This is a genomic window from Pseudomonas helleri, from assembly GCF_045830615.1.
GTDB lineage: Bacteria > Pseudomonadota > Gammaproteobacteria > Pseudomonadales > Pseudomonadaceae > Aquipseudomonas > Aquipseudomonas helleri.
In genome coordinates, this window is sequence record NZ_CP174501.1 from 279,730 (window position 1) to 393,555 (window position 113,826).

100 protein-coding genes and 1 pseudogene (2 of these 101 cut by a window edge) are annotated in these 113,826 nt (G+C 59.8%); 45 read left to right on the top strand and 56 right to left on the bottom strand.

The window, feature by feature from the left end; translation table 11 throughout:
- On the bottom strand, window positions 1-1,283 hold the 5' portion of the coding sequence (locus tag ACJJU9_RS01325; protein WP_407729895.1) for a D-amino acid dehydrogenase. It extends 43 nt beyond the left edge of the window; the window shows 1,283 of its 1,326 coding nt (coding positions 1-1,283); the start codon lies at window positions 1,281-1,283; its stop codon lies off the left edge, out of view.
- Between the two features lie 24 nt (window positions 1,284-1,307).
- Here ACJJU9_RS01325 and ACJJU9_RS01330 point away from each other — a divergent pair, with 24 nt between their 5' ends.
- Window positions 1,308-2,240 (top strand): LysR family transcriptional regulator, encoded by a 933-nt coding sequence (locus ACJJU9_RS01330; protein WP_407729896.1) that lies wholly within the window; start codon window positions 1,308-1,310, stop codon window positions 2,238-2,240.
- A 504-nt stretch (window positions 2,241-2,744) separates the two neighbouring features.
- On the opposite strand, the gene ACJJU9_RS01335 is transcribed toward ACJJU9_RS01330, so the two are convergent.
- The 3 genes from ACJJU9_RS01335 to ACJJU9_RS01345 all read right to left on the bottom strand — a co-directional run bounded on the left by ACJJU9_RS01335 (window position 2,745) and on the right by ACJJU9_RS01345 (window position 6,529).
- On the bottom strand, window positions 2,745-4,736 hold the full coding sequence (locus ACJJU9_RS01335; protein WP_353233043.1) for a pyrroloquinoline quinone-dependent dehydrogenase: 1,992 nt from the start codon (window positions 4,734-4,736) through the stop codon (window positions 2,745-2,747).
- 1 nt (window position 4,737) lies between these two features.
- Entirely contained in the window at window positions 4,738-5,109 is a 372-nt protein-coding gene (locus tag ACJJU9_RS01340; protein WP_048370882.1) for a hypothetical protein, read from the bottom strand.
- A 154-nt stretch (window positions 5,110-5,263) separates the two neighbouring features.
- Window positions 5,264-6,529, bottom strand: coding sequence for a cation:proton antiporter (locus ACJJU9_RS01345; protein WP_401094065.1), 1,266 nt, complete (start codon window positions 6,527-6,529; stop codon window positions 5,264-5,266).
- 309 nt (window positions 6,530-6,838) lie between these two features.
- Here ACJJU9_RS01345 and ACJJU9_RS01350 point away from each other — a divergent pair, with 309 nt between their 5' ends.
- The gene (locus ACJJU9_RS01350) at window positions 6,839-7,225 is read left to right on the top strand and encodes an MAPEG family protein (protein ID WP_153329421.1); all 387 of its coding nucleotides are present in this window, start codon (window positions 6,839-6,841) and stop codon (window positions 7,223-7,225) included.
- Window positions 7,226-7,268: 43 nt separating this feature from the next.
- Here ACJJU9_RS01350 and ACJJU9_RS01355 read toward each other — a convergent pair whose 3' ends face one another.
- Window positions 7,269-7,658 (bottom strand): DUF3077 domain-containing protein, encoded by a 390-nt coding sequence (locus ACJJU9_RS01355; RefSeq protein ID WP_407729897.1) that lies wholly within the window; start codon window positions 7,656-7,658, stop codon window positions 7,269-7,271.
- A gap of 355 nt (window positions 7,659-8,013) precedes the next feature.
- Here ACJJU9_RS01355 and ACJJU9_RS01360 point away from each other — a divergent pair, with 355 nt between their 5' ends.
- The gene (locus ACJJU9_RS01360) at window positions 8,014-8,613 is read left to right on the top strand and encodes a helix-turn-helix transcriptional regulator (RefSeq protein ID WP_407729899.1); all 600 of its coding nucleotides are present in this window, start codon (window positions 8,014-8,016) and stop codon (window positions 8,611-8,613) included.
- Window positions 8,603-9,478 (top strand): queuosine precursor transporter, encoded by an 876-nt coding sequence (locus ACJJU9_RS01365; RefSeq protein ID WP_273221861.1) that lies wholly within the window; start codon window positions 8,603-8,605, stop codon window positions 9,476-9,478. Before ACJJU9_RS01360 ends, ACJJU9_RS01365 begins: the two co-directional genes overlap by 11 nt.
- A gap of 67 nt (window positions 9,479-9,545) precedes the next feature.
- Here ACJJU9_RS01365 and queC read toward each other — a convergent pair whose 3' ends face one another.
- Both queC and ACJJU9_RS01375 read right to left on the bottom strand, forming a co-directional pair.
- Complete coding sequence (gene queC, locus ACJJU9_RS01370) at window positions 9,546-10,247, bottom strand: 7-cyano-7-deazaguanine synthase QueC (protein WP_407729900.1); 702 nt, start codon at window positions 10,245-10,247, stop codon at window positions 9,546-9,548.
- Between the two features lie 298 nt (window positions 10,248-10,545).
- On the bottom strand, window positions 10,546-11,688 hold the full coding sequence (locus ACJJU9_RS01375; protein ID WP_407729901.1) for a murein transglycosylase A: 1,143 nt from the start codon (window positions 11,686-11,688) through the stop codon (window positions 10,546-10,548).
- 129 nt (window positions 11,689-11,817) lie between these two features.
- On the opposite strand from ACJJU9_RS01375, the gene ACJJU9_RS01380 reads away from it, so the two are divergent.
- On the top strand, window positions 11,818-12,267 hold the full coding sequence (locus tag ACJJU9_RS01380) for a cytochrome c (protein ID WP_048370870.1): 450 nt from the start codon (window positions 11,818-11,820) through the stop codon (window positions 12,265-12,267).
- 83 nt (window positions 12,268-12,350) lie between these two features.
- Here the strand turns inward: ACJJU9_RS01380 and ACJJU9_RS01385 are convergent, their stop codons facing one another.
- The 4 genes from ACJJU9_RS01385 to ACJJU9_RS01400 all read right to left on the bottom strand — a co-directional run bounded on the left by ACJJU9_RS01385 (window position 12,351) and on the right by ACJJU9_RS01400 (window position 16,823).
- Window positions 12,351-12,746: a DUF1090 domain-containing protein gene (locus tag ACJJU9_RS01385; protein WP_048370869.1), complete on the bottom strand. Its 396-nt coding sequence runs from the start codon at window positions 12,744-12,746 to the stop codon at window positions 12,351-12,353.
- Window positions 12,747-12,833: 87 nt separating this feature from the next.
- Window positions 12,834-14,471 (bottom strand): NAD-dependent DNA ligase LigB, encoded by a 1,638-nt coding sequence (gene ligB, locus ACJJU9_RS01390; RefSeq protein ID WP_407729902.1) that lies wholly within the window; start codon window positions 14,469-14,471, stop codon window positions 12,834-12,836.
- Between the two features lie 146 nt (window positions 14,472-14,617).
- Window positions 14,618-15,808 (bottom strand): methionine adenosyltransferase, encoded by a 1,191-nt coding sequence (gene metK, locus ACJJU9_RS01395; protein ID WP_153375467.1) that lies wholly within the window; start codon window positions 15,806-15,808, stop codon window positions 14,618-14,620.
- A 19-nt stretch (window positions 15,809-15,827) separates the two neighbouring features.
- Window positions 15,828-16,823: a metalloregulator ArsR/SmtB family transcription factor gene (locus ACJJU9_RS01400; RefSeq protein ID WP_048370865.1), complete on the bottom strand. Its 996-nt coding sequence runs from the start codon at window positions 16,821-16,823 to the stop codon at window positions 15,828-15,830.
- Between the two features lie 261 nt (window positions 16,824-17,084).
- Between ACJJU9_RS01400 and tkt the strand changes: the two genes are divergently transcribed.
- The 5 genes from tkt (at window position 17,085) to fba (ending at window position 22,996) form a co-directional block, all read left to right on the top strand.
- On the top strand, window positions 17,085-19,082 hold the full coding sequence (gene tkt, locus ACJJU9_RS01405; RefSeq protein WP_407729903.1) for a transketolase: 1,998 nt from the start codon (window positions 17,085-17,087) through the stop codon (window positions 19,080-19,082).
- A gap of 121 nt (window positions 19,083-19,203) precedes the next feature.
- Entirely contained in the window at window positions 19,204-20,259 is a 1,056-nt protein-coding gene (epd, locus tag ACJJU9_RS01410; RefSeq protein WP_407729904.1) for an erythrose-4-phosphate dehydrogenase, read from the top strand.
- Window positions 20,260-20,285: 26 nt separating this feature from the next.
- Window positions 20,286-21,449: a phosphoglycerate kinase gene (locus ACJJU9_RS01415; RefSeq protein ID WP_123750837.1), complete on the top strand. Its 1,164-nt coding sequence runs from the start codon at window positions 20,286-20,288 to the stop codon at window positions 21,447-21,449.
- 32 nt (window positions 21,450-21,481) lie between these two features.
- Complete coding sequence (locus tag ACJJU9_RS01420) at window positions 21,482-21,700, top strand: hypothetical protein (RefSeq protein ID WP_048370857.1); 219 nt, start codon at window positions 21,482-21,484, stop codon at window positions 21,698-21,700.
- Between the two features lie 231 nt (window positions 21,701-21,931).
- Window positions 21,932-22,996 carry a class II fructose-bisphosphate aldolase gene (gene fba, locus ACJJU9_RS01425; RefSeq protein WP_131060610.1) on the top strand — a complete coding sequence of 355 codons (1,065 nt, stop codon included), beginning with the start codon at window positions 21,932-21,934 and terminating at the stop codon, window positions 22,994-22,996.
- Between the two features lie 129 nt (window positions 22,997-23,125).
- On the opposite strand, the gene ACJJU9_RS01430 is transcribed toward fba, so the two are convergent.
- On the bottom strand, window positions 23,126-23,518 hold the full coding sequence (locus ACJJU9_RS01430; RefSeq protein WP_353232957.1) for a hypothetical protein: 393 nt from the start codon (window positions 23,516-23,518) through the stop codon (window positions 23,126-23,128).
- Between the two features lie 189 nt (window positions 23,519-23,707).
- On the opposite strand from ACJJU9_RS01430, the gene ACJJU9_RS01435 reads away from it, so the two are divergent.
- Entirely contained in the window at window positions 23,708-24,202 is a 495-nt protein-coding gene (locus ACJJU9_RS01435; RefSeq protein ID WP_048385012.1) for a YgjP-like metallopeptidase domain-containing protein, read from the top strand.
- 42 nt (window positions 24,203-24,244) lie between these two features.
- Entirely contained in the window at window positions 24,245-24,541 is a 297-nt protein-coding gene (locus tag ACJJU9_RS01440; protein WP_048370849.1) for a helix-turn-helix domain-containing protein, read from the top strand.
- Here ACJJU9_RS01440 and ACJJU9_RS01445 read toward each other — a convergent pair.
- From ACJJU9_RS01445 to betI, 10 genes are all read right to left on the bottom strand, one after another.
- Entirely contained in the window at window positions 24,538-24,990 is a 453-nt protein-coding gene (locus ACJJU9_RS01445) for a GNAT family N-acetyltransferase (protein ID WP_048370847.1), read from the bottom strand. The genes ACJJU9_RS01440 and ACJJU9_RS01445 overlap by 4 nt on opposite strands.
- Window positions 24,991-25,064: 74 nt before the next feature.
- On the bottom strand, window positions 25,065-27,239 hold the full coding sequence (gene yccS, locus ACJJU9_RS01450) for a YccS family putative transporter (RefSeq protein ID WP_407729905.1): 2,175 nt from the start codon (window positions 27,237-27,239) through the stop codon (window positions 25,065-25,067).
- Between the two features lie 106 nt (window positions 27,240-27,345).
- Window positions 27,346-28,524, bottom strand: a complete 1,179-nt coding sequence (locus ACJJU9_RS01455; protein WP_123750932.1) for an NAD(P)/FAD-dependent oxidoreductase — start codon at window positions 28,522-28,524, stop codon at window positions 27,346-27,348.
- Window positions 28,525-28,668: 144 nt separating this feature from the next.
- Window positions 28,669-30,006 (bottom strand): ATP-dependent RNA helicase DbpA, encoded by a 1,338-nt coding sequence (dbpA, locus tag ACJJU9_RS01460; protein WP_241486415.1) that lies wholly within the window; start codon window positions 30,004-30,006, stop codon window positions 28,669-28,671.
- Between the two features lie 216 nt (window positions 30,007-30,222).
- Window positions 30,223-31,653 carry a multidrug transporter subunit MdtD gene (gene mdtD, locus ACJJU9_RS01465; RefSeq protein WP_048370838.1) on the bottom strand — a complete coding sequence of 477 codons (1,431 nt, stop codon included), beginning with the start codon at window positions 31,651-31,653 and terminating at the stop codon, window positions 30,223-30,225.
- A 119-nt stretch (window positions 31,654-31,772) separates the two neighbouring features.
- Window positions 31,773-33,110, bottom strand: a complete 1,338-nt coding sequence (locus ACJJU9_RS01470; RefSeq protein WP_407729906.1) for a TldD/PmbA family protein — start codon at window positions 33,108-33,110, stop codon at window positions 31,773-31,775.
- Entirely contained in the window at window positions 33,110-34,552 is a 1,443-nt protein-coding gene (locus ACJJU9_RS01475; RefSeq protein WP_407729907.1) for a TldD/PmbA family protein, read from the bottom strand. The genes ACJJU9_RS01470 and ACJJU9_RS01475 overlap by 1 nt, the downstream gene beginning before the upstream one ends.
- 200 nt (window positions 34,553-34,752) lie before the next feature.
- Window positions 34,753-36,456, bottom strand: coding sequence for a choline dehydrogenase (betA, locus tag ACJJU9_RS01480; RefSeq protein ID WP_407729908.1), 1,704 nt, complete (start codon window positions 36,454-36,456; stop codon window positions 34,753-34,755).
- A gap of 126 nt (window positions 36,457-36,582) precedes the next feature.
- Window positions 36,583-38,055 (bottom strand): betaine-aldehyde dehydrogenase, encoded by a 1,473-nt coding sequence (betB, locus tag ACJJU9_RS01485; protein ID WP_407729909.1) that lies wholly within the window; start codon window positions 38,053-38,055, stop codon window positions 36,583-36,585.
- Between the two features lie 110 nt (window positions 38,056-38,165).
- Window positions 38,166-38,759 (bottom strand): transcriptional regulator BetI, encoded by a 594-nt coding sequence (betI, locus tag ACJJU9_RS01490; protein WP_048373954.1) that lies wholly within the window; start codon window positions 38,757-38,759, stop codon window positions 38,166-38,168.
- 442 nt (window positions 38,760-39,201) lie between these two features.
- On the opposite strand from betI, the gene ACJJU9_RS01495 reads away from it, so the two are divergent.
- Window positions 39,202-41,139 carry a BCCT family transporter gene (locus ACJJU9_RS01495; protein ID WP_407730939.1) on the top strand — a complete coding sequence of 646 codons (1,938 nt, stop codon included), beginning with the start codon at window positions 39,202-39,204 and terminating at the stop codon, window positions 41,137-41,139.
- A 94-nt stretch (window positions 41,140-41,233) separates the two neighbouring features.
- Here ACJJU9_RS01495 and choV read toward each other — a convergent pair whose 3' ends face one another.
- The 3 genes from choV to ACJJU9_RS01510 all read right to left on the bottom strand — a co-directional run bounded on the left by choV (window position 41,234) and on the right by ACJJU9_RS01510 (window position 44,270).
- The gene (choV, locus tag ACJJU9_RS01500; RefSeq protein WP_407729910.1) at window positions 41,234-42,412 is read right to left on the bottom strand and encodes a choline ABC transporter ATP-binding protein; all 1,179 of its coding nucleotides are present in this window, start codon (window positions 42,410-42,412) and stop codon (window positions 41,234-41,236) included.
- Window positions 42,409-43,254: a choline ABC transporter permease subunit gene (choW, locus tag ACJJU9_RS01505; RefSeq protein WP_048373962.1), complete on the bottom strand. Its 846-nt coding sequence runs from the start codon at window positions 43,252-43,254 to the stop codon at window positions 42,409-42,411. The genes choV and choW overlap by 4 nt, the downstream gene beginning before the upstream one ends.
- Before the next feature lie 68 nt (window positions 43,255-43,322).
- Window positions 43,323-44,270 (bottom strand): choline ABC transporter substrate-binding protein, encoded by a 948-nt coding sequence (locus ACJJU9_RS01510; protein ID WP_048385000.1) that lies wholly within the window; start codon window positions 44,268-44,270, stop codon window positions 43,323-43,325.
- A 332-nt stretch (window positions 44,271-44,602) separates the two neighbouring features.
- Here ACJJU9_RS01510 and ACJJU9_RS01515 point away from each other — a divergent pair, with 332 nt between their 5' ends.
- Complete coding sequence (locus ACJJU9_RS01515) at window positions 44,603-45,979, top strand: L-serine ammonia-lyase (RefSeq protein WP_407729911.1); 1,377 nt, start codon at window positions 44,603-44,605, stop codon at window positions 45,977-45,979.
- Between the two features lie 57 nt (window positions 45,980-46,036).
- Here the strand turns inward: ACJJU9_RS01515 and ACJJU9_RS01520 are convergent, their stop codons facing one another.
- Entirely contained in the window at window positions 46,037-46,384 is a 348-nt protein-coding gene (locus ACJJU9_RS01520) for a DUF6124 family protein (RefSeq protein WP_048384996.1), read from the bottom strand.
- Window positions 46,385-46,899: 515 nt separating this feature from the next.
- Between ACJJU9_RS01520 and ACJJU9_RS01525 the strand changes: the two genes are divergently transcribed.
- Together ACJJU9_RS01525 and ACJJU9_RS01530 are read left to right on the top strand one after the other, a co-directional pair.
- Window positions 46,900-47,943 (top strand): RHS repeat-associated core domain-containing protein, encoded by a 1,044-nt coding sequence (locus ACJJU9_RS01525; RefSeq protein ID WP_407729912.1) that lies wholly within the window; start codon window positions 46,900-46,902, stop codon window positions 47,941-47,943.
- 444 nt (window positions 47,944-48,387) lie between these two features.
- Window positions 48,388-49,491 carry a GlxA family transcriptional regulator gene (locus ACJJU9_RS01530; RefSeq protein ID WP_048372364.1) on the top strand — a complete coding sequence of 368 codons (1,104 nt, stop codon included), beginning with the start codon at window positions 48,388-48,390 and terminating at the stop codon, window positions 49,489-49,491.
- Between the two features lie 89 nt (window positions 49,492-49,580).
- On the opposite strand, the gene ACJJU9_RS01535 is transcribed toward ACJJU9_RS01530, so the two are convergent.
- The 3 genes from ACJJU9_RS01535 to ACJJU9_RS01545 all read right to left on the bottom strand — a co-directional run bounded on the left by ACJJU9_RS01535 (window position 49,581) and on the right by ACJJU9_RS01545 (window position 50,915).
- A complete protein-coding gene (locus ACJJU9_RS01535; RefSeq protein ID WP_048384993.1) occupies window positions 49,581-49,835 on the bottom strand; it encodes a hypothetical protein in 255 nt (84 codons plus the stop codon).
- Between the two features lie 247 nt (window positions 49,836-50,082).
- The gene (locus ACJJU9_RS01540; protein WP_048372361.1) at window positions 50,083-50,499 is read right to left on the bottom strand and encodes a DUF3010 family protein; all 417 of its coding nucleotides are present in this window, start codon (window positions 50,497-50,499) and stop codon (window positions 50,083-50,085) included.
- Window positions 50,500-50,513: 14 nt separating this feature from the next.
- Complete coding sequence (locus ACJJU9_RS01545; protein ID WP_048372358.1) at window positions 50,514-50,915, bottom strand: lysozyme inhibitor LprI family protein; 402 nt, start codon at window positions 50,913-50,915, stop codon at window positions 50,514-50,516.
- 229 nt (window positions 50,916-51,144) lie between these two features.
- On the opposite strand from ACJJU9_RS01545, the gene ACJJU9_RS01550 reads away from it, so the two are divergent.
- The 7 genes from ACJJU9_RS01550 (at window position 51,145) to ACJJU9_RS01580 (ending at window position 60,047) form a co-directional block, all read left to right on the top strand.
- Window positions 51,145-52,122 (top strand): dipeptidase, encoded by a 978-nt coding sequence (locus ACJJU9_RS01550; protein WP_048372357.1) that lies wholly within the window; start codon window positions 51,145-51,147, stop codon window positions 52,120-52,122.
- Between the two features lie 92 nt (window positions 52,123-52,214).
- Window positions 52,215-52,745, top strand: coding sequence for a 4-vinyl reductase (locus tag ACJJU9_RS01555; RefSeq protein WP_048372356.1), 531 nt, complete (start codon window positions 52,215-52,217; stop codon window positions 52,743-52,745).
- A gap of 15 nt (window positions 52,746-52,760) precedes the next feature.
- Window positions 52,761-54,821, top strand: a complete 2,061-nt coding sequence (dgcA, locus tag ACJJU9_RS01560; RefSeq protein WP_407729913.1) for a dimethylglycine demethylation protein DgcA — start codon at window positions 52,761-52,763, stop codon at window positions 54,819-54,821.
- 114 nt (window positions 54,822-54,935) lie between these two features.
- A complete protein-coding gene (gene dgcB / locus ACJJU9_RS01565) occupies window positions 54,936-56,879 on the top strand; it encodes a dimethylglycine demethylation protein DgcB (RefSeq protein ID WP_407729914.1) in 1,944 nt (647 codons plus the stop codon).
- The gene (locus tag ACJJU9_RS01570; protein WP_407729915.1) at window positions 56,876-58,087 is read left to right on the top strand and encodes an electron transfer flavoprotein subunit alpha/FixB family protein; all 1,212 of its coding nucleotides are present in this window, start codon (window positions 56,876-56,878) and stop codon (window positions 58,085-58,087) included. Before dgcB ends, ACJJU9_RS01570 begins: the two co-directional genes overlap by 4 nt.
- 100 nt (window positions 58,088-58,187) lie before the next feature.
- Window positions 58,188-58,958 (top strand): electron transfer flavoprotein subunit beta, encoded by a 771-nt coding sequence (locus tag ACJJU9_RS01575; RefSeq protein WP_048372348.1) that lies wholly within the window; start codon window positions 58,188-58,190, stop codon window positions 58,956-58,958.
- A gap of 513 nt (window positions 58,959-59,471) precedes the next feature.
- Window positions 59,472-60,047 (top strand): GNAT family N-acetyltransferase, encoded by a 576-nt coding sequence (locus ACJJU9_RS01580; RefSeq protein ID WP_048384983.1) that lies wholly within the window; start codon window positions 59,472-59,474, stop codon window positions 60,045-60,047.
- Window positions 60,048-60,119: 72 nt separating this feature from the next.
- Here ACJJU9_RS01580 and gbcA read toward each other — a convergent pair whose 3' ends face one another.
- Window positions 60,120-61,412, bottom strand: a complete 1,293-nt coding sequence (gene gbcA / locus ACJJU9_RS01585) for a glycine-betaine demethylase subunit GbcA (protein ID WP_048372345.1) — start codon at window positions 61,410-61,412, stop codon at window positions 60,120-60,122.
- 282 nt (window positions 61,413-61,694) lie between these two features.
- Here gbcA and gbcB point away from each other — a divergent pair, with 282 nt between their 5' ends.
- The 3 genes from gbcB (at window position 61,695) to ACJJU9_RS01600 (ending at window position 63,535) form a co-directional block, all read left to right on the top strand.
- Window positions 61,695-62,795: a glycine-betaine demethylase subunit GbcB gene (gene gbcB / locus ACJJU9_RS01590; RefSeq protein WP_048372343.1), complete on the top strand. Its 1,101-nt coding sequence runs from the start codon at window positions 61,695-61,697 to the stop codon at window positions 62,793-62,795.
- Window positions 62,796-63,005: 210 nt separating this feature from the next.
- A complete protein-coding gene (locus ACJJU9_RS01595) occupies window positions 63,006-63,236 on the top strand; it encodes a hypothetical protein (protein WP_048372341.1) in 231 nt (76 codons plus the stop codon).
- The gene (locus ACJJU9_RS01600) at window positions 63,233-63,535 is read left to right on the top strand and encodes a cell division protein ZapA (RefSeq protein WP_153333354.1); all 303 of its coding nucleotides are present in this window, start codon (window positions 63,233-63,235) and stop codon (window positions 63,533-63,535) included. The genes ACJJU9_RS01595 and ACJJU9_RS01600 overlap by 4 nt, the downstream gene beginning before the upstream one ends.
- A 94-nt stretch (window positions 63,536-63,629) precedes the next feature.
- On the opposite strand, the gene ACJJU9_RS01605 is transcribed toward ACJJU9_RS01600, so the two are convergent.
- On the bottom strand, window positions 63,630-64,670 hold the full coding sequence (locus ACJJU9_RS01605) for a low specificity L-threonine aldolase (protein ID WP_273219349.1): 1,041 nt from the start codon (window positions 64,668-64,670) through the stop codon (window positions 63,630-63,632).
- Window positions 64,671-64,952: 282 nt separating this feature from the next.
- On the opposite strand from ACJJU9_RS01605, the gene glyA reads away from it, so the two are divergent.
- The 7 genes from glyA to fdhA all read left to right on the top strand — a co-directional run bounded on the left by glyA (window position 64,953) and on the right by fdhA (window position 73,726).
- Entirely contained in the window at window positions 64,953-66,206 is a 1,254-nt protein-coding gene (gene glyA / locus ACJJU9_RS01610; protein ID WP_048372332.1) for a serine hydroxymethyltransferase, read from the top strand.
- Between the two features lie 22 nt (window positions 66,207-66,228).
- Entirely contained in the window at window positions 66,229-67,479 is a 1,251-nt protein-coding gene (locus ACJJU9_RS01615) for a sarcosine oxidase subunit beta family protein (RefSeq protein ID WP_048372329.1), read from the top strand.
- A gap of 14 nt (window positions 67,480-67,493) precedes the next feature.
- Entirely contained in the window at window positions 67,494-67,826 is a 333-nt protein-coding gene (locus ACJJU9_RS01620; RefSeq protein WP_048372327.1) for a sarcosine oxidase subunit delta, read from the top strand.
- Window positions 67,823-70,840, top strand: coding sequence for a sarcosine oxidase subunit alpha (locus ACJJU9_RS01625; protein WP_273219355.1), 3,018 nt, complete (start codon window positions 67,823-67,825; stop codon window positions 70,838-70,840). Before ACJJU9_RS01620 ends, ACJJU9_RS01625 begins: the two co-directional genes overlap by 4 nt.
- A 12-nt stretch (window positions 70,841-70,852) precedes the next feature.
- Complete coding sequence (locus ACJJU9_RS01630; RefSeq protein WP_048372325.1) at window positions 70,853-71,485, top strand: sarcosine oxidase subunit gamma; 633 nt, start codon at window positions 70,853-70,855, stop codon at window positions 71,483-71,485.
- Window positions 71,486-71,593: 108 nt separating this feature from the next.
- Complete coding sequence (gene purU / locus ACJJU9_RS01635; protein ID WP_407729916.1) at window positions 71,594-72,451, top strand: formyltetrahydrofolate deformylase; 858 nt, start codon at window positions 71,594-71,596, stop codon at window positions 72,449-72,451.
- Between the two features lie 75 nt (window positions 72,452-72,526).
- Window positions 72,527-73,726, top strand: coding sequence for a formaldehyde dehydrogenase, glutathione-independent (fdhA, locus tag ACJJU9_RS01640; protein WP_407729917.1), 1,200 nt, complete (start codon window positions 72,527-72,529; stop codon window positions 73,724-73,726).
- Window positions 73,727-73,789: 63 nt separating this feature from the next.
- Here fdhA and ACJJU9_RS01645 read toward each other — a convergent pair whose 3' ends face one another.
- The 4 genes and pseudogenes from ACJJU9_RS01645 to ACJJU9_RS01660 form a co-directional block, all read right to left on the bottom strand.
- Window positions 73,790-74,851 carry an RHS repeat-associated core domain-containing protein gene (locus ACJJU9_RS01645; RefSeq protein WP_407729918.1) on the bottom strand — a complete coding sequence of 354 codons (1,062 nt, stop codon included), beginning with the start codon at window positions 74,849-74,851 and terminating at the stop codon, window positions 73,790-73,792.
- Between the two features lie 91 nt (window positions 74,852-74,942).
- Complete coding sequence (locus tag ACJJU9_RS01650) at window positions 74,943-75,203, bottom strand: short-chain dehydrogenase (RefSeq protein WP_407729919.1); 261 nt, start codon at window positions 75,201-75,203, stop codon at window positions 74,943-74,945.
- Between the two features lie 337 nt (window positions 75,204-75,540).
- A pseudogene (locus ACJJU9_RS01655) lies at window positions 75,541-75,834 on the bottom strand (anti-sigma factor); the annotation flags it as partial.
- The gene (locus tag ACJJU9_RS01660) at window positions 75,831-76,349 is read right to left on the bottom strand and encodes a sigma factor (RefSeq protein ID WP_407729920.1); all 519 of its coding nucleotides are present in this window, start codon (window positions 76,347-76,349) and stop codon (window positions 75,831-75,833) included. The gene ACJJU9_RS01660 and the pseudogene ACJJU9_RS01655, both read right to left, overlap by 4 nt.
- Before the next feature lie 276 nt (window positions 76,350-76,625).
- Between ACJJU9_RS01660 and ACJJU9_RS01665 the strand changes: the two genes are divergently transcribed.
- A complete protein-coding gene (locus ACJJU9_RS01665) occupies window positions 76,626-77,201 on the top strand; it encodes a DUF2780 domain-containing protein (RefSeq protein WP_048372375.1) in 576 nt (191 codons plus the stop codon).
- Window positions 77,202-77,204: 3 nt separating this feature from the next.
- Here the strand turns inward: ACJJU9_RS01665 and ACJJU9_RS01670 are convergent, their stop codons facing one another.
- Entirely contained in the window at window positions 77,205-78,092 is an 888-nt protein-coding gene (locus ACJJU9_RS01670; RefSeq protein WP_407729921.1) for an acyltransferase, read from the bottom strand.
- A gap of 164 nt (window positions 78,093-78,256) precedes the next feature.
- Here ACJJU9_RS01670 and ACJJU9_RS01675 point away from each other — a divergent pair, with 164 nt between their 5' ends.
- The gene (locus ACJJU9_RS01675) at window positions 78,257-78,757 is read left to right on the top strand and encodes an ATP-dependent zinc protease (RefSeq protein WP_407729922.1); all 501 of its coding nucleotides are present in this window, start codon (window positions 78,257-78,259) and stop codon (window positions 78,755-78,757) included.
- Between the two features lie 174 nt (window positions 78,758-78,931).
- On the opposite strand, the gene ACJJU9_RS01680 is transcribed toward ACJJU9_RS01675, so the two are convergent.
- The 8 genes from ACJJU9_RS01680 to ACJJU9_RS01715 all read right to left on the bottom strand — a co-directional run bounded on the left by ACJJU9_RS01680 (window position 78,932) and on the right by ACJJU9_RS01715 (window position 88,376).
- Window positions 78,932-79,978, bottom strand: a complete 1,047-nt coding sequence (locus ACJJU9_RS01680) for an RHS repeat-associated core domain-containing protein (RefSeq protein ID WP_407729923.1) — start codon at window positions 79,976-79,978, stop codon at window positions 78,932-78,934.
- A gap of 127 nt (window positions 79,979-80,105) precedes the next feature.
- A complete protein-coding gene (locus ACJJU9_RS01685) occupies window positions 80,106-80,282 on the bottom strand; it encodes a hypothetical protein (RefSeq protein WP_088500226.1) in 177 nt (58 codons plus the stop codon).
- Complete coding sequence (locus ACJJU9_RS01690) at window positions 80,279-81,391, bottom strand: PepSY-associated TM helix domain-containing protein (RefSeq protein WP_407729924.1); 1,113 nt, start codon at window positions 81,389-81,391, stop codon at window positions 80,279-80,281. The genes ACJJU9_RS01685 and ACJJU9_RS01690 overlap by 4 nt, the downstream gene beginning before the upstream one ends.
- A gap of 104 nt (window positions 81,392-81,495) precedes the next feature.
- Window positions 81,496-83,931, bottom strand: a complete 2,436-nt coding sequence (locus tag ACJJU9_RS01695; protein WP_407729925.1) for a TonB-dependent siderophore receptor — start codon at window positions 83,929-83,931, stop codon at window positions 81,496-81,498.
- A gap of 90 nt (window positions 83,932-84,021) precedes the next feature.
- Window positions 84,022-84,996 (bottom strand): FecR family protein, encoded by a 975-nt coding sequence (locus ACJJU9_RS01700; protein ID WP_407729926.1) that lies wholly within the window; start codon window positions 84,994-84,996, stop codon window positions 84,022-84,024.
- Complete coding sequence (locus ACJJU9_RS01705; RefSeq protein ID WP_407729927.1) at window positions 84,993-85,511, bottom strand: RNA polymerase sigma factor; 519 nt, start codon at window positions 85,509-85,511, stop codon at window positions 84,993-84,995. The genes ACJJU9_RS01700 and ACJJU9_RS01705 overlap by 4 nt, the downstream gene beginning before the upstream one ends.
- Window positions 85,512-85,734: 223 nt before the next feature.
- Window positions 85,735-86,445 (bottom strand): 3'-5' exonuclease, encoded by a 711-nt coding sequence (locus tag ACJJU9_RS01710; protein ID WP_314916976.1) that lies wholly within the window; start codon window positions 86,443-86,445, stop codon window positions 85,735-85,737.
- A complete protein-coding gene (locus tag ACJJU9_RS01715) occupies window positions 86,442-88,376 on the bottom strand; it encodes a putative nucleotidyltransferase substrate binding domain-containing protein (protein WP_048384947.1) in 1,935 nt (644 codons plus the stop codon). The genes ACJJU9_RS01710 and ACJJU9_RS01715 overlap by 4 nt, the downstream gene beginning before the upstream one ends.
- A 269-nt stretch (window positions 88,377-88,645) precedes the next feature.
- On the opposite strand from ACJJU9_RS01715, the gene ACJJU9_RS01720 reads away from it, so the two are divergent.
- On the top strand, window positions 88,646-89,086 hold the full coding sequence (locus ACJJU9_RS01720; RefSeq protein WP_407729928.1) for a response regulator: 441 nt from the start codon (window positions 88,646-88,648) through the stop codon (window positions 89,084-89,086).
- A gap of 77 nt (window positions 89,087-89,163) precedes the next feature.
- Here ACJJU9_RS01720 and ACJJU9_RS01725 read toward each other — a convergent pair whose 3' ends face one another.
- The 6 genes from ACJJU9_RS01725 to ACJJU9_RS01750 all read right to left on the bottom strand — a co-directional run bounded on the left by ACJJU9_RS01725 (window position 89,164) and on the right by ACJJU9_RS01750 (window position 97,436).
- Entirely contained in the window at window positions 89,164-91,341 is a 2,178-nt protein-coding gene (locus ACJJU9_RS01725) for a malate synthase G (protein WP_153333515.1), read from the bottom strand.
- A gap of 330 nt (window positions 91,342-91,671) precedes the next feature.
- Window positions 91,672-92,559 (bottom strand): EamA family transporter RarD, encoded by an 888-nt coding sequence (gene rarD / locus ACJJU9_RS01730; protein WP_153333517.1) that lies wholly within the window; start codon window positions 92,557-92,559, stop codon window positions 91,672-91,674.
- 113 nt (window positions 92,560-92,672) lie between these two features.
- Entirely contained in the window at window positions 92,673-93,647 is a 975-nt protein-coding gene (locus ACJJU9_RS01735) for a serine/threonine protein kinase (RefSeq protein ID WP_048372296.1), read from the bottom strand.
- Window positions 93,648-93,776: 129 nt separating this feature from the next.
- Window positions 93,777-95,678, bottom strand: a complete 1,902-nt coding sequence (locus ACJJU9_RS01740; RefSeq protein WP_407729929.1) for a PhoX family protein — start codon at window positions 95,676-95,678, stop codon at window positions 93,777-93,779.
- A gap of 193 nt (window positions 95,679-95,871) precedes the next feature.
- Window positions 95,872-96,636, bottom strand: a complete 765-nt coding sequence (locus ACJJU9_RS01745) for a TOBE domain-containing protein (RefSeq protein WP_407729930.1) — start codon at window positions 96,634-96,636, stop codon at window positions 95,872-95,874.
- Window positions 96,637-96,695: 59 nt separating this feature from the next.
- Window positions 96,696-97,436, bottom strand: coding sequence for a ComF family protein (locus tag ACJJU9_RS01750; protein WP_407729931.1), 741 nt, complete (start codon window positions 97,434-97,436; stop codon window positions 96,696-96,698).
- An 88-nt stretch (window positions 97,437-97,524) separates the two neighbouring features.
- Between ACJJU9_RS01750 and bioB the strand changes: the two genes are divergently transcribed.
- The 7 genes from bioB (at window position 97,525) to ACJJU9_RS01785 (ending at window position 106,136) form a co-directional block, all read left to right on the top strand.
- Window positions 97,525-98,580, top strand: a complete 1,056-nt coding sequence (gene bioB, locus ACJJU9_RS01755) for a biotin synthase BioB (protein WP_048372289.1) — start codon at window positions 97,525-97,527, stop codon at window positions 98,578-98,580.
- Window positions 98,581-98,688: 108 nt separating this feature from the next.
- Window positions 98,689-99,861: an 8-amino-7-oxononanoate synthase gene (gene bioF, locus ACJJU9_RS01760; protein ID WP_407729932.1), complete on the top strand. Its 1,173-nt coding sequence runs from the start codon at window positions 98,689-98,691 to the stop codon at window positions 99,859-99,861.
- Entirely contained in the window at window positions 99,854-100,585 is a 732-nt protein-coding gene (locus tag ACJJU9_RS01765; protein ID WP_407729933.1) for an alpha/beta fold hydrolase, read from the top strand. The genes bioF and ACJJU9_RS01765 overlap by 8 nt, the downstream gene beginning before the upstream one ends.
- On the top strand, window positions 100,578-101,390 hold the full coding sequence (gene bioC / locus ACJJU9_RS01770) for a malonyl-ACP O-methyltransferase BioC (protein WP_407729934.1): 813 nt from the start codon (window positions 100,578-100,580) through the stop codon (window positions 101,388-101,390). Before ACJJU9_RS01765 ends, bioC begins: the two co-directional genes overlap by 8 nt.
- Window positions 101,387-102,067 (top strand): dethiobiotin synthase, encoded by a 681-nt coding sequence (gene bioD, locus ACJJU9_RS01775; RefSeq protein WP_407729935.1) that lies wholly within the window; start codon window positions 101,387-101,389, stop codon window positions 102,065-102,067. Before bioC ends, bioD begins: the two co-directional genes overlap by 4 nt.
- A 240-nt stretch (window positions 102,068-102,307) precedes the next feature.
- The gene (locus tag ACJJU9_RS01780; protein ID WP_048384927.1) at window positions 102,308-104,113 is read left to right on the top strand and encodes a phenylacyl-CoA dehydrogenase; all 1,806 of its coding nucleotides are present in this window, start codon (window positions 102,308-102,310) and stop codon (window positions 104,111-104,113) included.
- Between the two features lie 244 nt (window positions 104,114-104,357).
- Window positions 104,358-106,136 (top strand): acyl-CoA dehydrogenase C-terminal domain-containing protein, encoded by a 1,779-nt coding sequence (locus ACJJU9_RS01785; protein ID WP_407729936.1) that lies wholly within the window; start codon window positions 104,358-104,360, stop codon window positions 106,134-106,136.
- A 331-nt stretch (window positions 106,137-106,467) separates the two neighbouring features.
- Here ACJJU9_RS01785 and ACJJU9_RS01790 read toward each other — a convergent pair whose 3' ends face one another.
- Complete coding sequence (locus ACJJU9_RS01790; protein ID WP_048372276.1) at window positions 106,468-107,352, bottom strand: LysR family transcriptional regulator; 885 nt, start codon at window positions 107,350-107,352, stop codon at window positions 106,468-106,470.
- 228 nt (window positions 107,353-107,580) lie between these two features.
- Between ACJJU9_RS01790 and ACJJU9_RS01795 the strand changes: the two genes are divergently transcribed.
- Window positions 107,581-108,864 (top strand): aspartate aminotransferase family protein, encoded by a 1,284-nt coding sequence (locus ACJJU9_RS01795; RefSeq protein ID WP_407729937.1) that lies wholly within the window; start codon window positions 107,581-107,583, stop codon window positions 108,862-108,864.
- A gap of 170 nt (window positions 108,865-109,034) precedes the next feature.
- Window positions 109,035-109,199, top strand: coding sequence for a YqaE/Pmp3 family membrane protein (locus ACJJU9_RS01800; protein ID WP_048372272.1), 165 nt, complete (start codon window positions 109,035-109,037; stop codon window positions 109,197-109,199).
- A gap of 90 nt (window positions 109,200-109,289) precedes the next feature.
- On the opposite strand, the gene ACJJU9_RS01805 is transcribed toward ACJJU9_RS01800, so the two are convergent.
- The 5 genes from ACJJU9_RS01805 to pqqB all read right to left on the bottom strand — a co-directional run.
- The gene (locus tag ACJJU9_RS01805; RefSeq protein WP_407729938.1) at window positions 109,290-111,116 is read right to left on the bottom strand and encodes a S9 family peptidase; all 1,827 of its coding nucleotides are present in this window, start codon (window positions 111,114-111,116) and stop codon (window positions 109,290-109,292) included.
- Window positions 111,082-112,254, bottom strand: a complete 1,173-nt coding sequence (gene pqqE, locus ACJJU9_RS01810; protein ID WP_407729939.1) for a pyrroloquinoline quinone biosynthesis protein PqqE — start codon at window positions 112,252-112,254, stop codon at window positions 111,082-111,084. The genes ACJJU9_RS01805 and pqqE overlap by 35 nt, the downstream gene beginning before the upstream one ends.
- Window positions 112,226-112,501 (bottom strand): pyrroloquinoline quinone biosynthesis peptide chaperone PqqD, encoded by a 276-nt coding sequence (gene pqqD, locus ACJJU9_RS01815; protein ID WP_407729940.1) that lies wholly within the window; start codon window positions 112,499-112,501, stop codon window positions 112,226-112,228. Before pqqD ends, pqqE begins: the two co-directional genes overlap by 29 nt.
- Complete coding sequence (gene pqqC, locus ACJJU9_RS01820; protein WP_407729941.1) at window positions 112,498-113,250, bottom strand: pyrroloquinoline-quinone synthase PqqC; 753 nt, start codon at window positions 113,248-113,250, stop codon at window positions 112,498-112,500. Before pqqC ends, pqqD begins: the two co-directional genes overlap by 4 nt.
- Before the next feature lie 130 nt (window positions 113,251-113,380).
- Window positions 113,381-113,826 carry the 3' portion of a pyrroloquinoline quinone biosynthesis protein PqqB gene (gene pqqB, locus ACJJU9_RS01825; protein ID WP_048372265.1) on the bottom strand. Its footprint extends 466 nt past the window's final position, so the window shows 446 of its 912 coding nt (coding positions 467-912); the start codon falls outside the window, past its right edge; the stop codon is at window positions 113,381-113,383.

Below are 113,826 nucleotides of genomic sequence, written 5' to 3' on the forward strand. Positions count from 1 at the left end.
TTGCGGTGTGCAATCAGCTCGCTCAGCAAGCGCCCGCTGCCGCAAGCCAGGGTAAAGCCCAGCGCGCCGTGGCCCAGGTTTAGCCACAAGTTGCGGTAGCCGCTGGCGCCCAGAATCGGTACGCCGCTGGGGGTGGCCGGGCGCATGCCCGCCCACTCAATGGCGTGTTGGTAATCGCCCGCTTCGGGGAAGGTGCTTTGGGCCAGCTGGCGCATTTGCGCGAGGCGCTTGGGGTCGAGTGAGGCATCAAAACCGACGATGTCGACCATCGCGGCAATGCGCAATTGTTCGCCAATGCGGGCGTACACGATCTTGCGGTCGTAATCGGTGATGCTCACATTGGGGGCTTTGCCGGGGTCGCTCAACGCCAATGTGAGGCTATAACCCTTGAGTGGGTACAGCGGCAGATTCAGCCCCGGCAGGCTCAAGGCCGGGCTGTTATGGCCCGCTGCGAGCACCAGTTGATCGACCGGCAGCACCTCGTCGCCCATGTGCACGGCCTTTACCTCACCGTGCTCGTGATGCAAACGGGTGACGGTTTTGCCCAGCAAAAATGTGCAGCGCCCCGAGGCCTGCAAACGGGCGAACAGCTGTTGGCAGAAGGCGTGACAATCGCCGACCTCTTCATCGGGGGTGTAAATGCCGCCGACAAATGCGGAACCTTGCAAACCGGGCTCCAGGGCCGAGCATTCGCTGGCAGAGAGCGCTTGCTGAAACGAGCTGTGGATAACTTTTTGCCGGGCCTTGGCGAAGTGCGACGGTTCGCGAAAAGCCACCAGCTTGCCGTTACGCCGCCATTGGAACCCGTCCAGATGATCTTCCTCGCGCCATTGCTGCAACGTGGCCTGGCTCAGCAATGCCAAACGCAGCAAATGTGCGCCATTGCGCTGATTGACCGACCCCCGGCAGGCGGCCACAAACGAGGCCAGCCAGCGCCATTGCGCCGGGTCCATGCGCGGGCGCAGTTTGAGCGGTGAGTCGCCGCGCAACATCCAGCCCAGCGCCTGCAATGGCACGCCAGCATCGGCCAGCGGGGCGACATAGCGGTACGACAATTGGCCGCCGTTGGCAAAGCTGGTCTGGCTGCCGAGCGTCGGACGGGCTTCGATCACACTCACGTCAAAGCCTTCGCGCACCAGCGCATACGCCGTTGCCAGCCCGATAACCCCACCGCCGATGATGCAAACACGCTGTGCCATGTCAGTCCTTACCCACTGTTGTGCGGGTTTCAGATTAGGGGCAGGTGACAGGCGCTGAACAATGATTAAAGATGCTTCACCCATAAACAAAGGTTATGGACTGCCGCCATGCGCTTGCGCCACATCGAAATATTCCAGGCTATTCGCCAGACCGGCTCCATCAGCGCCGCCGCCCAGTTGCTGCATGTCTCGCAACCTGCGGTGAGCAAGGTTCTGCAGCATGCCGAGATGCAACTGGGGTTTGCGTTGTTCTTGCGCGTGCGCGGCAAACTGCAGCCCACCCCCGAGGCGCTGCTGCTGGAGCGCGAGGTCGAAAAAGTCAGCGAGAGCGTGCAAGGCGTGCAGCGTCTGGCCGAAAGCTTGCGGCGTACACCGGGGCATCGCTTGCGCATCGGCAGCACGCCTGCGTTGGCGTTGTCCTTGTTGCCGCCAGTGATTGGCGAGTGGACGCGCCGCTACCCCGACAGCCGCTGTGAACTGGCGAGCGCACACAGCCGTGAACTGGTGCAAAGCCTGCTGATGCGTGAACTGGACGTAGCGCTGACCTTGAAACTGCCCGACCACCCGGGGCTCAAGGCCCAAGCATTGGCCCACAGCGTGCTGGTCGCGTTGGCGCCGCGGGGTTATTGGAGCGAAGACCGTGAAGGCGAGTCGCTGGCGCTGCATGAACTGGCGGACGCACCATTGATTGGCCTGAGCAGCGCCGACCCGCTGTTTGCGCGCTTGGACAGCTACCTGAAAACCATCGAGCCGCCCCCGCGCATCAACATTGCGGTGCAGACCTACTCGCTGGCGCGAGCGATGGTGGAATCGGGAGCTGGGTTGGCCGTGATAGACCCGTTCACCGCCCTGGGCGCCTCACCGGCAAGCACCGTCATCCGCCCGTTGAGCCCGGCCTTGCCGATCACCCTGTACGCCCTGACCCGCGCCGACGAAGCGCCGGTGCATCTGCTGGAAGGGTTACTGGAATTGTTCGCCGAGCGAGCCAATGAACAGCTGCGGCGGATAGAAGGCGCTGACGCCACTCGTCGGGGGGATTGATGCTTCAATCATTGCCGATTGATTTGTTTGGGACAGAGATTACGTTAGGGCTTTAGAGCGATGCATGCGGAGGGTTTTTATGCAAAGGAGTTCATTGTTTCAAACGCATCGTGGCCGAGTGAACAGACTGTCTAAAGCAGCGGTACTCTGCGATGAGCTTAAGCATATTGATGCTGTTTCTAGAGGACAGGCCCTTCTAACTGTTCAAGTGAGTAGGCTGTGGGATGGCTGGTTTGAGGGAGAGGGTGTCACTGCAGATTTTATGAGCAGCGCAGATAAACCACTAGCCCAGCAACGGGATGAATCTCTGTAGCAGTTGACGAGCCTTGCGAGGCTACGTCCGGCGGTGCAGCCGTCGTAAACGGGTTATCGAGGTTCTTCAGTTAAATCGGGTTTTGTGGGTTTACGATCGCTTCGCAATCGGACGCAGCCTCGCAGCCTCGCAGGCTCGACAGCTGCTACGAGGTGCCTCACAGGGTCATAGACCCTGTGAGGGCTTCGCGTTTACTTCGGCAGCGCGTACACCACCACTTGGTCGCCCACTTGATCTTTCATGATCGAGTTGCCGCCTGCGACAAAGGCCACGTATTGCTTGCCTTTGTATTCGTACACCGCAGGGTTGGCGACGGCGGGGGCCATGACGATGTCAGACCACAGTTCTTTACCGTCATCCAGTGCGTAGGCGCGTACCTTGGCGTCCATCGAGGCGCCAATGAACACCACGCCACCGGCTGTCACCGCCGGGCCACCAATGGTTGGCGAACCCATGTCTGGCGGCATGTACCAGCCCCACTGTTGAACAGCCCCCATCGGACGACGCCATTTCACGTCACCGGTCTGCATGTCGATTGCCACCAGTTCACCGAACGGTGGAGCCCAGCACGGCATGCCGGCCCAGTTCTGCGCGTTGACCAACGACATGCCGTAAGGCGCGCCGATTTGTGGGTAGAAGCCGTTTTCGTTACCGGATTCTTTAGGCTGTTTGTCGTAGGCCTCGCGATCCCACAGCTTGATCATCTGCACGATGTGCGAGGTGTTGACGATGGCGACCTGGCTGACCGGGTCGAACGCTACGCCACCCCACTGCACACCACCGGCGCTGTCCGGGTAGGCCAGCACGCCATTGCCTTTGAGGCCGGGCGGCGAGTACATGCCGTTGTATTCCAGGCCGTCCCACATCTTGCTGCACTGGCCAAAGCCGACAATGTCAGCGATTTTCCAGATGGCCGGTTTTTTCGACTGGTCCAGCAGCGGTGCAGGCTTGGTCGGGAACGGTTGGGTCGGTGAGTAGACTTCACCCTTGGCTTCGCCTTTAGGCACCGGACGTTCTTCAATCGGCCACACGTCTTCACCGGTGCGACGGTCCACGGTGAACAGGAAGCCCATTTTGGTCGCTTGTACCAGCGCCGCCACAGGTTTGCCATTCACGGTGATGTCCATCAGCGTCGGCGCAGAGTTGATGTCGTAGTCCCAGATATCGTGGTGAACCCACTGACGCGACCACACGACCTTACCCGTGTTGATGTCCAACGCCGTGGTTGAGGTGCCCAGCGGAATCGGGTTGGTGCGGTTGCCGCCCCAGTAGTTGGGCGACGGCGAAGACACGGGGATGTACAGCAACCCCAGCGCCGGATCATAGGACATGGCGGTCCAGATATTGGCGGTACCGGTTTTGCCGGCTTCTTCTTCAGGGATCGGTTTGAATTCCCATTCCAGCTCGCCAGTGCGGGCGTTCAGGGCAAACAGCGAGCCTGGCGATTCGACTTCGTATTCCCAGTCTTTACCGGCCCAGCCCACGATCAGCTTGTCGCCGATCACGGTAGGCGGTTGCAACTGCGACAACGGCCATTTGTTGTTCTGCTTGTTCCACTGGTTAACGTCCACAACGCCATTTTTGCCGAAGTTTTCGCACGGTTTGCCGGTGTCAGCATCGACGGCGTACAACTGCGCGGTCATGTTGCCCAGGTACACCATCTTCTGACAGGCAACACCCGCTTGCGGGTTTTTTTCCTGCCAGTAGGACACACCACGGGACTTCAGCGCGGGCTGGGTTTCGGCCACCAATGCGGACTTAGTGTCATATACCCACTTCTCTTTGCCGGTCTCGGGCTCAAGGGCAATGATGCGGTAGAACGGCGTGCCGACGTACAACGTGTCGTTGGCGAAGATAGGCGTGGCGGACCAGACGGTGGCTGGAGTTTTACCGGTGCCGTCAGACATGTCCCCGGTGAAATACTGCCAGACCTTCTTCAACTGCCCGACGTTGTCCTTGTTGATTTGCGTCAGCGGCGAGTACTTCTGCGAGCTGAGCTGGCCGTGGAAGGTGTCCCACTCTTTACCGGTCGGAATCGGCAGTTTGGCGTCTTCAGCCGAGACGCTGGACTGTGCCAGAAGAGGCGGCGGAACCACGTAGGTGGTGTCTGCATGGGCTGTAGAAATGCCCGCAAGCATACAAAGGGCAGGTGCTGCCAAAAGGTTCTTTTTCATTGTGCTCATCTCACGCGCTCCTTGTTGGCTTGCTGCCAAACGTTTCAATGAGGACACCTACAGCGCACACAACCAGCACGGCGGCAGTCCACCAGCCATGTAGCAACAAGGCGGCAAAAAACGTCCCGATAACACCTACCCAAGCCAGGAACAGGAAGAAAGCCCTGGCCCCTCCGGCCTCTGTCTTGATCAGTAACAGGCCCAGGATAAACAGCACAAACTCGGCCAGCATGGCGACCATCGCGCCACCGGAATCGGTTATTCCGGATAACGGCGTAAAGAACCGCCACGCAGTGATACACAAAGCAATCAACGCGGTGATGATCACGATGTAAGCGCCGAGATGGCGCCGGGGTGGTGCATAGGCAGCAGACGAACTCATCACTTTCTCCTTTCGTGACGTACTTTTTTACATTTTGAAAGGAGTGTAGCCAAGCTGACGGGAAACGCCGGGAACAGGACGAAATGAGCGCCGGGCTGCGATTGTTGACGATCAACAATCGCAGTCCGGGTCGGTAGAGCGGGGGGTTTGAGGCTTAATGCGCGTGTTCGGATTCAGCAGGTGCTGGCGCATCTTTGGTGACGTGGCTGACCAGTTTGCCGATGGTCAGGCCTTGAAGCAGGATCGAAGACAGCACCACGATGTAGGTGATACTCAGGATCAAGTCGCGCTCCGGGCCCAACGGCAACGCCAGGGCCAAGGCCACCGATACACCGCCACGCAGGCCACCCCAAGTGAGAATGCGGATGGTGCCACGCGGCACGGTGCGCCAGCGACGCAGCAGCACAATGGCCGGGGCCACGGTAAGCAGGCGCGAAAGCAGAATCGCCAGGGCCAATACGCCGGCCGCCAGCAAGTGCAGCCACGAGAATGGCAGCAGCAACAGTTCCATACCGATCAACGCAAACAGCAGCGCGTTGAGCATGTCATCGAGCAGTTCCCAAAAGCCGTCCATGTAGCGGCGGGTCATGTCGTTCATGGCTTTGTTGCGGCCCAGGTTGCCGATGATCAAACCAGCCACCACCATCGCAATCGGCGCAGACACGTGCAGCTCACTGGCCATGGCCGAGCCGCCGATCACCAGCGCCAGGGTCAGCATCACCTCAATCTGATACTGCTCGATGCTTTTGATCATCAGGTACACCAGGTACCCGATCAGGCCACCAAACACCACGCCGCCAATGGCTTCGTGGGCGAACAGCATGGCGGTCGCGCTCAGGCTCGGGGTTTCGCCCAGTTGCACGATGCCGAGCAACACGGTGAACACCACGACCGCGGTGCCGTCATTGAATAACGACTCGCCCACAATGGTGGTTTTCAGCGGCTTGGACGCGTTGGCCGTACGCAACACACCGAGTACGGCGATCGGGTCGGTCGGGGAAATCAGCGCACCAAACAGCAAGCAATACAGGAAGCTGATGTGCCAGCCGAACAGCTCGAAAATGTAATAAGCGAGGCTGCCGATGACTGTGGTCGCGATCAGCACACCGAAGGTGGCCAGCAGGCCAATGGGCCAGCGATAACTGCGCACGTCATTGAAGTTAACGTGCAAGGCGCCGGCAAACAGCAAGAACGACAGCATCCAGTTCATCAGCAAATCGCTGAAGTCGATCTGGCCGATCAGCTCTTGCACACGGTCTTCGAGCCCCGGAAACCCGAGAAAACTCAAACCCTGCAACAGCAGCGAAAACATAAGGGCAGTGACCATGACGCCAATCGTTGGCGGCAGGCCGATAAAGCGGTAATTCACATACGTGAGTAGTGAAGTCAGGCAGATAAACGCAGCAACAAGCTCAAGCATCCGGGATCCTGTGGTGGCGTGAGTGAATGGAAGCCCGAACGGGTCGGACTGTGTGTTTGATGTAACCGCAGCGCTCAGGGACACATCTTTACCCGGCACACCCTGGGTTAAGCGTAGGCGTTGGTGCAGGTGGCGGTGGTTTGTTTGGACCCACGCAACGCGCAAAAGATCGCTGGAAGTTTAGACCGCGGCTGTTACAACCAAGCGAGCGCCAGCAGCGCCAAGAACCTTTTGGCCGCCCGAGGCTCTTAGCCTGTGGACGGGTGCTGATCGGCATGCTCGTGATGAAACTCTAAAAAGGAAAGTCCCATGACCGTTGCCTTCTGGTGTGTATTGATTGCCCTGTGTTTGCCGTACGTCTGTACCGGCATTGCCAAGTTCAGCCAAGGCAAGTTCGGCCCCCGACAAAACCATGACCCGCGCGCGTTTCTCGCCACCCTAGAAGGGTCTGCCAAACGCGCCCACAACGCCCAGCTCAACAGCTTTGAAGTGACCCCGGCCTTTGCGGCGGCGGTGATCATTGCCGACATCGTGGGCAACGCCCAGCCAGTGACCATCGATGTGCTGGCGGTGCTATTCATCACCAGCCGCCTGCTGTACATCATCTGCTACCTGGCCGACTGGGCGCTGTTGCGCTCGATTGTCTGGTTTATCGGCATGGGGCTGATTGTCAGCTTCTTTTTTGTGTCGATGTAACTTGCGTGTGTCCTGCCGGGGGCGAACCAGCGCCCCCTGTCAGTCACTCAGTTGCCTGCCAATCGGTTTGGCCCGGGATCATTTCCCACGAAGCTGTCAGCCCCATCAGAGAATTTTCAATGTACTGTCTGGCCTTTTCGACCCTGTTGATGATCAGTAACGCGTGATCACGTTGTACCCCGTTTAGCGCATTGCTGACTTCATTGGCCGATCGCGCTGCGCAACGCAGCAAATCAGACGCACAGCTCAAGGCGGCTTGAAGGTTGGCGCTGTCCTTGAGTGTTGTAATGGCTGACGGTGATACATCGAGCATTGACGTATCGGGCAGATAGAAATCGAGTGCCCGATCAGCGGCTGCGCGGTCCAGCACAAGCGTGTCAATTGCAGAGCCTTCTGGCACAAAGTCGATTGAAGCCGGAGATGTTTTTTTCACGGGAAACCCCACGCGTAGGGAGGATGGCTATTGGGTGAGTGTCAGTTCTGCGTGCAATAAGTATTAAACGTGCTTTTCATAAAAGTTAACACGTGTCCAAAGTAATGGTTAATCTCAAGTAATCAATAATAAAAATATGTGCAGATAATTCGCCGTGTTTTTTAACGCTATGGCTGTTCAAGTTGCCTACATGCTAGGCGGATAGTTCGTTCGTGATAAAAAGACTATGTGTGTGATGAAATCTTTTGTCTTGTTTTCCTTGCTGGTTTTATGGGCGAAACATTTGCACTATGAGTCCGTCTCAAGCGTTGAAGGTAAGTCGTAGGCTCGGCGTGTACAGTGTGAGGGGGGTAAGATGCATCGAAAAGAAAAGAATGAAAATTTAAAAAGTAATATTCGCTATTTGATCAAGAGTCGCGGAGAAAGTCAGGTATCACTGTGTGTTGCCAGTGGTCTGACACGGACCACGATCTACAATATTTTAGAAGGTAAGGTATCTAATGTTCAGCACTCCACCGTGCGCAAAATATCTAATTTTTTTGGCGTGTCTTACGAAGAAATAGAACGAATAGATTTTGAAGAAAAAGAAACGCTGGAGCGGAGTGCTTCAATCGAAGGGAACATGAATCCGGCGGCTGTACCCATTCTTAAAGAAGGGCAATTAATCAGTTGTCTTGATAAGCCAATTGGTGAATTGGTGACGCGTTTTCCACTCACTTACTATTTCGGCTCGGCTCATAACATGGTGGCTGTTATTTTGGAATATCGACGTTATGCATCTTATGGGGCCGGTGATGTCTTGATCGTTCACAAGGGCTGCGTGAACAGGGTAGGCGACCACTTGGCATACGACACGGGCACTTTGCGGCTCAGTATCGTGGACGGTCAGTCGATTGAATCGAGTGGGCTATGTGTGATCGGGTATATCGTCGAGGAGCGTTTCAATGACCTGTAAGTGTGAGGCGGATAACTCCAGGTACAAACTGCTTGGCTTCGATAATCATAAAAGCCGGGTCATTGTCATGGTGGTGGCAACCGGTAAAGTGATCAAAGTTAAGCTGTCTGAGTTAATAAGCAGCGAGGTGATGGATAATTTTAATCCGGCCGAGGTCAAGACAATTCATAAAAAGCTCTACTCGCAAGAGGGCTCTGTGACCGCCTACGACTTCAAAGACCGTCACGAACGTTCATGGATGATCTATGTTGTTTTGAATCTGCTGTTATTTACCCTCTACATATTCACCAGTATTGCGGCCACCAAACCTATTTTTCTGGAGTGGCCGGGCATTGTGGTAACACCGGGGGCTTTTTTATACCCATTGACCTTTCTTATTGTGGATGTACTCAATGAGTCTTATGGTCTCAGGCTTGCAAGAAGGGCCATATTTTTTGCCTTTGTGAGTAACGCACTCATTATTGCCATGCTCAGCGTAACGACTTATCTGCCAGGACTGTCTGACTGGAAACTGGATGAGCCCTATAACCAGGTGATTGGTCACCTGTCTTCAGTGCTGATCGCGTCGTTAATTTCATTTTTGGTATCGGAGTACGTCAATACCTACTTGCTGTGCAAGATTAAAGAATTGACGAATTCGAGGTTCTTGTTTCTCCGGGTGTTCCTGAGCACCTTTATCGCGGTCATTATTGACAGTTTTCTTTTTTGCTTTCTGGCGTTTTATGGCGTTATGGAAACCAGTGTCATCCTTGACATGATCGTTATCCAGATTCTTATCAAAGTGAGCTTTGCATTTTTTAACGTGTTCCCGGCGTATGGCATGAGGGCGCTGTTAAGCAAATACATGACGGTGGAGAGCAGGTAAGCGCCCGGCAATGATTCGCTGACTATCAACACGCCCAGCGTGTTGATAGTGGCTGACGTGCAAGGCGCTATGCGGCTTTTTGCAGCTTTGCCTGCAAGCGTTGGCGAACACCTGCTGTGTCGTTCAAGTACTCGGCCAACCCTTTTGCCCGCAAGCTGCAGGCGGCGCAGTGAGTGCAGCCCGGGCCCTGGATGCCGTTGTAGCAGGTCAGGGTTTGGTCACGAATCACGGCCAATTGCTGGTATTCATCGGCCAGCGCCCACACTTCGGCTTTGTTTAGCCACATCAGTGGCGTTTCGATACGTACGTCGTAGGCCATGCCCAAGGTGATGGCCTGGTTCAGTGATTTGACGAACGCGTCGCGGCAGTCCGGGTAGCCTGAAAAGTCTGTTTCGCATACGCCGGTAATCACGGTGTTGGCCTGCACCTGGTAGGCATAAATAGACGCCAGGGTGAGAAACACAATATTGCGCCCGGGCACGAAGGTACTCGGCAAACCGTTTTCAGGTGCTGACGCGTCGGGCACGGCCATATCTTCGCGGGTCAGGCTGCTGACCGTTAAATGATTGAGCAGTGATGCATCCAGAACGGTGTGTTTAGTGGCGCCCAGTTGCTTGGAAAGCACCCGTGCAACGTCAATTTCCGCGCGGTGACGCTGGCCGTAGTCAAAGGTAATGCAGTGCACTTCGTCATACAGGGGCAGCGCCTGTAACAGACACGTCGTCGAGTCTTGCCCGCCACTGAAGACGATAACCGCTTTGTTAGTCATGTGAGGTCTCGATAAATAGGGCGAGCGTCGAGACTATTCCGCGAGGTGGGCAGGAACAAGCGGGGGAGGATTTGCAGGAGTTTTCTAGATATAGAAGAAGATTTGTCTGACTCCCCGCCGTGTAGGAGCGAGCTTGTCTCGCGATCTTTTGATCTTGGTCTAAGAGCAACCCTCACCCTAGCCCTCTCCCGAAGGAGAGGGAACCGATTGGGGGATGCTGAAGATATTCGGTGACCTGTTTGCTACGCGACAGCGCGGCGTCGAAGACGGTGCGGCAGGTCCACAGAGGCATTGGGTGTTATTGCGGCAACGCTGCGCCTTTGGGCCACAGCAGCCAGATGTTGCCTTTCTGCTTCATGTCGCCCGCGATTTTCCCGGCTTCCGGGCCGGTGCCGACGAAGAAGTCTGCGCGCACTTCACCGGCAATGGCGCCGCCCGTGTCTTGGGCGGCAACCGGGCGTACGATCGGCTGGCCGTCTGCCTGGCTGGTCGACAACCACAGCAAGCTGCCTAGCGGGATGACGCTGCGATCCACTGCCACGCTGTAACCTGCGGTCAACGGCACGTTCAACGAGCCGCGCGGGCCTTCGTTGCTGTCAGGGTTTTGCGTGAAGAACACGTAGCTGGGGTTGCTGGCCAGCAGTTCGTGCACGCGCTCAGGGTGAGCCACTGCCCACGCGTGAATGCTGCCCATGGTGACGTCTTCTTTTTTCAGCTCGCCCTGTTCCACCAACCAGCGGCCAATCGGTTTGTACGGATGGCCGTTTTGGTCGGCATAGCCGATGCGCAGTTGGCGGCCATTGTCGAGTTGCACGCGGCCCGACCCCTGAATTTGCAGAAATTGCAGGTCCATCGGGTCGGTCAGCCAGGCCAGTACCGGCGCATTGAGGCCTTGGTTGTTGATGGTTTCGGCGGTGTCGTACGGCTTGAGCACGCGCCCTTCAAGGCGACCGCGCAGGCGTTTGCCCTTGAGTTCCGGGTAGATGCTGTCCAGGTTCACCACGATCAAATCAGACGGCACGCCGTAAATAGGCACATGGGCCGCGGTGGTCTGTTTCAGGCTGCCGGGGTAGACCGGTTCGTAGTAGCCGGTGATCAAGCCGTCGCTGCTGCCTTCGGCCGAGCGCAAGCTGTACACGTCCAGGTGGGTTTGCAGAAAACTGCTGACTTCAGCCACGCTCGGGTTGGCCGGCAAGCTGGCGGCAGCGCTGCACAGGCTGCCCCAGTTAGGGTCGGCCTTGAGCCGTGTGCACGCGCTGCGCCATGAGGCGAAACCGTTTTGCAGGTCGACGCCGGTCACTTCCGGCAGCGCGCTCCAGTCGGCTTTGCTGTAGGTGGTGTGCGGGGCCGGTTTGTCGGTGTCTTTGTCGGTGCCATTGCACCCGGCCAGCAGCATGACAATCGGCAGCGCCCACGCCAGCGGCTTGAAAAGTGATCTCATCAGCGAGGTTCCTTCAAGAGTTGCCGAGGTCAGATAACCGTCGAGGCAACCCGTATATTTAATAGGGGTATTGGTCTTTGCGAGTGACACGAGGATACTGGCGACCGATTTTCGTGACGTGAAGCCACCATGACTTTTAAACAATGTTGCATTGTGTTGCTGGCCTGCCTGACGCTGTCGGCGTGTGGCGGCATTGATCCGGACTCACCGCTGGGTCAGCGTAAAGCGATTTTCAAACAAATGCTCAGTACCAGTGAAGAGCTGAGCGGCATGTTGAAGGGCCGGGTACCGTTTAACGGTCCGCGCTTTGCTGAAGCCGCCATGCAGCTCGATGCGCTGGCGTATCAGCCGTGGGCGCATTTCCCGCAGGTGAAGGACTCCGATAAAACCAGCGCCACCGACGCAGTCTGGCAGCAACAGGCACGGTTTGAAGCATTGGCCCGCGAGCTGGAGGCAGCGACAGGAGCGCTGGTGATCGCCAGCCAGCAGCAGCCGTACTCAGCCAGCCACCTGACGCCTGCGGTGCAGAAGGTTCAGGACACGTGCAGTGCGTGCCACAAGGCATTCAGGAATCACTGAGTGGGCACACTCTCTTGCCTCGCGATCTTTTGATTGTTAAAAGATCGCGAGGCAAGCTCGCTCCTACAGGGCGGTTCAGCGACTTACTTGTCCAGCTGATCCAGCGCTTCTTGCAGCTCTTTACGTGACTCGGCGAGCTTGGTTTTGCGCTTGTCGATTTTTTCCGGATCGCCTTTTTTCATGGCTTTGTCCAGGTCGGCCTGGCGCTTGCTGACTTCGTGCTTGGCGTCGAGCACCTTGTTTTCACGCTCTTTGCGCAGGCCTGCGTCGGTGCAGTTCGCCGTCACTTCGCTCAGGGCTTTTTCCAGGCCGGCCGCTTGGTTGCTGTTACCGTGGGCGCGTGCCTGTTCAAGTTGCAGGGTGATGGCTTGTTTTTTAGCGGCGCAACCGGTCAACTCTGGAGCAGGGTCGGCAGCCATCACAGGGGCGGCCAGCAGGCCGCAAACAGTCAAGAGAACAAGCGGTGAAAAACGTTTCATAAAAAGCTCCGTGACAAAAATAATGACAATACACACAATTTAAAACCCGGACGCAGCATACGCCTCGCGTAACGCTGTGGGCAGTTTCTAGTCGAAACCGGCAATTCCGGCAGCCCGTAACTGTTCACTTAAAGCCTGTACGTTCGGCTCACGCATAAATTCAGTCAATTGCGCAGCACGCTGGGCACCTATCCCGGCATACGCCTGCCAGGCCTGTTCATCGCGCGCGACCAGCGCTTGCCATGACTGCCCCAACGGCGCATCGCCGGTGGGCGGCAAGCCAAGGGCTTTTACCCATCGAGCAAACGGTTGTTGCCGCGCCGCGTGCACACTGGCGAGCAAACGTTCGCTGCTGCGCTCGCCGAAGCCGCCAATGTTAGCAAGCCGGGCGGCGTCCAGGGTCAACCAATCGAGCAGGTTATTGACCTCACCGGCTTGAATCAGCGAATTCCAAGTGCCGGGCCCGACAAACGGCATGGCCAAACCCTTCTTGCTGCTAAGCCAATTGAGCCGCGCCAAAAACTGACGTTCACAGCCCGGTGTTGCCGACCAGCAGCTCAAGGCATGGAAGTTATTGGGCTGGGGCGCCAGGACTTCAACTCGTTCACTGGCGCGCAAGGCCACGCTGTCGAGCCTAGGAATGGTCATGCCCGCCAGGCTGATGGCCACGTGGTCGCCGGGGCGAATATCCAGATCTTGCCAGCGTTGCAGCGAGCCCACGCTAATGCGTTTGATCGTGCGGTCATCAAGGCGCACCGGGGTCAGCTCCAGCATGGGCGTGATGCGCCCGGTGCGGCCAATGTTGAATGTAACCTTACGTACTTCGCTCAGCGCCTGGGCATGCGGGTATTTCCACGCGGCGGCCCAGTTGGGTGGTTTGGCTTGCCAGCGTTCGGCGGCCGGGCGCTGACTTTGGCGCAACACCACACCATCGCTGGGGAACGGCAGCGGGGTGTTAAACCAATGCTCGCGCCAGTGTCGGGCGTGGTCCAGATGGTCGATGGGCTGACTGTAGGCCTGGCTGTCAGTAAAACCCAGCTCGGCCAATCGTGCCAGTCGCTCGCTTTGCGCCTGCGGGCCTTGGGGCCAATCCCATACGAACAGGCCAATGCCCTGGCCTTGTTCAGGGCTCAGCGCATGGCGGGCCATCAGCCCGGCCACGGTGCTGCGCGCGTTGACGCTGCCCGCCCTGGCCTGAACATGGCCGGGCACCCGCCAATAGAGTTCACCTTGCAACAACATGTCCACAGGCTGTGGCAAGCGTTGCGGGATGGCGCTGATCACCTGTGCAGCCGCCGTCCAGTTCTGCCCGCTAAGCCCGTCGCCGCGGCTGATGACCTGCTGTAGTTGCCCTTGGTGGTAGATCAGGGTGACGGCCACGCCATCCACTTTGGGCTGCACCCACAGGTCCTGACGGCCCTTGATCCAGTGTTCAACGGTGCGCTCATCCGCGAGTTTGGCCAGCCCGGTTTGCGCCACGGGATGAGCCACCGGGCCGCTTGCCGTTTGCAACGGGTTATCCACAGCTCGGCAGAGTTCCAGGCGGCTGCGCAGTTGGTCGTACACCGCGTCACTGACCAGAGAAACCCCCAAGCGGTGGTAACTGTCGTCCCACACCTTGAGTTGCTGGCGCAGGGCTTGCTCGTCGGCGCAGGGGTTGGCGAGGGTGTTGAAGCTGAGACACGCGAGCAAAAGCCCACTGATAACGCGGAGTATGGCCAGCATCATGAGCGTCCTTGCCCGGAGTGAACGCTTAAGGCTAGTGGAGGATGGCCGTGGCGCTTGGGCAGAGGATTGCCGAGTGTTTCGAATGCCAAAAAAAAGACACAAAAAAACCCCGGACAGTGACCTGTCCGGGGCTTCTGGCTTACTTACAAACCAGCGGCGGCGCGCAGTTCTTCAGCGCGGTCGGTACGCTCCCACGTGAACGTGGTGAAGGTATCGTTGCCAACGGTTTTGGTCTGCGGCGTGCGGCCGAAGTGACCGTAAGCGGCTGTTTCCTGGTACATCGGGTGCAGCAGGTCGAGCATGGTGGTGATGGCGTAAGGACGCAGGTCGAACACTTCACGCACCAGCTTGATGATCTTGTCGTCAGAGACTTTGCCAGTACCGAAGGTGTTCAACGAAATCGAAGTCGGTTGAGCGACGCCGATTGCGTAGGAAACCTGGATCTCGCAACGCTCAGCCAGGCCGGCAGCCACGATGTTCTTGGCCACGTAACGACCGGCGTAAGCCGCCGAACGGTCAACCTTGGACGGGTCTTTACCCGAGAACGCGCCGCCGCCGTGACGGGCCATGCCGCCGTAGGTGTCAACGATGATCTTGCGGCCGGTCAGGCCGCAGTCGCCCACCGGGCCACCGATGATGAACTGGCCAGTTGGGTTGATGTGGAACTGGGTGTCTTTGTGCAGCAGTTCAGCCGGCAACACGTGCTTGACGATCAGCTCCATCACGCCTTCGCGCAGGTCGCTGTACGACACTTCCGGGTTGTGCTGGGTCGACAGCACGATGGCGTCAACGGCAACCACTTTACCGTTTTCGTAACGGCAGGTTACCTGAGACTTGGCGTCCGGGCGCAGCCACGGCAGCAGGCCGGATTTACGGGCTTCAGCCTGGCGCTGAACCAGTTGGTGCGAGAAGGTGATCGGTGCTGGCATCAGCACGTCGGTTTCGTTGCTGGCGTAGCCGAACATCAGGCCCTGGTCACCGGCGCCCTGATCTTCAGGCTTGGCGCGGTCAACACCCTGGTTGATGTCAGGGGACTGCTTGCCGATGATGTTCATGACACCGCAGGTCGCGCCGTCGAAACCGACGTCGGAGCTGGTGTAGCCAATGTCGGTGATCACGTCACGAACGATCTGTTCCAGGTCAACCCAGGCCGAAGTGGTGACTTCGCCTGCAATGATTGCCACACCGGTTTTCACCAGAGTTTCGCAGGCCACACGGGCGTGCTTGTCTTCAGCAATGATGGCGTCCAGCACCGCATCAGAAATCTGGTCGGCGATTTTGTCCGGATGCCCTTCAGACACGGACTCGGAGGTGAAAAGGGAGTATTCGCTCATCTCGACGGTTTCCTAATATTTACCGATGGTGAGTGTCGCCAGCCGGCCGCTGAAAGTGGCGGACCTGAATCTGGAAACCATTACGTAAGCCTACATAGAGGCTTTCCCCGGGAACGAGTCCCGCAGCGGTGGCCCAATGGGCCAGATCATCTTGTTCAAAACCTAGCCACAGATCGCCGCAAGCCTCGCGGGCCCACGCCTGATTATGGCTACACAACTCTGTTACCAGCAGGCTACCGCCAGGTTTCAACAAGGTGGCCAGTTGCCTGAGTGCATCGGCCGGTGCCGCGAAATGGTGCAAGACCATGTTCACCACCACGCAATCGGCCTGCAGGTGCGCATCGTGCAGCGCGTCGGCCAGGAGCAGGCTGACGTTGTTCAGTGACTCGCGTTCACACAGCTGGCGGGCCAGCTCAAGCATTACCGAGCTGTTGTCCAGTGCCGTGACGTGCTGGAAGCGTTGGGCCAGGTCGGGCAAGAAACTGCCGTCTCCGGGGCCGACTTCAAGGGCCGTGGCAGCTGGGCTGAAGCTCTGTTTGTCGAGCAGCGTCAACACGCTGTCCCGATACTGTGGCACGCCAGCGATCAAGTCCTGTTGAGCTCGAAATTTCTCGGCGATACGCGAGAAAAAGTCCTGGCTGGCCGCTGCTCGTTGTCCATGTACGGCACTGATGCGCGCTTGCACGTCGGCGGGCAGGGTCAGGTTGTCGACCTCTTCCAGCAATGCAGCATGCAACTTGCCGCCCAGCAGTTCGGTGTGGGGCAGGGCACGACGATAAAAAATGGCATTGCCTTCGCGACGCGTGGCCACCAGTTGTGCCTGGGACAACACCTTGAGGTGGTGGCTCATGCCTGACTGGCCGGTGGCAAATATGTGCGTCAGTTCCAGCACTCCAAATGAATCGTTGGCCAACGCGCGCAGCACATTGAGTCGCAGCGGGTCACCTCCGGCCTTGCACAGGGCGGAGAGCTCGTCGCAATCGTCATGGCGGATAGAAGGCACGCGTAAGTTCATGGGGGCGCAGTCTAGTTACCCGTCTCACACCTCGCAAGTTCAATATCAAAACTTTTTGATATTGATCGATAACCGGTTCGTTGGTCGGATGACCTGCACTCAATAACGAAATGAAATGTCCGATCTTCAACAGGTTGAACGGTTAAGCGCATGAAAAACGCTTCAAGCGACTATCTGTCATTGCCCCGAAGGCGGTGGGTGAGGGAAAATGCTCACCTTTTTTCCGTTTCGATTTAACTTTCAATACCCAGGAGAACAGCGATGCCCAGCCGTCGTGAGCGTGCCAACGCCATTCGTGCACTCAGCATGGATGCCGTGCAAAAAGCCAACAGCGGCCATCCAGGTGCCCCTATGGGTATGGCGGATATCGCCGAAGTACTGTGGCGCGATTATCTGAAGCACAACCCGAGCAATCCTTCGTTCGCTGACCGTGACCGCTTCGTGCTGTCCAACGGCCACGGCTCGATGCTGATCTACTCGTTGTTGCACCTGACCGGCTATGACCTGTCGATCGACGACCTGAAAAACTTCCGCCAACTGCACAGCCGTACCCCGGGCCACCCGGAGTTCGGTTACACGCCGGGCGTAGAAACCACCACTGGCCCGCTGGGTCAGGGCCTGGCCAATGCCGTGGGCTTTGCCCTGGCTGAAAAAGTCATGGGCGCGCAGTTCAACCGTCCTGGCCACAACGTTGTCGATCACCACACCTACGTGTTCCTGGGTGATGGCTGCATGATGGAAGGCATTTCCCACGAAGTTGGCTCGTTGGCCGGCACCTTGGGCCTGAACAAGCTGATCGCGTTCTACGACGACAACGGCATCTCGATTGATGGCGAAGTTGAAGGCTGGTTCACCGACGACACGCCAAAGCGTTTCGAAGCCTACAACTGGCAAGTGATTCGCAACGTTAACGGCCACGATCCGGAAGAAATCAAAACCGCCATCGACACTGCGCGTAAAAGCGACAAGCCAACGCTGATCTGCTGCAAAACCACCATCGGTTTTGGCTCGCCGAACAAGCAAGGCAAAGAAGATTGCCACGGTGCTCCACTGGGCAACGACGAAATCGCCCTGACCCGCACTGCGCTGAACTGGAACCACGGCCCGTTTGAAATCCCGGCCGATATCTACGCCGAATGGGATGCCAAGCAAGCCGGTGCTGCCGTTGAGTCCGAGTGGGACAAGCGCTTCGCCGCCTACGCTGCCGAGTTCCCGGAACTGGCCAGCGAACTGACCCGTCGCCTGAGCGGCAAGCTGCCTGCCGACTTCGATGCCAAGGCCAGCGCCTACATCGCTGAAGTCGCGGCCAAAGGCGAAACCATCGCCAGCCGTAAAGCCAGCCAAAACACCCTGAACGCCTTTGGCCCTCTGCTGCCTGAACTGCTGGGCGGCTCGGCTGACCTGGCCGGTTCCAACCTGACCCTGTGGAAAGGTTGCAAAGGTGTGAGCGCTGAAGACGCCAGCGGCAACTACGTGTACTACGGCGTACGTGAGTTCGGCATGAGCGCCATCATGAACGGCGTTGCCCTGCACGGCGGCCTGGTGCCTTACGGCGCGACCTTCCTGATGTTCATGGAATACGCCCGCAACGCCATCCGCATGTCGGCCCTGATGAAGCAGCGTGTGATCTATGTGTTCACCCACGACTCCATCGGTCTGGGCGAAGACGGCCCGACGCACCAGCCGGTTGAGCAATTGACCAGCCTGCGTACCACGCCGAACCTGGACACCTGGCGCCCAGCCGACGCAGTGGAATCTGCAGCGGCCTGGAAATACGCCCTGGAGCGCAACGACGGCCCGTGCGCGTTGATCTTCTCGCGTCAGAACCTCAACCACCAAACCCGTGATGCTGGCCAGATCGCCAACATCAACCGCGGTGGTTACGTGCTCAAGGACTGCGCAGGCGAGCCTGAGCTGATCCTGATCTCGGCCGGTTCCGAAGTCGGCCTGGCCGTTCAGGCGTACGAGAAATTGACCGAACAAGGCCGCAAGGTCCGTGTGGTGTCGATCCCGTGCACCAGCGTGTATGAAGCTCAAGATGCAGGCTACAAGCAGTCGGTTCTGCCGCTGCAAGTGAGCGCGCGTATTGCGATCGAAGCCTCCCACGCAGACTACTGGTACAAGTACGTGGGCCTGGAAGGCCGCGTGATCGGCATGACCACCTACGGCGAGTCGGCGCCTGCGCCTGCCTTGTTCGAAGAGTTCGGCTTCACCGTGGAAAACATCCTGGGTCAGGCTGAAGAGCTGCTGGAAGACTAAGCAATCCCCCCGTAGGAGCTACCGAGGTACGAAGGCTGCGATCTTTTAAACATCAAAAGATCGCAGCCTGCGGCAGCTCCTACGGGGGATCGTTGTGTTTACACCCTGATAAGAGAACCCCATGCCTCAACTGCGTCCTTACAAAGTTGCACTCAACGGCTACGGCCGGATTGGTCGTTGCGTCTTGCGTGCGTTGTTTGAGCGAGGGCCGGCTGCCGGGTTTGAAATTGTTGCACTGAATGATTTGGCCGATATGGCCAGCCTCGAATATTTGACGCGCTTCGACTCCACCCATGGCCGGTTCCCCGGCGACATACGGATCGAAGGCGACTGCCTGCATATCAACGGCGACTGCGTGAAAGTGTTCCGCAGTGCCACCCCCGAAGGTATCGACTGGGCCGCGCTGGGCGTGGATCTGGTGCTGGAATGCTCCGGCGTCTATCACTCCCGTGCTGACGGCCAGCGTTTTCTCGATGCCGGGGCACCCCGTGTGCTGTTCTCGCAGCCAATGGCCAGCGAAGCCGATGTTGACGCGACCATCGTGTATGGCGTCAACCAGCACACCCTTACCGGCGACGAGCGCCTGGTGTCCAACGCCTCGTGCACCACCAACTGCGGCGTGCCGCTGTTGCGCCTGCTCGACGAAGCGTTCGGCCTTGAGTACGTATCCATTACCACGATTCACTCGGCCATGAACGACCAGCCGGTGATTGATGCCTACCACCATGAAGACCTGCGTCGTACACGCTCGGCGTTTCAGTCGGTGATTCCGGTGTCCACCGGCCTCGCCAAAGGCATTGAGCGCTTATTGCCGGAACTTGCCGGGCGGATTCAAGCCAAAGCCGTGCGTGTGCCGACCCTGAATGTGTCATGTCTGGACATTACCCTGGTCACGGCGCGTGACACCGACGCCACCGAAGTGAACCGCGTGTTGCGCGAGGCGGCCACCAGCGGCCCGCTCAAAGGCCTGTTGGCGTACACCGAGTTGCCGCACGCCAGTTGCGATTTTAACCACGACCCGCATTCGGCCATCGTCGATGCCAGCCAGACCCGCGTTTCCGGCCCACGGCTGGTGAACCTGCTGGCCTGGTTCGACAACGAATGGGGTTTTGCCAATCGAATGATCGATGTGGCCGAGCACTATTTGCACATCACTCACCCTAAACCCGCTCTCTAACATTAGAACCTCAGGAACTGCGACCCATGACCGTGTTGAAGATGACCGACCTCGATCTCCAAGGTAAGCGCGTACTGATCCGCGAAGACCTCAACGTCCCGGTAAAGGACGGTGTTGTCGCCAGCGATGCGCGCATCCTTGCTTCGCTGCCGACCATCAAGCTGGCCCTGGAAAAAGGCGCAGCGGTTATGGTCTGCTCGCACCTGGGGCGTCCGACTGAAGGCGAGTTCTCGGCCGAGAACAGCCTCAAGCCAGTCGCTGACTACCTGAGCAAAGCCCTGGGCCGCGAAGTGCCGCTGGTCAGCGACTACCTGAACGGCGTCGACGTTAAAGCGGGCGACATCGTGTTGTTCGAAAACGTGCGCTTCAACAAGGGCGAAAAGAAAAACGCTGACGAACTGGCCCAGCAATACGCCGCCCTGTGCGACGTGTTCGTGATGGACGCTTTCGGTACCGCGCACCGCGCTGAAGGCTCGACCCACGGCGTTGCCAAGTTCGCCAAGGTTGCCGCTGCGGGCCCGTTGCTGGCCGCTGAACTGGACGCACTGGGCAAAGCCCTGGGCGCCCCGGCCAAGCCAATGGCGGCCATTGTTGCCGGCTCTAAGGTGTCGACCAAACTCGAAGTGCTGAACAGCCTGAGCCAGATCTGCGACCTGCTGATCGTTGGCGGCGGCATTGCCAACACCTTCCTGGCGGCTGCCGGCCACCCGGTGGGCAAATCGCTGTACGAACCCGACCTGCTGGACACCGCCCGCGCCATCGCGGCCAAGGTCAACGTGCCGCTGCCAACCGACGTCGTGGTTGCCAAGCAATTCGCAGAAACAGCCGAAGCGACCGTCAAACTGATCGGCGACGTGGCCGCTGACGACATGATCCTGGACATTGGTCCACAAACTGCAGCGCACTTCGCTGACCTGCTGAAATCGTCCAAAACCATTTTGTGGAACGGTCCGGTAGGCGTGTTTGAGTTTGACCAGTTCGGCAACGGCACCAAAGTGCTGGCACAAGCGATTGCTGACAGCGAAGCCTTCTCGATTGCTGGCGGTGGCGACACCCTGGCGGCCATCGACAAATACGGCATTGCTGATCAAATTTCGTACATCTCTACAGGTGGCGGTGCCTTCCTGGAGTTCGTTGAAGGCAAGGTACTGCCTGCTGTTGAAATTCTGGAAAGCCGCGCCAAAGCCTGACTATGACTCAGGCCCTGAAAGGAAGCATGGACATGGTCAAGTTGTTACCGCTGTTGATAGTTGCGGGCTTTTTGGCCGGTTGCGCCGGTTCGGCCCCGCCGCCGGCAGAGGCCGCCACTCCCGAAGAGAGTGGTTGCTACCAGGCCGACTGGCAGGCGCAGAGCGTGCCGCTGGTCAATAAACGCTCAGGGCCTGAAGCGCTGGAAAAATACGAGACCCCGCAAGCCTCAAAAGGGCGCGGGTGTCCTTGAGGCTAATACTGTAGGAGCGAGCTTGCCTCGCGATCTTTTGAATTTTTAAGAGATCGCGAGGCAAGCTCGCTCCTACATAGGGCCGACCAGCCAGGGCTGGAGCTGTAACGTTTCAGCCGCATCGAATTCGCAGCACCGGGGCCAACCCCCGATCTGCAATAACTTGAATCGCAGCCGCCGCTACGGCAGGCTTGCACGATTAACGACCCTTGTCCGGGAGAGACACACACAATGGCACTTATCAGCATGCGCCAGATGTTGGACCACGCCGCCGAATTCGGCTACGGCGTTCCAGCCTTCAACGTCAACAACCTTGAGCAGATGCGCGCGATCATGGAAGCCGCTGACAAGACTGACTCCCCGGTGATCGTTCAGGCTTCGGCCGGTGCGCGCAAGTACGCAGGTGCGCCGTTTTTGCGTCACCTGATTCTGGCGGCCATCGAAGAATTCCCGCATATCCCGGTGTGCATGCACCAAGACCACGGCACCAGCCCTGACGTCTGCCAGCGCTCCATCCAGCTGGGCTTCAGCTCGGTCATGATGGACGGCTCGCTGGGCGAAGACGGTAAAACCCCTACCGACTACGACTACAACGTTCGCGTGACTCAGCAAACCGTTGCCCTGGCGCACGCTTGCGGTGTGTCGGTTGAAGGCGAGCTGGGCTGCCTGGGTTCCCTGGAAACCGGCATGGCGGGCGAAGAAGACGGTATCGGCGCTGAAGGCGTTCTGGATCACAGCCAAATGCTGACCGACCCGGAAGAAGCCGCAGACTTCGTAAAACGCACCCAAGTGGACGCCCTGGCCATCGCCATCGGTACTTCCCACGGCGCTTACAAGTTCACCAAGCCACCTACCGGCGACGTGTTGGCGATTGACCGCATCAAAGAAATCCACAAGCGCATCCCCAACACTCACCTGGTGATGCACGGTTCGTCTTCGGTGCCACAAGAGTGGCTGGCGATCATCAACCAGTACGGCGGCGACATCAAAGAAACCTACGGCGTGCCGGTTGAAGAAATCGTTGAAGGCATCAAGTACGGCGTGCGCAAGGTCAACATCGACACCGACCTGCGTCTGGCCTCGACTGGCGCCATGCGTCGCCTGATGGCAACCAACCCAAGCGAGTTCGACCCGCGCAAGTTCTTCGGCGCAACCGTAACGGCCATGCGCGACGTGTGCATCGCACGTTACGAAGCCTTCGGCACCGCTGGCAATGCCTCGAAGATCAAGCCGATCTCCCTGGAAGCCATGTACCAGCGTTACCTCAAAGGTGAGCTGAACGCCAAGGTCAACTAAGCCTTAAGCGTCATGAAAAAGCCCGCAGCGATGCGGGCTTTTTTGTGCCTGGCACACGGATTCATCTGTAGGAGCGAGCTTGTCTCGCGATCTTTTAAACGATCAAAAGATCGCGAGGCGAGCTCGCTCCTACAAGGTGTGGTGTATTTTTTCGGGATCTATGCCGTTGCCCTTGAGCAGGGCGTCTACCAGTGAGCGGGCCATCTCGACCGAGTGCACCAGCGACCACACCAGCCCGCGCTCGATGCCGCTGGCCATTTCGGTGATTTCATCCGACACCTCTTCTGCCCCCTTGAGCATGATCGACACGTGCTGCAAAGCTTGCAGGGCGCGAACATCTGCCAGCACGGCAAACGGTGACTCAGGGCTGATGCCTTGCGCTTGCGTCGGCTGCAAGGTCTCCAGGTCTACGGGAGGGTCTTCGCGCAGGCGTTGGAGCAGGTCTTGGGTTGCATCATCGTGCAGATGATCATCACGCTGAATGCGTTTTGCTTTAGGACCGTCGGGCGTCGTCTTTTTCATGTCTCTTCCACGGGGATCATCGGCGACTCAAGAAGATAGCCCCCGGCCTTTCCATGCGGCAAGCAGCGCTTGCGGTCCCCGCGCTTTCTCGGAAGTGTCCGCCTCTTGGCAACGTAAACGTCTGACAAGGTAGCCATAAAAGCTGGATTCGCTACACTGGCGAACTTTTACGCTGTGCGTTGGCGCCCCATGACCGTTCTCAAATACCTCCAGGCTTACCCCCAATCGTTGCAGGATCAAGTGCGCCAATTGATCGAGCGCGACCAATTGGGCAGCTACCTGAACGAGCGTTATCCACAGCGCCATGCGGTGCAGAGCGACAAGGCCTTGTATGCCTACGCGCACGAGATCAAACAGGAATACCTGCGCAACGCGCCGTCCTTTGACAAGGTGCTGTTTGATAACCGCCTCGACCTCACCCACCGTGCGCTGGGCTTGCACACGACTATTTCGCGGGTGCAGGGTGGCAAGCTCAAGGCCAAGAAAGAACTGCGTGTGGCCTCGTTGTTCAAGGAAGCTGCGCCAGAGTTCTTGAAGATGATCGTGGTGCACGAACTGGCGCACCTCAAAGAGTCCGACCACAACAAGGCGTTCTACAAACTGTGCGAACACATGCTGCCGGGTTATCACCAGCTGGAGTTTGACCTGCGGGTGTACCTGACCTGGCGCGATGCCCGCACTTAAGCTCGCACCTACAGGTGGCGTACTACATAACGGGAGTTCTGAATGGAAGTCAGTAAAACCAAAAGCAGTTTTTACCGGCGTTTGTACGTGGCCTGGTTGATCGACAGCCAAACTGCCAGCAGTGTGCCAGCGCTGACCGACGTCACCGGCATGCCGCGCCGCACGGCCCAGGACACCATTGCCGCCCTGGCCGATCTGGATATCGTGTGTGAGTTTGAACAACAGGACGGCGCCCGCAACCATGCCGGGCGCTACCTGATTCACAGCTGGGGGCCGATCGACAAAGCCTGGGTCGGCCAGCACCTGGAGCAGATCAAGCAGGTGCTCGGTTACCCTTAAGCCCGGCGCATGCCGATGTGCGGGATGTCATCTTCGAGGTACGTCTCGCCTTCGGCCCGAAACCCGTGCTGCTCATAAAATGGCTGCAAGTGCGCTTGCGCGGACATGAAAATCGGTTGCCCGGACCAATACTCTTCGATGTTTTCCAGCGCCACTTCCAGTAGGCGGTGCCCAAGCTTTTGCCCGCGCCCCTGTGGCGCAATGATCACCCGGCCAATGACCACGTCGCCGCCCTGGGATTCGGGGTCGAGCAAGCGGGCGTAGGCCACCAGCTTGTCGTCTTGCCAACCCATCACGTGCAGCGTATCGCCCGACAGGTCTTGGCCGTCGACATCTTGGTACGCGCATTTCTGTTCAACGACGAAGACTTCCGAGCGCAGCTCCAGAATGGCGTAGAGCTGTTCTTTGCCCAGATCGTCGTGGTGTTTGCAGAGCCAGTCAGTGGTCACGGTGTTGTCCTTGTTATCGAAACGATGGCCCGATAGTAGGCGTGATACTGACTGGCGCCAAGCTGCGATAAATCCTACGGAGCATTGACCAAATGTGCGGCCAGGGTGCGCAACGGGCCGAGTTGGCGGCAGATCAGCGCCAACTGGGTTTGCACCAGCCGCAGGTTCTCATCAATGTCATCCGGCATCTGCTCCAGCTCATTGGCCAGTTTTTCTTCCTCGTCGCTTTGCACCGGCACCGGCAGCTTGGCGCTCAAGCCCTGGGCAATCTGGTCGATGCTGTCGGCAATGCGCCGCCCGGCGCCTTCGATCAACTGCTCGCGCAGCTCTGCCGGCAGCTCAGTGCCGCGATGCGCACCCAGCCCCGACAAGTAACTGAGCAAGGTGTGCGAGAGCACCAGAAAGCGGAAGCCCATGTCGGCATCCTTACGGAAATGCCCCGGCTCCATCAGCATGTTGGCCAGCGTGGTCGACAGCGCCGCATCGGCGTTGTGGGCGTTACGCCGGGCCAGACGATAGGCCAGGTCGTCGCTTTTGCCCTGGGCGTATTGCTGGAGGATCTGGCGCAGGTACTGGCTGTTGCAGCTCAAGGTATTGGCCAGCGCCTGATTGAGCCGACGGCCCTGCCAGTCCGGTAAGAACAGGAACACCGCTGCCGCCGCAATCACGCTGCCCACCAAGGTATCGAACAGCCGTGGCAAGAACAGCCCGTAACCGTCGCCCACCTGGTTGAAGCAGAACAGAACCATCAAGGTAATGGCCGCCGTGCTCAAGGTGTAACGCGTGGTGCGGTTGGTAAAGAACACCACCCCGGCCACCACCGCAAACAGCGACTGAATGATGGGGTTGGGGAACAGGTCGAACAGCGCCCAGCCCACCGCCAGACCAATGGCCGTGCCGATAATCCGCTGGCTGAACTTGCGCCGTGTCGCGCCGTAGCTTGGCTGGCAGACAAACAGCGTGGTGAGGATGATCCAGTAGCCCTGGCTTGGGTGAATCCAGTGCACCATGCCAAAACCGATGCTCAGCGCCAAAGGCAGGCGCAGGGCATGGCGAAAGATCAGCGACGTCGGTGTGAGGTGCTGACGCAGGCGCGACCACACGTCCTTGAGGTTGCGCGGCGAACGGTCCAGCAGGCTGCTGTCGGTGGCATCGGCCAGGGCGTCGGGGTTGCTCGCATCGCTGAGCAAACGGTCCAGCGTGCCGAGGTTGGCCGCCAGCGCGCGCAGTGAGCGCAGCAGCCCGCGCCAGGCCGGGTTGCTCTGAATGCGCAAGTGTTCGAGGGAGGCGTGCAAGTCGCCCAAGGCCTCGGCAAAACTGTCGTCATAGACAAACGGCTGGCGCAGCTTGATCGACTCCGACAGGCGCTGGCAGGCCACACCTTGCTGGCGCAGCAGGCGTTGGCAACGGAACATCACGTCACTGTGGAAGAACGCGTCGGCGAGTGCGTTGTACGGGTAGTGCGATGAACTGGCGCGTTCGTGAATGTCTTGCGCGAGGAAGTACAGCTTGAGGTAACGGCTGATTTTCGAGCCCGGCCGCGAGTTGCCGACCCGGTGCAAAATGATCTCTTTGGCGGTGTTGAGCGCGGCCACTACACGGCCGTTTTGCCGGGCCAGCTCCAGGCGGCCTGCTTCTACATCCAGCTTGCGCACCGGTTCGAATAGCGCCGACTTGAGCTTGAGGTACAGGCCCAGCTCCCAAAACAACCGCGCCAGGCTTTGCTGCACCGGCTGGTTGGAAAACAGCGCCTGCCACAGCACCGAGAGCAGCCCGTACCAGGCCGCACCGGCCACCAGCAACAGCGGCTCGTGCCAGAAGTCGGTGACTTCGCCACCGCGCTGGTCCACGCCGATCATGGTGTACACGGCCAGAATCAACGTGGCCGAGGCAATCGCCCCGTACCGTTCACCCAGCGCCCCGAGCATGGTCAGGGCAAAACTGGCCAGGGCCAGCGCGATGACCAGCAGCCAAGGGTAGGGGAAGAGTAATTCGACACTGAGCGCCGAGGCGCTGAAGCACACCAGCGTGACCAGCAACGCATTCAGGCGGCCTTGCCAGCTGTCATCGGTTTCGGCTAGGGCGCTGGCAATAATCCCCAGGAACAAAGGAATCAGCAGCGACATCTCGTCCTGATACCAGCAAAAAGCCATGCTGCCGGTCAGGGCGATGAACACCCGGACGCTGTAACTGAACTTGTCCCGCGCCCACAAGCGGCGCAGTGATTGGCTGAAAGAGGTCGATGACATGGAGTGGCGGTGCCTGGCTCGTGATTCGCTAAATTGAGGCAGATAAGACGCTAGTGCAATGGCACTGTTCACATCGGACAGAAAATATTTTCAGTACAGGGGCGTGTCAAACAAACTGCGCGGCCGCATACCCCGACGCCCACGCCCACTGGAAGTTGAAACCGCCCAGGTGGCCGCTCACATCCAGCACTTCGCCGACAAAATACAGCCCCGGGCTTTTCAGCGATTCCATGGTCTTGGACGACACTTCGCGGGTGTCCACGCCGCCCAGCGTGACTTCGGCAGTGCGATAGCCCTCGGTCCCGGCGGGCACGACGGTCCAGCACGCCAGCTTGTTAGCCACGTCGGCCAGTTCACTTGGGGTGTATTGCTTCATGGGTTTGGACACGAACCAATGCTCGGCCAGCAGGTTGGCCATCTTCTTGGTGAAGATTTCCCCGAGCAGGGTTTTCAGCTCGCTGTTCGGGCGTTCGGCCTGTTGTGCTTGCAGCCAGCTCAGTGCGTCCAGATCCGGCAACAGGTTGATCTCAACCGTGTCACCGCTGTTCCAGAACGACGAAATCTGCAAAATCGCCGGGCCGCTCAGGCCGCGATGGGTAAACAGAATGTTCTCGCGAAAACTCTGATCGTTGCAGCTCACCAGGCAGTCCACCGAGGTGCCCGACAGTTCGCTGCAAATCTCTTTGAGCTGATCGGTAATGGTGAACGGCACCAGCCCGGCACGGGTCGGCAGCAAGGTGTGGCCAAACTGCTTGGCCACTTGGTAACCAAACCCGGTGGCGCCCAGCGTCGGGATCGACAAGCCGCCGGTGGCGATCACCAGCGACTGGCAGTTCAACTGATCCAGTGTGGTTTTGAGGCTGTAACCGCTGTCGGTTTTTTCGATCTGCTCCACCGAGGTGTCCAGGTGCAGGCTGACACCGGCTTGCTGGCACTCGCTGAGGAGCATCTCAAGGATGTCGCTGGACTTGTTATCGCAAAACAACTGGCCGAGTTTTTTCTCGTGGTAAGGCACGCCGTGCTTGCTCACCAGCTCGATGAAATCCCATTGGGTGTAGCGGGCCAGCGCTGATTTGCAGAAGTGCGGGTTCTGCGACAGGAAGTTGCCCGGCTCGGTGTACATATTGGTGAAGTTGCAGCGCCCACCGCCCGACATCAGGATCTTTTTGCCCGCCTTGTTGGCGTGGTCGATCAGCAACACCTTGCGCCCACGCCCGGCAGCGGTCAGCGCGCACATCAAACCTGCGGCGCCAGCGCCAATAATCACAACGTCGGTGGTACGCAAAGCGGTGTCCTCGGTAAAAACAGCCCTCACCCCAGCCCTCTCCCAGAGGGAGAGGGAGCCAGACCGAGGAGATTTCTGAGATGTATGCAAATCAGCCCCCTCTCCCTCCGGGAGAGGGTTGGGGTGAGGGGCTCTTAAATGGGGTTACAACACCCGAACGCGCAGCGAGCGGCCTTTGATTTTGCCTTCGCTCAAGCGCTGGCAGGCCTGCTTGGCAACAGTGCGATCCACGGCCACGTAGGCCTGGAAGTCAAAGATCGCGATTTTGCCGACCTGGGCACCGGGGATGCCTGCGTCGCCGGTCAAGGCACCCAGAATGTCGCCCGGGCGGACTTTGTCTTTGCGGCCTGCGCCGATCACCAGCGTGCTCATGGCGGGCAGCAACGGGGCGCCGCCCTTGGAGGTCAGGGTGTCCAGCGATTCCCAGTTCAACGGAGCCTTTTGCAGTTGCTCGATGGCCTGGGCGCGGTGCGCTTCAGACGGCGCCACCAGGCTGATCGCGATGCCTTTTTCGCCTGCACGGCCGGTACGGCCAACGCGGTGAATGTGGATCTCCGAATCACGCGCCAACTCAACGTTGATCACCATGTCCAGTGCGTCGATGTCCAGACCGCGGGCGGCCACGTCGGTGGCAACCAGCACCGAGGTCGAGCGGTTGGCAAACATCGCCAGCACTTGATCGCGGTCGCGCTGTTCCAGGTCGCCGTGCAGGCCAACAGCCGAAATGCCCTTGGAGGTCAGGTGGTCAACGGTTTCTTGCACCTGCTGCTTGGTGAAGCAGAACGCCACGCACGACTGCGGACGGAAGTGCCCCAGCACTTTGGTCACGGCGCTCATGCGCTCATCGGGTGCGATTTCGTAGAAACGTTGCTCGATCTGGCTATCCGTGTGCAGCGCCTCGGCTTTGACTTGCTGCGGGTCGCGCATGAACTTGGAAGCCAACTGCTTGATGCCCACCGGGTAAGTGGCCGAAAACAGCAGGGTCTGGCGACGTGCCGGGGTCTGCACAATGATGTCTTCGATGGCGTCGTAGAAACCCATGTCGAGCATGCGGTCGGCTTCGTCGAGCACCAGCGTGTTCAGGCCGTCGAGCACCAGCGAACCTTTGCGCAAGTGCTGCTGGATACGCCCTGGCGTGCCGACGATGATGTGCGCGCCGTGTTCCAGCGAGCCGATTTGCGGGCCGAACGACACGCCGCCACACAGGGTCAGCACTTTGATGTTGTCTTCGGCGCGGGCCAGACGGCGGATTTCCTTGGCCACCTGGTCAGCCAGTTCGCGGGTAGGGCAGATCACCAGCGCCTGGCAACCGAAGTAGCGCGGGTTGATCGGGTTCAGCAGGCCGATGCCGAAGGCGGCGGTTTTGCCGCTGCCGGTCTTGGCCTGAGCGATCAGGTCCATGCCTTTGAGGATCACCGGCAAGCTCTGCGCCTGAATCGGCGTCATCTGGGCATAACCGAGGGAGTCGAGGTTAGCCAGCATGGCGGCGGACAGGGGGAGCGTGTTGAAAGCGGTGGCAATGGTGGTCACGGGACTGGCCTGCAAAACAAAATGTCGCGCAGTGTAACAGCCCGTTGCCCAATGCCCGAACATTCTGGACGAGAAGTCATCACCTTCCTGTAGGAGCGAGCTTGCCTCGCGATCTTTTGATCTTTTTAAAAGATCGCGAGGCAAGCTCGCTCCTACAGAGTGAACGGGTTAATGATCCAGCTCATGCTCCGAGTTGGCTTTGGGCTTGCGCCCGTCCTGCGGTGACAGTTGCAGAAAAATCGCCGCTGCCAGCATGGCCATGATGCCGACGGTCAGGAACGTCAGTTGGAACGCCCCCAGCACGGTGTGCACGTCATCACCGGCGCCGTCACCCGAGAACCCGCCCAGCAAGGCACCGGCACAGGCAACCCCAAGGCTCAACGACAACTGCGCCACCACCGAAAGCAAGCTGTTGCCGCTGCTGGCGCTAGCATCGTCCAGGTCGATCAGGGTTACGGTGTTCATGGCGGTGAACTGCAGCGAGTTGATGGCCCCCAAAATCGCCAGCATCGTCAGCAGCAGCGGGTACGGGGTTTGAGCCGTGACCAGGCCCATGCTGGCCAGCATGATGCCGAGTGCCAGCGTGTTGCCGGTCAGGATCGTGCGATAGCCCAGACGCTCGATCAACGGCCGTGCGCCCCATTTGGCCAGCATGGCGGCGGCTGCCAGCGGCAACATGCTCATGCCGGCGTCTGACGGTGAATAGCCCAGCGCCACTTGCAGCAGCAACGGCACCAGAAACGGCAAGGCGCCGCTGCCCAGGCGGGCAAACAGGTTGCCCAAAATGCCCACGGCAAAAGTTTTGGTTTTAAACAGCGTCGGGGAAAACAGCGGGTTGCTGATGTTGGCGGCCCGCAGCCAGTACGCTGCCAGGCACGCCAGCCCGGCAAACAGCAGCAACATGACCCGCAGGTGCGGCATGTGCAGTTCGCCCAGGCCTTCCATGGCAATGGTGATAAACACCATGGCCGCGCCAAACAGCAAGAAGCCCCAGGCATCGAAGCGTGAGCGCCCGTCGCCGCGCAAGTCGGGGATCATTTTCCAGACTGCCCAGCAGCCGAGCATGCCCACCGGCAGGTTGATCAAAAAGATCCAGTGCCAGCTCAGGTACTGCACCATCCAGCCGCCCAGAGTGGGGCCGATCAGCGGGCCGAGCAGGCCGGGGATGGTAATAAAGCCCATGATCCGCACCAGTTCCGAACGCGGGTAGGCCTTGAGCACCACCAGCCGCCCGACCGGCACCATCAAGGCACCGCCCAGGCCTTGAAGCACGCGGGCAGCGATCAATTCGTTGAGCGTGCCGGACAAGGCGCACAGCAGCGAGCCGAGGCTGAACAGCAAAATGGCGCTGAAGAAGATTTTTTTGGTGCCGAAGCGGTCAGCGATCCATCCCGAGGCCGGGATCAGCAAGGCCACCGTGAGCATGTAGGCAACGATCACCCCTTGCATGCGCAGCGGGTTTTCCTTGAGGTCGCTGGCCATGGCCGGCAGTGCGGTGTTGAGGATCGTGCCGTCGAGCGACTGCATGAAGAACGCGATGGCCACCACCCAAGGCAACCACCGTAAAATTTCGGGCGTGAGAACCGGACGTTCGGGCATAGGACCTCTTTCTAATTGTTCATCCCATTCTCTGTAGGAAGAGCCGGTCGACGCTCGATTGCCTCGCGATCTTTTGATCGTTTAAAAGATCGCGAGGCAAGCTCGCTCCTACAGAGTATTTACAACGTGAGCGTGAGTTTTTTGACCACTGCACCCGGCAATAGATTCGATGCAGTCTGGCGCTGGTCGTAGGTGCTGGCCGAGACCAGCAGCTCCCGCTCTGCCGTCAGTGCTTCTAGCTGCGAACCCAGCAGGCTGTACACGCTGTCATCAAACCGCATGGTGTTGACCGGGGCCTTGATCTCGCCGTCTTCGACCCAGAACGTGGCGAACCGGGTCATGCCGGTCAGGCGTGCTGCTGGTTGATCAGAGTAGTTCAAGTACCACAGGTTGCTGATGTACAGCCCGGTGCCCAACTGCTTGAGGATGTCGGCCTGCGCCAGTTGCCCGGCCGCCATCGCCAGTGCGCTGGGTGCTTCGCTGCCCGGCGCGCCGTTGATCTTGAGGCCGTATTCGGCCGCGCTGCGCGAACTCACCAGTTGCTCGGCGGCCTTGCCGTGTTTGACCAGCGACAAGTCCTGACGCGGGTAGCCCTCGCCGGAAAACGCCGGGCTTAACGACTGGCTCACGTGTTCGTCCAGCGACACCAGCGGGCTCAGCTCGGCATCACCGCCATAGAGCTTTTGCAGCGGGCTGTATTTGCTGGCCAGCGCCTGCGCCGAAAACCCGCCCCAGCAGAGCATGCTCATGACTTCTTCCAGTGCCGCCGGGGCCAGGTAAGCGCGGTACTCACCCGGCGCCAGCACGTGGGCCGGGCGGTCGAGAAACGCCAATTGCTCACGGGCCAGTTGCATGCGCTGGGCGAAGCGCTCGCTGTCCCAATGGGCACCGGCGTAGCTGGCTTTAACCGCTTGGCCGTTGCTGTGGAACAGGCTCCAGTCAAAGTTGAAGCTGTTGGCCTCATGCCAGCCCAGCGCGCCTTGCGAACTGGCGTAGCCGTAGCTGATCGGGCCGCTGGCGTAGAAGCCGACCAGATCGACCCCGTGGGCGGCGCGGCGGATTTCATCCAGCACCTGCGCCGTGTCCGGCAACGCTTCGGCCTGCTCGGTGTGGCTGTGCCACGGCTCGGGGTTGAGCAGCAGGTACGGGTCTACCGGCAGCAGCGGCACGGTGTCGCGCAGTTGTTTCAGCGCATCGGCCACGCGTTGTTGGTCAACCGCAGGCTCACCGGCCAGGGTCACGTTGACGCTGGCATGGCGGCCTTCGTTGATCAGCTTGAGGCTAAGGCTGGCCTGCTGCACCACACCGGCCTGGCGCACTTTGCCCTTATTGAAGCGAATAAATTCCGAGGTTTCGGCGTTGTAGCCCACGGTGAACTGCTCGGGGCTGACCAGCGCCTTGCGCAGCCACGCCACCAACCCTTCGAACTGCTCGGCCTGACTCATTGGCGTACCCATCAGGCATCCCCTCCAAACACATCAATTTGACTGAACACACAGGCCGGGGACGCGTGCCCCACGCGGATCACCTGGTTGGGTTCACCTTTGCCGCAGTTGGGCGTGCCCAGCACTTTAAAGGTGCTGGCGTCGCCCACGGCGCTGAGGTTGCGCCAGAACTGCTCGGAAATACCCCGGTAGTTGGGGTTTTTCACCACACCTTTGAGTTCGCCATTTTCGATCAACTGGCCCCATTCGCAGCCGAACTGGAACTTGTTGCGGGCATCGTCAATCGACCACGAGCGGTTGTTGGCCATCAAAATGCCGTGCTCGATGCCGCCAATCAACTGCGCCATGGACTGATCGTCCGGCTCGATATTGAGGTTGGCCATGCGGTCAATCGGGGCGCGGTTCCAGCTGCACGCGCGGCTGTTGGCCACGCCTTCGAGGCCTGCGCGGAACTGCGACAGCGCGCCGCCCAGCGGGCGCAGGAGCAGACCTTCGCGGATCAAGAATTCTTTGCTCGCGGGGGTTCCGTCATCGTCAAAGCTGTAACTGGCGAGCTGCTCGGGAATCGTCGGGTCGAATGTCACGTTGAGCAGTTTGGAGCCGTATTGCAGGCTGCCGAAGTCGCTGGTTTTGACGAAGCTGGTGCCGGCGTAATTGCGCTCGTCGCCCAAGATCCGGTCCAGCTCCAGCGGGTGGCCGATGGACTCGTGGATCTGCAGGATCATCTGGTCGGGCATCAGCAGCAGGTCGCGGGTGCCTTGCGGGGTGTTGGGAGCGAGCAGCAATTGCAGCGCCTGGTCGGCCACCGTGGGGCCTGCGCCGATCAGCCCGCAGCGGCTGATCACATCGGCGCCGCCTTGCTGGCCAAAATTATCGCGGCCCAGGGTGCGGCTTTGGCTGTCTTGGCCGTCGTAGGCGGTCACGCTCATGCCGGGGAAGACAAAGCGTTGCGCCTGGCGCAGCTCGGCGCCTGCACTGTTGAGGTAGATCTGCTCGACGTGGGTCAGCCCCAGCGAGGCGACCCAACTGACCAGTCGCTCGTCCTTGGGCACGGCGGCCGACTCGGCGCCTAGCAGCGCATAGCAGTCGCTCAGGGACGGGAACGCCTGATCGAGATCGGGCGAGCAGTAATCAGACTTGGCGTTGGACACCGGCTCATGGCTCAGGTCGAGCAGCGCGTGGTCGGCGATCAGCCGGGCCTGGGCTTCGGCACGTTCCAGCGCAGCTTGCAGCCCCGCCTGGGATAAATCGTTGGTGGCCGCGTAGGCTTCCACGCCCTTGAGCCGGACGGTCAGCATCGCCCCTTGATCGTGGTTGAAATAAGGCGGTTCTGCGACGTTTTTGCGTACCGACAGGTATTGCCCGGATTCACGTACATAACGCAGCGAAAAGAACTCGGCTCGGGTACGCAGGGCGGCGAAGCGCTGCTTGAGCTGAGGGTAAAAATCGAACATGCACGGACCTCCGAAAGCGGGAAATCGGGTGTACAGCGGGGAGTGAGACGCGAAACGAGGCCCTAGAGTAGGCCTGCGTAGAGGTGGGGGCAAGCGGGGGAGAATGAAACGTCATGGATCTGTAGGAGCGAGCTTGTCTCGCGATCTTTTAAACGATCAAAAGATCGCGAGGCAAGCTCGCTCCTACAGTTATTGCGGTGTTACTGCGCGGTACGGCTCACTTCGCGCAGGGGCTTGCCACGCACCGGGGCATCGCCTGCGACGTAGTAGTCGGCGGTGCTGCGCGGCAATGGCTGGCGGCCACGGATCTTGTCGGCGATTTTCTCGGCGATCATGATCGTCGGCGCGTTCAGGTTACCGGTGGTGATCAACGGCATGATCGAGGCATCGACCACACGCAGGCCTTGCAGGCCATGCACGCGACCTTCGCCATCAACCACGGCCATCTCGTCGGTACCCATTTTGCACGAGCAGGACGGGTGGAAGGCCGTTTCGGCGTGTTCACGGATAAACGTGTCCAGCTCTTCGTCGGTCTGCTTGTCGATGCCCGGGCTGATTTCGCGGCCACGGTAAGCGTCCAGAGCAGGCTGCTGCATGATTTCACGGGTCAGGCGGATGCCGTCGCGGAACTCTTGCCAGTCTTGCTCGGTAGACATGTAGTTGAACAGGATGCTCGGGTATTCACGCGGGTCCTTGGACTTCACGTTGATCCGGCCACGGCTCGGCGAACGCATGGAGCCCATGTGCGCCTGGAAGCCGTGCTCTTTCACACCGTTGCTGCCGTTGTAGTTAATCGCTACCGGCAAGAAGTGGTACTGAATGTTCGGCCAGTCGAAATGCTCGCGGGTGCGGATAAAACCACCGGCTTCGAACTGGTTGCTGGCGCCAATGCCTTTGCCTGCGAACAGCCACTCGGCACCGATGGCCGGCTGGTTCCACCACAGCAGCGACGGGTACAGCGACACGGGCTGAGTGCACGCGTATTGCAGGTACAGCTCAAGGTGGTCTTGCAGGTTCTGGCCAACGCCCGGCAGGTCATGCACCACCGGGATGTCCAGGCTGTTGAGCAGTTCGGCCGGGCCTACACCCGAGCGTTGCAGCACAGTCGGCGAACCGATGGCGCCGCTGCACAGCAGGACTTCTTTGCGCGCCTTGGCTTCAATGCGCACGTGGTTGTCGCCGGTCATGTAATGCACGCCGACCGCACGCTTGCCTTCAAAGATAATCTTGTCGGTCAGGGCGTGGGTGACGATGGTCAGCGTCGGGCGCTGTTTGGCGATGTCCAGGTAACCGCGAGCGGTGCTGGCGCGACGGCCGTTTGGCGTCACGGTACGGTCCATCGGGCCGAAGCCTTCTTGCTGGTAGCCGTTCAAGTCTTCGGTGCGCGGGTAACCGGCTTGCACGCCTGCTTCAACCATGGCGTGGAACAGCACGTTGTTACCGGCTTTAGGCGTGGTCACGCTGACCGGGCCATCGCCACCGTGGTAATCGTTGGGGCCGATGTCGCGGGTTTCTGCCTTGCGGAAATACGGCAGGCAGTCCAGGTACGACCAGTCTTCCAGGCCAGGGTTTTTTGCCCAGCCGTCGTAGTCCATCGCGTTACCACGGATGTAGCACATGCCGTTGATCAGCGACGAACCGCCCAGGCCCTTGCCGCGGCCACATTCCATGCGGCGGCCGTCCATGTGCGGCTCCGGGTCGGTTTCAAACGCCCAGTTGTAGCGACGGCCTTGCAGCGGGAACGCCAGCGCGGCAGGCATTTGGGTACGGAAGTCGAAACGGTAGTCCGGGCCGCCTGCTTCAAGCAGCAGCACGGTGACGCCTTGGTCTTCAGTCAGACGGGTCGCCAGGGTGTTACCGGCAGAGCCGGCACCAATGATGATGTAGTCGAATTCTTGGGACATAAAATGCACCCTCTTTGATGTAGGTCAGATCACTGGAACCCTGTAGGAGCGAGCTAGCCTCGCGATCTTTAAAAAGATCAAAAGATCGCGAGACGAGCTCGCTCCTACAGGTATTACGTTTTGGGCTTAGAACACCGAAACGTAGTCGCCCAGCTCTACCTGTACCGATTTGATCTGGGTGTACTGAGCCAGCGAGCTGATGCCGTTTTCACGGCCAATGCCCGATTGCTTGTAACCGCCCACCGGCATTTTTGCGTCGGACTCGCCCCACGCGTTGATCCAGCAAATGCCCGCTTCCAACTGATGAATCACGCGGTGAGCGCGGTTCAGGTCTTTGGTGACGATACCGGCGGCCAGGCCAAGCTCGGTGTCGTTGGCACGGCGGATCACTTCTTCTTCGGTGTCGTACGTCAGGATGCTCATCACCGGGCCAAAGATTTCTTCTTTGACGATGGTCATCTCGTCGGTGCAGTCAGTGAACACGGTCGGAGCCACGAAGGCGCCTTTGCCCAGCGCGCCTTCGGTCAGACGTTCGCCGCCGCACAGCAAGCGGGCACCTTCTTCTTTACCCTTGGCAATGTAGCCCAGCACGCTTTCCATGTGAGCAAAGCTGACCAGCGGGCCGAAGTTGGTGTTTTCGTCTTCCGGGTTGCCGATGCGGATGCGCGCTACGCGTTCCACAATCTTGGCTTCGAAAGCGGCTTTGAGTGCAGTCGGCACGAACACGCGGGTGCCGTTGGTGCACACCTGGCCCGAGCTGTAGAAGTTGGCCATCATCGCGGTGTCAGCCGCGCGGTCCAGGTCAGCGTCGTCAAAAATGATCAGTGGCGACTTGCCGCCCAGTTCCATGGTCACTTCTTTCAAGGTGGACTGCGTGGCACTGGCGGTCACTTTCTTACCGGTTTCAACGCCGCCGGTGAACGAGATTTTCTCGATGCGCGGGTGCTCGGTCAGCCAGGTGCCGACTTCACGGCCGCTGCCGGTCAGAACGTTGAACACGCCGTCTGGCAGGCCCGCTTCGGTGAAGATCTCAGCCAGCTTCAAGGTGGTCAGCGAGGTGACTTCGCTTGGCTTGAAGATCATGGCGTTACCGGCCGCCAGGGCGGGTGCGGATTTCCACAGGGCGATCTGGATCGGGTAGTTCCAGGCGCCAATACCGGCTACAACGCCCAGCGGCTCGCGGCGGGTGTAAACGAAAGAGGTGGTGCGCAGCGGGATCTGCTCGCCTTCGATGGCGGGCGCCAGGCCTGCGTAGTATTCCAGCACGTCGGCGCCGGTGACGATGTCGACGTAACGGGTTTCGGAGTACGACTTGCCGGTGTCCAGGGTTTCCAGAGCCGCCAGTTCATCGTTGCGCTCGCGCAGGATCTCAACGGCGCGACGCAGAATGCGCGAACGCTCCATGGAGGTCATGGCGGCCCAGATTTTCTGGCCTTTTTCAGCGCTGACAACAGCGCGCTCGACGTCTTCCTTGGTCGCACGTTGCACTTGTGCGAGGACTTCGCCGTTAGCCGGGTTGATGGCATCGAAAGTAGCGTCGCTACCGGCGTCGGTGTAGCCGCCGTCGATGTAGAGTTTTTGCAATTCGAAACGGGCCATAAAATCCTCGCAAGTGCAGACAAGTGGTGGGCGTTAATCGTCAATCGGGTGCCATCTAACTGTGGCACCGCAGATTCACGACAGTTCAGGGGTTAAGCGTTAATTGAGGCCTAACTCACCTGTTTCGCCAGTTGTAGATCCATGTATTCGTAGCAGATGCGTTGTGCCTGTTCGGTGTCGAAAGCGTCACCCGACAGAGCACCCCGCAACCATAGACCATCGATGAGCGCTGCCAGGCCCCGTGCGGCGTTGCGGGCTTGAGCCTGCGGCAACACGCGACGAAATTGGCAGCACAGATTGGAGTACAAGCGGTGATCGTTGATCCGCTGCAATCTGTGCAACGACGGTTGGTGCATGCTGGCTGCCCAAAAGGCCAACCAGGTTTTCATCGCCGGGCCACTGACCTGGCTCGCGTCAAAGTTGCCTTCAACGATCACCTTCAAGTGCGCCCTTGGGCTGTCATCGTCGAGTGCTTGGCGGCGCTCGGCGACGTTATCGATCAAAACGTTCATCAGATACCGCATCGTGGCGGCGATCAGACCGTTCTTGTCCTTGAAGTAGTGACTGATGATGCCGTTTGAAACGCCCGCCAAACGGGCGATTAGCGCAATGCTGGCATCTGCCATCCCGACCTGATCGACCGCCGTCAACGTGGCTTCGATCAACTGCTGGCGGCGTATGGGTTGCATACCGACCTTGGGCATTGTGTGCATCTCCTTGGGGCCGGCGCGCAGCGCATGACAATCACTGAACGACGGCCAGTCTATTTTGTTTTGATTGAACGTTCAATCAACAAAGAATAAGATCTGCGACAATTCGTCGCGTGCTGTGGTGCTTTTCCTACAACAAGTGCCGAAAACGACACGGTAAATACCGCCGGATGCAGAGAGCCGGTAGGCGCGAGCTTGTCTCGCGATCTTTTAAAGATCAAAAGATCGCGAGACAAGCTCGCTCCTACAGGGACAGGCAGGGTCCGGTTTTTTTAGCGGTGTCTTTATATCACTCGACCGTTGGTCGCTATGTAACCGATTGATCGAGTGGTGCGTTGCCTTTAGTCCTTGTGTCGCACTTGCCTGGAGCACCCGTGCAATGAGTTCTGCCTCTCTTATAAAGACCCCGCCACAAAAGGTGACGGTCAATGGTTGGGTGTTTTACACCTCTACCGCCTTGATACTGTTGTTGACTGCCATCTTGATCGCCTTCCCTGAAGACGCCGGGCACATTCTGGGCGTTGCCCAAGAGTGGCTGTCGCGCAGCTTCGGCTGGTACTACATGGTGGTGATTGCCGCCTATCTGATTTTTGTCGTCGGCCTGGCGTTCTCGTCCTACGGCAAACTGAAACTGGGCACCAAGCAAGACAAGCCCGACTTCAGCTACGGCGCGTGGGCCGGGATGCTGTTCTCGTCGGGTATCGGCATTTCCTTGCTGTACTTCGGCGCCTCCGAGCCGCTGGACCACTTTTTCAACCCGCCAGAAGGCGTGTCGGCCAGCCATGAAGCGGCGCGTCAGGCGTTGCAACTGACCTTTTTGCACTGGGGCCTGCACGGCTGGGCGATCTACGCACTGGTGGGGTTGGCCGTGGCGTACTTTGCTTACCGCCACAACCAGCCGCTGGCGCTGCGTTCGGCGCTGTACCCGCTGATGGGCGAGCGTTGGGTTAAAGGCGCGGCGGGCCACGCTGTCGACGGCTTCGGCATGTTCGTGACCCTGCTGGGTCTGGTGACCAACCTGGGCATTGGCTCGATGCAAGTGTCGTCGGGGCTGGAAAACCTGTTCGGCATGGCGCACAGCAACACCAACCTGCTGATCGTGATCATCGTGATGAGCACCGTGGCCACCATCGCGGCGGTCTCGGGTGTTGAAAACGGCATTCGTCGGCTGTCCAACCTGAACATCATCCTGTTCAGCGGCCTGCTGATTTTCGTGCTGCTGTTTGGCCCTACCTTGCACCTGCTCAACGGCTTCGTGCAGAACGTGGGTGATTACCTCAACGGCATCATCATGAAAACCTTCGACCTGTACGTGTACGAAGGCGACAGCAAGAAAACCGAAGGCTGGCTGGGCCTGTGGACCCTGTTCTACTGGGCGTGGTGGATTTCCTGGGCGCCATTTGTGGGCATGTTCATCGCGCGTATCTCCCGTGGTCGTACCGTGCGTGAACTGGTAGCCGGCGTGCTGTTGATTCCGCTGGGCTTCACCCTGGCGTGGCTGTCGATTTTCGGTAACTCGGCACTGGACCTGGTGGTGAACCAGGGGGCGGTGGAGCTGGGCAAAACCGCCCTTGAACAACCGTCGATGGCGATTTACCAGCTGCTTGAGCATTACCCCGCGTCGAAGATCGTGATTGGTGTGTCGATTTTTGTGGGCTTCGTGTTGTTCCTGACCCCGGCGGATTCGGGCGCGGTGATGATGGCCAACCTGTCGTGCAAAGGTGGCGACGTCGACGAAGACGCGCCGCACTGGCTGCGCATTTTCTGGTCGGTGGTGATCACCCTGGTGACCATCGGTTTGCTGTTTGCCGGTAACTTTGCGGCCATGCAAACCATGGTGGTGCTGGCGGGCCTGCCGTTCTCGGTGGTGCTGGTGCTGTTTATGTTTGGCCTGCACAAAGCCATGCGCCAGGACACCCTGGTCGAACAAGAGCAAGCGGAACTGGCGGCCCGTGGTCGTCGTGGTTTCAGCGAGCGTTTGACCACCCAGGACCTGCAACCGACCCAAGCGGTGGTGCAGCGCTTTATGGACAGGCACGTGACCCCGGCACTGGAAGAAGCGGCGGCGCAATTGCGTGCTCAAGGCCTGCAAGTGCAAACCCTGTTGGGCGCCGCCAAACGCTGCATGGGCGTGCGGGTAGACATGGAAGAAGGCAACCCGTTTGTCTACGAAGTGAGCCTGGACGGCTACCTGGCCGCGCCGAGCGACTCCGGGCAAGACGAAGTGCGCAGCCGTTACTACCGGGCCGAGGTGTACCTGCACAACGGCAACCAGGAGTACGACTTGATGGGCTTCACTGACGAGCAAATCTGCCGCGACGTGCTTGACCAGTTTGAAAGCCATCGCCAGCTCCTTGGGCGCGTTTACAGCTAAGAGCCCATCACTCCTGTAGGAGCGAGCTTGTCTCGCGATCTTTTAAAAGATCAAAAGATCGCGAGACAAGCTCGCTCCTACAAGGGGTTAGTCATTAACCCAGATTCTTACCCAACAGGGCGTGGTACAACTCGGTATCACCCAGTATCCCCACCACTTTCTGATTGTCGTGCAGCACCAGTTTGTTACCGGTCTGGTAGCGAATTTGCAGCGCATCGCGCATGCCGATATTAGAGTCCACCAGCGTCGGCCCGCGGCCCAGGCTGTCGACCGATTGCCCGCTGCGCCACTGTTGTAAATCCACCACGCCCGCGCCATTGCGCACGCCTTTGATGGTGTTGCCTTCGTGCAGGTCGATCCACGAATCATCCCCCGGATCAATGCACACCGAGCCGTTGATGCGTTTGCAGTTGTCCAGCGTGCGCATCAGGCTGCGCCCGCACAACACGTTCAGCGGGTTGGTGTGCGCGACAAACGTGCGCACGTAATCATCGGCCGGGTTGAGCACGATTTCTTCCGGCTTGCTGTACTGGATGATCTTGCCGTCTTTCATGATCGCGATGCGGCTGCCCAGTTTGAGCGCCTCATCCAGGTCGTGGCTAACAAACACGATGGTCTTGCTGAGCTTGCGTTGCAGCTCCAGCAACTCGTCTTGCAGGCCCTGACGAATCAGCGGGTCAAGTGCCGAGAACGGTTCGTCCATCAGCAAAATATCGGCGTCCATCGCCAGCGCCCGCGCCAGGCCAACACGCTGCTGCATGCCGCCGCTCAACTCGTCGGGCTTTTTATTGCGCCATTGGCTCAGGCCCACCAGCTCCAGCTTTTCATCCACCAGCGCCTTGCGTTCTTTTTCAGGGCGGCCCTGCATTTCCAGGCCAAAGCTGATGTTCTCGCGCACCGTCAGCCAGGGCATCAGGGCGAACTTTTGAAAGACCATGGCGATGCGCTTGGTGCGCATCATTTTCAGCTCGGCGGGGGTACACGAGGCGATGTCGATTTGCTTGCCTTCGTGCTCCACAAACAACTGGCCACGGCTCACCGTGTTGAGGCCGTTGATACAGCGCAGCAAGCTGGATTTGCCCGAACCGGACAAGCCCATGAGCACGCAGATCTCGCCTTTGTCGATGTCCAGGCTGGCCTTTTCAACGCCGACAATCTGCCCGGTTTTTTTCAGGATTTGATCCCGCGAAAGGCCCTCATCCAGCAGCCTCAGCGCCTCACGCGGTTTTTTGGCGAAGATCACGTCAACCTTGTCGAAGCGAATAATACTCATGCGTCAGCTCCTTTTTTGGCGTCCGGCTGTTTGCAGATCCGGTCGAGCATGATCGCCAGCAACACAATCGCCAGCCCGGCTTCAAAGCCCAGCGCGATGTCAGCCGTGTTCAGGGCGTTGACCACCGGTTTGCCCAAGCCATCAGCACCCACCAGCGCGGCGATCACTACCATCGACAGCGACAGCATGATGCACTGGGTCACCCCGGCCGCGATGCTAGGCATGGCGTGGGGCAGTTCGATACGGGTGAGCAACTGGCGGCGCGAACAGCCAAACGCCTTACCGGCATCCAGCAGCTCATGGGGCACGTCACGAATGCCCAGGTAGGTGAGGCGGATCGGCGCGGCAATCGCAAACACCACGGTCGAAATCAGCCCCGGCACCACGCCCAGGCCAAACAGGGTCAGGGTAGGGATGAGGTACACAAATGTCGGCACGGTTTGCATCAAGTCCAGCACCGGGCGCATGCACGTATACACCGCCGGTTTATGCGCGGCGACAATGCCCAGCGGCACACCGATGATCACGCAGACAAAGGTGGCAAACACCACCTGCGCGAGGGTTTCCATGGTCTCTTGCCAATACCCCAGGTTGAGGATCAGCAAAAACGACAACGCAACAAAGACCGTAAGCCCCCACTTGCGTTGAATCAGGTGGGCAAACAACGCGATCAACCCGATAAACGCCAGCGGGTTGAACCAGGTCAGCGCAAACGTCACGCCATGGATCATGGCTTCGAGTGTGGTCGCAATGGCATCGAAGATATTGGCGCCATGTTTGGTCAGCCAGTCGACGAAGTCGGCGATGTACTCGCCCAAAGGGATTTTGTGATCTATCAGCATGGTATGAACGTCCGCATGCAAGTGGAGTGAAAACGGAGCCAGCGCGGCAAGCCGGCTGGCGTCCGCGATTACTTCGCGAGGCTGGCCTTGACCGCCTCAAGCCCCGGCTTGCCATCAACCGTGGTCACGCCCGCGAGCCAGGTGTCGAGCACCTGCGGGTTCTGTTTAAGCCAGGCTTTGGCAGCCACATCCGGCTTGATCTTTTCGTCCAGCACCTTGCCCATCAGCGTGCTTTCCATGTCGAGGGTGAACACCAGGTTTTTCAGCAACTGGCCAACGTTGCTGCATTCCTGTGTGTAGCCTTTGCGGGTGTTGGTGTAGATGGTGGCCTGGCCGTAGTTGGGGCCAAAAAAATCATCGCCACCGGTGAGGTACTTCATCTTGAAGCGGGTGTTCATGGGGTGCGGTTCCCAGCCCAAAAACACCACGTCGGTGCCGCGCCGCTGAGCGCGTTCGACTTGCGACAACATCCCGGCTTCGCTCGACTCAACCACCTTGAAGCCTGCGTCCTTGAGGCCAAATGCGTTCTTGTCGATCATGCTTTGAATCGTGCGATTGCCGTCGTTGCCCGGCTCGATCCCGTAGATCTTGCCGTCCAGTTCTTTCTTGAATTTAGGCAGGTCAGCGAAGTCTTTAAGGCCCTTGTCATACAGCGCCTGCGGTACGGCGAGGGTGTACTTGGCGTTTTCCAGGTTGGCGCGCACCGTTTCAACGGTGCCCGCATCGCGGTAGGCCTTGATGTCGTTTTCCATGGTGGGCATCCAGTTGCCCAAGAAGACGTCCATGTTTTTGCCATCGGCCAGGGACTTGTACGTCACCGGCACCGAAATCATGGTGGTTTTGGTTTTGTAGCCCAGTGCATCCAGTACTGCGCTGGTGACCGCCGTGGTGACCGTGATGTCGGTCCAGCCCACGTCCGAAAAATTAACCGTGCTGCACTGCGCAGGCTCGGCGGCCTGGGCGATGGCGGGCAGACTCAGTACGGCAGCCAACAGCAAAGGGTAGGAATGTTTCATGCAACGACTCCTGTGTGTCTGGGTGGCAGTTTTCGATCGAAAAGCCGCCCCCTCGGGTGATGCCGGTTGGCATCTGGCAATCGAGTCGAGACTGATCATGTAACAGCCAAAATCAAACGCCTACCGCCCGCGTCGCATCCAGTACAGGCAGGGTCGTATCTGATACCTGCGAGGTCGCATTTGGACGTTTCCTCCCAAAAAACCGCACTTTTCCCGCGTCTGATCCGCATAAAACGGCGACGGCGCTGGCAGACAATAGCGAGTCGTTGCTGGACGTTTTCAGGGGCTGAAAACCGACCATGATGCGAGCACTCATTACGAGGCTCGTCCCCATGGCTATCAGCGTGTTTGACCTGTTCAAGATCGGCATTGGCCCCTCCAGCTCCCACACCGTGGGGCCCATGCGGGCTGCTGCGCTGTTTGTGCAGGGGTTGCGCGAACGCGACCAACTGCAACAGGTGCGACGCATTGAGGTGCAGCTTTACGGTTCCCTGTCGGCCACCGGCATCGGGCATGGCAGCGACAACGCCGTGATCATGGGCCTGATGGGCGAGTGGCCAGACGCCATTGACCCGGCGCAGATTGCCCCGCGTATTGCAGAGCTGCACGACAGCCAAAGCTTGCTGCTCGATGGCTATCTGCCCATCCCGTTTGTGTGGGCGAGCGACATGCGCCTGCTCGACGAAAACCTGCCGTTTCACCCCAACGCCATGACCCTGATCGCCGAGACGGCAAACGGCGAACTGCACCGCGACACCTATTACTCGGTGGGCGGCGGCTTTGTGGTGGATGCGGCGCAAGCGGCCAGCGGCGTGATGGACATGGACCGCACCGAATTGCCCTATGACTTTGGCAGCGCTGTGGAGCTGCTTGATTTGTGCCGCGAGCATCACCTGAGCGTGGCCGCCTTGATGATGGCCAACGAACGCACCTGGCGCAGCGAGGATGAAATTCGCTGTGGCTTGATCAAACTCTGGCGCGCCATGCAGGACTGCGTCGAGCATGGCTTGAAACACGAAGGCATCCTGCCCGGCGGCTTAAACGTACGCCGCCGCGCCGCCCGCTTGCACCGCAGCTTGCAGGAACTGGGCAAGCCCAACGTGATCGGCTCAACCTTGAGCGCCATGGAATGGGTCAACCTGTTCGCCCTGGCGGTCAACGAAGAAAACGCCGCAGGCGGGCGCATGGTCACGGCGCCTACCAACGGTGCGGCGGGCATCATCCCGGCGGTGTTGCACTACTTTATGAAGTTCAGCGACGAGGTCAGCGAAGCCAACGTCGTCGACTACTTATTAAGCGCGGCGGCGATTGGCATTTTGTGCAAAAAGAACGCCTCGATTTCGGGCGCCGAAGTGGGCTGTCAGGGCGAGGTCGGTTCGGCCTGCGCCATGGCCGCGGCCGGGCTGGCGCAAATCCTCGGGGCCAGCCCCGAGCAACTGTGCAACGCCGCTGAAATTGGTTTGGAACACAACTTGGGCCTCACCTGCGACCCGGTGGGCGGGCTGGTGCAAGTGCCGTGTATCGAGCGCAACGCCATTGCGGCGGTCAAAGCCATCAACGCCGCGCAAATGGCCCTGCGCGGGGACGGTCAGCACTTTATTTCACTGGACCGGGTGATCCGCACCATGCGCGACACCGGCGCCGACATGCACGACAAATACAAAGAAACCTCACGCGGCGGCCTGGCCGTGAGTGCCGTGGAGTGTTGAGTGTGCCTTGCGATATTTTCAAATTGACGCGCCTGCTTGCACTCAGGCGCGTGCCGTTTAGTGCGTGACCAGACGGTCCAGCGATGTATCGACAAAGGTCTTGGCCAGCTCCGCCAAGTGCCCGATGGACAGCACCACATCGCGCTGATTGCCGCTCAAACCATTCCCCGCCTCACTCGCCGAAGCAACCATACAGCGCAACAAGTCTGACGCCTGGGCCAAAGCCGCTTCTAAATTGACGCTGCCGGGTATGGCATACATGGCCTGATCCATGTGCCGTGGAGGCTTATGGTTGTGCAGGTAGTAATCAAGAGCGCGATCGGCCGCCGCACGGTCCAGTAACTGTGACGTGCGCTCAACGGCATCGGGGGATGTGACAGGTGGATCGGGTGTCAGTTTTTTCATGGTTACAGCTCCAACCTCGTTAAGGGAACTGACACCTGCCGCTACTAAACGAGTGGGTGGCAGCCGTACGCAGGTTAGTAGACCGGTGAGCTTGGAAACCGGCGCACCCTAAGGTGCCCTGCGCACGGCCACCATAAAGCTGCGGCCGAAAAAAAGCCTCACTCAGGTGGCGCCTTGCGCCTTGCTCACAAACTGGGCTACTAAACCCGACCGCTGTTTTTGGCAGCGATGGCCGAGACTATGCCCCGAATGGAGTGGGCGCAAGCGAACGGGATTTTCTCGGAAGTGTCCTTGGATTGAAAGCGAAACGTCGTACGAAACGGCTGATTTTCACGGTTCCAACACGCGTGGTTGAGCCTGTAGGAGCGAGCTTGCCTCGCGATCTTTTAACGATCAAAAGATCGCGAGGCAAGCTCGCTCCTACAAGGGCTGCACCTAGCAGATCTGCCAGTAGGCAGCCGCGCAGCGCCAGTGCAAGCTGAGGGCTCGTACTTATACACGGCGAGCGTACTCACATGCCCACAGTCCTCTATACCTACGACCCGCTGGACCGCTTGATCCAGACGGCGGGTATTCGGCGCTTTTACAACAGCTCGCGCATGACCACCGAGATTCAGGGCGCGGTGCAGCGCAGTGTGTTTCAGGTGGGCGATCACGTGTTGGCCGAGGGCGGGGCGGGTGGCAGCAACCTGCTGGCCACCGATTTGCAACGCTCGGTGTTGCACACGGTTAACCCCGATAAAACCCAACCCATGGCTTACAACGTGTATGGCCATCGCCCGGCTGAAAGCGGCGTGGCCAGTGTGCTGGGCTTTAATGGCGAACGCGCTGACCCGATGACGGGGCATTATTTACTGGGCAATGGCTATCGGGCGTTTAACCCGGTATTGATGCGTTTTAACAGCCCGGACAGTTGGAGCCCGTTTGGGAATGGTGGAATTAATTGTTATGGGTATTGTGGTGGGGATTCAGTTAATCGAGTTGACTCGAGTGGGCATTTTTTTCTGGCTGCGTTGCGAAAAGCAGCAGACAGTTTTTGGGAGTTTTACCGTGCGCCTACAGGTATGCATATAAAAGCGACGTCTAATTATATAAAGCTGAATTCAGACATTTATGTGTATGAACAATTATCAAAAAAAGGTCAGCGTAAAATTGTTTTCGACGCGCATGGTGATTTTGAAAATGGGGCGCTGAAAGTTGGGTCACAAGACAGTCCCGTCAGCCCTGATAAATTAATAAATTTAGCGAGGGAAGGAGGCATTGATTTCGGAAAATACGATGCAGTCAAATTAATGATCTGCCACAGTGCAGAGGCAAATTTTGCCCAGCAAGTCTCTAACTTGACAGGGCTTAAAACAAAGGCTTTTAAAGGGACTGCAGCAGCAGTGTTTCCCGGATTTTTAGTCCCCAATATGGAAGTGGGTAAGATTTATCAGCCAATGATTAGTATGCGGACTCTGCGCAATACCGGGATTTTTAAATATTTTCCGAGTTCGCAGAGAAATTACAACCCAGTCATATTTTTCCCCGAAAACCATAGTGCTATCAGGCGTAACTGACAGTGCAACATGCGTGGTTGAGCCTGTAGGAGCGAGCTTGCCTCGCGATCTTTTAACGATCAAAAGATCGCGAGGCAAGCTCGCTCCTACAGAGGTTTAGACAGTAGGCAGCCTGCCCGGTTACAGCGCACCGCGCCCTCTTTAAGCGCACATCCCCACCTGCACCTTTGGTGACACGGTGCGTTCCTACGTGTTTCCCACAAGTGCTACCGATTTGCTCAACACGGCTCTGCGCCCTGCGCTACGTCTGTTTAGACGGTGTTTAGAGCCGTGTTCGGCACCTCCCACCTAGACGCATTGCGACGTCGTTTTCAGATTTTATTGAATACCTATTCAAGTTTAGGCGCGGCATTTGCATTGTCATGGCAAAGCCCCCGTAAACGGTGGGTCATAACAAGAGCCTGCGCCTGGGGCCATCACCCGCTTTGTGTGAGGAGATACCGCATGACGTCGTTCAACTCCGGGGCCCAACCCCAGAACCGTACGCCTCAATCCATCGGCTTTCTGCTGCTGGATAATTTCACACTTATTTCTTTGGCGTCTGCGATTGAGCCCCTGCGCATGGCCAATCAGTTGTCGGGCCGCGAGTTGTATCGCTGGAGCACCTTAAGCGCTGACGGTAGCCAGGTGTGGGCCAGTGATGGTTTGCAAATTACCCCCGACGCCAGCATGCACAAGGCGCCGGCGCTGGACATGGTGATTGTGTGCGGCGGTATCGGCATTCAACGCACTGTGACCCGCGAACACGTGTCTTGGCTGCAAAGCCAGGCGCGCCAATCGCGCCGTTTGGGTGCGGTGTGCACCGGCAGTTGGGCGCTGGCGTATGCCGGGCTGCTGGACGGTTTTGATTGCAGCGTGCATTGGGAATGTCTGGCCTCGATGCAGGAAGCCTTCCCTCGGGTGTCCATGAGCACCCGTTTGTTTACCCTGGATCGCAGCCGCTCTACCAGCTCGGGTGGCACGGCGCCGATGGACATGATGCTGCATTTAATCAGCCGCGATCATGGCCGCGAATTGTCGGCCGCCATTTCGGAAATGTTTGTGTACGAGCGCATTCGTAACGAACAGGACCATCAGCGTGTGCCGCTCAAGCACATGCTGGGCACCAATCAGCCGAAGTTGCAGGAAATCGTTGCGTTGATGGAAGCCAACCTTGAGGAGCCCATCGACCTCGATGAGCTGGCGGTGTATGTGACCGTGTCGCGTCGCCAGCTGGAGCGGCTGTTCCAGAAGTACTTGCACTGCTCGCCGTCGCGGTACTACCTCAAGCTGCGCCTGGTGCGTGCGCGCCAGTTGCTCAAACAAACGCCGATGTCGATTATCGAAGTGGCGGCGGTGTGCGGGTTTGTCTCGACGCCGCATTTCTCCAAGTGTTACCGCGAGTACTTTGGCATCCCGCCGCGTGATGAGCGTGTGGGCTCCAATACTGCGCAGCAAACCACCTTGGTGCCGATCCCGCAGTCCCTGCTGCTGAGCCCGCTGGCCGGGCCGATGGCATCGCTGCATCAGGCGCGGCACGAGTCGACGTTTGCCAGTGTGAGGGTGTAGTCAAAGCCTCTGTAGGAGCGAGCTTGTCTCGCGATCTTTTAACGGTTCAAAAGATCGCGAGGCAAGCTCGCTCCTACAGGGGGTTACGCTCACACCCGGCTTTGCTTGTATTGCACCAGCCCCGGCAGCAATTGCTGGTCGATGGCCTGGCGCACGGCGGGCAAGATGGTTGCGCTGCCGGTGTAGAGCTTTTCTACCAGGCCCTTGAGTGCGCGCGCGTTGGTCTCGTTCAGGCCGCACACCACCGCAGAGCAGGCTTGCTCGGCGTTACCCGACACGTCAAAGCCCAGCGAGCGCAGTTGGCTCAGCAGGTCCTGCTCATCAATCAAGTCTGCGTGCATCATGCTTTTTATCCTTTCACAGAGAGGCGATCGAAGCTTGATTCTGGTAGGGCTTCCACGAACGGGCAAGCGAGGTTTGGCGGGATGTCTGGTATGCCTAAGAACAGGTCGTTTTTGGCTAAGTGCCAAGGCGCGGGGCCGGGCAGACTGGGCTCAGTAACACTGCCTGAGGTTTGGTCACCGTCACGGCACGTACACCCTTGGCCCCGGCACTGTAACGGCAGTTTCGGGGCTTTTTTGTGCAGGGCATTCAGCCCTTGAGCAGTGCTGCGCAGGCGGTTTTGTAGGCGTCGTGCTGGTATTTGTTAAGCGAGGCTGGCAGCTCATACGCGTGCTTTTTAAATTGCGCGTTGAGGGTTTGCGGCGACAGTAACTGCACCTCGCAGCCCTCCAGCAATTGCAGGATGCCTTCGATTTTGAAGGTGGTGGGGCCACCGGCAAACTCGCCTTTTTTGCTGCGCTTTTTGATCGCGATGCGGGTGATGGCGTTGGCCTTCACGCAGTCGGCCAGTTGGGCGGCGAAGGCTTTGACGCTGGCGGCGTTTTCATCGTCGTCCAGGGCAATTTTTTTAGTGCTGATGGCCACGTGCTCAAGGCCGCCAGCGCCCTGGGTGGCCAGGGCAAAAATGGCTTCACTGCCTTTGATTTCAATCCCGCAAATAGTCATACGCGCCTCATGGGTCATTCCTGACCAATCGATTCCAGAAACTCCGAGCGGTCATCGCTGACTGCCGCAATGCAGTCGTTTTGGGCAATGTTGAACGCCTCGGTGCCGGCTTTGGCCGGGAACACCACAATCGCGCAATCGGCATCGCGCTGGTGCACCCACAGGGTCTGCGCGGTTTTGATTTTGCTGGTGATGTTGTTGAGCTGCGTCGCATTGGCGCCGTACAGCGCGTTGATGCGCGCTTGCAGGGCCTCAAAGTTTTCAGCCAACAACTGTTCGGCGGTATTGCGGCTAAACACCGAGCACGCCAGCGTTTGCTGGTCGTTTTCGACGGCATCACACGGGTTGTGGTCGGCATCATCGGCTGCAGCTGCGCCACTGGTGATCAACGCCAAGGCCAGGAGAATCGATTTCATTGCGGCTTCCTAATCCATAGTTGAGGCGGATTCTGGCTTAAGCGCCGCGCAAAAGACAGTCACCGGCGCATCGGCTGGCGTTGTGGTCGCTAGCGCTTTGTCGCGCATTGACGCTTTCGGCAATCGCGTTGTCGCTTTTGCACCCGGCTGTTTTTACCCCCAAGCCTATGCTGGCCCCAAAGCGCCGGCAGACGATTCGGCGCAGCAAACGCCTATAAGGGGACGCCTGATGAGCCCAGCCGAGTTGCACGCAGACAGCATCGTTATCGACGGGCTGATCATTGCCAAATGGAACCGCGAGTTGTTTGAAGACATGCGCAAAGGCGGGCTCACGGCCGCCAACTGCACGGTGTCGGTGTGGGAGGGCTTTCAGGCCACGATCAATAACATTGTCGCCAGCCAAACCCTTATTCGCGAAAACAGCGACCTGGTGATCCCGGTCAAAACCACGGCCGACATCCGCCGCGCCAAGTCCCTGGGCAAAACCGGGATCATTTTCGGCTTCCAGAATGCCCATGCGTTTGAAGACCAACTGGGCTACATCGAGATCTTCAAACAGCTCGGCGTGGGCGTGGTGCAGATGTGCTACAACACGCAAAACCTGGTGGGCACCGGCTGCTATGAACGCGATGGCGGGCTGTCGGGTTTCGGCCGCGAAGTGGTCGCAGAAATGAACCGCGTGGGCATCATGTGCGACCTGTCGCACGTGGGCTCCAAAACCAGCGAAGAGGTCATCCTCGAATCGAAAAAACCGGTCTGCTACTCGCACTGTTTGCCGTCCGGGCTCAAAGAACACCCGCGCAATAAATCCGACGCTGAACTCAAGTTTATTGCCGACCACGGTGGCTTTGTCGGCGTGACCATGTTCGCGCCGTTTTTGGCCAAGGGCATTGAGTCGACCGTCGACGATTACGCCGAAGCCATCGAATACACCATGAACATCGTGGGCGAAGACGCCATCGGCATCGGCACCGACTTCACCCAGGGCCACGGCCAGGATTTCTTCGAAATGCTGACCCACGACAAAGGCTATGCGCGGCGTCTGACCAGCTTCGGCAAGATCATCAACCCGCTGGGCATCCGCACCGTGGGCGAGTTCCCCAACCTCACCGAAACCCTGCTCAAGCGCGGCCACAGCGAACGCGTGGTGCGCAAGATCATGGGTGAAAACTGGGTCAACGTCCTCAAAGACGTCTGGGGCGAATAAGCCGCCACTCGCCCTCACCCAACCCTCTCCCCCGGGAGAGGGCAGGGTGAGGGGCGAAACGAACCTTACCTCGAATTTTGGAGTTTTATTCCATGGCTAAAATCGCCCCGCAATTACCCATCGAAGTCGACAGCGAGACCGGCGTCTGGACCTCTGACGCGCTGCCGATGCTCTACGTGCCACGGCACTTTTTCGTCAACAACCACATGGGCATCGAAGAGGTGCTGGGCGCTGACGCCTACGCCGAGATCCTCTACAAGGCGGGCTACAAATCGGCCTGGCACTGGTGTGAAAAAGAAGCCGAATGCCATGGCCTGGAAGGCGTGGCGGTGTTCGAGCATTACATGAAGCGCCTGTCGCAACGCGGCTGGGGTCTGTTCACCATTGAGGACATCGACCTGGACAAAGGCACCGCCACCATCAAGCTCGAACACTCCTGTTTCGTGTACGTGTACGGCAAAGTCGGGCGCAAGGTCGACTACATGTTCACCGGCTGGTTTGCCGGGGCCATGGACCAGATTCTGCAAGCGCGCGGCAGCCAGATTCGCACCGTGGCCGAACAGGTCTACAGCGGATCCGAAGAAGGCCACGACCACGGTCTGTTTATCGTCAAGCCGCTGTAAGTCGAGGATCGGGATATGGCGTTCGAAGCAATGTTTGAGCCGATTCAAATCGGCAAACTGACCATTCGCAACCGCGTGCTGAGCACCGCACACGCCGAGGTGTATGCCACGGACGGCGGCATGACCACGGCGCGCTACGTGCAGTACTACGAAGAAAAAGCCAAGGGCGGCATCGGCCTGGCGATTTGTGGCGGCTCGTCCGTGGTGGCCATCGACAGCCCGCAGGAGTGGTGGAGTTCGGTCAACCTGAGCACCGACCGCATCATCCCGCATTTTCAAAACCTGGCCGACGCCATGCACAAGCACGGCGCCAAAATCATGATCCAGATTACCCACATGGGCCGTCGCTCGCGCTGGGACGGCTTTAACTGGCCGACCTTGATGTCGCCGTCCGGCGTGCGTGAGCCGGTGCACCGTGCCACCTGCAAAACCATCGAGCCGGAAGAGATCTGGCGCATCATCGGCAACTACGCCAGCGCGGCGGGTCGGGCCAAAAAAGGCGGGCTCGATGGCGTGGAACTGTCGGCGGTGCACCAGCACATGATCGACCAGTTCTGGAGCCCACGGGTAAACAAGCGCACCGATGAATGGGGCGGCAGTTTTGAAAACCGCATGCGCTTCGGGCTGGAAGTGCTCAAGGCCGTGCGTGCCGAAGTGGGCCCGGATTTCTGCGTGGGCATCCGCCTGTGCGGCGACGAGTTTCACCCCGATGGCTTGAGCCACGAGGACATGAAACAAATCGCCAAGTACTACGACGACACCGGCATGCTCGACTTTATCGGCGTGGTCGGCTCGGGCTGTGACACCCACAACACCCTGGCCAACGTGATCCCTAATATGAGCTTCCCGCCGGAGCCGTTTTTGCACTTGGCGGCGGGCATCAAGGAAGTGGTCAAGGCGCCGGTGCTGCACGCGCAAAACATCAAAGACCCCAACCAGGCCACACGGATTCTGGAGGGGGGCTACGTCGACATGGTGGGCATGACCCGCGCCCACATCGCCGACCCGCACCTGATCGCCAAAATCAAAATGGGCCAGGTCGACCAGATCAAACAATGCGTGGGCGCCAACTATTGCATCGACCGCCAGTACCAAGGGCTAGACGTGCTGTGCATTCAGAACGCTGCCACCTCCCGTGAATACATGGGCGTGCCGCACATCATCCAGAAAACCACCGGGCCCAAGCGCAAAGTGGTGGTGGTCGGCGCAGGTCCGGCCGGGATGGAAGCCGCCCGCGTGGCCGCCGAGCGCGGGCACGACGTGACCCTGTTCGAGAAAAACGAGGCCATTGGCGGGCAAATCAGCATCGCCGCCAAAGCCCCGCAACGTGACCAGATGGCCGGTATCACCCGTTGGTTCCAGCTGGAGCTGGCGCGCTTGAATGTCGACCTGCGCCTGGGCACGGCGGCCGATGTGGCGACCATTCTCGACCTGCGCCCCGACATCGTGGTGCTGGCGGTGGGCGGGCATTCGTTTGTCGAACAGAACGAACACTGGGGCGCCGCTGAGGGCTTGTCGGTGAGCAGCTGGGATGTGCTCGACGGCAAAGTGGCGCCGGGTAAAAACGTGCTGGTGTACGACACCATTTGCGAGTTCACCGGCATGTCCGTGGCCGACTTTATGGCCGACAAAGGCTCGCAGGTCGAGATCGTTACCGACGACACCAAGCCCGGCGTGGCGGTGGGCGGCACGTCGTTCCCGACCTACTACCGCAGCCTGTACCCCAAAGAAGTGATCATGACCGGCGACATGATGCTGGAGCGCGTGTACCGCGAAGACGACAAGGTGATTGCCGTGCTGGAGAACGAATACACCGGCGCCAAGGAAGAGCGCGTGGTGGACCAGGTGGTGATTGAAAACGGCGTGCGCCCGGACGAAGAGCTGTATTACGCGCTCAAGCCCGACTCGCGCAACAAGGGCCAGATCGACGTTGAAGCGCTGTACGCGATCCAGCCGCAACCGTGCCTGAGCGAAGCGGGTGAAGGCTACTTGTTGTTCCGCCTCGGTGACTGCGTGGCGCAGCGCAACGTGCATGCCGCCATCTATGACGCCCTGCGGTTGTGCAAGGATTTCTAAGCAGCGCCCCATACCTCTGTAGGAGCGAGCTTGCCTCGCGATCTTTTGATCGTTGAAAAGATCGCGAGACAAGCTCGCTCCTACAGGGATCGTGTGAGACCCGGGAGCTTCATCATGTTGACTATCATCCTCCCCATCCTGTTATTCGCCGCCCTCGCGCTCGCCATTCTAGGCGCGGTGCGGCGCATGGCTATGTGGCGTCGTGGCCGTGCGTCGAAGGTCGATCTGCTCGGCGGCCTGCTGGCCATGCCGCGTCGCTACATGGTCGATCTGCACCACGTGGTGGCACGCGATAAATACATGGCCAACACCCACGTTGCCACCGCGGGCGGGTTTGTTCTGGCGGCGGTGCTGGCGATTGTGGTGCACGGCTTTGGCGTGCATAACCAGATCCTCGGCTACGCTTTGCTGTTCGCCACGGCGCTGATGTTTATCGGCGCGCTGTTTGTGTTTAAACGCCGCCTCAACCCGCCGAGCCGTTTGTCCAAGGGCCCGTGGATGCGCCTGCCGAAAAGCCTGTTGGCGTTTTCAGCGAGCTTTTTTATCCTCACCTTGCCGGTCGCCGGGGTGCTGCCCGAAGGCTTTGGCGGCTGGTTCCTCGCAGCATTGCTGGCGGTGGGCGTGGCGTGGGGCGTGTGTGAATTGTTTTTGGGCATGACCTGGGGCGGGCCCATGAAGCACGCCTTCGCCGGGGCGCTGCACCTGGCCTGGCACCGCCGCGCCGAGCGCTTCGGCGGCGGCCGTTCGACCGGGCTCAAAGCCCTCGACCTGACGGATCGCAGCGCGCCTTTGGGCGTAGAAAAACCCAAGGATTTCACCTGGAACCAACTGCTCGGTTTCGACGCCTGCGTGCAGTGCGGCAAATGTGAAGCGGCGTGCCCGGCTTTTGCTGCAGGGCAACCGCTGAACCCGAAAAAACTTATTCAAGACATGGTCGTGGGCCTGGCCGGTGGCACCGATGCGCACTTTGCTGGCAGTCCGTACCCCGGCAAGCCGATTGGCGAGCACGGCGGCAACCCGCATCAGCCGATCGTTAATGGTTTGGTCGACGCTGAAACCCTGTGGTCGTGCACCACCTGCCGCGCCTGCGTGGAAGAGTGCCCGATGATGATCGAGCACGTAGACGCCATCGTCGACATGCGCCGCTTCCTCACCCTGGAAAAAGGCGCGACGCCGAACAATGGTGCGCAGGTGCTCGACAACCTGATCGCCACCGACAACCCCGGCGGTTTTGCACCCGGTGGGCGAATGAACTGGGCCGCTGATTTGAACCTGGACGTGATGCGCGACACGCCATCGATCGACGTGCTGTTCTGGGTCGGTGACGGCGCGTTCGACATGCGCAACCAGCGCACCTTGCGCGCCTTCGTCAAAGTGCTGAAAGCGGCCAAGGTCAGCTTTGCCGTGCTCGGCCTGGAGGAGCGCGACAGCGGCGACGTGGCCCGGCGTTTGGGCGATGAAGCAACGTTCCAGGCGCTGGCCAGGCGCAATATCCAGACCCTGGCCCAGTACCGCTTCAAGCGCATCGTTACCTGCGATCCGCACAGTTTTCATGTGCTGAAAAACGAGTACCCAGCCTTTGGTGGCGAGTACCTGGTGCAGCATCACAGCACTTACATGGCCGAGTTGCTGGCCGCCGGGCAATTGAACGTGAGCGCCGATACCGGTGGCAGCGTGACGTATCACGACCCGTGCTATTTGGGCCGCTACAACGGTGAATACGAGGCGCCGCGTGCGGTGCTGCGGGCGCTGGGCATTGAAGTCAAAGAGATGCAGCGTTCGGGCTTTCGCTCACGGTGCTGCGGCGGTGGCGGCGGCGCGCCGATTACCGACATCCCCGGCAAGCAGCGTATCCCCGACATGCGCATGGACGACATTCGCGAAACCGGCGCCGAGCGCGTGGCCGTGGGCTGCCCGCAGTGCACCGCCATGCTTGAAGGCGTGGTTGAGCCACGGCCGTTGATCAAAGACATTGCTGAACTGGTGGCCGATGCGCTGGTTGAACCCGCAGCGCCGGTCAAAGCCACCCAGCGTGCCCCCGAAGAGGTGATCGCATGAGTGACATTATTCGCCGCGACCCGCGTGCCGAGTGGATCGCCCGTAACCGCTTGCACCCGTTGCACGCAGCCCTTCAACCGACGCAACAAAGCTGGATGGGGCCTAACGGCGTTCTGCGCAAAAACGTCCACGGGTTGGGTTTTATTGGCCCCAACGGCATCAAGCGCATCGACCGCAGCGGCGTGCAGCAGGGCGGCGCGAGCAAGCGCACGGCCCGGGTTGAGGTGCAATTGCCGCTGCATCAAGTGCCCGCTCCGGCGTTTTACATCGCTGTGGTGCCGGATATGGTCGGTGGCCGCTTGAGCAGCCATGACCGCGACCTGCTCGGGCTTGCCCACCAACTGGCGGGTGCAGACGGCGCGGTGCTGGCGGTGGTGTTCGGTGACTCCAAAGAAACCGCGTTTGCCACGGCCGGTGTCGACCGCTTGTTACAGCTCGACAGCCAGGGTTATGCACCGGAGCAACAGGTGTTGAGCTTGCGGGCTGTGGATAACCAATTCGCGCCTCAGCATTGGCTGCTGCCCGACAGCCGCTCGGGGGGCGGTGAACTGGGGCGGCGTTTGGCGGCCAGCCTGGGCGAACGTCCGGCGACCCGCGTGTGGCAAATCAAGGACGGCCAATGTGTGGGCCGCGCCGGGGCCGGGCTCGAAGACGTGGCGCAAGCCGTGCCGCGCTTGATTTTGGCGGCCGCCGAATGCGCTGAGCCTGTGAGTGAAACCCGCCATGAAGCCCTGGCCGTGGAGTTATCCACAGCGGTGGTGCCGTGCTTGCCGCGCATCGAAGATTTGGGCGCGGTGGAGGTGGACCCGGCGGCGATCCCCATGGCCGAGGCGGAATTTATCCTCAGTGGTGGCAACGGTGTGAAGGACTGGCCACTTTTCCACAAGACGGCCTCGGCCCTGGGCGCCACCGAAGGCGCGTCGCGGGTGGCCGTGGACGACGGATTTATGGGTCGCGAGCGCCAAGTGGGCGCCAGCGGTACATGGGTCACGGCGCGGGTGTATGTGGCGGTCGGCATCAGCGGCGCGATCCAGCATCTGCAAGGCATTGGCGCGTGCGACAAAGTGGTGGCGATCAACCTCGACCCCGGCTGCGACATGATCAAGCGCGCTGACCTGTCGGTGATCGGCGACGGCACGGCGGTGCTGCAAGCGTTGATAGCGGCGGTTGAACAGTGGCGCCATGGCGCTAAGCAAAGCGCCGCCTGACCCCATGTAGGAGCGAGCTTGCCTCGCGATCTTTTAGACGGTCAAAAGATCGCGAGACAAGCTCGCTCCTACAGGTTTTGTGTGTTTTGGAGAGTTATGTATGAGCATCGACACTGTCGCACTGGTTTCAATCGGCGCTCACCCCGCTTCCGGGCGGGCCCGGCGTGCCGAGCACGATGCCCGCGCTGTTGAGCTGGGCCTGCAACTGGCTGGGGATAACCTGCATGTGCTGCACGCCGGTAACCCTCACGAGCCCGCGCTGCGCGCTTATCTGGGCATGGGCCTGGACGAACTGCATGTTCTTGAACAACCCGAGCACGCCGACGCGGTGCCGGTGCTGCGCGATTACTTGCGTGAGTCCGGGGTTCAACTGGTGCTGGCCGGCAGCCAGGCCGAAACCGGCGAAGGGTCGGGCATGCTCCCGTACCTGCTGGCCGAGCAATTGGGCTGGCCGCTGCTGGTGGGCGTGGCGCACATCGAATCTATTCACAACGGTGTGGCGACGGTGCTGCAAGCGCTGCCCCGTGGCCAGCGACGTCGGCTCAAGGTACGCCTGCCGTTTATGGCCACTGTGGATAACGCCGCGCCTAAAGCCCGGCAGAGCGCCTATGGCCCGGCCACACGGGGGCAAATCGGCGCCCAGGAGGTAGAAGTGGTGGAGGACGAGTTATCCACACGCGGGCTTTTCCAGACCGCCAAACCGCGCCCCAAGCGTTTGAAGGTGATCAAGGCCAAAAGCGGCGCTGACCGCATGAAGGCCGCCACAGCCAAGGCGGCCGGTGGTTCGGGGCAAGTGCTCAAAGGCGTGAGTGCCGAAGAGGGCGCACAGGCGATTTTGAAGTTACTCATTGAAGAAGGCGTGGTGCGCTGAGTTGCCCACAAAGTCTGTTAGCGCTTATGTGGATAAGTTGTTTGCTATCGGCTAAGCGCCATACAGATCAAGGCTTTCAAGCTTCTGGTCAAAAAACACCCAATTACCGTTGTTATCCACCGCGCAGCTGTTAAACCCTTGAACAATGGCGCCTTTAAGGGGTTTTCCACAGTCGGGCAGGGCGGTGCATAAGTTGCACACATTCTCTGTTGGCTGTTATGTGGATAACGTGTTCGCGGTTAGCTACAGCCCATATAAACCGTGGCTTACACAGTTTTGATCAAAAAATAGTCAATCGCCTTTTTAAGGATAACTTACCCACTTCCCCACAATTGCTGTGGGTGTGGCTGTGGATAAGATGTTGGTGAAGGGCTGCATGCCTTTGAACGCGTGGCCTGGGGCGTGTTGATCAAAAAATGAGCTGTGCACAGTAACACTTGGTCATAAACCCCCTTGGCGTACGCGCCGTGGGCTGCGTTAAAAAGAGCGCCTCAAGCCTGTGGAGTGACGCATATGCCAATTTTGTTTCGTCCAGCGTTGCAAACAGATGCGCGCGACATCGCGCGCCTGTTTCAAATTTCATCTGAGGGGGGCGCCGATTACATCTGGAGCCTCATCGCACAACCGGGCGAGGCGCTGCTGGACGTGGGCGAGCGTCGCTATGCCCGTGAAGGGGTGAATTTCTCGTATGAGAACTGCCTGATTGCCGAGGCCGAAGGCCGCGTGATTGGCATGATGCACAGCTACGTGATGCGCGAAGACCCGAACCCTGAGCCGGTGACCGACCCGGTGCTGGCGCCGTATGCCGACATGGAGGTCCCCGACACGCTGTATATCTCCAGCCTGGCTTTGCATGAAGGGTGGCGCGGCCTGGGCCTGGGCCAGGAGTTTCTTAAATACGCGTACCAGCGTTGTGATGAGTTGGGGCTCAAGGGCTTGAGCCTGATCGACTACGCCGCCAACACCGGCGCCCGCCGGTTCTATGAGCGTCATGGGTTCACGATTGTTAAAACCTGCACCGTCGTCCCGCACCCGATGATCGGGGTGACAGGCGAGGCGTATTTGATGGAAAAACGCCTCCCCCTGTAGGAGCGAGCTTGTCTCGCGAGCTTTTAAACCATCAAAAGATCGCGAGGCAAGCTCGCTCCTACAGGGTCTACGTCACTGGGTGACGACGCCTTTGAGGTAGGCCGCTGGCGCTGCGCCCAGGTTGTTCAGCAGGCGGTCGCTGTACCAGTCGATAAAGTTGACCACACCAAACTCGTAGGTCTTGGAGTACGGCCCCGGCTGGTACGCTGTGGAGTTGATGCCGCGCTGGTTTTCTTCGGCCAGGCGACGGTCCTGGTTGTTGGTTTCGTCCCAGACTTTGCGCATGCGCTCCACGTCGTAGTCCACGCCTTCTACCGCATCTTTGTGCACCAGCCATTTGGTGGTGACGATGGTTTCTTGCGGGCCGATCGGCCACACGGTGAACACCAGAATGTGGTCGCCCATGCAGTGGTTCCAGGAGTGCGGCAGGTGCAGGATGCGCATCGAGCCCAGGTCCGGGTTTTTGATCCGGCCCATGAGTTTTGCACAGCCTTGTTTGCCGTCCAGGGTCATCGACACGGTGCCTTTAAGCAGCGGCATGCGCACGATGCGGTTACGCAAGCCGAAGCTGGCGTGGGCATAGGGGATTTTCTCGGCGTCCCAGGCTGCGGCAGAGGCGGCCACGTGGTCCTTGAACGCCTGGTCGGCGCGCGGGTCGGTCACGTCGTCCCATTCCAGCAGGGTTTTCAACAGCTCCGGGTGCGAGCCGCCGCAGTGGTAGCACTCGCGGTTGTTTTCAATCACCAGCTTCCAGTTGGCTTTTTCGACCAGGGTGGTCTGGATCGCCACCTTGGTGTTTTCCATGTCGTAGGGTTCCATGTAGTGGTTCAGCGTGGCCAGGAACTCGTCAATCGCCGGTGGGTTCTCGGCCATGCTGATAAAGATGTAGCCGCCTGCGGTTTTCACGTTGACCGGCTTGAGGCCGTACTGCTTCATGTCGAAATCGGCGCCCATCTCGGTGCCGGCAAACAGCAGGCGCCCGTCCAGCTCGTAGGTCCATTGGTGGTAGTGGCACACCAGCTTGGCGACTTTGCCTTTTTCGCTGGTACACAGCCGCGAGCCGCGGTGGCGACACACGTTATGGAAGGCATGTACCTGGCCTTCAGCGCCACGGATCACGATGATCGGGTTCTTGCCCACTTGCAGGGTCAGGAAGTTGCCCTTGGCCGGGATCTCGCAGGTCATGCCCGCAATCAGCCATTCCTTTTGAAAGATTTCTTGCATGTCGATTTCGAACAGGCGCTCGTCGTTATAAAACGGCTGCGGCAGCGAAAACGTCCGCTCGCGATTTTGCAACATCTCGGCGGTGGCCTTGCGTGCAGGTTCTAGTGGATCGCCCAGGCTCAGGGTTGCGGTGACGTCCATCGTTGTAGTCCTCATGGCCATTCGACGTGGCCTAAAAGTGGCTGATCAGGGGTGCGACACAAGGCAAAGCAATAACTGTTGTCAGTGGCGCTGAGTGTGCGTTCGAAGTGCCTGATCGCCATATCTGCGGGCGACATGGCCCAATCTGTTCCCGACGCTGCAAGAGCTGTTTTCAGCGGCTGGTCGCGATAAGTATGTGAATGTCGCGAATAGGTAAATGGCCGCCCAAGGGCATGCGCAAAATCGCCAGCAAGAGGCCGACAGTCGGCCGTGGAGAAGCGTATGTCCAACAGCTTTCTGAATCCGGTTACCACTCAAACCTGGGCCAATGGCCGGCACATCGTGCGTTGCGTCAAAGTGATTCAGGAAACCTGGGATGTGCGCACGTTCTGCTTTATGGCGGACCAGCCGATTTTGTTCTTTTTCAAGCCGGGGCAGTTCGTGACCCTGGAACTGGAGATCGACGGCGACCCGGTGATGCGTTCGTACACCATCTCTAGCTCACCGTCGGTGCCGTACAGTTTTTCGGTGACGATCAAGCGCGTGCCGGGCGGGCGTGTGTCTAACTGGCTGCACGACACCCTGCAAGAAGGCCAGGAGCTGGCGGTGCATGGCCCGGTCGGGCTGTTTAATGCCATCGACGCGCCCAGCCCGAAGGTGCTGTACCTGAGCGGCGGCGTGGGCATCACCCCGGTGATGTCGATGGCGCGCTGGTTTTACGACACCAACGCCAATGTCGACATGGTATTTATCCACAGCGCCCGTTCGCCCAAAGACATCATTTACCACCGCGAGCTGGAACACATGGCGTCGCGCATCGACAACTTCAGCCTGCACCTGATCTGCGAGAAGCATGGCCTGGGTGAACCGTGGGCGGGGTATCGCGGTTACTTGAACCACAAAATGCTCGATCTGATGGCGCCCGACTTTATGGAGCGCGAAGTGTTTTGCTGCGGGCCTACGCCGTACATGAATGCGGTGAAACGCCTGCTGGAAAGCAACGGTTTTGACATGAGCCGTTACCACGAAGAGTCGTTTGGTGCGACGCCGCCCGAGGTGCGGGCAGACGCCATCGAACAAGCCGAGCAAGCGGCCGATGCGCCGGAGCTGGACGTGGCCGACCTCAACCAGGTGGAATTCACCGCGTCGGGCAAGAGCATTCGCGTGGGCCCGGCTGAAACCGTGCACGCAGCGGCAGCCAAGCTTGGCCTGATGATCCCCAAAGCCTGCGGCATGGGCATTTGCGGCACCTGCAAAGTGCTCAAATTGGGCGGCGAAGTTGAGATGGAACACAACGGCGGCATCACCGACGATGACGTGGCAGAAGGCTACATCTTGTCGTGTTGCAGCGTGCCCAAGGGCGATGTGCGCATCGAATTCTGAAAGGGACTGTAGGAGCGAGCTTGTCTCGCGATCTTTTGATCGTTAAAAAAGCTCGCGAGGCAAGCTCGCTCCTACAGTGTATTCAGGCGTCTCGGGAACAAAGGTTGCAAACCGCAGTCTTTAGGGCGCGTAAAGGCAGGTCTTCGCTAGCTTAGCGGCTGACTTTTCTTTATCGTACGCGCCCTCTGAAAACTGCTTGAGAACACCACCATGATTGAGTCATCCCTTAGCAAACTGGAACAACTGGTCAGTGACCTGGTTCAGCAAAAGCAAGAACTGCTGGACGCCAACACTCAGCTGAACGCTGAACTGGCCCAGGCCAAAGATGAAAACGAAAGCCTGCAACTGTCGCTGATGGAAGCTGAAGAGAAGCAAGGCGCTACCGCTGCACGCATTCAAGCCCTGGTTGAGCGCGCGAGCGTGAGCCCTGTCAACGCATGAGCGCGGACAGAGACGGTGTAAATGTCGTCTCGATTTTGGGGAACGACTACACGATCAAGGCACCGGAAGGCGAGAAACAAACGCTGCTGGCCGCCACGGTCATGTTGAAAGCTGCCCTGGCCGAAACGAAAAGAAAGTACCCGAGCTTGATCGGGGACAAATTGCTGGTGTTGGCCGCGTTGAATCTGTGCTCGCAACAGATTGAATTGCAACTGAGCCACAAACAGGAACTCGACCGTTATCAAGAGCAAGTCAGCGCCACGGTCGATGTGATTGAGCGAACCCTCGGGCAAAGCTGAACAATCACATAACTCGGTAGGAGCGAGCTTGCCTCGCGATCTTTTAAAAGATCAAAAGATCGCGAGCAAGCTCGCTCCTACAGATATATAGCTTTTACCCCATCATCACTTCTCGAATATCCGCCGCCAATTCCCGTACCCGTGCTTCTTCGGTGTCCCACGAGCACATGAAGCGGGCGCCGCCTTTGCCAATGAAGGTGTAGAAGCGCCAGCCCTTGGCGGTCAATGCGGCCACCGCAGGCTCCGACAGTTGCAAAAACACGCCGTTGGCCTGCACCGGGAACATCAGTTCAACGCCTGGAATGTCGCTGACCAGTTGGCTGAGCAATTGCGCGCAATGGTTGGCGTGGCGCGAGTGTTTGAGCCAGGCCTGGTTTTCCAGCAAGCCCACCCACGGCGCTGACAAAAAGCGCATTTTCGACGCCAGTTGCCCGGCCTGTTTGCAGCGGTAGTCAAAGTCCACCGCCAGGTCGTGGTTGAAGAACAAAATCGCTTCGCCCACCGCCATGCCGTTTTTCGTCCCGCCAAAACACAGCACGTCTACCCCGGCTTTCCAGCTCAGGTCGGCCGGCGAGCAGCCCAAAAATGCACAGGCGTTGGAGAAGCGCGCGCCGTCCATGTGCAGCAGCAAGCCCAACTCTTTACAGGTGGCGCTGATGGCGCGGATTTCTTCAGGGGTGTACACCGTGCCCACTTCGGTGGCCTGGGTGATGGTCACCACGCGCGGTTTTGGGTAGTGAATGTCTTTGCGCTTGAGGGCGATCTCGCGGATCGACTCCGGGGTGATCTTGCCGTTTTCCGTGCGGGCCAGCAGCAGTTTGGAGCCGTTGGAGAAGAACTCCGGGGCGCCGCATTCGTCGGTTTCGACGTGGGCGGTTTCGGAGCAGATCACGCTGTGAAAGCTCTGGCACAGCGACGACAACGCCAGCGAGTTGGCCGCCGTGCCGTTGAAGGCAAAGAACACTTCGCAGTCGGTTTCAAACAAGGTGCGGAAGTCGTTGGCCGCACGCAGGGTCCACTCGTCATCGCCGTAAGAACGTTGATGGCCGTGGTTGGCTTTTTCCATGGCAGACCAGACTTCGGGGCAGATACCGGAGTAGTTGTCGCTGGCGAATTGTTGGCTCTTATCAGTCATTTCCCGGTTCCGTGTCGAAGGGTGTGCTGCACTTTATCCAAGAACGCGGCGGGTGCACAGACACACATATCCTGTAGGAGCGAGCTTGCCTCGCGAGCCTTTAAACGATCAAAAGATCGCGAGGCAAGCTCGCTCCTGCAGACTCTGCTTTTGCGTGATGTCGTAAACGCGCCATTGCGTGGCGCGCGCAGGCATTTGATCGGCCTGTACCGGCTCTACCATCTGGCTCAAAGGGCATAAGCCTCACCGAGACGAATGGCGCGCTGGCGCTGGGAGAACGCAATGTTCAGCAAACAGGATCAGATTCAGGGTTACGACGATGCCTTGATGGCGGCGATCAACGCTGAGGAGCAGCGTCAGGAAGATCACATCGAGCTGATTGCCTCCGAGAACTACACCAGCCAGCGGGTCATGCAAGCGCAGGGCAGCGGCCTGACCAACAAGTACGCCGAAGGCTACCCCGGCAAGCGCTATTACGGCGGTTGCGAACATGTGGATAAAGTCGAGCAGTTGGCCATCGACCGCGCCAAGCAACTGTTCGGCGCCGATTACGCCAACGTGCAGCCGCACTCGGGCAGCCAGGCCAACGCTGCGGTGTACCTGGCGTTGCTCAATGCCGGTGACACCGTGCTGGGCATGAGCCTGGCCCATGGCGGGCATTTGACCCACGGCGCCAGCGTGAGCTTTTCGGGCAAGTTGTACAACGCCGTGCAGTACGGCATCGACACGGCCACCGGGCTGATCGACTACGACGAAGTGGAACGTTTAGCGGTCGAACATCAGCCAAAGATGATCATTGCCGGGTTCTCGGCCTACTCCAAAACGCTAGATTTCGCACGCTTTCGCGAGATCGCTGACAAGGTCGGTGCGTACTTTTTTGTCGACATGGCCCACGTGGCCGGGCTGGTTGCAGCGGGCCTGTACCCGAACCCGCTGCCGTACGCCGACGTGGTGACCACCACCACCCACAAAACCCTGCGCGGGCCACGTGGCGGGCTGATTTTGGCCAAGAGCAACGAAGCGCTGGAAAAGAAATTCAACTCGGCGGTGTTCCCTGGCGGTCAAGGCGGCCCGTTGATGCATGTGATTGCCGCCAAGGCCGTGTGCTTTAAAGAAGCACTGGAGCCGGGCTTCAAAACCTATCAGCAACAGGTGATCGACAACGCCCAGGCCATGGCCGAGGTGTTTATCAAACGCGGCTACGACGTGGTCTCGGGCGGCACCGACAACCACCTGTTTTTGGTCAGCCTGATCCGTCAGGGCCTGACCGGCAAAGACGCCGACGCCGCCTTGGGCCGTGCGCACATCACCGTCAACAAAAACGCCGTGCCGAACGACCCGCAATCGCCGTTTGTGACCTCGGGCCTGCGCATCGGCACCCCGGCGGTGACGTCGCGTGGCTTTAAGGTGGCGCAGTGCACGGAGTTGGCGGGCTGGATTTGCGACATCCTCGATCACCTCGGTGACCCCGATATCGAGGCCGATGTGGCGCGTCAGGTGACGTCGCTGTGCAAAGACTTCCCGGTTTATCGCTGAGCGCGTTTTTGGAGTAAGCCCTATGCAACGGTACTCAGGTTTCGGCCTTCTTAAGCACTCGTTCAGCCACCACGAAAACTGGCAAAAAATGTGGCGCACGCCGACCCCCAAAAAGGTCTATGACGTGGTCATCGTCGGCGGCGGCGGGCATGGTCTGGCCACCGCGTATTACCTGGCCAAAGAGCACGGCATCACCAACGTGGCCGTGGTCGAAAAAGGCTGGTTGGGCGGCGGCAACACGGCGCGTAACACCACCATCGTGCGTTCCAACTATTTGTGGGACGAGTCGGCGCACCTGTACGAACACGCCATGAAGTTGTGGGAAGGCTTGTCCCAGGACCTCAACTACAACGTCATGTTCTCGCAGCGCGGCGTTTACAACCTGTGCCACACCCTGCAAGACATGCGCGACTCGGAACGCCGGGTCAGCGCCAACCGCCTCAATGGCGTGGACGGCGAACTGCTTAACGGCAAGCAAGTGGCGGACGAGATTCCATACCTCGATTGCTCAAAAAACACCCGCTACCCGATCATCGGCGCCACCGTGCAACGGCGCGGCGGCGTGGCCCGGCATGACGCCGTGGCCTGGGGCTTTGCCCGTGCCGCCGACGCCCTGGGCGTGGACTTGATCCAGCAGACCGAAGTGCTCGGCTTTCGCAAAGAGAACGGCGTGTGCATCGGTGTTGAAACCAGCAAGGGTTTTATCGGCGCCAAGCGCGTGGGCGTGGTCACGGCCGGTAACTCCGGGCACATGGCGCGCCAGGCCGGGTTCCGTTTGCCGATCGAATCGCACCCGCTGCAAGCGCTGGTGTCGGAGCCGATCAAGCCGATTATCGACAGCGTGATCATGTCCAACGCCGTACACGGCTACATCAGCCAGTCCGACAAGGGCGACCTGGTGATCGGCGCCGGTATCGACGGATGGGTCGGCTACGGCCAGCGCGGCTCGTACCCGGTGATCGAACACACTATTCAAGCGATTGTGGAGATGTTCCCGGTGCTGTCCCGCGTGCGCATGAACCGCCAATGGGGCGGCATCGTCGACACCACGCCGGACGCCTGCCCGATCATTTCGAAAACCCCGGTCCCGAATCTGTTCTTCAACTGCGGCTGGGGCACGGGCGGTTTTAAAGCCACGCCGGGCTCGGGCAACGTGTTTGCCGCCAGTTTGGCCAAAGGCGAAATGCACCCGCTGGCGGCGCCGTTTTCCATCGACCGTTTCTACAACGGCGCCCTAATCGATGAGCACGGCGCAGCCGCTGTCGCCCACTAACAGGAGAAACACCCATGTTGCATATCTTCTGTCCTCATTGCGGCGAGTTGCGCTCCGAAGAAGAGTTTCACGCCAGCGGCCAGGCGCATATTCCGCGCCCGCTCGACCCCAACGCCTGCACCGACAAAGAGTGGGGCGACTATATGTTCTTTCGCGATAACCCACGCGGCCTGCACCACGAGTTGTGGAACCACGTCGCCGGTTGCCGCCAGTTCTTTAACGCCACGCGCAACACCGTGACCTACGAAATTCTGGAAACCTACCTGATTGGTAGCAAACCGCAGTTCACCGAACAGGCCGCGCCGGTTGCGCCTGCAGCCACCCGCGAGCTGGGAGAAAAGGTATGAGCCAGACCCATCGCTTGCCTAACGGCGGCCGTGTTGATCGCAGCAAAGTGCTGACCTTTACCTTCAATGGCCAACAGTACAAAGGCTATGAAGGCGACAGCCTGGCGGCCGCGTTGCTGGCCAATGGTGTCGACATCATCGGTCGCAGTTTCAAGTATTCCCGGCCTCGGGGCATTTATGCCGCTGGCGCTGAAGAGCCCAACGCGGTGCTGCAAATCGGCGCCACCGAAGCCACGCAAATCCCCAACGTGCGCGCCACGCAACAGGCGCTGTATCAAGGTTTGGTGGCCACCAGCACCAACGGCTGGCCCAACGTCAACACCGACATGATGGGCATTTTGGGCAAGGTCGGCGGCAAGCTGATGCCGCCGGGTTTTTACTACAAAACCTTTATGTACCCGCAGTCGTTCTGGATGACTTACGAGAAGTACATCCGCAAGGCGGCAGGCTTGGGCCGTTCGCCTACGCAGAATGACCCCGATACCTACGACAACATGAACCACCACTGCGACGTGCTGATTGTCGGCGCCGGACCTGCCGGTTTGGCCGCGGCCCTGGCGGCTGCACGCAGCGGTGCACGGGTGATTGTCGCCGATGAGCAGGAAGAGTTTGGCGGCAGCCTGCTGGACAGCCGCGAAAGCCTGGACGGCAAACCGGCCATGGAGTGGGTCGCTAAAGTGATCGCCGAACTCAAGAGCCTGCCGGACGTGCTGTTGCTGCCGCGGGCGACGGTCAACGGTTATCACGACCACAACTTTTTGACCATTCACGAGCGGCTCACCGACCACCTGGGCGACCGTGCGCCGATTGGCCAGGTGCGCCAACGCCTTCACCGGGTCCGGGCCAAGCGCGTGGTGCTAGCCACCGGCGCCTGCGAGCGCCCGCTGGTGTACGGCAACAACGACGTGCCGGGCAACATGCTGGCAGGTGCGGTGTCGACCTACGTGCGCCGCTACGGCGTGGCGCCGGGTAAAAAACTGCTGCTGAGCACCAACAACGATTACGCCTACCGCGTCGCGCTGGACTGGCTTGATGCCGGCCAGCAGGTGGTGGCAGTGGCCGATGCGCGGAGCAATCCGCGAGGCGCGCTGGTTGAAGAGGCGCGGGCCAAAGGCATTCGGATTTTGACTGGAAGTGCGGTGATCGAAGCCCGTGGCAGCAAGCGCGTGACCGGCGCCCGCGTGGCGGCCATTGACCTTAAAACCCACAGCGTTACCAGCCCCGGCGAATGGCTGGTGTGTGATCTGGTGGCGACGTCGGGCGGTTACAGCCCGGTGGTGCACCTGGCCTCGCACTTGGGCGGCAAGCCGATCTGGCGCGAAGACATCTTGGGGTTTGTCCCGGGCGAAGCGCCGCAAAAGCGCGTGTGCGTCGGCGGCATTAATGGCGTGTACGGGCTAGGTGACAGCCTGGCCGATGGCTTTGAAGGCGGCGTGCGCGCTGCCAGCGAAGCCGGGTTTAAAGCGGTCGAGGGCGTGTTGCCCAAAGCCTTGAACCAAGTGCAGGAAGCCACCGTGGCGCTGTTTCAGGTGCCCCACGAAAAAGCCACGGCGCGGGCCCCCAAACAATTTGTCGACCTGCAAAACGACGTGACGGCGGCCGCGATTGAGCTGGCCACCCGCGAAGGCTTTGAGTCGGTCGAGCACGTCAAACGCTACACCGCGCTGGGCTTTGGTACTGACCAGGGCAAGCTGGGCAACGTTAACGGTCTGGCGATTGCTGCGCGTTCGTTGAACGTGACCATCCCGCAGATGGGCACCACCATGTTCCGCCCCAACTACACGCCGGTGACGTTCGGCGCGGTAGCGGGTCGCCATTGCGGGCATATTTTTGAGCCAGTGCGTTACACCGCATTGCAGGCCTGGCACGTGAAACAGGGCGCCGAGTTTGAAGACGTCGGCCAGTGGAAACGCCCATGGTACTTCCCGCGTCATGGCGAAGACCTGCACGCTGCGGTTAAACGCGAGTGCCAGGCGGTGCGCGACAGCGTCGGAATTCTGGACGCCTCGACCCTGGGCAAAATTGATATTCAAGGCCCTGATGCGCGGGAGTTTTTAAACCGCATCTACACCAACGCCTGGACCAAGCTGGATGTGGGCAAGGCGCGTTACGGGCTGATGTGCAAAGAGGACGGCATGGTCTTCGACGACGGTGTGACGGCGTGTCTGGCCGACAACCATTTCGTCATGACCACCACCACCGGCGGTGCGGCCCGCGTGCTGCAATGGCTGGAAATCTATCAACAGACTGAATGGCCGGAACTCAAGGTGTACTTCACCTCGGTCACCGACCATTACGCGACGCTGACCTTGAGCGGCCCCAACAGCCGCAAGCTGCTGAGCGAAGTGACCGACATTGATCTGGACCGCGATGCGTTCCCGTTCATGACCTGGAAAGAAGGCCTGGTGGCGGGCGTGCCGGCGCGGGTGTTCCGTATTTCGTTTACCGGCGAGCTGTCGTACGAGGTCAACATCCAGGCTGACTACGCCATGGGCGTGCTGGAAAAAATCGCTGAGGCGGGCAAGCAATACAACCTGACCCCGTACGGCACCGAGACCATGCACGTGCTGCGCGCCGAGAAGGGTTTCATCATCGTTGGCCAGGACACCGACGGCTCCATGACCCCGGACGACCTCAACATGGGCTGGTGTGTGGGCCGCACCAAACCGTTCTCGTGGATCGGCTGGCGCGGCATGAATCGCGAAGACTGTGTGCGTGACCAGCGTAAACAGTTGGTAGGCCTCAAGCCGGTCGACCCGAATAAATGGCTGCCGGAAGGCGCGCAACTGGTGTTCGACCCTAAACAGACCATCCCGATGACCATGGTTGGCCATGTGACCTCCAGCTATGCGCACAACTCGCTGGGGTATTCGTTTGCCATGGGCGTGGTCAAGGGTGGCCTCAAGCGCCTCGGCGAGCGGGTGTTCTCACCCCAGGCGGATGGCAGCGTGATCGAGGCTGAAATTGTGTCTTCGGTGTTCTTCGACCCGAAAGGCGACCGGCAGAATATTTGAGTGGGTGATCTCATGACGACCGCAAACGTATACCAACAACGCCCGGACTCGGGCGCCAAAGCCGAGTCATCGCTGCATCACGCTCACTTGGCCAAGTTGATCGGCAAGGGCCGTAAAAACCCCGGCGTGACCGTGCGCGAGAAAAAACTGCTGGGCCACCTGACCCTGCGCGGCGACGCCAAAGACCCAGCCTTTGCCGAAGGTGTGCACAAGGCGCTGGGCCTGGAGTTGCCGGTGGCCTTGAGCCTGGTGGCCAAGGGCGACAGTTCGCTGCAATGGATGGGCCCGGATGAATGGCTGCTCATCGTCCCCGGCGGTCAGGAATACGCCGTGGAACAGGCCCTGCGCGCCGCGTTGGCGGGGCTGCATATTTCGGTGGTCAACGTCAGTGGCGGGCAGCAACTGCTGGAACTGAGCGGGCCGAACGTGCGCAACGTGCTGATGAAGTCGACGAGCTACGACGTGCACCCCGATAACTTCCCGGTGGGCAAGGCGGTGGGCACCGTGTTTGCCAAGTCGCAGCTGGTGATCCGGCACACGGCTGAAGACACGTGGGAGCTGTTGATCCGCCGCAGTTTCTCGGACTACTGGTGGCTGTGGCTGCAGGATGCGGCGGCGGAATATGGGCTGAATGTTGAGGCCTGAGGCATAACGCACACCGTGTAGGAGCGAGCTTGCCTCGCGATCTTTTGATCTTTAAAAGCTCGCGAGACAAGCTCGCTCCTACAGGGGTCTATAACAAGGAATTGCACCATGAGCCGCGCCCCTGACACCTGGATCCTCACGGCCGATTGCCCCAGCCTGCTGGGCACCGTCGACGCCGTGACCCGCTATCTGTTTGAACACCGCTGCTACGTCACCGAGCACCATTCCTTTGATGATCAGCGTTCGGGGCGATTTTTTATTCGCGTTGAATTCCGTCAGCCCGACGGTTTTGACGAGAACGCCTTTCGCGAAGGGCTGGCTGAGCGGGGCAAGGCCTTTGGCATGACCTTTGAGCTGACCCCGCCGCACTACCGGCCCAAAGTGCTGATCATGGTTTCCAAGGCGGACCACTGCCTGAACGACTTGCTGTATCGCCAACGCATCGGCCAACTGTCGATGGATGTGGTGGCGGTGGTGTCCAACCACCCTGACCTTGAGCCGCTGGCGCAATGGCATGGCATCCCGTATCACCACTTCGCCCTCGACCCGGCCAACAAGCCCGCGCAAGAGGCCCGTGTGTGGCAAGTGGTCGAAGACACCGGCGCCGAACTGGTGATTCTTGCCCGCTACATGCAAGTACTGTCACCCGAGCTGTGCCGCAAACTCGACGGCAAGGCCATCAACATTCACCACTCGTTGCTCCCCGGTTTTAAAGGCGCCAAGCCGTATCACCAGGCCTACGAGAAAGGCGTGAAACTGGTGGGCGCCACTGCGCACTACATCAATAACGACCTGGACGAAGGCCCGATCATCGCCCAAGGCGTGGAGGTGGTTGACCACAGTCACTACCCCGAAGACTTGATCGCCAAAGGCCGCGACATCGAAGCCCAGACCCTGGCGCGGGGCGTGGGTTATCACATTGAACGGCGCGTTTTCCTAAATGGAGGTCGTACGGTGGTGTTATGACGGCGGCGGCAAGCTCTAAGCTGCAAGCGACACGTTAAAACTGCTTCACCTCCAACAACAACAAGGGTGAATACGATGGCTGACAATCGCGGTGTGGTGTACCTGGGCAATGGCCAGGTTGAAGTGCAGAACATTCCTTTTCCCAAGATGCAAAACCCTCAAGGCAAGCCGATCCATCACGGGGTGATCCTGCGGGTGGTGTCGACCAATATTTGTGGGTCTGACCAGCACATGGTGCGCGGTCGCACCACGGCGCAAGTGGGGCTGGTGCTGGGCCACGAGATCACCGGCGAGGTGATTGAAGCCGGGCGTGACGTTGAGCATTTGAAAGTCGGCGACCTGGTGTCGGTGCCGTTCAACGTGGCCTGCGGGCGTTGCCGCAGTTGCAAAGAGCAAAACACCGGCGTGTGCCTGACCGTCAACCCGGCCCGTCCCGGCGGTGCGTATGGCTATGTGGACATGGGCGATTGGGTGGGCGGCCAGGCGGAATATGTGCTGGTGCCGTATGCCGATTTCAACCTGCTCAAACTGCCGAACCGCGACGCCGCCATGGAGAAAATCCGCGACCTGACCTGCCTCTCCGACATCCTGCCCACCGGCTACCACGGCGCGGTCACGGCCGGCGTTGGCCCCGGCAGCACGGTATACATCGCCGGTGCTGGCCCGGTAGGCCTGGCTGCGGCGGCGTCGGCGCGTTTGCTGGGTGCTGCGGTGGTGATTGTCGGTGACGTTAACCCGATCCGTCTGGCGCACGCCAAGGCGCAGGGCTTTGAGATTGCCGACCTGTCCAAGGACACCCCGCTGCATGAGCAAATCGCCGAGTTGCTGGGCGAGCCGGAAGTCGACTGCGCGGTCGATGCCGTGGGCTTTGAAGCCCGTGGTCACGGCCATGATGGCGTCAAGCACGAAGCCCCGGCCACGGTGCTCAACTCACTGATGGGCGTGGTGCGGGTGGCGGGCAAAATCGGCATTCCGGGCCTGTACGTCACCGAAGACCCGGGCGCTGTCGATGCGGCCGCCAAAATGGGCAGCCTGAGCATCCGCTTTGGTTTGGGCTGGGCCAAATCCCACACCTTCCACACCGGGCAAACCCCGGTCATGAAATACAACCGCCAACTGATGCAGGCGATCATGTGGGACCGCATCAAAATTGCCGACATTGTGGGTGTGGAGGTGATTAGCTTGAATGATGCCCCGCGCGGGTATGGCGAGTTTGATGCGGGTGTGCCGAAGAAGTTTGTGATTGATCCGCATAGGTTGTTTAGTGCAATCTGAAAATAAATAAGCACTCTGTTAATTACAGAGTGCTTGTTAGATATCAATCACAGACAAGGATTTTTATTTTGCTTTTCGAATGCGCTTTGTATAAGCCGAAAATTGTTGAGGGTTAGTTGCTAGAGTGACCGTATTGTAATAGCTAGGTGGAGCTGTCGCTTCAGCATAGCTGGGTAATGTATCAATGTTATCCGTTGCGGCAGCTTCTGCTCTTAAATAAGCAGTTGATGTGGAAGGAGGAGGGGGAGTGTAAGTGCTCTGGCGTGGTGGAGTTATAGTGCCGCTCGGAGACCGTGAGGGCCTATTGCCACTCCGAAAAAATGCATTTATTGCCTCAAGCGCTGGGTCTCCGGGGCGATATATTACAGCGTGGCGCCTTGGCATAATATTGGGATTCGATGCAGGTACACTCTCCACTGAGCCGAACGACGTTATAGAATTTTGCCGTGATACCGTTGTAGATAAATCCCCAATTTCTTCGGAGATTGATGAGCGTAATGATCTTGCTGATGGAGTTCGTGAAAGGGCACTTGTATTGGGGATGGTGTTCACGATATTGCGTGTTGTCCACGCCGGTGTTTTAGCAGCAATAAGTATTTTACTTAAAAAGGGGATATGGCCTGTTGGATCAACTTTGTTCACTGGGTCATTATCGCAATATGCATACGCATTAATCCCCCCGTCACCAAACGGGCTCCAACTGTCCGGACTGTTGAATCGCATCAATATTGGATTAAACGCCCGATACCCTTGGCCCAACAAATAATGCCCTGTCAGCGGTTCTGGCCGTTCACCGTTAAACCCTGCGCCATTAAGTGAGGCGCCGATGGGGTGATGGCCAAAGGGCGAGTAAGCCTGCGCGTGCAGGGCGCCCTCAGGGCTAACGCCATTGAGCACAGAGGTTTGCTGATCGGTCGCCAATAACGTGGTGCCGGGCAGGCTGCCATGCTGCTGCAACGCGAGGGGTTGTGAGTCGGTCTCAAAAAACCGGCTTTTGCGTTCGCCCTCAATCTCAGTGGCGATGCGGGTGTCGTTGTAAAAACGTTGAATGCTGTTGCTGGCGGCCAGACGGTCCAATGGATCGTACAGGTAAGTGCTGGCGACGGTTTTGCGCTGTTTGCTCATGCTGAACTCCCGGGAAAAGCGCGGACGAAGGTTGAGCTTCTCCCTGGAGTTGCACGCTGTATAGCTAGCAGAACTGCTAGGTCGTGGGCGTTTAGACCTGCAAGCGCTGGCCCAGTACGTCGAGCAGGTCACAGCCGTCGCGCAGCAAAATGGCGCATGGCTGGGTGATGTGTTTGAGGTCTATGCCGTCGGCGGCGCTCAGGTCTAAACGGTTGAGGCTTTCGAACAGTTGGGTCACGGCCAGAATGCGCGCCGCCGCATTGGCATGCAGCACGTCAGGCGGACTTTGGCGGTCAATCAGCAAGCTGGGGATCAGGCAGTCTATTGCGGTCAGCGGGATGTATTGGTTCATGGCTTAGTCTCGTTGAAGTAAATGAGACTGCCGCCTACTTGTCGCCAAACAAATAGGTGGCAGCTGCACGCGGGTTGGCGAACCGGCAACGAGACACCCGGCAGACCCGAAGGTCTCCCGCGCACAGCTGCCATAGAGCAACTCTGCGGGTACGGATCATCCTGCAAAAAACAGACGTTCCGCACTCATTGATCGGGTCGCCAAACCCGGTCGCCATTGGGACGACCGGCGGACTATAAGCCCCTGACTCCAACCCGTGCAAACCTAAAACCTTGTAGGAGCGAGCTTGCTCGCGATCTTTTGAGGGTTAAAAGACAACCAGCACAACCGCGGCCGCCACCACCACACAGGCGATAGCGACCAGGTTCAGCCGGCTCAACAACGGTCGCTTGGCCGCCTCTTGAGGTTCAATGCGCGCCACAATCGCTTGCCACACACGGTCGGGCACCGGGTCCTGGCCCACGGAGTCGGTCAGGCGGGCGAGGCTGGTTTGCCAGGCGGCGAGTTCTTCGCGCAGCCCGGCGTCATCAACCAGCAGTTGTTCAAAGCGTTTGCTGGCGGCAGGCGGCATCAGCCCGATGGCGTAATCGCCTGCCAGGGCACGGCGCAGGGTGGGGGTTTGATAATTCATGCTTCAAGGCCTCCGCGCAGCCGTTCCATGCCCCGGCGCAGCCAGACTTTGACAGAACCCAGCGGCGCGGCCAATTGCTCGGCTAATTCTTTGGCGCTGCGGCCGTGAAAATAGGCAGTGGTAATGGTTTGACGCTGCATGCCATCCAGTTGCTCAAGGCAAGGCGGCTGTTGCAGGGCGCCCTCGGGCAGCTCGCGGTGTATGCGCAATTGCTCGATGGCCTGATCGTGGGTGATGGCGATCATCCAGGCCACAGGGGCTGACAAATGGGGGTCGTATTGCGCGGCGTTTTGCCAGATGCGCACGAAGCTTTCTTGCACCACTTCTTCGGCCAGATCACGCTGGCTGATGCACTGCAAGGCCACGTTTTGCAGACGTGGGGCGACGCTACGATACAACGTTTCAAAGGCTCGACGGTTGCCCAATGCACACTGGGCCAACAGCTTTTTGAGGTACTCGGCGTCGGAGATTAAGATGACCGTTCTCCCATTTATCAGGGGATGGCAATGTGCCACTTACGTGGAAAGATTAGTCCAAAATTCGTGGCTGTTCCATGCAGTGGCCGATCATTTTTTTCTGATGTGCCGACTTGATTTTTGGCGGTTTTATCATCCTGTCTTGATAAGTGCCGGCCCGCTGTAGAGCGATGCCCGCGCCGTCCCTGTTTTGAATTAAGATTGCGCCCTGTTTGCTGAATGCTGGCTGTAGGGAACATCCGCAGCGGTGTTGAGTCTGAGTATTAGTTTTGCTGCTCCTTGGCGGGCAGCTTTTTGGTTGAAGAGGTCGATGCGATGAAAAAGTTGAGCGCAGTAGCACTGGCAACATTGATGAGCGTAGCGGTCACCCCGGTGTTTGCAGCAGGGTTTGACCTGGGGGCGGCAACCCAGCTCTTGGGCCAGGTACAAGGCGGCAACAGCGCCAGCTCTGACAAGTCGGTGCAGGCCTTGCAACTGCTGACCAAAGCCCAGCAGATGGGCGTCAAGCCTGAGCAAGCGGCGGGTGGCGTGGGGGCGATGTTGAGCCTGGCGAAAAACCAGCTGACGGCCAATGATTACGCCGCTCTGACCCAGCAAGTGCCGGGCATTAACAAGGTCACCGGCGCCGGTGCCCTGACTCAACTGAGCCAGTTCAGCGCGAAAAACCCGCAGCTTCAGGCCCTGGTGGGTCAGATCAACCCGGTCAGCAATGATGCCAAAGTGGCGGTCAGCAACGTGACCAACCAATCGCAATTGAACAGCGCATTCCAGGCGCTGGGCATGAAAAGCAGCATGGTCCAGGAATTCGCCCCTGTGATCACTCAGTACCTGGGCCAGCAAGGGGTTGCCAGCCCGCTGCTGACCACCCTGGGTACGCTGTGGGGCATCTAAGGATTAGCCGCGCTCAGCGCGCAATGTGCTGATGCGCTGGTCTTTCTTGATCCAGAGCTGGTTGACCCAGCTCTGGATCTGATCGCGAAACACCGGATCGTTCTCGTAATCACCCTGGCACAGGGCCGGATCCAGTTCGCGGGTCTGGATATCAACAATCACTTTGGGCACTTGCCCGCTGATCAACGCCCAAAACCCCGGAATTTTTGCCTGTGGATACACCACGGTGACGTCGAGCACGGCGTCCAGCTGTGGGCCCATTGCCGCCAGTACAAAGGCCACGCCGCCTGCCTTGGGTTTGAGCAGGTAGGTGTAGGGCGATTGTTGCTGGGCGCGTTTGGCCGGGGTAAAGCGGGTGCCTTCCAGGTAGTTGACGACCGTTACCGGCTGGCGCTTGAACAGCTCGCAGGCGGCTTGGGTGATCTTGAGGTCCTGGCCCTTTAGCTCTGGGTGTTTGGCCAAAAAGGCTTTGGAATAGCGCTTCATGAAGGGGTAGTCGAGCGCCCACCAGGCCAGGCCCAGAAACGGCACCCAGATCAGTTCTTTTTTAAGGAAGAACTTGAAGAATGGCGTGCGGCGGTTCAAGCCTTGCATCAAGGCCGGGATATCGACCCACGATTGGTGGTTGCTGATCACCAGGTACGAGGTGGTGCGGCTGAGGTTGTCGGCGCCGCGAATGTCCCAGCGGGTGGGCAGGCACAGGGCGAAAATGCGTTTGTCGATCTCGGACCAGGTTTCGGCGATCCACATCACGGCCCACGAGTTGTAATCGCGCAGCCGACCCGGTGAAATCAGCTTGAGCAGCGCGAACAGCATGAGCGGGCCGAACAAAATGAGGGTGTTGCACAGCAACAGCAATGTGACCAAACAGCCGGTGAGCAGGCGGCGCATAAGTAACTCTTGAACATTTAAGGACCCGCCATGATAAGCAGCGCGTTGCAGAACGCCAAATCAGAGTGCTAACAAATGTTTCACTGCTTAAGGGCTATTGTGCTCAGTGGGAACCAACGACAACTGCAGGGTCTAACCCGCACCCCTAAAAGGAAATGACCGCCATGAAGTCTGTTTTAGCCTTGCTGTCTGTTTTGGCGTTGCCGGTGATGGCCGCCGAGCCGACCCTGTACGGGCGTTATGAGTACATCAAGCTGCCGGAAATCGGTGAGACGCTGAAGGCCAAGATGGACACCGGCGCCTTGACGGCGTCGCTGTCGGCCAAAAACATTCAGACCTTCACCCGTGACGGTGAAGAGTGGGTGCGTTTCCAGCTGGCCACCCCGGACGCGGGCAGCAAGGTGTATGAGCACAAAGTGTCACGCATCAGCAAAATCAAAAACCGCGCTGATGAAGACGAAGACAAAGATGAAGTCAACGTGGCCAAGCGCCCGGTGGTGGATCTGGAGATGTGCCTGGGCAATGTCAAACGCACCGTGGAGGTCAACCTCACCGACCGCAGCAACTTCAACTACCCGCTGTTGATCGGGGCCAAAGCGCTGCGTGAGTTGGGCGCGGCGGTGAACCCGGCGCGTCGGTATACGGCGGATCAGCCTGGGTGTTGAGGGTGGAACTAAGCGTTAACGATGTTATAAAGTTCCAACCCTTTCAGGCCCTCCTTTAGCGCAAAAAAGGTCTGAAGACTTGACCACACTTGGTTTTTTGCACCTCGAGCAGCGAGGGCATCAAATCAAGGAGTCATTCAGACCATCCCTAAGCGAAGTACGCTTAACTTAGATTCATGAATAGGACTTTCTAATATCGGCGAGTCTTTTAGTTAAAGAATCGTGTTCTATAGAGTTCGAATGAAATACGACGGGCTCGAAGGCGAGGTCTCTCCCGCCGGCCGGTGTCAAGCCCAGGAGTGTATCTTCCCGACGAGGGCCCAACGTGTAAAGACGTCTCTCTATCTTGGTGACCTCCGGATTAGCATCCATAAGATCATCGATGCGCGCCAAGTTATCTATTTGCTGCTGTCGTGCTCTTTGTTGCGCCTGCTTTGCCGCAGTATATCGGGCTCTTTTTGTTGTTATTATGTTTTGGTCCGCTACGAGTTGTTTTTGACTCGCTTCGAGTCCTTCGGGTGTGCGTTTTTCTTTATACGCACGTTTATAAGTATTGTTTGGTTCTTTGTTATATCGATGAACACTTTTTCTAGTTAACTTCAAATAAACATCTGGGGAGGATGAATCCGTAGCAGTAATGATTCGGGAAGGTGTTCGCCCAAGTTTGTTACCTATGCCTTTAAATAACGACAGCCAAGAGTGCCCTGTAGGGTCGGTTCTATTCACCGGGTCGCCTGCGCAATACGCATACGCATTAATACCGCCCTCACCAAACGGGCTCCAACTGTCCGGGCTATTGAAGCGCATCAAGACCGGATTGAATGCCCGATAACCATTACCCAATAAGTAGTGTCCGGTTGTTTTGTCGTCGCGTTCACCATTAAACCCCAGTACCCGTTGTTCATCGGCGGGGCTATAACCGGCTGCGGTATAGGCGACGGGGGTGTGTTGCTCGGCCGTGAGCGTGGCCAGGGTTGAGCGTTTGTCGTCATGGGCGATCAATGCGGTTTCAACACCACGGGGGGTGGTGGTCAGTTGCCCTAACACCGCGTTGTCGGTTTCAAACACGCGATAGGCCGTATTGCCTTTAATCTCGGTTGCCACCCGATCGTTGTTGTAAAACACCTGTGTTTCGTCACCTTGCGAACCACCACTTTTTACATGGCGGTCCAGCGGGTCATAAGCGTACTGGTGCAGCAGCACTTTCTTTTTTGCAGACATGGTATTAACCCTTTATCACTTCCTCTATGAAGCCATTAGAAATAGCGGGTTAATACCATGAGCGGTACTGACAGAACGGCTAGGTTTGTGCGCCGTTGGTCGCCAAGCTATTGGGGCAGTGCATTGGTCAGCGCTTGAGCAGCCCGCGCACGCTGATCCACACCGGGATGCCCAGGCCGATCCAGCTCAAGGCGTCCCATGCGCCTTCGCCCAGCAGGGCCGCGAACAAGCCTGTGGCGCTGACCAGGCCAATCGCCAGTGGCACGCTAAAGACTTTCCAGAAGTTGGACTGGCGCGGCTTCATCGGGCGCTCTCCTTGCTGGCCTTGCGCCGTACCCACCACAAGTACAGGCCGCTGCCGAGCACAATAATGGTCAGCACATCGAGGGCCGCCCAGAGTATTTTCATTGGCATGCCGCCGTAGTCACCAAAGTGCAGGGGCTGGGACATGCCCATGGCGTTCATGTACCAGGGGCGGTCGCCGACGGCGGTGACGTCCAGCGTACTGGCGTCGATCAACACCGGTGTCAGCAGGTGCGAGGTGAGGTGGGTGCTGCCTTTCATGAAGACGGCGTAGTGGTGTTCGCTGGAGAAGCGCGTGCCGGGGAAGGCGATAAAGTCCGGTTGCATGCCGGGTGCAGCCTGGTTGGCGATCTCCAGCAGGTGAGTGGCCGGGGCGTGCCGGGTGAGGGGCGGGGCATTGCGGTAGGGTTCAACCATGGCGCTGAGGCTGTCGTTGCGCCAGGCGTCGATGATCAGATCGGCGCACGCGCTGATCACCCCTGTCACGCCCACCACCAAGGCCCAGGTCAGGGTCACGACGCCGATCAGGTTGTGCAGGTCGAGCCAGCGCAGGCGGCGGGATTTGTCGGTGCGCACGCTGGCAAATTCATTGCGCCGCATAAACGGCAAATACAGCACGGTGCCAGAGATGATCGCCAGTACAAACAGGGTGCCCATAAAGGCCAGCAGCAGCTTGCCGGGCAGGCCCGCGAACATGTCTACGTGCAAGCGCAACATGACCATCATGAAGCCGCCATTAGCTGATGGCACTTCAATGGGCTGGCCGGTGCGGGTGTCGAGCATAAAGGTGTGGGACGAGTTGGGCTCGGTGCCAGCGGTGGCGGCCATGATGGCGTAGACCGCGTTGGGCTCGTCTTCTTCCCAGCCGAAATACTGCATGACCTCGCCGGGCCGATGCGCCTCGGCGGCCTGCACCAGTTGCTGCAAATCGAGCTGTGGGGTGCCTTCGGGCAGTGTCTGAACTTGCGGCGCATTGCCCAGCAGGTGATCGATTTCATGGCTGAATATCAACGGCAAACCGGTGAGTGCCAGCATCAGCAAAAAGGCGGTGCAGATCAGGCTGGTCCAGGTGTGGATAAAGGACCAGCGGCGAATGGTTTTGCTTTTCATGAAGGTCCCAAATGTAAAAACACCCTTGTCACTGCAGGAGCGAGCTTGCCTCGTGATCTGTTGATCTTTTAAAAGCTCGCGCCTGCAGAAGCCGGTTTAGCGGGTTACCACTTGTAGTCAACACTGGCCATGATGTTGCGGCGGTCACCGTAGTAGCAGTAGAAACCGTCGCACGTTGACAGGTATTGCTTGTCGAAAACGTTATTGGCATTGACCGACACGGTGGCGCCTTTAAGGGCTTTGCTGACCTTGCCGAGGTCGTAATGCACGGCCGCGTCATACACGGTGTAGGCGTCTGTATGACCGTAAGCGGCGTCAGCCACGTAGCCTTTGCTGCCAATGGCGATATTGTCGGTTTCGCCGATGTAACGCGCCCCGAAACCAATGCCGAAGCCTTCCAGTGCGCCTTTGTGCCAGGTGTAGTCAGCCCAGATGGAGGCCTGATGCTCGGGTGTTAGCGGCAGCGGGCGGTTTTTGTCCAGCGGGTCTGAAACTTTGGTCATTTTGGTGTTGGCGTAGGTGTAGGCGGCGGTCAGTTTGAGGTTGTCGTTGACGTTGCCCACGGCCTCCAGTTCCAGGCCTCGCACGTTGGCTTCACCCAAGGGGCGGCTCACGCCAAGGGTGTCGCTGAGCACGATGTTTTTGCGGGTCAGGTCATACACGGCGGCCGTGAACAGCATCTCGCTGCCCGGTGGCTGGTATTTAAGGCCCAATTCGTATTGCTTGCCTGTACCGGGCTTGAACGCTTTGCCGCCAAAGCCCCCCGGTTCGGCCTGGAACGACTCGGCATAGGACACGTAAGGGGTGAACCCCGAGTCGAACACGTAGCTCAGCGCCGCATTGCCGGTAAAGGCGCTGTCGTCGCGTTTGTCGCGGGCATCGTTCTGGTTGTAGAAGGTGGTGTCGGTGTGCAGCCAGTCTTGACGCCCGCCCAAGGTCAGACGCCAGTTATCCAGCGCCATCTGGTCTTGCAGGTACAGGCCGGTGTCGCGGGTTTTCTGATTGTAATCGTTGTAGGCGGTGTAGTTGATGTGGCTGAAGTCTTGCCCGTAGATCGGGTTGATGATGTTACTGACCGGGGCAACGCCGTATTGCCATTTGTAGCTGGTATCGACGCGCTGATGATCGAGGCCGATCAGCAGCGTGTGCTTGAGCGCGCCGGTGGTGAAGTCGGCTTGCAGGTTGTTGTCTACGGCGAACTGGCTGATGTCTTCGTCTACGATGTTGGCCCCGCGCTGGACGGTGCCGTCATCGGCCACCGAACCAAAGTAACCGCCGGCGGTGATGCTCTGAAAGGACAAGTCACTTTTGGTGTAACGCAGGTTTTGGCGGAACTGCCACACATCGTTCAGGCGATGTTCAAAGGCATAGCCGAGTGCGTAGTAAGTTTTGTCGTAGAACTCCCAGTCCGGATCACCCAGGTTCTTGTGGGGCTTGACCTTGCCTGCCGGGGTGGACACCAGCGTGCCCTGAATCGGCAAGAACTGGCTGGTGGTGCCGGTGTCATCGCGGTTGAACTGGCTGAGGAAGGTCAGCGTGGTGTCCGGGTCGATGTTCCACGTCAGGCTCGGGGCGATGTTGTAGCGCTTGTCATCGGTGTGCTCGATGGTGGTGTTGCTGTCACGCACCACGCCGCTCACGCGATACAGAAAACGCCCTTCGTCATCTATCGGCCCGGTGCTGTCAAAGCTGATTTGCTTGCGCTGGTAGCTGCCGATTTGCAGTTGTACTTCGTGGCTGGCGGTGTCTTCGGGGCGACGGCTGACCATGTCCAGCAAGCCGCCTGCGGGGGTTTGCCCGTACACCGATGAAGCCGGACCGCGCAGCAAGGCGACGCGCTCCAGGTCCCAGGTTTCCAGCTTGGGCATGGTGTAGGAGCCTTTGGGCAGCGGCAGGCCATCGAGGAATTGAGTGGGTTCAAAGCCGCGCACTTTCAGCCATTCCGAGCGGCTGTCGCTGCCATAGCTGCTGGCGGTGACGCCGGGCATGTAACGCACGGCATCGTCGAGGTTTTGCGCCGCGCGATCTTGCATCTGGCTGCGCGTGGCGACCGAGATTGAGCGTGGGGCTTCTGCCAGCGCGGTATCGGTTTTAGTGCCCGCCGCTGAGCGCTGCGCCAGGTAGCCGGTAACTGGCCCCCATGCACTTTCGTACCCGCCCTGAGCGGAAATCGTGGTGGCTTCCAGGGCTACGGCGCCCTGCGTGATTGCGATCAGGGTGTAGCTGCCTGCGCTGCCCGGCACCAACTGCAACCCCGTGCCGCGCAACGCTTCACGCAGCGCCGTGGTGGGTTCGAACGTGCCCTGCACGGGCGCCGAGGTTTTGCCGGCCAGCAATGCCGGGTCCATCGCCAGGGTCAGGCTGGCCTGGCTGGCGATCTGGTTGAGGGTCGCGGCCAGCGGCCCGGCGGGCAGGTTGTAGCTGCGCGAGGTGGTGTTTTGTTCGGCGGCTATTAACGCGGTGCTGGCCAGCGGTGCGCCGAAGGCAATGGCCAGGGTCAACAGGCTGGGGCGCAAAAACGTATCGAAGGTGCGGGACATTCGGCGGATTCCTGAATGGAAATGGTTCTCAATGACTAGGAGCCGAACGAGCAGCGAAAAGTGATAGGGCTAATTGAAAATAATCTGCATTTATTTTTCTGGCGCCGGGGCGACGGTGATCCACCACGGGGTGAGCTGTTTGACCTTGACCGGCAGGATCGGCGGCAGGGCATTGAGCGCCAGCTCAAGGTTGTCCAGCGGGAAGCTGCCGGTGATGCGCAGGTCGGCCACGCGCGGATCAACGCCCAGATGCCCGCGGTGGTAGCGATTGAGTTCGCCGACCATGTCGGCCAGGCGCACGTTGTCGAGCACCAGCATGCCGCGTGTCCAGGCGTCGGCCCCAGCGGTGACGGTGAGCATTTGGCCGAGGTGGTCGCGGTGCATGAGCACTTGCTGGCCTGCGCTGAAGATGACGTCTTCAACGCTGTTTTCGGGGTGCGCCGCCACGCGTGATTGCAGCACGCTCAGGCGCGTGCCGTCGTCTTCGCGCTTGACCATAAACCGCGTGCCCAGGGCCCGCAGCGTGCCGTCGCGGGTTTGCACGACAAAGGGCCGCGGGTCGCCGTGGCCGGTCTGCACCATGATCTCGCCGGCTTGCAGGATGATGCGCCGGGTGTCGCCATCAAACTGCACATCTACCGCGCTGTGGGTGTTGAGGTTGATCACCGTGCCATCGGCCAGTTGCAACTGGCGTTGCTCGCCGGTGGCGGTGCGTTGGTCGGCCATCCAGTAGTCCAGCGGCAGGTAGTTTTTACCCGCGAACAGGGCCAGCCCGCAGACCAGCGCAATGCTCGCCAGGCCGCTGCCGAGTTTGCGCACCCGCTGATGCACCCCGCTGCGGGCGTTACGCAAGGCGTTGCGTGCCGCCGGGCTGGTGCTACTGAAGCGGTGGTCGAGCATGCCCAGTTGTTGCCAGGCGCGGGCGTGCTCTTCGCTGGCGGCGTACCACTTGTCGAATTCGGCCTGTTGCACCGGGCTGCCATTGCCGCAGTCCAGGCACAGTTGCCAGGCAATGGCCGCGTCGAGCACGCGGGCCGACACCGGTTTGGAACTGATCGCGCTCACGTGGGCTCGCCATACAGCGCGATGTAGCACTGGCGCATGCCTTGCGCCAGGTACTGACGCACACGCGGCACCGACACGCCCAGGCGCTGCGCGATGTCGGCATGGGGCAGGCCATCGAGGCGGCTGTACAGGAACGCCGCGCGGGCCTTGCTCGACAGCTTGCCGAGCAGGCGGTCGATGGCTTTGAGGTCTTCGAGGATCAGGTGTTGTTCTTCGGGCGAGGGCTGCTCGGCCTCGGGCAGTAGCGTCAATTCGTTGAGGTACGCCTGCTCCAGGGCGGCGCGGCGAAAGTAGTCAAACAGCAGGCCCTTGGCGATGGCCGCGAGAAACGCCCGGGGCTCACGCGGTGCGCTGAGTTCGCTGCGGCCCAGCAGGCGCACGAAAGTGTCCTGGCTCAAGTCCTCGGCGCGCTGCGGGCACGCCACATTGCGCCGTAACCACGCCAGCAGCCAAACGCGATGGTCGCGGTAAAGCGAGCCAACCAGTTCGTGCTGAGAGGTGTGGAGTGAGGACAACGGCTGCACCGAGGACAAGTTTTAACTAACGATAATTATTCGCGATTGTGTCAGAGGGGAACGGGCGGCGCAATTGACGCTCATCGGATGGGTTTTGATCGCGGGCAGCCCTCGCCCTCACCCCAACCCTCTCCCGGAGGGAGAGGGAGCCGATGTGTGGTGATCTTGAGTCCGCGTGCGGTCAGTCCCCTCTCCCTCCGGGAGAGGCGTGGAGAGGGCGCTCTTAAAAGCTGTGAATGATCTTGCGCCGTTGCCACTGGTTAAGGCGCTGTTGCAGGGCCTGGGGGCTGTCGATGCCTTGGGCGCGGGCGCGGCTGAACAGGATGAGCGCCAGCTCCGCCGTGGCCAGGGCGTCGGCGCTGGCGTTGTGGCGGTCTTCGACATACAGGTTGAAGTGCTTGATCCAGTGATCCAGCCCGGCCTCGCGGCCCTGATGCTGCGGGCAGAGCATGGGCGCCAGGGCTGCCACGTCCATAAAGGCATGTTGCAAGCGGTAACCCAGGCTGTCTTTGAGCGCCCGGGTGAGCATGTGCTGGTCGAACGGGGCGTGAAAGGCCAGCAGCGGGCTGTCACCGACAAACGCCATAAAGTCCAGCAGGGCGTCGGCCGGATCACTGCCGGCGGCAATCGCACTGGGTCCCAAGCCATGTAGCAAGACGCTGGGGCTCAGCGGGTTGTCGGTGCGCAACAAGGTCCGCTCAAAGGTTTGGCTGAAGTCGATGGCGCCGTCTTCAATGACCATCGCGCCAATCGATAACACTTGGTCGCGATTGAGGTTCAGGCCGCTGGTTTCCAGATCAACCACCACCCAGCGCTGGGCGCGCAGCGCGTGGTCGCCCAGCCCGGCAGACTCGGGCAGGCGCAACAGGCGTTGCTGCTGGGCAAGGCTTAAGGTCGGGGCTTTGCGTGGCATCAGCCAGGAAAACAGCTTCATAGCTGATACCGCAGGGCCAGGCTGCTTTGCAGGCGCTGCGCCTGACGCAGGGCTTCACGCAGGATGCGCCGGTCCAGTTGGTTCAACTGGTCGGGGTCGACGCGGTTGGAGTACGGGCGGTTTTGCCGGGTCTGCAGTTGATGCTGTTGCATGCGGGTCTGCTGAATAAAGTGATACGCCTCTTCATAGGCCGCGCCGTCCAGCGGCTCGATCACGCCCAAGGTGGTGAGCTGGCGCAGGCGTTCAAGGGTGTTGATGGCCTCGACGCCATGGGCCAGCGCCAGCAGGCGGGCACCGTCAACGAATGGGCCCAGGCCCTGCACCTTGAGGTCGAGGGTGGCTTTGTCGCCGCCTTTGCGCTCCAGCACAAACTCGCGAAAGCGCCCCACGGGCGGGCGATGACGCAGGGCGTTGTCGGCCATCATGCGCTGGAACAAACGGTTATCGGCGACCTGAGTGAGGATGGTGCGGCGCAGGTGCTGGCAACCCTGTTCATCGCCCCACACGGCGCGCAGGTCGAAGTAGATGCTGGAGGCCAACAGGTTTTGCGGCGTGGCCTCGCGAATAAATGCGCTGAAGCGCCGGGCCCATTCGGCGCGGGACAAACACAGCTCGGGGTTGCCGGCCATGATGTTGCCTTTGCACAGGGTGAAGCCGCAGGCCGCCAGATGGTGGTTGATCTGCTGCGCAATGGGCAACAGACGCTGGCGAATCTCGGCGGCTTGGGCGGCGTCTTTGGCCTCGAACAAGATGCCGTTGTCCTGGTCGGTGTGCAGGGTTTGCTCGCGTCGGCCTTCGCTGCCGAAACACAGCCAGGTGAACGCCACGCCGGGGTCGCCACGCTCGGCCAGCACCAGCTCAATCACGCGGCACACGGTGTGGTCGTTGAGCAGGGTGATGATGTGGGTGATTTGGGTCGATGAAGCGCCGTGAGCCAGCATGCGCTCTACCAACTGGCTGATTTCGCCGCGCAGGTTGATCAGGGTGTCCAGCCGTGGCGCATGGCGGATGGTGCGGGCCAGGTGCACCAGGTCGACCCGTTGCAGCGAGAACAAGTCGCGCTCGGAGACCACGCCGCACAGGCGCTGTTCCTTGACCAGACACACGTGGGCGATGTGCCGTTCGGTCATGGCAATGGCGGCGTCGAAGGCACTGTGATCGGGTGACAGGTAAAACGGCCCGGCGGTCATGTGCGCGTCGATGGCCTGATCAAAATCTTCAATGCCGTTGGCCACCACCTGACGCAAATCACGCAGGGTGAAAATACCCAGCGGCGCTTTGTGTTCGTTAACGATCACGATGCTGCCCACTTGTTGCTCATGCATCAGGCGCACGGCTTCGCGCAGGGCGGTCTGCGGGCTGCAGGTGACCGGGTGGCGCATGGCCAATTCGCCCAAGCGGGTGTTGAGCGAATATTGGGTGCCGAGGGTTTCGACGGCTTTTTGCTGCACTTGCCGGTTGACCTTGTCGAGCAGGCTGCTGACCCCGCGCAGGGCGAAATCGCGGAACTCCTCGGACAGGGCAAACACTTTGATAAACGCGGCTTTGTTCAGTTGCAGGCAGAAGGTGTCTTCAGCGGCCAAATGTTCTGTGCGGGTGGCCCGCTCACCCAGCAGGGCGGCGAGGGGGAAGCACTCGCCAGCGGTGATTTCAAAGGTGGTTTCGACCACGCTGGCGCCCTGGTGCGTGCGCTCGCCGATGACGCGGCCTTGTTTGACGATATAGAAATGCTCGACCGGGCCGTCTTCGGGCCGAATGATGCTGTCACCGGGACCATAGAAGCGCAGTTGGCACTGTTCAACCAGGAAGGCCAGGTGAGTGTTTTCCATTTGGTTAAAGGGCGGGAACCGCTGCAAGAACTGCATGGTGCCGTGGATGTTTTGCAACACCGCCGTTCGACCTGCCTGGAGAAACGCATCCGATTTGCTCATTACCGATACCGCATGATTAGCCGTTGTTGTTATCACGGGGCGTGGCCCCTGCTGGCCTTCATGCTCGGTTGTCTGCACGCGGGTGCCCATTGGACGTAAGTCTAGGAAACCTGTCTGGCGGCTGTGTTTTTCGACAACCTGCGGGCTTTTTACATTTTTCAGACCGGCCCTACTTGGAAATAGGCTTAGCTAGGTGCACATTGATCGCAGTGCGGGATAACTGACTGAACCGCTTGGTTTTTAACCGGGGGGCAGTTTTTGAGACGGGTATGAACGAACACGACATTCTGACCGACGCCGAACGCGAACTCTTGAACGAGGTGATGCAAGCCCCTGCTCCGGCAGAACAGTGCGTGTTGATCGTCGAAGATGATCCGTTTGCCCGCGAGTTGCTGGCAGAGTATCTGTCGGAGAACAAGATTCAGTGCGCGACAGCCTGTAATGGTACGCAGGCGCTGGCGCTGCTGGATTCAGCCTTGCCGATTGGCCTGATGCTGACCGATTTGCGCATGGAGCCCCACGACGGTTTGCACCTGATCCGCCAGGTGCGCGAATCGGAGCGTGCTGAGCTGCCGATCATCATCATGTCGGGGGATGCAGAGGTACGGGACGCGATTGAAGCGATGCACTTGAACGTGCTGGATTTTTTGCTCAAGCCCATCGACCCGCCCAAGCTGCTGGATTTGATCAAAAAAGAACTGAATCTGTAGGAGCGAGCTTGTCTCGCGATCTTTTGATCTTCTAAAAGATCGCGAGGCAAGCTCGCTCCTACAGGGGTTACGAGGTTTTACAGGCCGTTTTTAGCCTTGAACTCACGACGACGACGGTGCAACACCGGCTCGGTGTAGCCGTTTGGCTGTTTAGTGCCTTCGATCACCAACTCGACCGCCGCCTGGAAGGCGATGTTGCTGTCGAAGTTCGGTGCCAATGGACGGTACAGCGCGTCGTTGGCGTTCTGGCGGTCAACCACCGGGGCCATGCGCTTGAGGCTTTCAAGCACTTGGGTCTCGCTGACGATGCCGTGACGCAGCCAGTTGGCGATGTGCTGGCTGGAAATACGCAGCGTCGCACGGTCTTCCATCAGGCCGACGTCATGAATGTCCGGCACTTTCGAACAGCCCACGCCCTGATCAATCCAGCGCACCACGTAACCCAGAATGCCTTGTGAGTTGTTGTCCAGTTCGTTCTGGATCTGCTCAGGCGTCCACTGCGGGTTCACGGCCAGCGGGATGGTCAGGATGTCGTCCACCGAGGCCGGGGCGCGCTTGGCCAGTTCGGCCTGACGCGCGAACACGTCGACCTTGTGGTAATGCAGCGCGTGCAAGGCAGCGGCGGTCGGCGATGGCACCCAGGCGGTGTTGGCCCCGGCCAGCGGGTGAGCGATTTTCTGTTCCAGCATCGCCGCCATCAGGTCGGGCATTGCCCACATGCCTTTGCCGATTTGCGCACGGCCTTGCAGGCCGGTGCTCAAACCCACGTCGACGTTGTTGTTCTCGTAGGCCGAAATCCACTTCTCGGCTTTCATGTCGGCCTTGCGCACCATCGGCCCGGCTTCCATGGAGGTGTGGATCTCGTCGCCGGTACGGTCCAGGAAGCCGGTGTTGATGAACACCACGCGCTCGCTGGCGGCCTTGATGCACGCCTTGAGGTTGACGGTGGTGCGGCGCTCTTCGTCCATGATCCCGACTTTGAGCGTGTTGCGCGGCAGCTTGAGCACGTCTTCGATGCGCCCGAACAGCTCGTTGGTGAAGGCGGCTTCGTCAGGCCCGTGCATTTTCGGTTTGACGATGTACACCGACCCGGTGCGGCTGTTTTTGCGCGAGGCCTGGCCGTTAAGGCTGTGGATGGCCGCGAGGCTGGTCAGCAGGCCGTCGAGGATGCCTTCAGGGACTTCGTTGCCGTCCTTGTCGAGGATCGCGTCGATGGTCATCAGGTGGCCCACGTTACGCACGAACAACAGCGAACGGCCATGCAGGCTGACGGTGCCGCCATTGGGCGCGGTGTACTCGCGGTCCGGGTTCATGGTGCGGGTGAAGGTTTCGCCGCCCTTGGTCACTTGCTCGCTCAGGTTGCCCTTCATCAGGCCGAGCCAGTTGCGGTAGATCACCACTTTGTCATCGGCGTCGACCGCGGCAACCGAGTCTTCGCAGTCCATGATGGTGGTCAGCGCGGCTTCCATCAGCACGTCTTTTACGCCTGCCGCATCGGTTTTACCGACCGGGCTGGTGGCGTCGATCTGGATCTCGAAGTGCAGGCCGTTGTGTTTGAGCAATACAGCGGTCGGTGCCTCGGCCGAGCCGTGGTAGCCGATCAGTTGCGCGGTGTCGCGCAGGCCGCTGCTGGCGCCGTCTTTGAGGGTGACCTGCAAGGCGCCGTCAACGATGGCGTAAGCCGTGGAGTCAACGTGCGAACCGCTGGCCAGCGGCGCGGCTTCGTCAAGAAAGGCGCGGGCGAAGGCAATGACCTTGTCGCCACGGACCTTGTTGTAGCCTTTGCCCTTTTCGGCGCCATCGGCTTCGCTGATGGCATCGGTGCCGTACAACGCGTCGTACAGCGAACCCCAGCGGGCGTTCGAGGCGTTGAGGGCAAAGCGCGCATTCATCACCGGCACCACCAACTGTGGGCCAGCCATGCGGGCGATTTCGTCATCGACGTTTTGCGTCGTTGCCTGGAAATCTGCGGCTTCTGGCTGCAGATACCCAATGTCTTGTAGGAAGGCTTTGTAAGCCACGGCGTCATGGGCCTTACCGGCCTGCGCCTGGTGCCAGGCGTCGATGCGCGCCTGCAAATCATCGCGTTTGGCGAGCAGTGCTTTGTTCTTGGGGGCCAGGTCATGAATGACCTTATCGGCACCGGCCCAGAACTGGTCGGCGTTGAGGCCGGTACCGGGGATGGCTTCGTTGTTGACGAAGTCGAACAGGACTTTGGCGACCTGCAGGCCACCGACGTGAACGTGTTCAGTCATTGCTTGCCTCACTCATTTTTATTTAAAGCCTGGAGCGCTTCTCAAAACACCGCCGCAGCGGGGTCATACGGGGTAAAGCAGACGCATTGACCGACCTTGTTGCCAATTATGTAGTGGTCGCCGAGGCATACTACATGATCATTTGCCGATGTGAAAATCAGACTAACTACGTCGTTCTGCGACTTTTATTAAGCTATCGGTCACGTAGAAGAACAGGATGTTCTCAAGAAAAGTACAGGTTGTTCCAGATAATTCTAAAAACAGTACACAATTTTATATGCAGGCCCATAAAAACCCCGTGGGAGCGGGCGTGCTCCCACGGGGTTCAGGTCAGGCTTTTTTGCGCAGGCTCAGCCAGGCGTCAATGCTGTACACCACAAGGCCCGCCCAAATGAACATAAAGGCGATCAGGGTACTCTCGGACAAGTGTTCGCCAAACACCCACACGGCAAGAATCAGCACCAGGGTGGGCGCGACGTACTGCATAAAGCCGATGGTGGTGTAAGGCAGGTGGCGCGTGGCCGCGTTGAAGCACACCAGCGGGATCAATGTGGCCGGGCCTGCGGCCACCAGCAGCCAGGCTTGTGAGGTGGCCCAGAAATCGGCGTGGGCACTGTTGGCCTCGGGGTGCATCAGCAGCCAGCCGATGGCGATGGGCACCAGAATCCAGGTTTCGACCACCAGCCCCGGCAAGGCCTTGACCGGCGCCTGCTTGCGGATCAGCCCGTAAAAGCCAAAGGTCAGCGCCAGCACCAGCGACACCCACGGCAGACTGCCGGCTTGCCACACTTGCTCGGCCACACCGATGGCGGCCAGGCCCACGGCAATCCATTGCAGGCGGCGCAGGCGCTCACCCAGCAGCAACATCCCGAGCAGCACGTTGACCAGCGGGTTGATGTAGTAACCCAGGCTGGCTTCGAGCATGCGGTCGTTGTTCACCGCCCACACATAGGTCAGCCAGTTGATGGCGATCAACAGGCCGCTGCCGCTGAGCACGGCGAGGCGTTTGGGGTTGTCACGCAGCTCTTGCCACCAGCCGGGATGCTTCCATACCAGCAACAGCAGCGAGCCAAACAGCGCTGACCAGAGCACGCGGCTGACGATGATTTCGGCGGCGGGCACGCTTTCCAGGAGTTTGAAATAGAGTGGGAACAGGCCCCAGATGACATAGGCGCTGAGGCCCAGAATGTACCCGCGACGCGGGTTGGCGGCTTGCATGCAGGATCCTTGGTTAAGCAAATGACGGGTGCTGTAGGAGCGAGCTTGCCTCGCGATCTTTTGATCTTTTAAAAAGATCGCGAGGCAAGCTCGCTCCTACAAATGGCACCAATTTAAAACAGTTTTAGCGGCTCTTCATTGAGCGCCGAGAGTTGTTCGCGCAACGCCAGCACCTGGTCGCCCCAATACCGCTCGCTGCCAAACCACGGGAAGCTGTGCGGGAACGCCGGGTCGTCCCAACGGCGGGCCAGCCAGGCACTGTAGTGCATCAGGCGCAAGGCGCGAAGGGGTTCGATCAGGGCCAGTTCACGGGGGTTGAAGTCGTGGAACTCGCTGTAGCCATCCATCAGTTCGGACAGTTGGCCGAGGCATTCCTGGCGATCACCGGCGAGCATCATCCACAGGTCTTGCACCGCCGGGCCCATGCGGCAGTCGTCGAGGTCGACAATATGGAACACCTCGTCGCGGCACATCATGTTGCCGGGGTGGCAGTCGCCGTGCATGCGAATGTTGCTGTGCGGGGTGGCGGCGTACACGTCTTCGACACGCTTGAGCAGATCGCGGGCCACCGACTCGTAGGCCGGTAACAGGCTGCGCGGGATGAAGTTGCCTTCGAGCAAGGTGGTCAGCGAGTCATGGCCAAAGTTCTTCACGCCCAGGGCTTCGCGGTGTTCAAAAGGCTTGGTGGCACCCACCGCATGCAGGCGCCCGAGCAGTTGGCCGAGGCGGTACAGCTGGTCAAGATTGCCCGGCTCGGGCGCACGGCCACCGCGTCGCGGGAACAAGGTAAAGCGAAAGCCCTGGTGTTCGAACAGGCTTTGGCCGTTATGAATGATCGGCGCCACCACCGGCACTTCGCAGTCGGCCAGTTCGAAGGTAAAGCGGTGTTCTTCGAGGATCGCCTCGTTGGTCCAGCGCTGCGGGCGGTAGAACTTCGCGATCAGCGGCTCCGAGCCTTCGATACCGACCTGGTACACGCGGTTTTCGTAACTGTTGAGGGCGAGCACGCGGGCGTCGCTGAGGAAACCGATGCTTTCGACGGCGTCGAGCACCAGATCAGGGGTAAGTGTTGCGAACGGATGAGACATGCTGACTCCTGCGCGCAGCAGGCTGCCGCGTCCGGCCAAGCATGTTAACGCAGACTGACCCCTGTAGGAGCGAGCTTGCCTCGCGATCTTTTAAAAGAGCAAAAGATCGCGAGCAGCAAGGGCCCATCGCTATGCGCCGACGATCCCGCCGTCTTCGCGGCTGATGGCCATGACCGAGGAGCGCGGTTTGCCGTTGGGCAGGTGCTCGGGGAAGGTCGAGCCGCCGTTTTCACCGGGGTGCTGGATGCCGACAAACAGGGTTTTTTGATCCGGCGAGAAGCTGATGCCGGTCACTTCACAGCCCACCGGGCCGACCATGAAACGACGGATTTCACCGCTGTCGGGGTCGGCGCAGAGCATTTGGTTATTGCCCATGCCGGCGAAGTCACCTGTGTTGCTGTAGTCGCCGTCGGTCAGGATCCACAGGCGCCCGGCGTCGTCAAAACCCAGGCCGTCGGGGCTGTTGAACATGTTCTGCGGGGTGATGTTGGCCGAGCCGCCTTTGGGCTGTTTTGGGTGCACCACCGGGTTGCCCGCGACCACAAACAGGTCCCAGTCGAAGCTGTCGGCACCGTGGTCATCGTTGTGGGCTTTCCAGCGCAGGATCTGCCCGTAAACGTTCTTTTCGCGCGGGTTGGGGCCGCCGACGGGCTGGCCGTCTTCGCCGCGTTTGGCGTTGTTGGTCAGGGTGCAATACACCTGGCCGTCTTTGGGGCTGACCACGATCCATTCCGGGCGGTCCATGCGCGTGGCGTTGACCACGCTGCCCGCGAGCCGGGCGTGGATCAGCACTTCGGCCTGGTTGGCGAAACCCTGGCTGGCGTCGATGCCGTTTTGGCCGTGGCGCAGTTCGATCCACTGGCCTTGGCCTTTGGGGTGATCGGGGTGCTTGTCGCCTGCATCGAAGCGCGCCACATACAGCGTGCCGTGGTCCAGCAGGTCACGGTTGGCCTTGGGGTTTTGGGTGTCGATGCGGTCACGGCTGATGAATTTGTAGATGAACTCCCCGCGTTCGTCGTCGCCCATGTACACCACGGCGCGGCCATCACGGGTCTGTGCCAATGCGGCGTTTTCGTGTTTGAAGCGGCCCAGCGCGGTGCGTTTGACCGGCAACGATTTCGGGTCGAACGGGTCGATTTCGACCACCCAGCCATGGCGGTTGAGCTCGTTGGGGTTGGTCGCCAGGTCGAAGCGCGGGTCGTGCAGGTGCCAGTTGATCTCGCGGCTGGCGAGTGTGGCGCCGTAGCGCTTTTGCGCGGCGTCGAAGGTCTGCTGGGGGTCTGAGCTGCCAAAGCAGTCGGTGAAGTTTTCTTCGCAGGTGAGGTAGGTGCCCCACGGTGTTTTGCCGTTGGCGCAGTTCTGGAAGGTGCCCAGCACCCGTGCGCCATTGATGTCGGCCTGGGTGCGCAGCAAGGCGTGCCCTTCGGCCGGGCCGCTGAGGCGGATGGGCGTGTTGCCGTGGATGCGCCGGTTGAATGGCGAGCCCTGGACGAATTGCCAGCCATCGCCTTTGCGCTGTACTTCAACGACCGACACGCCTTCGCTGGCCTGGGCTTTGCGCACCTCTTCGGCCGATGTCGGCAGGCCACCGTGGGGGTACAGGTAGCGGTAGTTGGTGTATTCGTTGTTGATCGCCAGCAGGGCGCGGTTGGGGTCGTCGGGGAAGGCGAACAGGCTCATGCCGTCGTTGTTGTCGCCGAACTGTACCTCCTGAGCGTCGGCGCTGCCGTTGCCGCTGGGGTCAAAGGCCGGGCCGTTGGTGTGCAGGGGTTGGCCCCAACTGATCAACACCGAGGCGCGGTAGCCGGGTGGCAGGCTGAGGCTGTCGCTGGTGGCTGCGTTGATGCTGGCAAAGCCCAGCAAGGGGCTGGACGCCGAGCTGACCCCGGCGGCCAGCGCGCTGCGGCTGAGCAGGTTGCCGCCCAGAAACATCGCCGCGCCGCATAGGGCGCCTGCGCTGATAAACCCGCGTCGACTCAAGCCAACAATGCGCTCAAGGTCGGTGGGGTGTTGATCATCCAGGAGGTTCATAGTGCGCAGGCCTTTTAAGGTTTTTGCGCAACCTTAAGCAGCGGTTATGACAGTGGTGTTGCAGTTTTCTGGCGCGCCGGCTTCTGTAGTCGCTGCCGCAGGCTGCGATGGGTAGCATCGCTACCCTGTTGTTGAAGGTCCTGCGGCCCTTATCGCAGCCTGCGGCAGCGACTACAGGGGAGTTGTCATTTCTTTACAGGGGTGTGCCGAGCAACACCAGGGTTGGTGAAAACTGCACATTGACCTCACTGCCCACCGTCAACTGGAGTGTTTCGAGGTGTTGCGGTTCGCTCAGGGCGCACAAGGTTTGGCCGCTGGGCAGGCTGATGCGCACTTCGCTGGGGCTGTGATCGGCGTCGAGGATCTGTTCGATGCGCCCGCGCAGCAGGTTGTGCCCGGCCAACAATGGCTGGTCGGGCCCCGTCAATTGCAGCCAGCCCGCCTTGATCAACGCCACCACCGGGGTGTCGAGGTTTAGTTCCAGGCGCTGGGTGCTGTCGTGGGTGATTTGCGCGTGCAGCGTCAGGCCGCCGGGCAGTTGCAGTTCAATCAGGTCGTTGCGGCCATGGCTGTGGATGGCCTTGACGCTGCCGTGCAACTGGTTGCGGGCGCTGGTTCTGAGCATCAAGCGGCCCAGCAGGTCGAGGTCGCTGGCGTCTTCGGCGGCGTCCAGCACTTGGCTTTGCAGGGCTTGCAGGCGTTGATAGAGGCGCATCACCCGTTCCCCGGCCGCCGACAGGCGTGCACCGCCGCCGCCTTTGCCGCCCACGCTGCGTTCAACCAGCGGGGTTTGTGCCAGGTTGTTCAGCTCGTCGATGCTGTCCCACGCCGCTTTGTAGCTGATGCCCGCGCTTTTGGCGGCGCGGGTGATCGAGCCTTGCTCGGCGATGTGCTGCAACAAGGCAATGCGCTGCGGGCGGCGGGCTATGTGCTGGGTCAGCAAAGTCGGTAGTTGCATGGGGGCGTTATTCGCAAAGCAGGGTGAGCCCCGAAAAGTGCCTGCTCAGCCCGGTGGCGTCAAGGCGGCGCGTCGGGCCTGGGCGTGCGCGCCAGGCAATACACATCAACCTGCCGCGCACCGGCCTGACGCAACAGGCGCGCCAGGCTTTGCGCGGTGGCGCCGGTGGTCAGCACGTCGTCCACCAGCGCCAGGTGCAGGCCGCGCACTTCAACCTGCGGGGCCAGGCTGAAGGCGTGGAGCAAGTTGCGCTTGCGGGCCTTGGCGTCCAGCGCCTGTTGCGCGGCGGTGTCTTGGTGGCGCAGCAGCCAGTCGTCGTGACACGGGATACCCAAATCGCGGCTCAACCACTGGGCGAGCATGGCGGCCTGGTTGTAGCCGCGCTGGCGCAGGCGCTGGGTAGACAGCGGCACCGGCAGCAAACAGTCGGGTTGAGGGTCGCCGGTGTTGAACCGATCACGCAGCGATTGGCCGAGAATATCGGCCAACAAGCGGCCATACGGCCAGCGGCTGTTGTGCTTAAAGCTGATGATCAAACTGTCGACGGGAAAGCCGTATACCCACGGCGCATACACCGATTCGTAGGCCGGAGGGTGCTTGATGCACAGGCCGCAGGTGAGCCCGGCCATCGGCAGCGGCAATGCGCACCGCTCGCAACGGTCACCCAGCCAGGGCAGTTCAAGTTCGCAGGCCGCGCAGAGTGGCAGCGGGGTGTCGGTGCGTTCATCGCACACTAAACACGTTTGGTTAATTAGCAACCACTTGTCAACCACGCTAAACAAGCGTGGTTGACAAGTCATGTAGCATCCTCAAACATATCGCGCATCCGTGCCGTGCCTGAGGCGGTTGCTTCAGGTTCAAGTCCCAGCATAAACAAGAGAATCGCCGATGAGCGCCAGCACCCATGCCAACTTGCGACATGATTGGTCTTTAGCCGAAGTTCGAGCGTTGTTTGTCCAGCCGTTCAATGACCTGCTTTTTCAGGCGCAGACCGTGCACCGCGCGCATTTCGACGCCAATCGGGTGCAAGTTTCGACGCTGCTTTCGATCAAAACCGGGGCGTGCCCGGAAGATTGCAAATATTGTCCGCAGTCCGGTCACTACAACACCGGGCTGGAAAAAGAGAAGTTGATGCAGGTGCAGGCGGTGCTTGAAGAGGCGGCGCGGGCCAAAGCCATCGGCTCGACGCGTTTCTGCATGGGCGCGGCCTGGAAGCACCCCTCGGCCAAAGACATGCCCTACGTGCTGGAAATGGTCAAAGGCGTGAAGGCCATGGGCCTGGAAACCTGCATGACCCTGGGCAAGCTCGATCAGGAGCAAACGGCGGCGCTGGCGCACGCGGGGCTGGATTACTACAACCACAACCTCGACACCTCGCCCGACTTCTACACCAGCATCATCACCACCCGTACCTACAGCGAACGCCTGCAAACCTTGAGCTATGTGCGCGATGCGGGGATGAAGATCTGTTCTGGCGGCATTCTGGGCATGGGCGAGTCGCTGGACGACCGCGCCAATCTGTTGATCCAGCTGGCCAACCTGCCCGAGCACCCGGAGTCGGTGCCGATCAATATGCTGGTGAAAGTGGCGGGTACGCCGCTGGCCAATGCCGAGGACATCGACCCGTTCGACTTTATCCGCATGCTGGCCGTGGCGCGTATCTTGATGCCGCAAAGCCATGTTCGCCTGTCGGCCGGGCGCGAAGCCATGAACGAGCAAATGCAGGCGCTGGCGTTCTTTGCCGGGGCCAACTCGATTTTCTACGGCGACAAATTGCTGACCACCGCCAACCCGCAGGCAGACAAAGACATGCAACTGTTTGCGCGCCTGGGCATCTTGCCCGAAGCCCGCCAGGAACACGCCGATGAAGTGCATCAGGCGGCGATCGAGCAAGCGCTGATCGAGCAAAAATCCAGCGAGCAGTTCTATAACGCTGCGGTGTAAGCCTCTTAACTGTAGGAGCGAGCTTGCCTCGCGATCTTTTAAACGATCAAAAGATCGCGAGGCGAGCTCGCTCCTACAGGTCTTGTGCAATTCATTTCCGAGGCCAGCATGTCTTTTGATTTAAGCGCCCGTCTGGCTGCGCGTCGTGCCGACAATCTTTACCGTCAACGGCCATTGCTTGAGAGCCCGCAAGGGCCGCAGGTGGTGGTCGATGGTCAGCCTCTTTTGGCCTTCTGCAATAACGACTACCTGGGCCTGGCCAATCACCCGCAGGTGATCGAGGCCTGGCAGGCCGGTGCGTCGCGTTGGGGCGTGGGCGGCGGGGCGTCGCATTTGGTCATTGGCCACAGCGGCCCGCATCACGCGCTCGAAGAAGCCCTGGCCGAGTTCACCGGGCGCCCGCGTGCGCTGCTGTTCAGCAATGGCTACATGGCCAATCTGGGGGCGGTCACTGCTTTGGTCGGGCAGGGCGATACGGTGCTCGAAGACCGTCTCAATCACGCCTCGTTGCTGGATGCCGGTTTGCTCAGCGGCGCGCGCTTTAACCGTTATTTGCACAACGACGCGGCCAGCCTGGCCAAGCGTTTGGAGAAAGCCTGCGGCAACACTTTGGTGGTCACCGACGGCGTGTTCAGCATGGACGGCGATGTGGCCGACTTGCCGAGCCTGGCCCGTGAGGCCAAGGCCAAAGGCGCCTGGCTGATGGTCGACGATGCCCACGGCTTTGGCCCGCTGGGTGCACAGGGCGGCGGGATTGCCGAGCATTTTGGCCTGAGCATGGACGACGTGCCGGTGCTGGTGGGCACGCTGGGCAAAGCCTTCGGCACCAGCGGTGCGTTTGTGGCGGGCAGCGAAGAGCTGATCGAGAGCTTGATCCAGTTCGCCCGGCCTTATATCTACACCACCAGCCAGCCGCCCGCGCTGGCCTGCGCCACCCTTAAAAGCCTTGAGCTGTTGCGCAGCGAGCACTGGCGCCGCGAACACCTGAACAGCCTGATTCGCCAGTTCCGCAGCGGCGCCGAGCAGATCGGTTTGCAGTTGATGGACAGCTTTACGCCGATCCAGCCGATCATGATTGGCGACAGTGGCCGGGCGTTGCGTTTGTCAGCGATGTTGCGTGAGCGCGGTTTGCTGGTGACGGCGATCCGCCCGCCGACGGTACCGGCGGGCAGTGCGCGTTTGCGTGTGACCTTGTCGGCGGCCCACACAGAGGCTCAGGTGCAGCTATTGTTAAGCGCACTGGATGACTGTTGGCGAAAGCTGGAGCCCGACCATGCGTGATCGTCTGATTTTGCTGCCCGGCTGGGGCTTGGGGATTTCCCCGTTGGAACCTTTGGCCGCAGCATTACGCGGTCTGGATGAGCATTTGCGGGTTGAGGTTGAACCGCTGCCGGTGCTGGAGTCAGCACAACTGGACGACTGGCTCGACGAGCTGGACGCCAACCTGCCCGACAACGCCTGGCTGGGCGGCTGGTCCCTGGGCGGGATGCTCGCCAGTGAGTTGGCAGCCCGCCGTGGCGATCGCTGCTGCGGCTTGATCACTTTGGCCAGCAACCCGAGTTTTGTCAGCCGGGAGGACTGGCCGACGGCGATGCCCAACGCCACCTTCGAGGCGTTTATCTCAGGCTTCGCTGAAGCGCCGCACAGCACCTTCAAGCGCTTTGGCCTGCTGTGTAGCCAAGGCGCGGCAGACCCGCGCGCCATGGCGCAATTGCTCTTGGGCGCAGCCCCCAAAGCGCAGCCGGCACCTTTGTTGGCCGGGCTGGAACTGCTGGGCCAACTGGATGTGCGCCCGGCACTGCAAGCCTTCAACGGGCCGCAACTGCACCTGTTTGCCGGGACCGACGGATTGGTGCCTGTAGCGGCGGCCGAGGCGTTGCTGGCGTTGTTGCCCGATGTCGAAGTGGGTCTGATTGAACAGGCCTGTCATGCCTTTTTACTGGAAGCGCCCCACGAACTGGCGGCCGCGATTCAGGCTTTTTTACATGAGCTGGACGATGACTGATCTCAGTGTTGCAACGTGTGCAGGCCACCTGCCGGACAAGCGCCAGGTGGCGGTGTCGTTTTCGCGTGCGGCGGCCAGTTACGACAGCGTGGCCGAGCTGCAACGTGACGTCGGGCATGCATTGCTGGCGCGTTTACCGGCTGGTCTGGCGCCGCAGCGCTGGCTGGATCTGGGCAGCGGCACGGGCTATTTCAGCCGGGCCCTGGCGCAGCAATTTCCTCACAGTGAAGGGCTGGCGCTGGACATCGCCCAGGGCATGCTGGCGTTCGCCCGGCCCTTGGGCGGCGCCGCGCATTTTATCGCCGGGGATGCCGAAAGCTTGCCGCTGCAAGCCGACAGTTGCGACCTGATATTTTCCAGCCTGGCGTTACAGTGGTGCGGGGATTTTACGCGGGTGCTCAGCGAAGCCCATCGTGTGCTCAAGCCGGGTGGCGTCATGGCCTTTGCCAGCTTGTGCGTGGGCACGTTGAGTGAGCTGCGTGACAGTTGGCGGGCGGTGGACGGGCAAGTCCATGTGAACCGTTTTCGTGAGTTTGCCGCCTATCAGCAGTTGTGCGCAGACAGCTCGATGCGCGTGCTCAACTTGCAGAGTCAGCCCCATGTGCTGCACTACGCGCAGGTGCGTCAACTGACCCATGAATTGAAAGCATTGGGTGCGCATAATCTGAACCCGGGTCGCCCTGAAGGGTTGACCGGCAGAGCGCGGCTGCAGGCTTTGGTTAGCGCTTATGAGCAATTTCGTCAGCCGCAAGGGCTACCGGCAACTTATCAGGTGGTCTACGGCATCCTGGAGAAAACGCGATGAGCCCAGCGTACTTCATTACGGGAACCGACACTGATGTCGGCAAAACCACGATTGCCGCCGGTTTGTTGTATGCCGCGCGCGAAGCCGGATTGAGCACCGTGGCTGGCAAGCCTGTGGCCTCGGGCTGTGAGATCACCCCGCAAGGGCTGCGCAATGCCGATGCCTTGGCATTGATGGCCGAGAGTTCTGTGACGTTGACCTATGACGAGGTCAATCCGGTGGCCTTTGAGCCGCCCATCGCCCCGCACATCGCGGCGCGTGAAGCTGGCCAGGTGGTCAATGTACAGACCTTGCTGGTGCCCATGCGCCATGTGCTGGCCCAGCAGGCCGACTTCACCTTGATTGAAGGGGCGGGAGGCTGGCGAGTCCCGCTGTCGGGGCAAGACAGTTTGTCGGACCTGGCGCAGGCCCTCGACCTGCCGGTGATTCTGGTGGTCGGCGTGCGCCTGGGGTGCATCAGCCATGCCTTGTTGACCGCCGAAGCCATCGCCCGCGACGGCCTGCAATTGGCGGGTTGGGTGGCCAACATCATTGGCCCGAAAACGGCGCGCCTTGAAGAAAACCTCGCCACCCTGGCCGAGCGCCTGCCGGCCCCTTGCCTGGGCCGTGTGCCCAAACTCAAAACGGCCTCGGCGCAAGCGGTCGCTGAACACTTGCAGTTGGACCTGCTGGACTGAGCCCTAAACTACGGGCTTGCCTTGCGATCTTTTAAAGATCAAAAGATCGCGAGGCGAGCTCGCTCCTGCAAGATTCCATGCACTTCCCTTCTCTGAGATCTGTTCGTACCAAGACGAACGGAGGCTTCGCGCTGCTTGACAACAAATGGGCGTAAACGTATGTTTCAAACACCTGTTTGACCGCAATAACAAATCTACGCGGTTGTTCATCCCCGGATTCATCAGCAGAGGTTTATCGCTATGCCTGATTACAAGGCCCCCTTGCGTGATATTCGCTTCGTTCGTGACGAACTGCTCGGTTACGAAGCGCACTATCAGAGCCTGCCGGCTTGCCAGGACGCTACGCCAGATATGGTTGACGCCATTCTTGAAGAAGGCGCCAAGTTTTGTGAGCAGGTGCTGGCACCGCTGAACCGCGTGGGTGACATCGAAGGCTGCACCTGGAGTGAATCCGGGGTTAAAACGCCGACAGGCTTTAAAGAAGCCTACAAACAATTCGTTGAAGGCGGCTGGCCAAGCCTGGCGCACGACGTCGACCACGGCGGCCAAGGCCTGCCGGAGTCCCTGGGCCTGGCGGTGAGTGAAATGGTCGGTGCGGCCAACTGGTCGTGGGGCATGTACCCGGGCCTGTCGCACGGCGCGATGAACACCATCTCCGAGCACGGCACCCCTGAGCAGCAAAACACCTACCTGACCAAGCTGGTAACCGGCGAATGGACCGGCACCATGTGCCTGACCGAATCGCATTGCGGTACCGACCTGGGCCTGCTGCGCACCAAGGCTGAACCTCAGGCTGATGGCTCGTACAAGATTTCCGGCACCAAGATCTTTATCTCGGCCGGTGAACACGACATGGCCGACAACATCGTCCACATCGTACTGGCCCGCCTGCCGGATGCACCGGCTGGCACCAAAGGTATCTCGCTGTTCATCGTGCCCAAGTTCAAGGCTAACGCCGACGGCACCCTGGGTGAGCGCAACGCCGTGTCCTGTGGCTCGCTTGAGCACAAAATGGGCATCCACGGTAACGCCACCTGCGTGATGAACTTTGACGGCGCCACCGGCTTCTTGATCGGCCCGCCGAACAAAGGCCTGAACTGCATGTTCACCTTCATGAACACCGCACGTCTGGGCACTGCACTGCAAGGCCTGTCCCACGCTGAAATCGCCTTCCAGGGCGGCTTGAAATATGCCCGTGACCGCCTGCAAATGCGTTCGCTGACAGGCCCTAAAGCCCCTGAAAAAGCGGCTGACCCGATCATCGTTCACCCGGACGTGCGTCGCATGCTGCTGACCACCAAGGCGTTTGCTGAAGGCAACCGCGCCATGGTGTATTTCACCGCCAAGCAAGTCGACATCGTGAAATACGGCGTTGATGAAGAAGAGAAGAAAAAAGCCGACGCGCTGCTGGCGTTCATGACGCCGATTGCGAAAGCGTTCATGACCGAAGTGGGCTTCGAAGCCGCCAACCACGGCGTGCAAATCTACGGCGGCCACGGCTTTATCGCTGAGTGGGGCATGGAGCAGAACGTTCGCGACAGCCGCATTTCGATGCTGTACGAAGGCACCACCGGGATCCAGGCACTCGACCTGCTGGGCCGTAAAGTGCTGATGACTCAAGGCGAAGCGCTTAAGGGCTTCACCAAGATCGTCCACAAGTTCTGCCAGAACAACGAAGGCAACGAAGCGGTTAAAGAGTTCGTCGCTCCGTTGGCTGCACTGAACAAAGAGTGGGGCGAGCTGACCATGAAGGTCGGTATGGCGGCCATGAAAGACCGTGAAGAAGTGGGTGCGGCCTCGGTCGACTACCTGATGTATTCCGGTTATGCGTGCCTGGCGTACTTCTGGGCTGACATGGCGCGTCTGGCGGCTGCAAAACTGGCCGAGGGCACTTCTGAAGAAGCCTTCTACAACGCCAAGCTGCAGACTGCGCGCTTCTACTTCCAGCGCATCCTGCCGCGTACCCGCACACACGTTGCGGCCATGTTGTCGGGTGCTGCCAACCTGATGGACATGAAAGAAGAAGACTTCGACCTGGGCTACTAAGCCCCGGTGAGTCACCTTGAAAAGCCGCTTCTCCTTCGGGAAAGCGGCTTTTTTGGTTTATCCCTGTAGGAGCGAGCTTGTCTCGCGATCTTTTAAAGATCAAAAGATCGCGAGGCAAGCTCGCTCCTTCAAAATAGTGACCAGATTATAAATATCAGTCACAGCTTGACCCTATGTATCGCTCGCGTCGTTAAGCTAGACTGCGTCCCACATTAATCGTCGTTTACAGATTACGAGGTTTGCCATGGCTGATTACAAAGCGCCGCTGCGTGATATGCGCTTCGTCCTCAATGAAGTGTTCGAAGTTGCGGCTCTCTGGGCGCAACTGCCTGCATTGGCCGAGTCCGTTGATGCTGAAACGGTCGAAGCCATTCTCGAAGAAGCCGGCAAGGTGACCGCCAAGAGCGTCGCCCCGTTGAGCCGCGAGGCTGACGAGGAAGGCTGCCACTGGAATGACTCCGTGGTGACCACACCGGCCGGTTTTGTCGATGCCTATAAAACCTACGCCGAAGGCGGTTGGGTGGGCGTGGGCGGCAACCCTGAGTTCGGCGGTATGGGCATGCCCAAGGCGGTGTCGGCCCAGGTTGAAGAAATGATCAACTCCTCCAGCCTGGCCTTTGGCCTGTACCCGATGCTGACCTCTGGCGCCTGCGTGTCGATCAACGCCCACGCCAGCGAAGAACTCAAAGCCACTTACCTGCCCAATATGTACTCGGGCGAGTGGGCCGGTTCCATGTGCTTGACCGAGCCTCACGCCGGGACCGACCTGGGGATGATCCGCACCAAGGCCGAGCCGCAGGCAGACGGTTCGTTCAAGGTCAGCGGGACCAAGATTTTTATCACCGGTGGTGAACACGACCTCACCGAAAACATCATCCACTTGGTACTGGCCAAGCTACCGGACGCACCGGCGGGGCCTAAAGGCATTTCGCTGTTCCTGGTGCCCAAGGTGCTGGTCAACGCCGATGGCAGCCTGGGTGAGCGTAACCCGGTGTTCTGCGGCTCGATCGAACACAAGATGGGCATCAAGGCGTCGTCGACCTGCGTGATGAACTTCGATGAAGCTGTGGGTTATCTGGTGGGCGAGCCCAACCGTGGTCTGGCCGCGATGTTCACCATGATGAACTACGAGCGTCTGGGCGTGGGTATCCAGGGCCTGGCCTCGGGCGAGCGCTCATACCAGAACGCCGTGGAATATGCCCGTGACCGCCTGCAAGGGCGCGCGGCAACCGGCGCACAGGCCAAAGACAAAGCGGCAGACCCGATCATCGTGCACGCGGACGTGCGCCGCATGCTGCTGACCATGAAGGCGTCCAACGAAGGCGGCCGTGCGTTCTCGACTTACGTGGCCAATCAGTTGGACATCGCCAAGTTCAGCGAAGACCCGACCGCCCGCGCTCGCGCTGATGGTTTGGTGGCGTTGCTGACGCCGGTGGCCAAGGCCTTCCTGACCGACCTGGGGCTGGAAACCACGGTGCACGGCCAGCAAGTGTTTGGCGGCCATGGCTACATTCGCGAGTGGGGCCAGGAGCAACTGGTGCGCGATGTGCGCATCACGCAGATCTACGAAGGCACCAACGGCATTCAGGCGCTGGACCTGATGGGGCGCAAGATCGTCGGCAATCGCGGCGCTGACTACCGCGTGTTTGCTGACGAGATCCGCCAGTTCATCGCGCAGGCCCCGGCTGACCTCAACGAGTTCACCCAACCGTTGGCCGCTGCGCTGGACAACCTTGATCAGTTGACCGCCTGGGTACTGGACCGCGCGCAACACAACCCGAATGAAATCGGCGCGGCGTCGGTGGAGTACCTGCACGTGTTTGGCTACACCGCGTATGCCTACATGTGGGCGTTGATGGCCCGTGCGGCGCAGGGTAAAGAGGCGGATGACGCGTTCTACGCCAGCAAGCTGGGCACTGCACGCTTTTATTTCGCGCGTTTATTGCCGCGTATTCATTCGTTGAGTGCTTCGGTCAAGGCGGGCAGTGAGTCGCTGTATTTACTTGATGAAGCCCTGTTTTAAGGTGTTTAGTCATTTGTAAGCTTTTGCTTACATTACGTGCTGCCAATCGCCCATATCGCGAAATTGGATCCATGGGTAATCTTGGTTTCAAGGACGTAGAGCAGGAAGCTCAAAGCAACAACACGGACACGTAGGATTCCGCCAGGATGGTGGAGCGAAAAGGATGTCAGGGAAACAGTCTGCAAAACCCCGCTTAGGCGGGGTTTTCTTTTTTGTGCGCCTGAAATTCCTATTTCTTGTAGTCGCTGTCGAGGCACGAGGCTGCGATGGGCGTTGCGCCGCTCTCAAGAAAACGGGTTGCTCCGCAACCCTTCGCAGCCTTCGGCAGCGACTACGAATGAATCACGTCTTCAAGCAGGCTGCGCAATAGCCCCAGGGTGGCTTGCTGGCGCTGGACGTCGCGGCACACCAGGCCGACCTTCAGCGGCACGCGAGGCTCGCTCAGGGGTTTCCAGAGCAGCGCCTGATGGTCATTCTCATGGCGCGAGCGCCCTGGCAGCACGGTGGCCAACTTGGTGTGCAGCAAGCTGTCGAGTATCCCGGCCATGGTGTTCAACTCGGCCTGCACCTGCGGGCGACGGCCCAGGCTGGCCAGTTGGTTTTGCCAGATCTGGCGCACCTGAAACTCTTCCCCGAGCAACAACATCGGCAACTCGGCGGCCTGTGCCAGTGACACTTTCTTGAATTCACGCAGCGGATGATCCGCCGGGATGACCAGTTGCAGTTCATCTTCGTACAACGGCGTGCCATGCAACCCCGGCTGGCGCGGCGGCAGGTAACTGATGCCGATGTCGAGTGAGCCATTGAGCAGGCGCCGTTCGATCTCCATGCCGGTCAATTCGTAAATCTGTACCACCAGATGCGGCTGTGCCTGGCGCACGCGCTCAAGCATTTGCGGTACCAGGCTGGTGTGCACGGTTTGCAGCACGCCAATGGCAATGGTGCGCAGCGCATGGCCCTGAAAGTTACTCAACGCTTCACGCGCACGCTGCAAGCCGTCGAGCAGCGGCAAGGCGTGGTTGTACAGCGTGTGGGCGGCCAGGGTGGGCAGCAGGCGTTTGCTGCTGCGCTCGAAGAGGGTGACGTCGAGGTTGTGTTCGAGCTGGCGGATCTGCTGTGACAGCGCCGGTTGCGAGATCGACAGACGCTCGGCAGCGCGGCCCACATGGCCTTCTTCGTAGACCGCGACGAAATAACGCAGTTGCTTGAAATCCATAAGTAATACTTATCGAAAATGCTTAAAAAACGAAATAGCTCAAAGGCTTGTGGGCGCCTAGTCTACGCCCGTTCCACTGGGGCTATCGAGCAAAAACGCGCGATAAACCGTACCGGTGGCGCGCTTATTTACATAGGCAAGGCTAAAAACCCGTCAGAGGTTTTAGCGCCCGGGCCGTGCCGGGGCGGTTGCAAATCGAATCTGCTTATGAACACAAGGCCTGCGTGCATGAACCTGTTTAACTTGCGTCGCCCCCAAGCCCATCTTGCTCAACCCGTGGCGGAGCCTGCCCCCGCGCATGAGAGCACCCCCGAAGCCCGCTTTTGCCTGATGCCCAGCGTAGAACGCCCGGCGCAGGTGTTTGTGCGTGGCCAGGGTTCCTGGATGTGGGACAGCGACAGCCGTGCGTACCTCGATTTCACCCAGGGGGGTGCCGTGAACAGCCTGGGCCACAGCCCGGCGGTGCTGGTCAAGGCCATGACGGAACAAGCCCAGTCATTGATGAACCCCGGCGCAGGCTTTTACAACCGCGCCATGCTGACCCTGGCTGAGCGCTTGTGCCACAGCACGGGCAGCGATCAGGTGCACTTTTTAAACACCGGGGCCGAGGCCAACGAAGGCGCGATCAAGCTGGCGCGCAAGTGGGGCCAACTGCACCGCAACGGCGCCCACCGGATTATCACCGCAACGCGCAGCTGCCACGGTCGCAGCTTCGGCGCGATGTCGGCCTCGGGCAGCGGCACCTTCGACAACCGCTTTGAGCCGCAACTGCCAGGCTTTATCAACGTACCGTTTAACGACTTGCCTGCGCTGCACGCGGCGGTGGATGCCCAGACCGTGGCCATCATGCTGGAGCCGGTGCAAAGCGATGCGGGGGTCATTCCGGCGACCGAACATTACCTCAAGGGCGTCGAGCGCCTGTGCCGCGAGCTGGGTATTTTGCTGATTCTGGATGAAGTCCAGACCGGCATGGGCCGCTGCGGGTCGTTGCTGGCAGAGCAGAACTACGGCGTGCGCGCCGACATCGTTACCCTGGGCAAAGGCTTGGGCGGCGGCGTGCCGTTGGCCGCATTGCTGGCCCGTGGCAAGGCATGCTGCCTGGAGCCCGGCGAGTTGGGCGGCACCCACCACGGCAACGCGTTGATGACGGCGGCCGGTGTGGCGGTGCTCGACACGATTCTGGAAAAAGATTTTCTGGCGCAAGTGCGCGACGCGGGTCAGTACCTGCGCGAAGGGCTGGGGCGACTGGCCAATAGTTATGCACAGGGTGAATTGCGCGGTCAGGGTTTGTTTTGGGGCCTGACCTTGTCGGATGACTCGGCCGAGGACGTGGTTAAAGCCGCGCTGTACGAAGGGCTGTTGATCACCGCCCCGCAGCCTAACTGCCTGCGCTTTACCCCGGCGTTGTGCGTCAGCAAAGGCAACATCGACGAGATGTTGCTACGTCTGGCCCGGGCCTTTGCCCGCGTGCGTACGGCGCAGTTGCACTGCCGTCGTGCGGTTGCGACGTAACGCCTTCTAAAGAACCGTCTCGCGGTATAACGCGTCGCCCTGTGCCTGTTTCGTTCGGCGCGGGGCGTTTTTTTGTCTGTGGATAAGTCTGCGCTGAACCTTTTGTCGGACCGATGAGTCGATTAAGGGTAAGGGCCGTGTGAGCCCGTTAAGGATTGGGAGCCGAGCGTATGGAATTTCTGAAGATCATCATTGCCATTTTGCTGCCGCCATTGGGCGTGTTCATGCAGGTGGGGTTTGGCGGGGCATTCTGGTTGAACATCTTGCTGACCCTGTGCGGCTACATCCCGGGGATGGTGCACGCGGTGTACATCATCGCCAAGCGTTCGAATTGACCCGCAGTCTGTAGGAGCGAGCTTGTCTCGCGATCTTTTAAAGATCAAAAGATCGCGAGGCGAGCTCGCTCCTACAGGGATTTTGGGGTTTCAGGGGTTTAGCAATTCGCTGTAGAACTGCCATTCGTGCTCGAGCGCGTGGGCCTGGTTGCTGGCTTTGCGAAAGCCGTGGCGTTCTTGTGGGTAGTAATACGCTTTGGCCGGGATGCCGTTGTCTTCCAGGGCCTTGAGCATGTCGCGGGTTTGCTGTGGCACGACCACGGCGTCCAGTTCACCTTGAAAGAAGATCACCGGCACGCGGATTTGCCCGGCGTGCAGCAATGGTGTGCGCGCCGCGTAACGCTCGGCATCGAGCACAGGGTCGCCGATCAGCCAGTCGAGGTAGTCGCCTTCAAACTTGTGGGTGCTGCGCGTCAGTGCAATCGGGTCGCTGACGCCATACAGGCTGGCACCGCCACGAAATACATCTTTGAACGCCAGCGCACACAGGGTGGTGTAGCCGCCCGCGCTGCCGCCACGAATAAAGGCTTTTGCGCCATCAATGAGCCCTTGCCCGGCCAGGTAGCTGACCACCGCGCAGGCATCTTCAACGTCCACTTCGCCCCATTTCAGGTGCAAGGCTTGGCGATAGGCGCGGCCATAGCCGGTGCTGCCCCGGTAGTTGAGATCGGCCACGGCAAAGCCGCGCTGGGTCCAGTACTGAATACGCGGGTCGAGCATCGGGTAGCAGGCGGATGTCGGGCCGCCGTGCACGAAAACCACCAAGGGCGGTTTAACCTCGCCGTGCATCGCCGGGTAGAAGAAGCCGTGGGCTTCGCCGTTGCCGGACGGGTAGCGCAAGGTCTGCGGGCGGCTGATTTGTTCGGCGGGCAACGGTGCCACGCCACCGGCCAGCACGCGGGCTTGCTTGTCGCTGCGGCCAATGCGCAGGATCGCCGACGGGCTGACGGGGGAGGCGGCGATGCAATAGAGGTAGGCATCATCCAGCGCTAGGCAGCGAAACCGGCTGTAGTCGCCGGTGAAGTCTTCAACGCTGCCGTCAGCCGCGTGAATGCCCAAGCGTCCGAAACCGGCTTCGGTCCAGGTCGCCAAGTAGCTTTGTTCGCCCAGCGGCAACCAGGTCCGGCCGCCCAATTGCCAAGGTGCCGGGGCGTGGTCGGCCGCTGCGCTTTGCGCGGGCACCAGGCCTTCGCCCGACTCGGACCACGGCTGCCAGAAGCCGCCACGGTCGGTCAGGCAATACAGACGGTTGTGTTCGTCAAAGCGAGGCTGCTGCAGAGACTCTTCGCTCAAGTCTCCGGCAATGCAGTGCGCGGGGTTCCACTGGCCCTGGTGATGGCCTTCGGCGAGCATCAGGCGGGTTGAAGTCCAGGGTTGATGCGGGCGGCTCCACTCAAGCCAGGCCAGGCGCTGGCCGTCCGGGCTGAGGGTGGGGGCGGCGTAAAAGTCGGCGCCTTCGGCCAGCACCTGGCGCTGGCGGGTGGCCAGGTCGATGCTGACCAGCCGATGCTGCGCGGCGTCTTCTTCTACCGCCAAAACGCGGCCGTGGGCAAACTGCACGTCGCCGTAGCGGCAGGTGCCGTGGGTCAGCGCTTGCGGTGCGCTGCCGTCCAGGGCCTGTTGGTACAGTTGCTGATCGGTTTCGTTGACGAACACCACGCCGTCATCGCTAAGGCAAAAAGAACCCCCGCCGTATTCATACACCCGGCTGCTTACGCTGAAGATGGCGGGGGTCAGGCAGTGCGCCTGCTCATCGCGCCAGTGCCAAATGCGGCAGGTGCCTTCTTGTGGGCGGTATTCGTTCCAGAACAGGCCGTGGGGGCCGACCCGCAGTTCGGCGAAATCGACACCGGCGGCAACGGCGAGGGCGGCGCTGAAAGGTTCAGCCTTTTGCGATGAGGCGTGAGTTTCGTTCATTTCTGAAGGCCAATTGTTCGATGGTCTGGGTGGCGTGCTCGGCTTCTTCGCGCGCCTTGAGAATCAGGTCGTGTTGCGGCGATTTACTGCACACCGGGTCTGCGTTGCTGGCGTCTCCGGTGAGCATAAAGGCTTGGCAACGACAGCCCCCGAAGTCCTTTTCTTTCTCGTCGCACGAGCGGCAGGGCTCGGGCATCCAGTCATAGCCTCGAAAACGATTGAAGCCGAACGAGTCGTACCAGATGTGTTGCATGCTGTGGTCACGCACGTTAGGGAACTCGACCGGCATTTGTCTAGCCCCGTGGCACGGCAAGGCGGTGCCGTCCGGGGTCACGGTGAGGAAGATGCTGCCCCAACCGTTCATGCAGGCTTTTGGCCGCTCTTCGTAGTAGTCCGGGGTGACGAAGATCAGCTTGCACGGGTGGCCTTGTGCTTCGAGCTTGACGCGGTATTCGTTGGTGATGCGTTCAGCGCGTACCAATTGCTCTTTGGTCGGCAGCAGGCCGACCCGGTTGAGCTGCGCCCAGCCGTAGAACTGGCAGGTCGCCAGCTCGACAAAGTCGGCTTCGAGGGCGATGCACAGCTCGATGATGCGGTCGATTTTGTCGATGTTGTGCCGATGGGTGACGAAGTTCAGCACCATCGGGTAGCCGTGGGCTTTGACCGCGCGGGCCATTTCGAGCTTTTGCGCGAAGGCCTTTTTCGAGCCCGCGAGCAGGTTGTTCACTTGCTCGTCGCTGGCCTGGAAGCTGATCTGGATATGGTCCAGCCCGGCCTTTTTGAAGTCGCTGATTTTTTGCTCAGTGAGACCGATGCCGGAGGTGATCAGGTTGGTGTAAAAACCAAGCTTGCGGGCCTCGCCGATCAGCTCGGCCAAGTCCTGACGCACCAGCGGCTCGCCGCCTGAAAACCCCAATTGCGCCGCACCCATTTCCCGCGCTTCACGAAACACTTTGACCCATTGCTCGGTGCTCAGCTCTTTGCCTTGCTGGGCGAAGTCCAGCGGGTTGGAGCAATACGGGCATTGCAGCGGGCAGCGATACGTCAGCTCGGCGAGCAGCCACAGCGGCAGGCCGACCTCGGGTTTGGGCGGCAGCGCCAGCGGTCTGTCAGACAAGTTCGATCCAGTGCTGTGCACGGGCGACCTCCATAAATTGCTCGATGTCATCACCCAGCTCCGGCACGCCGGGGAACTGCGCATCCAGTGCGGCGATGATGGCTGCCACGTCGCGCTCGCCGTCGATTAGTCCACCGATCAGGGCCGCAGTCTCGTTGAGTTTGATCATGCCTTCGGGGTAGAGCAGCACATGGCCTTTTTGCGCAGGTTCGTACTGAAAACGATAGCCCTGGCGCCAGGTCGGGATTTTGCTGCGATCGAAGCTCATAGGGCGATTCCTTTGTGCCAGACACGTTGGTCGGTCACGCTGTGATAGGGCGGGCGGTCCAGCTCGTAGGCCATGGTCATGGCGTCGAGCATGCTCCACAAAATGTCCAGTTTGAACTGGAGAATCTCAAGCATGCGTTGCTGGCCAGCGTAGGTGGTGTAGTGCTGCAAGGTGATCGCCAGGCCATGCTCAACGTCGCGGCGCGCCTGACCCAGGCGGGTGCGGAAGTATTCATAACCGGTCGGGTCGATCCACGGGTAATGCTGCGGCCAGCTGTCGAGGCGCGACTGGTGGATCTGTGGGGCAAACATTTCGGTCAGTGAGCTGCTGGCGGCTTCTTCCCACGTAGCGCGACGGGCGAAGTTGACGTAGGCGTCGACCGCAAAGCGTACGCCGGGCAGCACCAGCTCCTGGGAGCGCAGTTGGTCCGGGTCCAGACCCACGGCCTGGCCCAGGCGCAGCCAGGCTTCGATGCCACCGTCTTCGCCGGGGGCGCCGTCGTGGTCGAGCAGGCGCTGGATCCACTCGCGGCGGACTTCGCGGTCCGGGCAGTTGGCCAGGATGGCGGCGTCTTTGAGCGGGATGTTGACCTGATAATAGAAGCGGTTGGCGACCCAGCCCTGGATCTGTTCGCGGGTCGCGCGGCCTTCATACATCGCCACCTGATACGGGTGATAGATGTGGTAATACGCGCCTTTGGCCCGCAGCGCGGCTTCGAACTCGGCAGTGGAGAGTGGGGCTTGGGTCATGGTGCCTCCAGAAGAATACGTTTTTGTAGTCGCTGCCGCAGGCTGCGATAAGGGGTGTAGCCCCTTCAAAACAGCAGGGCCGCTGCGCAGCCCATCGCAGCCTGCGGCAGCGACTACAGAGTTTTGTGGGTTACAACTCGATGCTCATGCCGTCAAAGGCCACTTCAACGCCCCGGCGGGCCAGTTCGGCGCGCTCGGCGGAGTCTTCGTCGAGGATCGGGTTGGTGTTGTTGATGTGGATCAGCACTTTGCGCTGCTCGGGCAATTGCTCCAGCACTTCGAGCATGCCGCCGGGGCCGTTCTGTGCCAGGTGGCCCATTTCACGGCCGGTGCGGGTGCCCACGCCACGGCGTTGCATTTCGTCGTCGTCCCACATCGTGCCGTCCACCAGCAGGCAATCGCTGCCCGCCATGATGTCCAGCAACGGCGCGTCGACCTTGCCCAGCCCCGGCGCGTAGAACAGTTTGCCGCCGGTGCGCAGGTCTTCAACGATCAGGCCGATGTTGTCACCCGGGTGCGGGTCGAAGCGGTGCGGCGAGTAAGGCGGCGCAGCACTGCGCAACGGCAGCGGGCTGA

Coding starts and splice junctions, on each gene's coding strand:
- ACJJU9_RS01330 (WP_407729896.1), top strand. CDS start 1,308: ATGCGCTTGCGCCACATCGAAATATTCCAGGCTATTCGCCAGACCGGC.
- ACJJU9_RS01335 (WP_353233043.1), bottom strand. CDS start 4,736: ATGAGCACAATGAAAAAGAACCTTTTGGCAGCACCTGCCCTTTGTATG.
- ACJJU9_RS01340 (WP_048370882.1), bottom strand. CDS start 5,109: ATGAGTTCGTCTGCTGCCTATGCACCACCCCGGCGCCATCTCGGCGCT.
- ACJJU9_RS01345 (WP_401094065.1), bottom strand. CDS start 6,529: ATGCTTGAGCTTGTTGCTGCGTTTATCTGCCTGACTTCACTACTCACG.
- ACJJU9_RS01350 (WP_153329421.1), top strand. CDS start 6,839: ATGACCGTTGCCTTCTGGTGTGTATTGATTGCCCTGTGTTTGCCGTAC.
- ACJJU9_RS01360 (WP_407729899.1), top strand. CDS start 8,014: ATGCATCGAAAAGAAAAGAATGAAAATTTAAAAAGTAATATTCGCTAT.
- ACJJU9_RS01365 (WP_273221861.1), top strand. CDS start 8,603: ATGACCTGTAAGTGTGAGGCGGATAACTCCAGGTACAAACTGCTTGGC.
- queC (WP_407729900.1), bottom strand. CDS start 10,247: ATGACTAACAAAGCGGTTATCGTCTTCAGTGGCGGGCAAGACTCGACG.
- ACJJU9_RS01375 (WP_407729901.1), bottom strand. CDS start 11,688: ATGAGATCACTTTTCAAGCCGCTGGCGTGGGCGCTGCCGATTGTCATG.
- ACJJU9_RS01380 (WP_048370870.1), top strand. CDS start 11,818: ATGACTTTTAAACAATGTTGCATTGTGTTGCTGGCCTGCCTGACGCTG.
- ACJJU9_RS01385 (WP_048370869.1), bottom strand. CDS start 12,746: ATGAAACGTTTTTCACCGCTTGTTCTCTTGACTGTTTGCGGCCTGCTG.
- ligB (WP_407729902.1), bottom strand. CDS start 14,471: ATGCTGGCCATACTCCGCGTTATCAGTGGGCTTTTGCTCGCGTGTCTC.
- metK (WP_153375467.1), bottom strand. CDS start 15,808: ATGAGCGAATACTCCCTTTTCACCTCCGAGTCCGTGTCTGAAGGGCAT.
- ACJJU9_RS01400 (WP_048370865.1), bottom strand. CDS start 16,823: ATGAACTTACGCGTGCCTTCTATCCGCCATGACGATTGCGACGAGCTC.
- tkt (WP_407729903.1), top strand. CDS start 17,085: ATGCCCAGCCGTCGTGAGCGTGCCAACGCCATTCGTGCACTCAGCATG.
- epd (WP_407729904.1), top strand. CDS start 19,204: ATGCCTCAACTGCGTCCTTACAAAGTTGCACTCAACGGCTACGGCCGG.
- ACJJU9_RS01415 (WP_123750837.1), top strand. CDS start 20,286: ATGACCGTGTTGAAGATGACCGACCTCGATCTCCAAGGTAAGCGCGTA.
- ACJJU9_RS01420 (WP_048370857.1), top strand. CDS start 21,482: ATGGTCAAGTTGTTACCGCTGTTGATAGTTGCGGGCTTTTTGGCCGGT.
- fba (WP_131060610.1), top strand. CDS start 21,932: ATGGCACTTATCAGCATGCGCCAGATGTTGGACCACGCCGCCGAATTC.
- ACJJU9_RS01430 (WP_353232957.1), bottom strand. CDS start 23,518: ATGAAAAAGACGACGCCCGACGGTCCTAAAGCAAAACGCATTCAGCGT.
- ACJJU9_RS01435 (WP_048385012.1), top strand. CDS start 23,708: ATGACCGTTCTCAAATACCTCCAGGCTTACCCCCAATCGTTGCAGGAT.
- ACJJU9_RS01440 (WP_048370849.1), top strand. CDS start 24,245: ATGGAAGTCAGTAAAACCAAAAGCAGTTTTTACCGGCGTTTGTACGTG.
- yccS (WP_407729905.1), bottom strand. CDS start 27,239: ATGTCATCGACCTCTTTCAGCCAATCACTGCGCCGCTTGTGGGCGCGG.
- dbpA (WP_241486415.1), bottom strand. CDS start 30,006: ATGCTGGCTAACCTCGACTCCCTCGGTTATGCCCAGATGACGCCGATT.
- mdtD (WP_048370838.1), bottom strand. CDS start 31,653: ATGCCCGAACGTCCGGTTCTCACGCCCGAAATTTTACGGTGGTTGCCT.
- ACJJU9_RS01470 (WP_407729906.1), bottom strand. CDS start 33,110: ATGGGTACGCCAATGAGTCAGGCCGAGCAGTTCGAAGGGTTGGTGGCG.
- ACJJU9_RS01475 (WP_407729907.1), bottom strand. CDS start 34,552: ATGTTCGATTTTTACCCTCAGCTCAAGCAGCGCTTCGCCGCCCTGCGT.
- betA (WP_407729908.1), bottom strand. CDS start 36,456: ATGTCCCAAGAATTCGACTACATCATCATTGGTGCCGGCTCTGCCGGT.
- betB (WP_407729909.1), bottom strand. CDS start 38,055: ATGGCCCGTTTCGAATTGCAAAAACTCTACATCGACGGCGGCTACACC.
- betI (WP_048373954.1), bottom strand. CDS start 38,759: ATGCCCAAGGTCGGTATGCAACCCATACGCCGCCAGCAGTTGATCGAA.
- choV (WP_407729910.1), bottom strand. CDS start 42,412: ATGAGTATTATTCGCTTCGACAAGGTTGACGTGATCTTCGCCAAAAAA.
- choW (WP_048373962.1), bottom strand. CDS start 43,254: ATGCTGATAGATCACAAAATCCCTTTGGGCGAGTACATCGCCGACTTC.
- ACJJU9_RS01510 (WP_048385000.1), bottom strand. CDS start 44,270: ATGAAACATTCCTACCCTTTGCTGTTGGCTGCCGTACTGAGTCTGCCC.
- ACJJU9_RS01515 (WP_407729911.1), top strand. CDS start 44,603: ATGGCTATCAGCGTGTTTGACCTGTTCAAGATCGGCATTGGCCCCTCC.
- ACJJU9_RS01520 (WP_048384996.1), bottom strand. CDS start 46,384: ATGAAAAAACTGACACCCGATCCACCTGTCACATCCCCCGATGCCGTT.
- ACJJU9_RS01525 (WP_407729912.1), top strand. CDS start 46,900: ATGCCCACAGTCCTCTATACCTACGACCCGCTGGACCGCTTGATCCAG.
- ACJJU9_RS01530 (WP_048372364.1), top strand. CDS start 48,388: ATGACGTCGTTCAACTCCGGGGCCCAACCCCAGAACCGTACGCCTCAA.
- ACJJU9_RS01535 (WP_048384993.1), bottom strand. CDS start 49,835: ATGATGCACGCAGACTTGATTGATGAGCAGGACCTGCTGAGCCAACTG.
- ACJJU9_RS01540 (WP_048372361.1), bottom strand. CDS start 50,499: ATGACTATTTGCGGGATTGAAATCAAAGGCAGTGAAGCCATTTTTGCC.
- ACJJU9_RS01545 (WP_048372358.1), bottom strand. CDS start 50,915: ATGAAATCGATTCTCCTGGCCTTGGCGTTGATCACCAGTGGCGCAGCT.
- ACJJU9_RS01550 (WP_048372357.1), top strand. CDS start 51,145: ATGAGCCCAGCCGAGTTGCACGCAGACAGCATCGTTATCGACGGGCTG.
- ACJJU9_RS01555 (WP_048372356.1), top strand. CDS start 52,215: ATGGCTAAAATCGCCCCGCAATTACCCATCGAAGTCGACAGCGAGACC.
- dgcA (WP_407729913.1), top strand. CDS start 52,761: ATGGCGTTCGAAGCAATGTTTGAGCCGATTCAAATCGGCAAACTGACC.
- dgcB (WP_407729914.1), top strand. CDS start 54,936: ATGTTGACTATCATCCTCCCCATCCTGTTATTCGCCGCCCTCGCGCTC.
- ACJJU9_RS01570 (WP_407729915.1), top strand. CDS start 56,876: ATGAGTGACATTATTCGCCGCGACCCGCGTGCCGAGTGGATCGCCCGT.
- ACJJU9_RS01575 (WP_048372348.1), top strand. CDS start 58,188: ATGAGCATCGACACTGTCGCACTGGTTTCAATCGGCGCTCACCCCGCT.
- ACJJU9_RS01580 (WP_048384983.1), top strand. CDS start 59,472: ATGCCAATTTTGTTTCGTCCAGCGTTGCAAACAGATGCGCGCGACATC.
- gbcA (WP_048372345.1), bottom strand. CDS start 61,412: ATGGACGTCACCGCAACCCTGAGCCTGGGCGATCCACTAGAACCTGCA.
- gbcB (WP_048372343.1), top strand. CDS start 61,695: ATGTCCAACAGCTTTCTGAATCCGGTTACCACTCAAACCTGGGCCAAT.
- ACJJU9_RS01595 (WP_048372341.1), top strand. CDS start 63,006: ATGATTGAGTCATCCCTTAGCAAACTGGAACAACTGGTCAGTGACCTG.
- ACJJU9_RS01600 (WP_153333354.1), top strand. CDS start 63,233: ATGAGCGCGGACAGAGACGGTGTAAATGTCGTCTCGATTTTGGGGAAC.
- ACJJU9_RS01605 (WP_273219349.1), bottom strand. CDS start 64,670: ATGACTGATAAGAGCCAACAATTCGCCAGCGACAACTACTCCGGTATC.
- glyA (WP_048372332.1), top strand. CDS start 64,953: ATGTTCAGCAAACAGGATCAGATTCAGGGTTACGACGATGCCTTGATG.
- ACJJU9_RS01615 (WP_048372329.1), top strand. CDS start 66,229: ATGCAACGGTACTCAGGTTTCGGCCTTCTTAAGCACTCGTTCAGCCAC.
- ACJJU9_RS01620 (WP_048372327.1), top strand. CDS start 67,494: ATGTTGCATATCTTCTGTCCTCATTGCGGCGAGTTGCGCTCCGAAGAA.
- ACJJU9_RS01625 (WP_273219355.1), top strand. CDS start 67,823: ATGAGCCAGACCCATCGCTTGCCTAACGGCGGCCGTGTTGATCGCAGC.
- ACJJU9_RS01630 (WP_048372325.1), top strand. CDS start 70,853: ATGACGACCGCAAACGTATACCAACAACGCCCGGACTCGGGCGCCAAA.
- purU (WP_407729916.1), top strand. CDS start 71,594: ATGAGCCGCGCCCCTGACACCTGGATCCTCACGGCCGATTGCCCCAGC.
- fdhA (WP_407729917.1), top strand. CDS start 72,527: ATGGCTGACAATCGCGGTGTGGTGTACCTGGGCAATGGCCAGGTTGAA.
- ACJJU9_RS01645 (WP_407729918.1), bottom strand. CDS start 74,851: ATGAGCAAACAGCGCAAAACCGTCGCCAGCACTTACCTGTACGATCCA.
- ACJJU9_RS01650 (WP_407729919.1), bottom strand. CDS start 75,203: ATGAACCAATACATCCCGCTGACCGCAATAGACTGCCTGATCCCCAGC.
- ACJJU9_RS01665 (WP_048372375.1), top strand. CDS start 76,626: ATGAAAAAGTTGAGCGCAGTAGCACTGGCAACATTGATGAGCGTAGCG.
- ACJJU9_RS01670 (WP_407729921.1), bottom strand. CDS start 78,092: ATGCGCCGCCTGCTCACCGGCTGTTTGGTCACATTGCTGTTGCTGTGC.
- ACJJU9_RS01675 (WP_407729922.1), top strand. CDS start 78,257: ATGAAGTCTGTTTTAGCCTTGCTGTCTGTTTTGGCGTTGCCGGTGATG.
- ACJJU9_RS01680 (WP_407729923.1), bottom strand. CDS start 79,978: ATGTCTGCAAAAAAGAAAGTGCTGCTGCACCAGTACGCTTATGACCCG.
- ACJJU9_RS01685 (WP_088500226.1), bottom strand. CDS start 80,282: ATGAAGCCGCGCCAGTCCAACTTCTGGAAAGTCTTTAGCGTGCCACTG.
- ACJJU9_RS01690 (WP_407729924.1), bottom strand. CDS start 81,391: ATGAAAAGCAAAACCATTCGCCGCTGGTCCTTTATCCACACCTGGACC.
- ACJJU9_RS01695 (WP_407729925.1), bottom strand. CDS start 83,931: ATGTCCCGCACCTTCGATACGTTTTTGCGCCCCAGCCTGTTGACCCTG.
- ACJJU9_RS01710 (WP_314916976.1), bottom strand. CDS start 86,445: ATGAAGCTGTTTTCCTGGCTGATGCCACGCAAAGCCCCGACCTTAAGC.
- ACJJU9_RS01715 (WP_048384947.1), bottom strand. CDS start 88,376: ATGAGCAAATCGGATGCGTTTCTCCAGGCAGGTCGAACGGCGGTGTTG.
- ACJJU9_RS01720 (WP_407729928.1), top strand. CDS start 88,646: ATGAACGAACACGACATTCTGACCGACGCCGAACGCGAACTCTTGAAC.
- ACJJU9_RS01725 (WP_153333515.1), bottom strand. CDS start 91,341: ATGACTGAACACGTTCACGTCGGTGGCCTGCAGGTCGCCAAAGTCCTG.
- rarD (WP_153333517.1), bottom strand. CDS start 92,559: ATGCAAGCCGCCAACCCGCGTCGCGGGTACATTCTGGGCCTCAGCGCC.
- ACJJU9_RS01735 (WP_048372296.1), bottom strand. CDS start 93,647: ATGTCTCATCCGTTCGCAACACTTACCCCTGATCTGGTGCTCGACGCC.
- ACJJU9_RS01740 (WP_407729929.1), bottom strand. CDS start 95,678: ATGAACCTCCTGGATGATCAACACCCCACCGACCTTGAGCGCATTGTT.
- ACJJU9_RS01745 (WP_407729930.1), bottom strand. CDS start 96,636: ATGCAACTACCGACTTTGCTGACCCAGCACATAGCCCGCCGCCCGCAG.
- ACJJU9_RS01750 (WP_407729931.1), bottom strand. CDS start 97,436: ATGACTTGTCAACCACGCTTGTTTAGCGTGGTTGACAAGTGGTTGCTA.
- bioB (WP_048372289.1), top strand. CDS start 97,525: ATGAGCGCCAGCACCCATGCCAACTTGCGACATGATTGGTCTTTAGCC.
- bioF (WP_407729932.1), top strand. CDS start 98,689: ATGTCTTTTGATTTAAGCGCCCGTCTGGCTGCGCGTCGTGCCGACAAT.
- ACJJU9_RS01765 (WP_407729933.1), top strand. CDS start 99,854: ATGCGTGATCGTCTGATTTTGCTGCCCGGCTGGGGCTTGGGGATTTCC.
- bioC (WP_407729934.1), top strand. CDS start 100,578: ATGACTGATCTCAGTGTTGCAACGTGTGCAGGCCACCTGCCGGACAAG.
- bioD (WP_407729935.1), top strand. CDS start 101,387: ATGAGCCCAGCGTACTTCATTACGGGAACCGACACTGATGTCGGCAAA.
- ACJJU9_RS01780 (WP_048384927.1), top strand. CDS start 102,308: ATGCCTGATTACAAGGCCCCCTTGCGTGATATTCGCTTCGTTCGTGAC.
- ACJJU9_RS01785 (WP_407729936.1), top strand. CDS start 104,358: ATGGCTGATTACAAAGCGCCGCTGCGTGATATGCGCTTCGTCCTCAAT.
- ACJJU9_RS01790 (WP_048372276.1), bottom strand. CDS start 107,352: ATGGATTTCAAGCAACTGCGTTATTTCGTCGCGGTCTACGAAGAAGGC.
- ACJJU9_RS01795 (WP_407729937.1), top strand. CDS start 107,581: ATGAACCTGTTTAACTTGCGTCGCCCCCAAGCCCATCTTGCTCAACCC.
- ACJJU9_RS01800 (WP_048372272.1), top strand. CDS start 109,035: ATGGAATTTCTGAAGATCATCATTGCCATTTTGCTGCCGCCATTGGGC.
- ACJJU9_RS01805 (WP_407729938.1), bottom strand. CDS start 111,116: ATGAACGAAACTCACGCCTCATCGCAAAAGGCTGAACCTTTCAGCGCC.
- pqqD (WP_407729940.1), bottom strand. CDS start 112,501: ATGAGCTTCGATCGCAGCAAAATCCCGACCTGGCGCCAGGGCTATCGT.
- pqqC (WP_407729941.1), bottom strand. CDS start 113,250: ATGACCCAAGCCCCACTCTCCACTGCCGAGTTCGAAGCCGCGCTGCGG.